This window comes from Klebsiella sp. CN_Kp100 (genome assembly GCF_040065315.1).
GTDB lineage: Bacteria > Pseudomonadota > Gammaproteobacteria > Enterobacterales > Enterobacteriaceae > Klebsiella > Klebsiella oxytoca.
Genome location: NZ_JBEAIJ010000003.1, coordinates 1 through 113,751, shown reverse-complemented (window position 1 = coordinate 113,751; position 113,751 = coordinate 1). Strand labels below are relative to the sequence as shown.

Genomic DNA, 113,751 nt, shown 5'->3' with positions numbered 1-113,751 from the left:
TAGGGAGCAAACTTCTCGGCGATATCTCCCGGTAAGAAGCCGAGGTCTTCGTCGGCCTGCAGAACGGGACGGGTAACAATAATTCTGTCCACATCTTTATGAATCAGGGCTTCAGCAGCTTTCGCCGCGCTAATCCAGGTCTTACCGCACCCGGCCTCGCCCGTGGCAAAGATCAGCTGTTTATTGTCGATGGCGTTCAAATAAAGCGCCTGAGCCTCATTGCGCGCTTCAATTGGCGATAGATCGCGGCTATCCCGCGCCATGCCAATGGCTTCTACGCCACTCATTTGCACAAGCGATGTGACCGATTCTTCTTCGCGCTGCTTATGGCTTCGCGAATCCTGTCTCAGCACACGTTTGGCCTCACGACGAGCTCTGGTCACTGCTTTTTGTCTTCCCATGGATAGCACCTTGCGTTGTTGGTTTACATCACACGCGCCACGTTCGACGCGATTATGCGCACTAACGATTGAGGTTTGGCTTCCTTGTAAGCCATTGCTTGCCTGACGAATTGGCAGAGGGTCACGGCTACGCGCACCGATAACCTTGCCTGGGTTCAGATATTCTGTGATAGAGGGGGATGATTTGGCGGTGAGAAAATCGCGGCCGGAAGTGGGGCTTCCGTGCTGATGAGTACGGTATCGGGTTTGACGTTTTCCGTTACAGCAATCGGGCATTCGCGATCTCCATAATGAAACGATACTGCTGCCGAGAACTACCGCGTCTGTAATAAGTACATCAGAAATAATTCTAAGCGCAACTTATTTTTCACATACAGACAACAAATAATTCTCATGGCGGCTCGGGAGAGTTTCCGACTATAAGATTACAGAAAAATGAAACAAGGCAGGAAATACAAAAAATGAATGGAAAAACAGCAGAAAACGCCCTGCCCCGGAGGGCAGGTACGTCAGGCTTCGACTAACGATTGACCGAGATAATGTTGAGGGTCAACGACCCCCGGCAGAACAAAAAAGTATCCGCCGCCAATCGGCTTCACGTACTCTTCCAGGGCTTCTCCGTTCAGCCGCTTTTGCACTGTCAGGAAGCCTTTTTCCAGATCGTGCTGATAGCAGACAAACAGCAGTCCCATATCCAGCTGGCCGGAATTCGTGACCCCCAGCGAATAACTGTAGCCCCGACGCATCATCAGGCTGGAGGCCGTTTCCGGAGTGCGCGGGTTGGCCAACCGAATATGACTGTCGAGCGCAATGATTTCGCCGTTAGGATCGTTACGGTAATCGGGCACATCGTGCTCGTGCTCCATCCCTAGCGGCGCTCCGGTCAGTTTTTCGCGGCCAAAAATGGTCTGCTGCTCTTTCAGCGGCGTGCGGTCCCAAAACTCAACGTGGAACTGAATAATCCGCGCCGCCTGGTAGCTACCGCCCGTCGCCCATGCCGGTTCCCCCTGATCGGCGGTTACCCACACCACCTTGTCCATTAACGCAGTATCCGAACTCAATGGATTCGCGGTGCCGTCTTTAAAGCCCAGCAGATTCACCGGCGTCTCTTTACCCTTGCTGCGCGCGGCGCTATCGGAGATGAATCCCTCCCGCTTCCAGCGCACGCTGAGTAAATCCGGCGTGTGTTTAATCACATCCCGCAGCGCGTGAATCACCGTATCCTGAGTATTGGCGCAAATTTGCAGCAACAGATCGCCGTGACAGAGCGCCGCATCCAGCGAGTCGTTAGGAAAACGGGTCATTTTTTGCAGCTTCTTCGGCGCATGGCTGGCCAGACCGAAGCGTTCGTCAAACAGCGAATGCCCCACCGAAACGGTTATCGTCAGGTTATCCGGGGCGATCCACGGCCCAAGGATGCCCGAGTCCATCGGCGGCAGCCGCGGGTTCGGCGTCTCCGGCGCGGGCCCCCCCTTAGTCAGAAAGGCGATCCGCTGGGTCAGCAGACGAAACAGCCTTTCCAGATCCGCTTTATCACCGGCGAGGACATCAAATGCGACGATCATCATCGATGCCTGCTGCGGCGTCAGCACGCCGGCCTGGTGCAAACCATAAAACGGCTGCGCTTCCATGCGCGCATCGGGGGAGACCGTACCCGGTGAGCTTTTCTCTTTTGCCGCATGCGCCACCGGGCAGCCACCGGTCAAGGCCAGCGCGCCACCAAGCGCGCCGATCCCTTTGAGTAACCGCCGACGCGACGGTTCATTGATAGGGTATTTTTGCTCTGCCATCGACTTAATCCAGACCAAGGATCCCGCGCAGTTGGGCCAGATCTTCCGCAAGGGTGGTGATCGGGCCTTTCAGCGCGTTACGATCGGCATCCGTCAGCTTGTCATAGGTCTCAAAACCCTCTTTGGTGCGGTATTTACCGAGGATGGCGTCAACTTTCTTGAAGTTGGCATCCACTTTTGCCAGCAGCGTGCTGTTCTCTTTTTGTAGTTGAGGACGCAGCAGGTCGACGATTTTCTGCGCGCCGTCAATGTTGGCCTGGAAGTCCCACAGGTCGGTATGGCTGTAGCGATCTTCTTCACCGCTGATTTTGCTGGCCGCCACTTCTTCAATCAAACCGGCTGCGCCGCCAACCACTTTTGACGGCGGGAACGCCAGCTCGCTGATGCGTTTTTGCAGCTCAATAACGTCAGCGTGTAGTTGATCGGCGTATTTATCCATGCCTTTGACGCTGTTATCGCCAAACAGCGCTTTTTCCAGCCGGTGGAAACCGGTGAATTTTGGATCTTCGGCTTTTTTCTCGTAGTCATCCTCGCGGGCGTCAATGCTGCCATCAAGGTCAGAGAACAGCTCAGCGATCGGCTCGATACGTTCATAGTGCTGACGCGTTGGCGCATACAGCGCTTTTGCTTTCTCGATATCGCCTGCTTTCACCGCATCGGTAAAGGCTTTGGTGCTGCTCACCAGTTGCGCAGTCTCGGCGCTAACCCAGGCTTTGTAGGCGGTAATCGCTTCGCCGAGGCTAAGCAGCGCATCGGCTTTCGCGGCACCCTGGATCGCCTCTCCGGTCACCGTCAGTTTGCCTTTCGGGTTAGTCAGCAGGCCGCAGGTCATATCATATTCACCCGGCTGCAGGTTTGCCGTCAGCTTTTGCGTAAAGCCGGGGGCGATATTCTCGCGCTCTTCAACCACCATCACGCCTTTCAGGATCTCCCATTCCAGCGCTTTCTGGCTGTGGTTCTGAATGATGAACTGAGTTTTACCCGCTTTGACGGTGACGTTCATTGGCTCGCACTGTTTGTCAGTAACGGTAACTTTTACCTGCGGAATATCGGCCGCCTGGGCGTAAATTGCAGAGCTGAATAGCGCGGCAACGGTAAGCTGCAACGCAGTGCGACGAAAATGATTCATCATGATGACCATCCCTTTCGATAAGTATGTTGTAACTATTTGAATTCGCGATGCCCGACTACGCGGCTCGGGATGCGGTGGTGTTATTGCCCGACGGCAGCGCGAACAGCACCAACGCCGGAACCAAATAGATAAAGTAGACCGCCACTTCGCTGATAGTCGGCGTTTCCTGATAGCCGAAAATCCCCTCCAGCAGCGTCCCGAAGAGCGTATGCGTCGAAATCACGTTGCTGAGATCGAAGGCGACGTCCTGAAAATGGTTCCACAATCCGGCTTCATGGAAAGCGCGAATAGCCCCGGCCGCCAGACCTGCGGCAACCAGCAAAATAAACAGGCTGGTCCATTTGAAAAAGACGCCGAGATTCATGCGGATACCGCCCCAGTAGATCAGGAATCCTAAAACGATTGCCGTTCCCAGCCCAAGCATCGCTCCGATGGGCGGCCAGATACCCACATCCTGCTGGAACGCCGCCAGCAGGAAGAATACGGACTCCAGACCTTCGCGAGCGACGGCGAAAAACACCATCATCACCAGCGCCCAGCCATGGTGGTTGCCGCGCTGAAGCGCATTATCAACCGCCTGTTCAAGCTGCTGTTTGACGTTGCGCGACACTTTGCGCATCCAGAAGACCATCCAGGTCAGAATACACACCGCCACCACCGCCACGATGCCTTCGAATAATTCCTGCTCGCGTTGCGGGAATTCGCCGGTCGTTTCGTTGATAAAGATCCCCAGTCCCAGGCACAGCGCCGCCGCCAGGAAAACGCCAATCCACATAACGCTAATCCAGTTCCCGCGCTGGGTGCGTTTCAGATAGCTGGCAATCAGGCTGACAATCAGCGCGGCCTCGAGGCCTTCACGTAACATGATGAGAAATGGGACAAACATACCAAAACCCTTAAATGTGAACCGCAGTCAATTGATGCAAAGTTAGGTAAATATTTCTGATAGTGATTATCATTACAATAATCAGAAACACAAGTGAAATGTGTAGGGAATGATGACGATTTGTAAATTAATCGCTAACAAATAATGAGCTACGGAATTATTTCTCTGCCTTAAGCCATCCCTGCAGGATAAGGGGATTTTTTGCGCCGGATATTTACCCGGCCGAAGAGCTGTGGCTAAATGGCGGCCTTATTTACTGCGAAATGAACAACATGACTCAATTCCTGCACTTCCTGCTGGCGCTGGCGGTTATCCTCGCGCTCGCCTGGCTTGCCAGTTACGACCGTAAAAAAATCCGCATTCGCTATATTATCCAGTTAATTATTATTGAAGTTGCGCTGGCTTTCTTTTTTCTCCACGCCGAAAGCGGCCTGTGGCTAGTGAAAAATATTGCATCCTTTTTTGAATCACTGCTCGGCTTCGCTGCCGAAGGCACCAACTTTGTATTTGGCGGCATGAGTGAAAAAGGGCTGGCGTTTATTTTCCTTGGCGTGCTGTGCCCTATTGTCTTTATCTCCGCGCTCATCGGTATTCTTCAGCACTGGCGTATTCTGCCGATTTTTATTCGCCTGATTGGTACCCTGTTATCGAAAGTTAACGGTATGGGTAAGCTGGAATCTTTCAACGCGGTCAGTTCGCTGATCCTCGGGCAATCAGAGAACTTTATTGCCTATAAGGGCGTGCTCGGCGACCTCTCTTCGCGCCGCCTGTTCACCATGTCGGCCACTGCAATGTCGACGGTTTCGCTGTCCATTGTCGGCGCTTATATGAGTATGCTCGACGCGAAATATGTCGTTGCCGCGCTGATCCTGAATATGTTCAGCACTTTTATTGTGCTGTCGATCATTAATCCGACGCGACCAGGCAGCGAGGAAGAGATCAAGCTTGAGAAGCTTCATGAATCGCAGAGCTTCTTTGAAATGCTCGGTGAATATATTCTGGCCGGATTCAAAGTCGCCATGATTATTCTGGCGATGCTGATTGGCTTTATCGCCTTAATTAGCGCCATTAACGCGCTCTTCGCCACCCTGTTTGGCCTGAGCTTCCAGCAGATACTCGGCTATGTCTTCTATCCGCTGGCGTGGCTGATTGGTATCCCGCTAAGCGATGCGCTGAGCGCCGGCAGTATTATGGCGACTAAGCTGGTGGCCAATGAATTTGTCGCCATGATTGAGCTACAAAAAATCGCTGCCAGCATGACGCCGCGCGGGCTGGGTATCTTATCAGTGTTCCTGGTCTCCTTCGCCAACTTCGCTTCTATCGGCATCATCGCCGGGGCGATTAAGGGTCTGAACGAGCAGCAGGGGAATATCGTTTCCCGCTTTGGCCTGCGGCTGGTGTATAGCGCAACGCTGGTCAGCCTGCTCTCTGCCAGCTTTGCTGGTCTGGTACTGTAACCGCAGTTATTGCCTGTGATCCCGGGGGCGGCGCAGAGCGCCTTGCCCGGGCAGGCAGCTCGTACGAGCTGAGGTTGCGTAGCCCGGGTAAGGCGTTATCCGCAACCCGGGCCTTTCATCAGATGCCAATTAAAAGTGCACGCAGACCGGCTGGTCAACGCGCATGACCGACTCCTGTGCAAAGCGCGATTTATAGGTATTGCGCAGCGCCTCAATCCCCTCTTCGCTCTTCGCATCTTTGCCATGGATCAGCATCAGCGCCTTGCTCTGCTCGCGCGCCACGGTTCCGTCATTGCCGAGCCACTGACCGCGCGCGTCAAAGACCGTCAGGCCATCGCGAAAGCGCGTCGTCACGTCGCGATCAACGAACTGCTGCCACTCCTGGGCGGTAATGTCCTTCCCGGCCGGACGGCTTAAGCCAAAATAAAGCGTGGTTTGCACCATGGCGTTATCCGCCGGGCAGGCATCAGCATCCGCCGCCGGGGCCATCTTCGCGGCGGGCGCTACGCAGCCGCTTAAAATCCCTGCCAGTACTAACGCCATCGCACCCTGTTTGACACTCATTTTGCTACCCTCATTGATATTTATGCTCAGATATCAGCGTATTTTCAATCGATTAGCAAGAGTCACAAACAATAAAGCCCGCATGATGCGGGCTTGATGATGCGACAGAGCATTACTCGGCAGTCGCGCGCACCGGCGGCGCGGAGTGGTAATGGGCGTCCGCTTCGGCAAAGCGTTTTTGCATCTCTGCGGAAGGCGCTTTACCCAGCAGGCTGAAGACCACAATTCCGATGCTACCGAAAATAAAGCCCGGGATAATTTCATACAGGCCCAGCCAGGCGAACTGTTTCCAGACAATCACCGTGACGGCGCCGATGATCATCCCGGCCAGCGCGCCGTTACGCGTCATTCGCGACCACATCACCGAGAACAGCACCACCGGACCAAACGCAGCGCCGAAGCCGGCCCAGGCGTAGCTCACCAGCCCCAGCACACGGTTCTCCGGGTTCGCTGCAAGGGCAATGGAGACCAGCGCCACGGCCAGCACCATAAAGCGGCCAACCCATACCAGCTCCTGCTGACCGGCATTTTTACGCAAAAACGCTTTATACAGATCTTCGGTGATGGCGCTTGAGCAAACCAGCAGCTGGCAGCTCAGGGTCGACATGACCGCCGCCAGGATCGCCGACAGCAGAATCCCGGCAATCCACGGGTTGAACAGAATCTGCGCCAGTTCGATAAAGACGCGTTCAGCGTTCTGATTAACTGCGCCCGCCACGCCCGGGTTGTTGTTGAAGTAAGCGATGCCGAAGAAGCCAACGGCTACGGCCCCCGCCAGGCAGAGGATCATCCAGGTCATGCTGATACGACGGGCGTGTACGATGCTATGGTGCGAGTCCGCCGCCATAAAGCGCGCCAGGATATGCGGCTGGCCAAAATAGCCCAGCCCCCAGCCCATCAGCGAAATAATCGCCACGAAGTTCAGCCCTTTCAGCATATCAACGTTCTCAATGCTCTTTTGCTTGATAACTTCCAGCGATTCGCCAAAGCCGCCGACCGAAATAATCACCATGACCGGCGTCAGGATCAGGGCAAATATCATCAGGCTGGCCTGGACGGTATCGGTCCAGCTCACCGCAAGGAAACCGCCGACGAAGGTATAAATAATGGTTGCCGCCGCGCCGGCCCACAGCGCGGTTTCATAGCTCATGCCAAAGGTGCTTTCAAACAGACGCGCGCCGGCCACAATACCGGATGCGCAATAGATGGTGAAAAATAACAGAATCACCAGCGCCGAGATAATTCGCAGCACCCGGCTTTTATCTTCAAAACGGCCGGTGAAATAATCCGGCAGCGTCAGCGCGTTATTATTCACCTCGGTGTGTACCCGCAAACGCCCCGCCACCAGCTTCCAGTTAATCCATGCGCCTAGCGTCAGGCCAATGGCAATCCAGCTTTCGGAAATCCCGGAGATAAATATTGCGCCGGGCAGCCCCATCAGCAGCCAACCGCTCATATCTGAAGCGCCGGCGGAGAGCGCGGTGACGAATGGGCCAAGGCTGCGGCCGCCGAGAATATAATCATCAAAGTTCTTTGTCGAACGCCAGGCAATAAAACCGATGAGTACCATGCCAAAAATATAAACAATAAAAGTCACCAACATGGGTGTGCTAATAGCCATGTAAAAATCTCCAGAATTTTTTGTCGACAGCGTCCAGATTTGTCGTTTTATCCACTACCGGAACGGGGCAATGGCCTATTGGTTGTATTGGGCGACCGTATCCTGACGGAAGCTTTGTTTTTTCACAAATGATTTAACACAGCATTTACACTAAATGCATCGGGGACCAAACTTCATTTTGTAATAGGTTGCACTCTCTCACGTTTTTATCGGTTGCACCACGTAAAAGTGTTAAGTCACGCAGATAAAACCCCAAATATAAAGGGAATGAATAGCTGCTATTAACGCCATACAATTTAACAATTACGGCAATTTCAGGCCTGCAGCACAATTCTCAATTAACAAGGTTGCACAAAGTTGCAACATGGTAGATATTTCTACGCAACCTCATCACTGCACAGAAGCGAACTTCGCCAAATCAATCACTCGGCGTCCGGGCGGCAAATTTATCAGCATCCGGCGACATCGTTAACCTTGTGGCCGGAGCGTGGTAATGCAGCCAATAAAGAGGCGGGTTGAAGGATAAAGCGAATGACCAATAACAGGAGTTCCTGACATGGGCACCACCACCATGGGTGTAAAACTTGACGACGCGACGCGCGAACGTATTAAATCCGCGGCGAGCCGTATTGACCGTACGCCGCACTGGCTGATTAAGCAGGCCATTTTCAATTATCTGGAAAAGCTGGAAAACGACGAGACGCTGCCTGAGCTACCGGCGTTACTTTCCGGCGCGGCTAACGAAAGCGATGAAACGGGCAGTCCGGGCGATGAGCCCTGGCAGCCGTTCCTCGAATTCGCTGAGCAGATCCTGCCGCAGTCCGTCTCCCGCGCGTCAATTACCGCCGCCTGGCGTTGGGCCGAAACCGACGCCGTGCCGATGCTGCTGGAGCAGGCTCGCCTGCCGCAGAATCTCGGCGAGCAGGCCCACAAGCTGGCATATCAGCTGGCGGAGAAGCTGCGCAACCAGAAAACCGCCAGCGGCCGCGCAGGAATGGTGCAGAGCCTGCTGCAGGAGTTCTCGCTCTCGTCGCAGGAAGGCGTGGCCCTGATGTGCCTGGCGGAGGCGCTGCTGCGCATTCCCGACAAAGCCACCCGCGATGCCCTGATCCGCGACAAAATCAGCAACGGCAACTGGCAATCGCATATCGGCCGCAGCCCCTCGCTGTTCGTCAATGCCGCCACCTGGGGGCTACTGTTTACCGGCAAGCTGGTCTCGACCCATAACGAAACCAGCCTGTCGCGTTCGCTGAACCGTATTATCGGCAAGAGCGGCGAACCGCTGATTCGTAAAGGCGTCGATATGGCGATGCGCCTGATGGGCGAGCAGTTCGTCACCGGCGAAACCATCGCCGAAGCGTTGGCCAATGCCCGCAAGCTGGAAGACAAAGGCTTCCGCTACTCCTACGATATGCTGGGCGAAGCGGCGCTGACCGCTGACGATGCCCAGGCCTATATGGTTTCCTATCAGCAGGCTATTCATGCCATAGGCAAAGCCTCGAACGGCCGGGGGATTTATGAAGGGCCGGGCATTTCGATTAAACTCTCCGCGCTGCATCCGCGCTATAGCCGCGCCCAGTACGATCGCGCGATGGATGAGCTTTACCCGCGCCTGAAATCGCTAACCCTGCTGGCTCGCCAGTACGATATCGGTATCAACATTGACGCCGAAGAGGCCGATCGCCTGGAGATCTCGCTCGATCTGCTGGAAAAACTCTGCTTTGAGCCGGAGCTGGCGGGCTGGAACGGGATTGGCTTTGTGATCCAGGCCTATCAGAAACGCTGCCCGTTCGTCATTGACTACCTGATCGACCTGGCTACCCGCAGCCGTCGCCGCCTGATGATTCGTCTGGTAAAAGGCGCCTACTGGGATAGCGAAATCAAACGCGCGCAGATGGACGGGCTCGAAGGCTATCCGGTCTATACCCGCAAGGTTTATACCGATGTCTCCTATCTGGCCTGCGCGAAAAAGCTGCTGGCGGTGCCGAACCTGATCTATCCGCAGTTCGCAACGCATAACGCCCACACCCTGGCAGCGATTTATCAGCTCGCCGGACAAAACTACTACCCCGGTCAGTATGAGTTCCAGTGCCTGCACGGCATGGGCGAACCGCTGTATGAGCAGGTGACCGGCAAAGTCGCCGATGGCAAACTCAACCGTCCCTGCCGTATTTATGCGCCGGTGGGCACCCACGAAACGCTGCTGGCCTACCTTGTGCGTCGCCTGCTGGAAAACGGCGCTAACACCTCGTTCGTGAACCGCATCGCCGACAGCACCCTGCCGCTGGATGAGCTGGTTGCTGACCCGGTCGCCGCCGTGGAAAAACTGGCCCAGCAGGAAGGTCAGGTTGGCCTGCCGCATCCGAAAATCCCGCTGCCGCGCGATCTCTACGGCAAGGGGCGCAGTAACTCAGCCGGTCTGGATCTGGCCAACGAGCATCGCCTGGCCTCCCTCTCTTCCTCGCTCTTAAACAGCGCGCTGCATAAATGGCAGGCGCTGCCGATGCTGGAACAGCCGGTTGCCGAAGGCGAAATGCAGCCAGTCATCAACCCGGCGGAGCCAAAAGATATCGTCGGCCACGTGCGCGAAGCCAGCGAGGCTGAAGTTCAGCTGGCGCTGACCAGCGCGGTCAACAACGCGCCGATCTGGTTCGCCACCCCGCCGCAGGAGCGCGCGGCGATCCTCGAACGCGCTGCGGTACTGATGGAAGGCCAGATGCCAACGCTGATGGGTATCCTGGTGCGCGAGGCGGGAAAAACCTTCAGCAATGCCATTGCCGAAGTGCGTGAAGCGGTGGATTTCCTGCACTATTACGCAGGCCAGGTGCGCGCGGATTTTGATAACGAAACCCATCGTCCGCTCGGCCCGGTAGTGTGTATCAGCCCGTGGAACTTCCCGCTGGCAATCTTTACCGGCCAAATTGCTGCCGCGCTGGCGGCCGGCAACACCGTTCTGGCGAAACCCGCCGAACAGACGCCGCTGATCGCCGCTCAGGGCGTCGCTATCCTGCTGGAAGCGGGCGTACCGCCGGGGGTTATTCAACTGCTGCCGGGCCGCGGAGAAACCGTCGGTGCGGCGCTGACTTCCGACGAGCGCGTTCGCGGCGTGATGTTCACCGGCTCAACCGAAGTCGCCACGCTACTGCAGCGCAATATCGCCAGCCGCCTGGATGCTCAGGGTCGCCCGACGCCGCTCATCGCTGAAACCGGCGGCATGAACGCGATGATCGTTGACTCTTCCGCCCTGACCGAACAGGTGGTGATCGACGTTCTTGCCTCGGCGTTCGACAGCGCGGGACAGCGCTGCTCTGCGCTGCGCGTGCTCTGCCTGCAGGATGATATCGCCGACCATACGCTGACGATGCTGCGCGGCGCGATGGCCGAGTGCCGGATGGGCAATCCGGGCCGCCTGACTACCGATATCGGGCCGGTTATTGACGCCGAAGCCAAAGAGAACATTGAGCGCCATATTCAGACGCTGCGCGCCAAAGGGCGCAAAGTCTTCCAGGCGGTGCGCGAAACCAGTGAAGATTCGCGCGAGTGGACCAGCGGTACGTTCGTTCCACCGACGCTGATCGAACTCGACAGCTTCGACGAGCTGAAAAAAGAGGTCTTCGGCCCGGTGCTCCACGTGGTGCGCTATAACCGCAACGAGCTGGACGGGCTGGTTGAGCAGATCAACGCCTCGGGTTATGGCCTGACCCTGGGCGTGCATACCCGTATCGACGAAACCATCGCGCAGGTCACCGGCAACGCCAACGTCGGCAACCTGTACGTCAACCGTAATATGGTTGGCGCCGTGGTCGGCGTGCAGCCGTTCGGCGGCGAGGGCCTGTCGGGTACGGGTCCAAAAGCCGGCGGCCCGCTGTATCTGTACCGACTGCTCTCCAGCCGGCCGCAGAACGCAGTCGGGATCACCCTCGCCCGCCAGGATGCGGAGTACCCGCTGGACGCGCAGTTGAAAACGCTGCTGGAGAAACCGCTGCTCGCGTTACAGCAGTGGGCTAAAGACCGCCCGGAACTGCAGGCCCTGTGCCAACAGTTCAGCGAACAGGCGCAGGCCGGTACCCAGCGTCTGCTTCCAGGCCCAACCGGTGAGCGCAACACCCTGACCTTTATGCCGCGCGACCGCGTGCTGTGCGTCGCCGATAACGAGCAGGACGCGCTCACCCAGCTGGCGGGCGTGACCGCCGTGGGGTGCGAAGTGCTGTGGCCTGACGCGCCTCTGCAGCGCGAGCTGGCAAAAAAACTGCCGCGCGAAGTCAGCGAACGGATCCACTTTGCCAAAGCGGAAACCCTGGCGAGCGAGCCTTTCGATGCGGTTATCTACCACGGCGATTCCGATCAGCTGCGTGAGCTGTGTGAACAGGTAGCGGCGCGCGATGGCGCGATTGTTTCGGTGCAGGGCTTCGCCCGCGGCGAGAGCAATCTGCTGCTGGAGCGGCTCTATATTGAACGTTCGCTCAGCGTCAATACCGCCGCAGCCGGCGGCAACGCCAGCCTGATGACGATTGGCTAAGCCGTTTCCCGGCGGCGATGCTGCGCATCTGTCCGGGCTACCGGATCGCAGACGGCTGTAGGCCTGTCGCCCGGGCAAGGCGCTCCGCGCCGCCCCCGGGAAAGCAGACGGCACAACGTCAGCTAATGACACCAGACGCAGGCTGTGGTTAATTAAGGCTCCCGGACGGGAGCTTTTTTTATGGGAGTTGACCAATGAAACGCACTTTACTCGCTTTTGCCGCGCTGCTGGCAAGCACCCATGCGCTGGCGGACGAATGTAGCAACGCCAGCAATCAAACGGAAATGAACCAGTGCACCGCCGAGCAGTACCAGGCTGACGACAAAAAATTAAATGAAACGTATCAGGAAGCGCTGAAGCGCACCTCTGAAAAACAGCAGGAACTGCTGAAAAAAGCGCAGCTGACGTGGATTGCCCTGCGCGACGCCGACTGTCAATTCCTCGCCTCCGGCGCAGAAGGCGGCAGCGTACAGCCGATGCTGATCAACCAGTGCATGTCCGATAAAACCGTCGAGCGCGAGTCGTATCTCGCTTCGCTGCTGCAGTGCGAGGATGGCGATCAGAGCTGCCCGCTGCCGCCCGCCAATTAACGCACCCGAATCCCTTCGATAATCATCCGCTGGACGTTATCGACGGTTTGCTGAAAAAACGCCTCATCGCGCAGCGTCGCGCCGGTTACCGCCTCAACCTGAGTGGCGAAATCGGCGTAATGCTGCGTAGTCGCCCAGATCATAAAGATCAGATGCTGCGGGTCGACGGGCGCCAGCCTGCCGCTCTCAACCCAGCCGGAAATAATCGCCGACTTCTCATCTACCAACGCTTTCAGATCGCCGGTCAGCTCGCCCATCAGCAGCGGCGCACCTTGCAGCATCTCCAGACAAAACAGCTTTGACGCCTGCGGGTGATCGCGGGAAACCTCCAGCTTAAGGCGAATATATTCGCCGATGGCCACCAGCGGACTGATGTCTTCACGAAACGCCTTGAGCGGCGCCAGCCAGATAGCCAGGATCTGCTGCAGCACCGCGATATACAGCGCTTCTTTCGAGGGGTAGTAATAGAGCAAATTGGTTTTCGACACCCCGGCCAGCTCGGCAACCTGCTCAAGCCGCGTGCCGTGAATGCCATACTGCGAGAACGCGTCCAGCGCGGCGGCCAGAATAGCCTCTTTTTTTGCGCTCACCGCCTGTGAACGTTTGCCGATCTTTTTCACGCCGCCCTGTGCCATGCATTATCTCCTTCTTTTCCCGCCATCAGCATAGCAAAAGCCCAGCGCCGGCACGACTCTGTGCACCCCGATTGCGCACGACTGCGGCTTTTTCGTGCACCGATTTTGACCATTCAGTCCACTTTTATTGCCGCCATTTTCAGCAACCATAACGCAACACATTAATAACATTAGCCTTTGTAAAACTGGCATCGCCTTTGCTTTATCTTTCAGGCGAGGTGATTGAGGGAGATGCAGGATGCAGCGCCGCGCCTTCTTGTTCAACGACATGCAGAGAGGTAGGTATGAAAATTGGTGTCTTCGTTCCGATTGGTAATAACGGCTGGCTGATTTCCACCCATGCTCCCCAGTACATGCCGACGTTTGAGCTCAATAAGTCTATCGTGCAAAAAGCCGAACATTACGGCTTCGATTTCGCGCTATCGATGATCAAACTGCGCGGCTTCGGCGGCAAAACCGAATTCTGGGATCATAATCTGGAGTCTTTCACCCTGATGGCCGGACTGGCCGCCGTGACTTCACGCATCCAGATCTACGCCACCGCCGCCACCCTGACCTTACCCCCGGCGATTGTCGCCCGCATGGCCTCAACCATTGACTCTATCTCCGGCGGCCGCTTTGGCGTCAATCTGGTCACCGGCTGGCAAAAGCCGGAGTACGAGCAGATGGGCATCTGGCCGGGCGATGACTATTTTGCCAGCCGCTATGACTACCTCACCGAATATGTCCAGGTCCTGCGCGACCTGTGGGGAACCGGGCGCAGCGACTTCAAAGGCGACTACTTCACCATGAATGACTGCCGGGTCAGCCCGCAGCCGTCGCAGCCGATGAAGGTCATCTGCGCCGGGCAAAGCGATGCCGGTATGGCGTTCTCCGCCCAACACGCTGACTATAACTTCTGCTTCGGTAAAGGCGTGAACACCCCTGCCGCCTTTGCCCCCACCGCCGCCCGGATGATGCAGGCGGCGGAAAAAACCGGCCGCGACGTCGGCTCCTACGTCCTGTTTATGGTGATTGCCGACGAAACCGACGAGGCAGCCCGGGCCAAATGGGAGCATTACAAAGCCGGCGCGGATGACGAGGCGCTGGCGTGGCTGACCGAACAGAGCCAGAAAGACACCCGTTCCGGCAGCGACACCAACGTGCGCCAGATGGCCGATCCCACCTCGGCGGTCAATATCAACATGGGCACTCTTGTGGGCTCCTACGCCAATGTCGCCCGTATGCTCGACGAGGTGGCGGCGGTTCCCGGCACCGACGGCGTGCTGCTGACGTTTGATGATTTCCTTATCGGTATCGAAGCCTTTGGACAGCGCATTCAGCCGCTGATGCGCTGCCGCGACCATATTGCCACCATGACTCAAGAGGTTGCCTGATGATTACCCTGCCCGCTCGCCCGGAATCCCTGACCTTCGCGCCGCTACAAAGCGCGCTGATCGTCGTCGATATGCAGAACGCCTACGCCAGCCAGGGCGGCTATCTCGACCTCGCCGGCTTTGATGTTTCCACCACCCGACCGGTTATCGACAATATCAACCTCGCCGTGGCCGCCGCGCGCGCCGCCGGGATGCTGGTTATCTGGTTTCAGAACGGCTGGGATGACCAGTACGTGGAGGCCGGCGGCCCCGGTTCGCCCAATTTTCATAAATCCAACGCGCTGAAAACCATGCGCCAGAACCCGGAGCTGCAGGGCAAGCTGCTGGCGAAAGGCGGCTGGGACTATCAGCTGGTCGATCAGCTTAAGCCGCAGCCCGGCGATATCGTGCTGCCGAAACCGCGCTACAGCGGCTTCTTTAATACCGCGCTCGACAGCATCCTGCGCAGCCGCGGCATCCGCCATCTGGTGTTTACCGGAATCGCCACCAACGTCTGCGTGGAATCAACCCTGCGCGACGGCTTTTTCCTCGAATATTTCGGCATCGTGCTGGAGGACGCTACGCACCAGGCCGGTCCGGCGTTTGCCCAGCAGGCGGCGCTGTTTAATATCGAAACCTTCTTTGGCTGGGTCAGCGATGTCGCCAGCTTCTGTAATGCCCTTGAGCCCGCCGCGCCGCACGCATTTACCGAGGAGAAACGTTATGCCTAAACAGGTGATTATTCCGCCAGGCACCACCGCGCCTATCGCACCGTTTGTTCCCGGCACGCTGGCCGACGGCGTGGTTTACGTCTCCGGCACCCTGCCGTTCGATAAGCAAAATAACGTGGTTTACATCGGCGACCCAAAGGCGCAAACCCGCCACGTGCTGGAAACCATCAGGAGCGTTATCGAGACGGCGGGGGGCAGTATGGCGGATGTGACCTTCAGCAGCATCTTTATCACCGACTGGAAAAACTACGCCGCGATTAACGAAGTCTACGCGGAGTTCTTCCCCGGCGACAAACCGGCGCGTTTCTGCATTCAGTGCGGGCTGGTGAAGCCCGAAGCGCTGGTGGAGATCGCCACCGTCGCCCATATCGGGAAACCGACATGATGAAGCTGAATATCTCCCCGGCGCCTTATCCCGGCGCGCCGGTGGTGGTTCTGAGCGCCGGGCTCGGCGGCGCGGGCGGCTACTGGCTGCCGCAGCGTTCGGCGCTGGAAGCGCACTACCATCTGGTGAGCTATGACCACAACGGCACCGGCGAAAACGGCGGCCCGTTGCCCGCCAGCTATAGCATGGCGCAGATGGCGCAGGAACTCTACGCGGCGCTGCTGGAGGCGGGTATTGGGCGCTTTGCGCTGATCGGCCACGCCCTGGGGGCGCTGATTGGCATGCAACTCGCGCTGGACCATCCCGAAGCGATAAGCGCCCTGGTACTGGTGAACGGCTGGCTGACGCTCTCCCCGCATACCCGCCGCTGCTTCCTGGTGCGCGAGCGCCTGCTGCACGCGGGTGGCGCGCAGGCGTGGGTAGAAGCGCAGCCGCTGTTCCTCTATCCGGCGGAGTGGATGGCTTCTCGCCTGCCGCGTCTGGAGGCCGAAGACGCGCTCGCCATCAGCCATTTCCAGGGCAAAGAGAATCTGCTGAAAAGGCTGAATGCTCTCAAGCAGGCCGACTTTTCGCGCCGGGCGGCAGCCATCGTCTGCCCGACGCTGGTTATCAGCGCCGCTGACGATCTGCTGGTCCCGGCCTCCTGCTCCCGCCTGCTACAGGCGGCAATCCCCGACAGCCAACTGGTGGAAATGGCCTGGGGCGGCCACGCCTGCAACGTCACCGATAGCGCCACCTTTAACCCTATTTTATACGACGGGCTGGCCGCGATGCTGCCCGTACCCCAGGAGAACCTATGAGCGAAGCTATTAGCCCGGCAGCCTGCGCCGCGCTGTTCACCGAGGCCCGAACCCACAACGGCTGGCTGGATAAGCCGGTCAGCGACGCGCAGCTGCGCGAACTCTACGACTTGCTGAAAATGGGGCCGACCTCCGCCAACTGCTCCCCGGCGCGCTTCGTTTTCGTCCGCACCCCGGAAGGTAAAGAGAAGCTGCGCCCGGCCCTGTCGAGCGGCAACATCGCGAAGACCCTGCAGGCGCCGGTCACCGCTATTGTCGCCTGGGACCGCGCGTTCTATGACCGGCTGCCGGAGCTGTTCCCCCACGGCGACGCCCGCAGCTGGTTTACCTCCAGTTCGCAAATGGCGGAGGAGACCGCCTTTCGCAACAGCTCATTGCAGGCGGCATACCTGATTTTCGCCTGCCGCGCGCTGGGCCTGGATACCGGCCCGATGTCGGGTTTTGACCGCGAAAAAGTCGATGCGGCGTTTTTTGCCGACGGCGCCTGGAAAAGCAACCTGCTGATTAATATCGGCTACGGCGAACCCGGTAAACTGTACGCGCGCCTGCCGCGTCTGCCCTTTGATGATGCCTGCCAGCTGGTATAAGGAGCCCGCATGTCTCTTACCGATAAACAAAGCTTTCGCGACGCCATGGCCCACGTCGGGGCGGCGGTGAACATTATCACCACCGATGGTCCCGCAGGCCGCGCAGGATTTACCGCCAGCGCGGTTTGCAGCGTCACCGACGCGCCGCCCACGCTGCTGGTCTGCCTGAATCGTTCAGCCTCGGTATGGCCGATCTTCAGCCAGCATCAGGCGCTGTGCGTTAATACCCTGGCGGCCGGTCAGGAAGGACTCTCGAACCTTTTCGGCGGTAAAACGCCGATGGCGGAGCGCTTCGCCGCCGCCGACTGGCAAACCGGCGCGACCGGCTGCCCGCGTCTGGAGGCAGCGCTGGTCAGCTTCGACTGCCGCATCAGCCAGATCGTCAGCGTCGGGACGCACGACATTCTGTTTTGCGAAGTGGCGGCGATTGTTCGCCATCCGGAACCGCGTGGACTGATGTGGTTCGATCGCGGCTACCACACGCTGATGCGTCCAGCCTGTTAACCCTAAACCCAGGATCTCATCATGGCTCTCTTCGATTTTCCTCGCTGGCAGTTAACCTCCCCCTCCGCCGCGTCCGGCGTCGTGGCCCCCGATGAACGGCTGTCGGTCGGGCAAACCGTGGTGATGGGCGTTCAGCACGCGGTGGCGATGTTTGGCGCAACCGTTCTGATGCCAATCCTGATGGGGTTAGATCCTAACCTGTCGATCCTGATGTCCGGCGTCGGCACCCTGCTGTTCTTTTTGGTCACCGGCGGGCGCGTGCCGAGCTACCTTGGTTCCAGCGCCGCCTTTGTCGGCGTGGTCATCGCCGTCACCGGCTTCAACGGCCAGGGGCTTAACCCGCACCTTAGCGTCGCGTTGGGCGGAATTATCCTCTGCGGACTGGTGTATACCCTGATTGGTCTGGTAGTGATGAAACTCGGTACCCGCTGGATTGAGCGGCTGATGCCGCCAGTGGTCACCGGCGCGGTGGTGATGGCGATTGGTCTTAATCTGGCCCCCATTGCGGTTCGCAGCGTATCAGCGACGCCGTTCGACGGCTGGATGGCGGTGCTGACCGTGCTCTGCATCGGCCTGGTGGCAGTGTTTACCCGCGGGATGCTGCAGCGGCTGCTGATCCTCGTCGGGCTGATTATCGCCTGCGCCCTCTACGCGCTGCTGGCCAACGGCCTCGGCCTGGGCAAGCCGCTGGATTTTAGCCTGCTTGCGCAGGCGGCGTGGTTCGGTTTGCCGCAACTGACCGCCCCGACCTTTAACGGCCAGGCAATGATGCTGATCGCTCCCGTGGCGGTAATTCTGGTGGCGGAAAATCTCGGCCACCTGAAGGCGGTTGCCGGAATGACCGGGCGCAATATGGACCCGTATATGGGCCGCGCTTTCGTCGGCGACGGGCTGGCAACGATGCTCTCCGGCTCGGTTGGCGGCAGCGGCGTGACCACCTATGCGGAGAATATCGGCGTGATGGCGGTCACCAAAGTGTACTCGACGCTGGTGTTCGTCGCGGCGGCGCTGATTGCGATGCTGCTTGGGTTTTCACCGAAATTCGGCGCGCTGATCCATACCATTCCGGGACCGGTGATCGGCGGCGCATCGATCGTGGTGTTTGGCCTGATTGCCGTCGCGGGCGCGCGAATTTGGGTACAGAATCGGGTGGATCTGAGCCAGAATGCGAATCTGATTATGGTGGCAGTGACGCTGGTGCTGGGGGCGGGCGATTTTGCGCTTTCGCTCGGTGGCTTTACCCTCGGCGGGATCGGCACGGCCACCTTCGGCGCGATTCTGCTCCACGCTCTGCTTAACCGCCGTCCGCGTGAGGCCGGGCAAACCAACGTCACCCCGGTATGAAAGCGTGCAACGCCAGCAGACCCGTACCGGGAAATCCCCGGTCGCGCTGCGCTTACCGGGGCGACAAAACAGCGCCAACCCGTAGCCCGGCTAAGGCATTAGCCGCAGGCCGGGGGCTACTTCCGCTTAGCGGCATCTGCATGCATCGGGATAAAAAAAACCGCCGACTACACGTCGGCGGCGAGGGCGATGGGGTTTGCTCTGGAGATTAACCCCTATCGGCAGACAATCAGGACGGCGCTAGCTATCGCGGCTGCCGTGACTGTTTTTTCCCCCTTTTTTACCAGCTTCGGAAGCGCGCTGAGGATCGTTTTTAAAGTTCCCCCCGCTATGCTGGCCACCTTTACGACCTGCTTCTGATGCTCTTTCACGGTCTTCAGCAAAGTTGCCGGTACCGCCACGATGGTTTGCCATTACTGACCTCCATTTAGGTTAGACATCATGCTGCATTAGGTGAAACAAAAGGCCTTAGCCTCCGCGATCCCATTTTCCGATCGCGTACTGTTAAGGTTAGCGAATGCAGAAGCGGCTGTAGGCAGATAGTCATATCCTGAAATAGATTTCTGATAACAACCGCCGCTATGGCGCACATTCTGCGCTAAGCAACTCTTATGACAGCCTAAAATAGCGCCGCCAAAGATGTATCTTTTTGCAACAGCCGCTATTTTTTGCATTTTTGTTATAAATCAAACAAATGATTGTTACATTTGCACTCTTCGCCAGAGATCTTATCTTTAAAGGTAGCCAGTCGTCTGGCTGGCGCATAACGCAACCGAGGAGTGATGCAAATGGCTAAGATTCTGGTGCTTTATTATTCAATGTACGGACACATCGAGACCATGGCGCATGCCGTCGCCGAAGGGGCTAACAAAGTCGATGGCGTGGAAGTGGTCGTGAAGCGCGTGCCGGAAACCATGCAGGCAGAGGTTTTTGCCAAAGCAGGCGGGAAAACACAAAACGCCCCCGTTGCCACACCGCAGGAGCTGGCTGAGTACGATGCCATCATCTTTGGTACCCCTACCCGCTTCGGCAACATGTCCGGGCAGATGCGCACCTTCCTCGATCAAACTGGCGGTCTGTGGGCATCCGGCGCGCTGTACGGCAAACTGGCCAGCGTATTCAGCTCAACCGGTACCGGCGGCGGTCAGGAACAGACCATCACCTCCACCTGGACCACCCTTGCCCACCACGGGATGATCATTGTGCCGATTGGCTACGGCGCTCAGGAGCTGTTTGATGTCTCGCAGGTTCGCGGCGGCACGCCTTACGGCGCCACCACCATTGCCGGCGGCGACGGATCGCGTCAGCCAAGTGAAGAAGAATTGGCCATTGCCCGCTATCAGGGTCAACACGTTGCAGGTCTGGCAGTTAAATTACACGGTTAATCTTCAGCAGGAGGAAAAGCATGCCGAATCAAGAAGCAAAGGCCCACCGCGTGGGTGAATGGGCAAGTCTGCGCAATACATCTCCTGAAATTGCCGAGGCAATTTTTGAACTCGCCAATTATGATGAAAAGCTGGCGGAGAAAATCTGGGAAGAAGGCAGCGATGAAGTCCTGCCCCGCGCCTTCGCCAAAACCGACAAAGACTCGCTGTTCTGGGGCGAACAAACCATCGAACGCAAGAACGTGTAGCCCGGACAGGTACGCAGTACCGCCTCCGGGAGTTATAGCATGAGCTTCCCGGAGGCGGCGCGTTGCGCCAGTCCAGGCGACAACACCCGGCTAAACATCGGCAGCAAGACCCGGATTGCTCCGGGTTTTTTATGCTCTGCTACTTTGTCGCCTCGGCCATCGCCTTTTTAAAGGTATCCATTGGGCAGAAGCCGTTGTCATCCACAGGACAACCGTTCAGCGCCAGCGTTACCCGCTGCGGCGGCGATTGCAGGGTCAGCGCATCGGCATTACGCAACTGCTCGGTGCTTTGGTACAGATACTCGATCTTCATCAAATCACGATTGCCGCTCTTATCATGCCAGCGCTGGAACACCAGCTTGCCGCCGATGGGCGTGCGTTCGTACTGGTTGTGCAGCTGATAAGGTTTAAAATCCAGCGCCGTCAGCAGCGAGGCGATATTAGAGTCGTGCCCCACCAGCAGCGTCACTTTCGCCGACTTCGCCGCATCCCCTACCAGAACGTTATCAATATATTTCACCAGCGGTTTGGCCACGTTGCGCGCCACTTCTGGCGAAGTAAACAGACTGTCCTGATAGCCGTTTTTCAGCTTCGACAGCACCTGCCACTGCTTATCGCTGTTAATTTCACCCCACGCCACCTGGTCTTTCGGGAAACCTTCATAATATTGCAGCGTAAAGGCGTCAACCAGCGAGTTACCGACTTTAAGCGGCCCGGAAACGCCCGGCTCCTGCTGATATTTGGCGCTAAAGGTATCTTTCGCGTCGCTCAGCGAGCACTGCTGCTTCTCTTTACAGGACGGGGAGTTACGGTAGTCGGTCATCTCCTCCAGCAGCTTATAGCTTTCGCTCAGCTGCATCCCCTGCCGCTCTTTCTCCATCGCCTGTACGGCCTTTTCGCTGAAGGCGGCGGAATCATCGGTGATCACCGGATTAAACGTCGGGTCCATGGTGCCCATTTTTTCCTGATGATGTACGGTCACGCCGCAGCCGGGGAACGCACCGGTGATAAAGAACTGCGCGGTGGCGACGGTACGCTGCAGGCTATTGGCATAGGCGTAGACCGCGTTCTCCGGCGGGCATTCGCCGCTGGTCACCACTCCCTGCTGCGCCAGCCATTCGCGCATATAGTGCCCCATGTAGACTTCCAGCACTCCGCCCTTGGTGGTCAGCTGTCCACCGGGGACATCCCACTCTGGCCAGGACTTTGGCGTGGATTGCTCCAGCACGCTGCCGTTGTTCGCCAGCGGCGCGCGCAGGTTATGGCGGCTCATGATCAGCACCTGCTGAAGCTGGTACCCTTCCGGTGCGGCCGGTTCCTGCGCCTGAACGCCAGCGGACAGTAAAACAGCGCCGGCCACAGCGGCGGCGAGTAGACTTTTTCTCATCCCTTCATCCTCAGTCAGTGATTATCATCGCCATGATTGTGACAAATTTATGACATTTTTCCGGGCAATGGCTCGCAAAGTACGGAAAGAAATACGCTTTCCGCGATGACCGAGGGTCGCAAAATCAGGGAACAGGATTACTGCGGCAGCGGTACTGCCGCCAGAGTGCAGATAGCCTCATGCTCGCCGCCGTGATGGTCAACGATGACCACTTTATCTCCGGCTTTTTTTCCTTCGCAGGGTTTTAAAATCCGTTCGACAACGCGTTCATGGATAGATTGATGGCCGGAATCGGCCAGGCTGCTTGCTGACGTCGCCATTAGCAGCAGTCCAGCCAGCCCGACGATATGCTTATTCACCATTGATTACTCTCGCCCCCTATTTAAGCGGGCCAAGGGTAGCAGCCTGCCGGGCCGTGGTCTGTAAATTCGCTTAAACGAGTGTTACTCCGTTCATTTTTTCATCACCGTCGAGCTTTACTCTTCACATTTATTCATGTAAATAATAATTTCATTGCTCGGCTGGCTGTCTATTCTCGTCCGACTCATCGGGTCATCTTTAAGAAATATCCCGATGCTATTATCCCGATATCACGGTATTTTTTCTCCATGTTAAACATAACATTAGGTTAATCTATGTCAGGTATCCTGCTCTTTATCGTCGCGGTGGTTTTGCTGGGAGTCGCGGTCTACAGCCTGGTCTCCTACGTCAAAGATCGGCGCTCCGCGCAACTGCCAACTCATAAGAAAAAGAAATAATTCATCCTTACTATTCTTACCTTTTGCCCCTGCTATTTCTTACCGACCGCCTGATTTCAAACGAGAATGACAAAAAAGAAGGCAGGCGCTTTCGCCTGCCTTTGTGTCGGCGTAAAAAATGGTTACGATTCCCAGGCCTGCTCCGCTTTAGCGCCGTCAAACTGCGGCGGCGGCTTACGGAAACGGCGGGTCAGGTAAGTCAGATAGAGTAACCCCAGCCCCGCCCATATCAGACCGAGCGTCAGGGATGTCGCTTCCAGATTAATCCACAGCACCCCCACCGTCAGCGCGCCGACCATCGGGAGCAGCAGATAGTGAAAGCGATCCTTCCACGTTTTGTTAAAGCCTTTACGCCGCCAGAAGTGGTTGAACACCGATAGATTAACGAAGGTGAATGCTACCAGCGCACCAAAATTAATCAGCGCCGTGGCGGTAACCAGGTCAAAGAACAGCGCCGACAGCGCGACAATCCCCACCATGATCACGTTGAGCGCTGGGGTACGCCACTTCGGATGGACGTAGCCAAAAATACGCTCCGGGAAAACGTTATCGCGGCCCATGACGTACAGCAGTCGTGAAACGCTGGCGTGCGACGCCAGGCCGGAGGCCAGCGTATTCACAAACGTCGTGCACAGGAAGATCGACTGGAACAGCTTGCCGCCGACGTAGAGAGCAATCTCCGGCAGCGCCGCATCCGGATCTTTAAAACGGCTGATATCGGGGAAAAAGAGCTGCATAAAGAACGAAGCGGCAATGAAAATCACTCCGCCATAGACCGCGGTCAGAAAGATCGCCTTCGGGATCACCCGTGCGGCGTCCGGCGTCTCTTCGGAGAGCGTAGTCACCGCATCGAAGCCGAGGAATGAAAAGCAGACGATCGTCGCCCCGGTAATAATCGGGATCAGGTGCGCATTCTGGCTGATAAAAGGCTGCAGCGACCAGACGGTGCCCACCCCTTCCCCTTTATGCAGTCCCTGCACCACCAGCACGATAAAGACCACCATAATCGAGATCTGCACCAGCACGAACAGGGTGTTGAAGTTCGCCACCAGATTGACGCTTTTCAGATTCGCCGCCGTCAGAATCGCGACAAAGGTCACCACCCATACCCAGGGCGGCACGTCCGGAAACAGCGCAGAAAGATAAATCTTCGCCAGCAGCACGTTGATCATCGGCAGGAACAGATAATCCAGCAGCGACGACCAGCCCACCATAAAGCCGACGTGCGGGCTGATCGATTTCTGCGCATAGGTGTAGGCTGAGCCCGCCTGGGGAAACTGGCGCACCAGCTTGCCGTAGCTGATGGCGGTAAACAGCACGCCGGCCAGCGCCAGCAGATAGGATGCCGGAACGTGGCCGTTGCTGATGCCGGAAACAATGCCGAAAGTATCAAAAACCGTCATCGGCGTCAGATAGGCGAGGCCCATCATCACCACCTGCCACAGCTTGAGGGATTTGCGCAGGCGCGGTTTTCCCGCCCCGGAGGCGTTGTCGAGAGAGGGATTAATAGCCATGGCCATTTCCCCCGCTGCACGCCTGGGCTTGCGGTCGTAGAGACCGGGAAACCAACCTGCTTCGCAACGGGGTTAATGGCAAATCAAAAGGTAAAAAGAACCGACGAGCGGCGGTAGCGGCGCATTCCATGCGGCCATGACGGCCCCCTTCTCCCTGCGGATATTTAAACATCTGCATCATTTCCTACCTCGTTACACACTGTGTCGTTAACTGAAGCCCCGTTGCCGCCTGCGCTCCTTAACGCGGCATCCGGGAATGGCTGGGCTCCCAGCAAAAACGTCCGACCAGGCTCCGCTCAGGCCGTATGATGCTACTCGTGATAATGCTAAAGCGCCCCTTGCGGGGCGAAAATCAGGCGTTTTTCAACATCCACTCAATTTCAGTCTCTGTGATCAGACGCTCAAATTGCAGTAATTCGTCATTTTTACAGGCGTGATAAACGTGGCAGAAGCGTTCGCCAAGCCGCTCGCGCAGGTGGTCGTTTTGCATAAACTCCCACAGCGCATCGCTCTGGCGAATCGGGAACGGCAGCCCCTCCTGCTCAAGACCATTGCCTTCCACTTCTTCCTGTAACGGCAGCGGATTATCCAGCCCGTGGAGGATGCCGGCAAAAATCGCCGCCATCACCAGGTACGGGTTGGCATCCGCCCCGGCCACCCGATATTCGACGCGATGGTTGTGCCGATCGCCGCATGGAATGCGCAGCGCCACCGTCCGGTTGTTATGCCCCCACGACGCCTGGGTCGGCACATACATTCCCGGCTGGAAACGGCGATACGAGTTCACGTTCGGCGCCAGCAGCGCCATCGATGCCGGCATCAGATCGATCATCCCGGCAAGCGCGCGTTTTAACATCGCGGAATCTTCACCGTCGGCGTCAGCCAGCACGTTCTCGCCTTTGTTGTTCTGCATGCTGATGTGGATATGCATCCCGCTACCGGCGTGCTCTTCATAGGGTTTCGCCATAAAAGTGGCGTGCATCTTATGCTTCTCCGCCATTAAACGCACGAGACGTTTTAACGCCAGCGCATCATCGCAGGCATCGAGTACGTTATCGGTATGGTGGAGGTTGATTTCAAACTGGCCGGGAGACGCTTCTGCCACCGCGCCGTCGGCGGGGATCAGCTGGAGCTGGGCGATCTCATCGATATCGTTAAGCACGTCGGCAAAATGGTTGAGGTTATCGACGGAGTAAACCTGGCTTTGGGTATTGCGATCGCCGGTTCCGGGCGCGCAAGGCGGCTGCAGGTAGCCTTCCGCGTCGCGCTTGCGGTCAAGTAAATAGAACTCCAGCTCTACCGCTACCACGGGGAACAGCCCGCGCTGGCGCAGCTGCTGCCAGAGGCGGTTCAGAACGTTCCGCGGCTCAACGTCAAAGGGAGCGCCATCTTCATCAACCATGGTCAGCAGAACCTGACCAATGTATTCCGGGTCCGCCGCGGACGGGGTTAAGGTTCCCAGCACCGGCACGCAGGTGCGATCAGGTTCGCCCATCTCCTGGCCGAGCCCCGCCTCTTCCACCACGTTGCCGAGAATATCCATGGCAAATACCGAAGCCGGGAAATAGCAGCCCTTCTCCAGCTTGTTCAGGCTGGAGACCGGGATCCGCTTACCGCGGAAGCAGCCGTTCAGATCGGTTAACAGCACATCAACGTATTGCGTATTGGGGTAACGCTCAAGGTAGCGCTTCACTTCCCAGGTGAATGCGCTGACCCGTCTCTCTTCCGACTGCTGAACAAAATTCTCAACTTCTACGATATTGGTTTCCATGATTCACCGCCGTTGTTGTAGTTTCGGACCCTGAATTGCACTGTTAAATATAATGTCCACCCTTCGAATGTGTATGCAAAAAAATTGTTTGTCAAATGTTAAATTAAGTTTGCAAAGGGCAATATCCACTGCTAGATTGAGAAAATATTGAACGAAATGGCCGTTTTACCCGCTAACCCGGTCATAATTTAGTCCACTTTGTGAGGGCGATCATGGAAAATATAATGTACAAGCCAGTTATTGGCGTAGTGATGTGCCGAAACAGGCTTAAGGGTCACCAGACCCAGACTCTGCAAGAGAAGTACCTGAACGCGATTGTTCACGCCGGCGGCGTACCGATTGCCCTGCCGCACGCGCTGGCCGAGCCGGAACTGCTTGCTACGCTACTGCCGAAACTGGACGGCATTTATCTGCCCGGTAGCCCGAGCAACGTACAGCCGCACCTTTATGGTGAAAACGGCGATGAGCCTGACGCCGATCCCGGGCGTGATCTTCTGAGCATGGCGCTGATTAACGCCGCGCTCGAAAGGCGCATCCCCATTTTCGCCATCTGCCGTGGACTACAGGAACTGGTTGTCGCCACCGGCGGGACTCTGTATCGTCGTCTGTTCGAGCAGCCTGAGCTTCTTGAGCACCGCGAAGACCCCGAACTTCCCGTCGAGCAGCAATACGCGCCCTCGCATGAAGTTCAGGTTCAGGAGGGAGGATTACTTTCTCAGTTAATACCGGGCTGCAACACGTTTTGGGTAAACTCGTTACACGGGCAGGGAGCAAAAACGACGGGTCCACGGCTGCGCGTGGAAGCGCGTTCTCCGGACGGGCTAGCGGAAGCGGTCAGCGTTAACGACCATCCTTTCGCCCTCGGCGTGCAGTGGCATCCTGAATGGAACAGTAGCGAATACGCCCTGTCGCGAATGTTGTTTGAAGGTTTTATCACCGCCTGTCAGAATTATATCGCTGAAAAACAGCGACTCTGACCACTACCGTTAAGGAAATGCAAATATGAGCGATGACGGACTGGCGCCAGGGAAACGTTTGTCAGCGATCCGCCAACAGCTGGGTCTCTCACAGCGTCGTGCCGCCGAACTGTCTGGGTTAACACATAGTGCCATCAGCACCATAGAACAGGACAAAGTCAGTCCTGCCATCAGCACGCTGCAAAAGCTGCTGAAAGTCTACGGGCTGTCGCTCTCGGAATTCTTTTCTGAACCAGAAAAACCGGCTGAACCGCAGGTGGTTATCAATCAGGACGATCTGATTGAAATCGGCAGCCAGGGGGTATCGATGAAGCTGGTTCACAATGGCAATCCGAACCGCACGCTGGCGATGATATTTGAAACGTACCAGCCTGGAACCACAACCGGGGAGAGGATCAAGCATCAGGGTGAAGAGATAGGCACCATACTGGAGGGTGAAGTCGTGTTGACCATTAACGGTCAGGCGTATCACCTGGTGGCTGGGCAAAGTTATGCCATTAACACCGGCATACCGCATAGCTTCAGCAACACTTCGGCAGGTATCTGCCGAATTATCAGCGCCCATACTCCCACCACCTTCTGATTTATTAGCCTGAGCCTTTCTCAGGTTTTCTTTAGGCCTGCGCCGCCCGGGGTGAATTCCGGCGGCGCGAAGATAACGCAGTTCACCTTGCGCAATGCGGAAAAACGTATTCCGCTGGCCCCGGATAATTCACGCCTGTTAATGGGCAATTTAAACGGTACTCAACCCCGGGGACGCCCTGCGCCCTGAAGGTCTGAAATCACCACTTTTTTTCCGATTATGTCATTAAGGAGTCATGATGGATTTTCACAACCTGGCTTACTGGCAAGAAAAAGCAAAGAACATCGCGATTGAAACGCGGTTATTTATTAATGGCGAATACAGCGCCGCCGCCGATAACAGCGTGTTTGCCACCATCGACCCTGCCGCCCAGCAAACGCTCGCCGAAGTCGCGCGCGGCAAAAAGGCCGATGTCGATCGCGCGGTCCAGGCCGCCCGCAGCGCATTCGAGCGGGGCGACTGGTCGCAGGCCTCTCCTGCCCAGCGTAAAGCGGTCCTGAATAAGTTTGCCGACCTGATGGAGGCCCATTGCGAAGAGCTGGCGCTGCTGGAAACCCTGGACACCGGCAAACCGATCCGTCACAGCCTGCGCGACGATATCCCCGGCGCCGCCCGCGCGATTCGCTGGTATGCCGAAGCTATCGATAAAGTCTACGGCGAAGTTGCCCCTACCGGCGGCAACGAACTGGCTATGATCGTCCGCGAACCGATTGGCGTGATTGCGGCGGTGGTGCCGTGGAATTTTCCGCTGCTGCTGGCCTGCTGGAAACTTGGCCCGGCGCTGGCGTCAGGTAATAGCGTAGTGCTCAAACCGTCGGAAAAATCCCCACTCAGCGCCCTGCGACTCGCGGGCTTAGCGAAAGAGGCCGGACTGCCAGACGGCGTGTTCAACGTAGTGAGCGGTTTCGGCCATGAAGCCGGTCAGGCGCTGGCGCGGCATCCTGACGTCGAAGTGATTACCTTTACCGGTTCTACCCGCACGGGTAAACAGCTGCTGAAGGACGCAGGCGACAGCAATATGAAACGCGTCTGGCTGGAGGCGGGCGGTAAAAGCGCCAATATCGTTTTTGCCGACTGTCCGGATCTGCAAAAAGCGGTTAACGCTACCGCCGGCGGTATTTTTTACAACCAGGGGCAGGTCTGTATCGCCGGAACCCGCCTGCTGCTTGAGGAGAGCATTGCCGACAGGTTTCTCGATCTCCTTAAAGAGCAGGCCAAAGGCTGGCAGCCGGGCAATCCGCTCGACCCGAATACCGCCATGGGCATGCTGATCGACAACAGCCACGCCGATAGCGTCCACAGCTTTATTCGCGCCGGCGAAGCGCATAGCACGCTGCTGCTGGATGGACGCAAAAATCCGTGGCCCGCGGCGGTTGGCCCAACCATTTTTGTTGACGTCGATCCCGCCTCCGCGCTCAGCCAGGAGGAGATCTTCGGCCCGGTGCTGGTGGTCACCCGTTTTAAAACCGAAGAGCAGGCGCTGGCGCTGGCCAACGACAGCCGCTATGGCCTCGGCGCGGCGGTCTGGACCCGCGATCTCTCCCGCGCGCACCGCATCAGCCGCCGTCTGAAAGCCGGCTCCGTCTTTGTAAACAACTACAACGATGGCGATATGACCGTGCCGTTCGGCGGCTATAAGCAGAGCGGCAACGGACGCGATAAGTCGCTGCATGCGCTGGAAAAATTCACTGAACTGAAAACTATCTGGATTGCCCTGGAGCCTTAATCATGACCGAACATACCACCAGCTATTACGCCGCCAGCGCCAACCGCTATGAACCGTTCCCGGCGCTGGAAGAAACGATCGGCTGCGACGTCTGCGTCGTCGGCGGCGGCTATACCGGCCTCTCTTCGGCGCTGCATCTGGCCGAAATGGGCTACGATGTGGTGCTGCTGGAAGGCGCGCGCATCGGCTTCGGCGCCAGCGGACGCAACGGCGGCCAGTTAGTTAACTCCTATAGCCGCGATATCGACGTTATCGAGAAAACCTACGGCCCGGACGCGGCGAAAATGCTCGGCAGCATGATGTTTGAAGGCGGCGATATTATTCGCGAGCGCATCCAGCGCTATCAGATTGCCTGCGACTATCGCCCCGGCGGGCTGTTTGTCGCGATGAATCATAAACAGCTGGAAACTCTGGAAGAGCAGAAAGCCAACTGGGAGCGCTACGGCAATACCCAGCTGGAGCTGCTGGATGCCAGCGCTATTCGCCGCGAAGTCGACAGCGATCGCTACACCGGCGCCCTGCTGGATCGCAGCGGCGGCCATATCCATCCGCTCAACCTGGCAATTGGCGAAGCTGACGCCATTCGGCTAAACGGCGGCCGGGTGTACGAGCAATCACCGGTTACCCGCATTCAGCACACCAGCCCGGCGGTAGTGACCACCGCGCGCGGACAAGTGACCGCTCGCTACGTGATCGTCGCCGGTAACGCCTATCTCGGCGATAAGATCGAGCCGGAGCTGGCGAAACGCAGCATGCCGTGCGGCACCCAGGTGGTCACCACCGCACCGCTGTCTGAGGAACTGGCGCGCTCGCTGATCCCGAAAAATTACTGCGTGGAGGATTGTAACTATCTGCTGGATTACTACCGTCTGACCGCCGATAACCGTCTACTGTACGGCGGCGGCGTGGTCTACGGCGCGCGAGATCCGGACGACGTTGAGCGATTGATTATGCCGAAGCTGCTGAAAACCTTCCCGCAGCTGAAGGGGGTGAAAATCGACTACCGCTGGACCGGCAACTTCCTGCTGACCCTCTCACGGATGCCGCAGTTTGGCCGCCTCGATAACAATATCTATTATATGCAGGGTTACAGCGGCCACGGGGTCACCTGTACCCACCTCGCCGGACGGCTAATTTCGGAGCTGCTGCGCGGGGACGCCGAACGTTTTGACGCCTTCGCGAAGCTGCCGCACTACCCGTTCCCCGGCGGACGCAGCCTGCGCATTCCGTTTACCGCCATGGGCGCGGCTTACTACAGCCTGCGCGATCGGCTAGGCGTTTAATCCCCCCGGCCGACGGCGCCCGCCGTCGGCAATATCGCCGCCCCGCACTGCTGCGGAAAGCGCTGCTGAAAGTAGTGGCGTAAAAACTCCACGGTGGTGCGAATTTTGGCCGAAGTCGCCAGCCGAGACACGTATACCGCCCAGATATTGGCGGGCTGATAGTACTCCGGCAGCAGCTGTACCAGATTGCCGCTGGCGATATTCTCCTTTACGTCCCACCATGAGCGCAGCGCAATCCCCTGCCCGTCGAGGCACCACTGATGGACGATTTCACCGTGGTTTGACGACAGCGGCCCGGTCACTTTGATGGCGTGCTCAGCTTCTTTATCATCGCGCAGCTGCCAGACGCCAAAAGGCCGGTCGCGCTCTTTGATCACCAGACACGGCAGCGCGGCAAGGTCGCTCAGCTGTTTCGGCGAGGGATGGCGGGCGACAAACGCCGGCGAGGCGCAGAGGATACGATGATTGCTGGCAAGCTGGCGGGCTATCAGGTTGGGCGCAATATCGTCGCCGACGCGAATATCCAGATCGACCCCTTCATTAGCCAAATCTACCAGCCGGTCGGCGACGTCGAAACGGATCTCCAGCTGCGGGTAGCGGCGGGCCAGCTCGGAGAGCGCCGGCGCGACCACCCGCCGACCAAAGCCAAAGCTGCTGATGATCCGCAGCGTTCCCTGCGGCACCTGCCGCACATCGGAGAGCTCATCCATCATCTGGTCGACATCCTGCAGAATGCGCTGCCCCCATTCGTAGATGCGCTCGCCCTCTTCGGTGATAGCCACTCGCCGGGTAGTGCGGTGCAGCAGCTGGACGTTAAGGGTTTGCTCCAGCAGCGATACGCGTTTGCTGACAAATGCCGGAGAGACGCCGAGCTCTTCCGCAGCGGCGGCAAAACCGGCGCGGCGGGCTACCAGCATAAAGACGCGTAAGTCGTTCAGCAGCGGAAGATTATTCATGATTCGTGTTTTATGTTTCACCAGTTGACGGGATTAATTATGAATTAGTCAATTATAGGATAGAGATGAAGTCAATTTTCCTTACCTCAAACTGAGAATAACGATGAATAAAACCTTACGTATTGCCGCCATCCCCGGCGATGGCATCGGTAAAGAAGTGCTGCCGGAAGGGGTGCGCGTACTGCAGGCCGCCGCCGAACGCTGGGGGCTGGCGTTAAGCTTCGAGCACTTCGAGTGGGCCAGCTGCGATTATTACGCCCAAAACGGCACTATGATGCCCGAGGACTGGCACGCGCAGCTGAAAGGCTTTGATGCGATCTATTTCGGCGCGGTCGGCTGGCCGGATATCGTCCCGGATCATATCTCCCTCTGGGGCTCGTTGCTGAAGTTCCGCCGCGAATTCGACCAGTACGTCAACCTGCGTCCGGTGCGCCTGTTCCCCGGCGTCCCCTGCCCGCTGGCGGGTAAACAGCCCGGCGATATCGATTTCTACGTGGTTCGTGAAAACACCGAAGGGGAGTATTCCGCTCTTGGCGGCCATGTGAATCCGGGAACCGAACATGAAGTGGTGATTCAGGAGTCGGTGTTTACCCGCCGCGGCGTTGACCGCATCCTGCGCTACGCTTTTGAGCTGGCGCAAAGCCGCCCGCGCAGAACCCTGACCTCGGCGACCAAATCTAACGGCCTCGCCATCAGCATGCCCTTCTGGGACCAGCGCGTCGAAGCGATGGCGCAGCAATACCCGGAGGTGAAATGGGATAAGCAGCATATTGATATTCTGTGCGCCCGTTTCGTGCTGCAGCCGGAGCGTTTTGACGTAGTGGTCGGCTCTAATCTGTTCGGCGATATCCTTTCCGATCTCGGCCCGGCCTGTACGGGCACCATCGGCATTGCCCCATCGGCAAACCTCAACCCGGATCGCACCTTTCCGTCGCTGTTTGAGGCGGTACACGGTTCGGCGCCGGATATCTACGGCAAAAATATCGCCAATCCGATTGCCACCATCTGGGCTGGCGCGATGATGCTCGACTTCCTCGGCAACGGTGACGCTCGCTACCAGGCCGCCCATGACGGCATTCTCGCGGCGATTGAGCAGACTATTGCCAGCGGACCAAAGACACCGGATATGAAAGGCACCGCCTCCACCCAGCAGGTGGGCGAGGCCATTTGTCGGGCTATTGTTGAACAAAAGTAGCGCCGCCTTCGGGAGAGTTTCATGCAGCTACGGATATGTCTCTGAAACATCGTGTTATGCAGCGATGCCCTGGCCCCCGCTGAAATCGGCGAACCGGAGGACCGAAGACAAGGGCTGGCCGCCAGGGATGGCGGACAGAGGCGAATCGAGACATTGATGTCGAGTTGAGCCGACCGCAGGCTGAGGGCCGGGAGGTGAGCGCAGTGCGCAGCACCGATTTCTTTGCGGGACCGCGGGGATTGTAAAGGGGGAGACGGTTTTCTCCCCCTTTACCCGTTCACGTTCGACGGAAATACATTTTCTGCCGAATAGCGGTGAACGGAATACGTATACATTCCCGGAGGCACCGGGCCCGGATATCCCGGGTCGCGGCGTAAACGCCTTACCCGGGCTACCGCCCCGCAGATCGCTGGAAGCCCGTAGCCCCGGTAAGCGCAAGCGCCACCGGGGAGATTCTCCAGACCGAATTACAGCTCCAGCTCGCGCTGCAGCAGCGCCGCGATCGCCTCGCAGCTCTGCGCCGTCACCAGCGATTGCCGGAACTCTTCATGCATAATGCGCCGCGCCAGCCGCGAGAAAATACGCATATGCTGATCCCCCGCCGAATGCTTATTAAGCGTCAGCATAATCACAAACTGCGCCTCGTCGTCGCCCCACGCTACCGGCTGCGCCAGACGGGCGACGCTGATGGTCGACTGCTCGATATGCTCAGATTTACTGTGTGGAATGGCGAAGCTAAAGCCTAAACCGGTAGAGAACACCGCTTCGCGAGCCCACAGATCGGCTTCCAGCTTACGCGGATAGCGGCAGCGCCCGGCCAGCAGCAGATTATCAGTCATGCCCTTAATGACCTCCTCTTTGCTACGCCAGTCGCTGTTCAGCGTAATGCACTGCGGAGTAATCAGCGGCGCGTCCTGCTGGGTCATGCGGAACTGGGCAAGCAGATGTTCTACCTCTAATGAAGTACGGCACTGCATCGCCTGGTTAAGCAGCTGACGGCAGGCGCGGCTGTCAAGCTGCGCCAGACGCGCCTTGGTTGCCGGAATCGACGGCGCGCTCATGCTCAACTCATCCAGCCCCAGCCCCACCAGCAGCGGCAGCACCGAACCTTTAGCCCCCAGCTCGCCGCACAGGCCAATCCATTTCCCCTGACGATGCACCGCCTGAACCGCGTAATCCAGCGCGCGCAGAAAAGCCGGATTGAGGCTGTTGTAGTGGCGCGTCACCCTGGCGTTATCGCGATCCACCGCCAGCAGGTACTGGGTCAGGTCGTTGCTGCCGATACTAAAGAAATCAATCTCTTCGCAGCACTGATCGATGATAAACATCACCGACGGCACCTCAAGCATAATGCCCAGCGGGATCTTTTCATCAAACGGGATATGTTCGCTGCGCAGCGACTGTTTAGCATCCGCCAACTGCTCTTTGACCCATAAGATCTCTTCCATCGAGGAGATCATCGGGATCATGATTTTCAGCGCGCCGTGCGCGGAAGCGCGCAGAATCGCCCGCAGCTGAGTGCGGAACAGCGCCTGATACTCCTCATAAATACGCACCGCCCGGTAGCCGAGGAACGGGTTATTCTCCGCCGGGATGTTGAGGTAGGCCACCGGCTTGTCGCCGCCGATATCCATGGTGCGGATGATAATGCTGCGCCCGTTGGCCGGCTCCAGCGCCTGGCAAAAGAGGTTATACAGCTCGTTTTCCGACGGCGCGCTGGGCCTGTCCATGTAGAGCATCTCGGTGCGGAACAGTCCTACCGACTGCGCGCCGTTGTTGAAGGCCGCCGCCGCCTCTACCGAATGGGCGATGTTGGCCGCCACCTCCAGACGAATACCGTCTTCCGTTCGACCCTCTTTATCCAGCCAGGCCTGCTGCTGGCGGCGGATTTGCGCCTGTACCCAGGCTTCCTGCTGATAGTAGCGCGCCACCGCTTCATCGGGATTCACCACCACCAGCCCGGCGTTACCGTCAATCTGTACCCGGCGATCGACCCACGGCAGCAGCGCCTCCATATCGACGTCCACCAGGGTAGGAATATTGAACGAACGCGCGAGGATCACCGTATGTGAAGTGGTGCCGCCGCTGCGCAGCAGCAGGCCTTTAAGCAGCGTTTTATCCAGTTCAAGAAACTGGCTGGGGGTGAGTTCATCGGCGAGGCAGATGGCCTCTTCGGTCAGCTTACCCGGTGCCGGGAAACGATCCTCACCGTAGATATGCTGCAGAAGCTGGAAGCACACATCGCGCACGTCCAGCACCCGCTCCTGCAAATAGCTATTGCCGGAAGCGCTGAACTGGGCGCAAAAATGTTCGCCGGTCGCGACCACCGCCTCAGCGCAGCTCAGACCGTTCAACAGCCCGTCCAGCAGATGCTGGCGCAGCGAGGCGTCGGTGGCCAGAGAGCGATGCGCCTCAAGGATCGCGCTGGCGGTACCGTCGTTATCCAGCAGGCGGAACTCAATATTTTTCACCAGCAGGGTCAGACCCCTGTCCAGCGCCGCCTGTTCCTGTTCGATTGCGCCCGCTGCAGGCAGCGCGCCTGAATCGCGCAGGTCGAGGGACTTAAGATGGGTGAGCCTGCCGCCCGCGCTGCCGGCGCAGACCGGCAGCGCGTGAAACAGGGTAGGATTAAGACGCGAGAGGGATTCAGGAACCGGCTGAACGGCCATTTGCTCCGCCGCCGGCAGCGGCGCATCGCAGTGCGGGAACTCGTCGGTGATGAACGCCGTCAGCGCGTTAAACGCCTGCTGTTCATCTTCACCGCTGACAACAAGCTGGCAGCGGTCGCCCTTTAAGGTATTGGTGCCAATAATCCCCAGCGCGCTTTTGGCGTTTCCGCGTCCTTCTGTGCGGGTGTTTACCCATTCGACTGAAGATGAAAAAGTATTGCACAGCGTTTCTACCAGGCTTGCCGGACGCGCATGTACGCCGTTGGGCAAATCACATATGAATTCAATTACCAGAGCCATCGCCTTCCTCCTGAATAATGCGTATTAGCCAAAAGGTAAAGAAAGAAGCCGCCCGCCACTACACGATAAAAGTGGTAATTACTGGATAATTGTATGGCTGAATCTTTTTTATGCTCGTGGTCACAAATCGCCTCGTGAAGGGCGTCAAAAACCCACCAGAACTAAGATTTGAGGTGGATCGCAATTTTCTCCTCGCCTTACAAATATCCAGTAAATGCACTTTTTCTCTACTATTTTATGCGCCGCCCTTTTTCTAATGTTGAGACATCAACTCAGTCACGGGCCACGCAGCGCTCAGGAGAAAAACAATGAACGAACTGGTGCAAATATTAAAAAATACCCGCCAGCACCTCATGACCGGGGTTTCACATATGATCCCGTTTGTCGTGTCCGGTGGGATCTTGCTGGCAGTCTCCGTCATGTTGTACGGCAAGGGCGCGGTGCCCGATGCCGCCACCGACCCTAACCTGAAAAAACTGTTTGATATCGGCGTCGCCGGTCTGACGCTAATGGTGCCATTTCTGGCGGCCTATATTGGCTACTCCATCTCCGACCGCGCGGCGCTGGCCCCCTGCGCCATCGGCGCCTGGGTCGGCAACAGCTTCGGCGCCGGTTTCTTCGGCGCGCTGATTGCCGGGATCATTGGCGGGCTGGTGGTTTACTACCTGAAGAAAATCCCGGTGCACAAGGTGCTGCGCTCGGTGATGCCCATCTTCGTTATCCCGATTATCGGCACCTTTATAACCGCCGGGATCATGATGTGGGGTCTCGGCGAGCCGATTGGCGCGCTGACCGCCAGTCTGACCGGCTGGCTGCAGGGCATGCGCGAAGGCAGCATCGTTATTCTCGCCATCATTATGGGCCTGATGCTGGCCTTCGACATGGGCGGTCCGGTGAATAAAGTCGCCTACGCCTTCATGCTGATTTGCGTTTCTCAGGGCGTTTACAGCGTAGTGGCCATCGCCGCCGTCGGTATCGCCGTGCCGCCGCTGGGCATGGGCCTGGCAACGCTGATTGGGCGTAAATATTTCTCCGCGGAAGAGCGCGAAACCGGGAAAGCCGCGCTGGTGATGGGCTGCGTTGGCGTGACCGAAGGCGCGATCCCCTTCGCCGCCGCCGACCCGCTGCGCGTTATCCCGGCCAATATGATCGGCGCCGCCGCCGGCTGCGTCACCGCCGCGCTGCTCGGCGCCCAGTGCTACGCCGGCTGGGGCGGGCTCATCGTTCTGCCGGTCGTCGAAGGTAAAGGCGGGTTTGTTGCCGGTCTGGCGGTCGGCGCCATCGTCAGCGCCGCCTGCGTCATTCTGCTCAAAGCCCTGGCGAAAAAGAAAACGTCAGACGCCAAAGCCGATGACGAGATGGATCTTGATTTCGAAATTAACTGAAACAGTGGAAGGAATATCGTATGACCAAAATTATCGCCGTTACCGCTTGCCCCTCTGGCGTTGCCCATACCTATATGGCCGCCGAATCGCTGGAGAGCGCCGCTAAAGCCAAAGGCTGGCAGGTCAAAGTCGAGACTCAGGGCTCCATCGGCATTGAGAACGAGCTGACCGCAGAAGACGTCGCCAGCGCCGATATGGTGATTCTGACCAAAGATATCGGCATTAAGTTTGAAGAACGCTTTGCCGGTAAAACCATCGTGCGCGTCAACATCAGTGATGCCGTGAAGCGCGCCGAAGCCATTATGAACAAAATCGACAGCCACCTTTCACAGAATGCCTGACTGAATGCCCGGGGCGCGCCCTGCGCCCCGCAAAATAACATGGAGTTTGTCATGACCAATCGCACTCAACGCTTAAAAGATCGTCTGTTCGCCAACCCGCGCGAAATCTCACTCGAGCGGGCGCTGCTCTACACCGCCAGCCATAAACAGACGGAGGGTGAGCCGGTAATGATCCGCCGGGCGAAAGCGACCGCATGGATCCTCGATCATGTGCAGATTTCGATTCGTGATGATGAACTGATTGCCGGCAACCGGACCATCAAGCCGCGCGCCGGAATTATGTCCCCGGAGATGGACCCCTACTGGCTGCTCAAGGAGCTGGACCAGTTCCCGACCCGCCCGCAGGACCGTTTCAATATCAGCGAAGAAGACAAGCGCATCTATCGCGAAGAGCTGTTCCCCTACTGGGAAAATCGCTCGATGAAGGACTTCATCAACGCCCAGATGACCGATGAAGTCAAAAACGCCGTCAGCACGCAGATTTTTAGCGTCAACCAGACCGATAAGGGCCAGGGACATATCATTATCGACTACCCTCGCCTGCTGGAAAACGGCCTCGCCGCGCTGGTGACGGAGATTAAGGCGGTGCGTCAGCAGCACCCGCAGAACAGTTTTTATCAGGCGGTGCTGATCCTGCTGGAAGCCTCCCAGCGCCATATTCTGCGCTATGCGGCCCTTGCCGATGAAATGGCCGCCGATTGTGCTGATGAACAGCGGCGCAAAGAGCTGGAGACCATCGCCAACATCTCCCGCCATAATGCGGTACACCGCCCGGAAGATTTCTGGCAGGCCTGCCAGCTCTTCTGGTATATGAACATCATTTTGCAGTATGAATCCAACGCCAGCTCCATCTCGCTGGGACGCTTTGACCAGTACATGCTGCCGTACTATCAGGCTTCGCTGAATCGCGGCCAGGATCCGCAGTTTCTTCAGGAGCTGCTGGAGTCGCTGTGGGTGAAGTGCAACGATATCGTTCTGCTGCGCTCCACCAGCAGCGCGCGCTACTTTGCAGGCTTCCCGACCGGCTATACCGCGCTGCTCGGCGGCCTGACCGAGACCGGACGCAGCGCGGTTAATATTTTGTCGTTTCTGTCCCTCGACGCCTACCAGAACGTTCGACTGCCGCAGCCGAACCTTGGCGTACGCGTCAACGAACTCATCGATCGTCCTTTCCTGCGCAAAACCGCCGAGACCATTCGCCTCGGTACCGGCATTCCGCAAATCTTTAATGATGAAGTGGTGATCCCGGCATTTCTCAACCGCGGCGTATCGCTGGAGGACGCGCGGGATTATTCGGTGGTTGGCTGCGTTGAGCTGTCGATCCCGGGGCGCACCTACGGCCTGCACGATATCGCCATGTTTAACCTGCTGAAGGTGATGGAAATCGTGATGCTGGAAAACGAAAGCAATCCTGATATCACCTGGGATGGGCTGATTAACCAGATCCGCGACAAGATTCGCTATTACATTAAGCTGATGGTGGAAGGCAGCAACATTTGCGATATCGGCCACCGCGACTGGGCGCCGGTTCCCCTGCTCTCTTCTTTTATTGAGGATTGCGTACAGCACGGCCAGGATATTACCGCAGGCGGCGCGCGCTATAACTTCTCCGGGGTCCAGGGCATCGGCATTGCTAACCTCAGCGACTCGCTGCACGCGCTAAAAGGGATGGTTTTTGAGCAGAAACGGCTCAGCTTCGCTGAACTTATCGCAGTGCTGAAAGCCAATTTCCAGACGCCGGAAGGGGAAAAAATTCGCGCTCGCCTGATCAACCGCTTCGAGAAATACGGCAACGATATTGACGAAGTGGACAACATCAGCGCCGATCTACTGCGCTTTTACTGCAAAGAGGTAGAACAATACCAGAACCCGCGCGGCGGTCAGTTTACGCCGGGTTCCTATACCGTCTCTGCCCACGTGCCGCTCGGTTCGGTCGTCGGCGCCACCCCGGACGGACGCCTGGCGGGAGAACAGCTGGCGGACGGCGGGCTGTCGCCGATGCTCGGCCAGGACGTTCAGGGACCGACCGCGGTGCTCAAGTCGGTCAGCAAGCTGGATAACTTTCTGCTCTCCAACGGTACGCTGCTGAACGTCAAATTCACCCCGGCAACGCTTGCCGGCGACAGCGGCCTGAATAAGCTGGCCGACTTCCTGCAGGCATTCACCAGGCTGAGGCTACAGCATATTCAGTTCAACGTGGTCAACGCCGATACGCTGCGCGAAGCCCAGCAGCGGCCGCAGGATTTTACCGGTCTGGTGGTGCGCGTTGCGGGTTACAGCGCCTTTTTCGTTGAGCTGTCGCAGGAGATTCAGGATGACATTATCCGCCGCACCGCGCATCAGCTGTGAGGTCATGGAAACGCGCGCCGATAAGGCGCGCATTTTTAACATCCAGCGCTACTCTTTGAATGACGGTCAGGGGATCCGCACCGTGGTGTTTTTTAAGGGCTGCCCGCATACCTGTCCGTGGTGCGCTAATCCGGAGTCGATCTCGCCGAAAATTCAGACCGTACGCCGGGAGAGCAAGTGCCTGCGCTGCTCGCGCTGCCAGCAGGACGTGGTCGAGTGCCCCTCCGGCGCGTGGGAGCAGATTGGCCGCGACGTTACCCTCGATCATCTGCTTAAAGAGGTGCTGAAGGATGAGATCTTCTTCCGCGCCTCGGGCGGCGGCGTGACCCTGTCGGGCGGCGAAGTCCTGATGCAGGCCGAATTTGCCGCGCGTTTTCTGCGCCGCTTGCGCGAATGGGGGATCAGAACGGCGATTGAAACAGCGGGCGATACCGCGTTCAGCCGCTTTTTTCCGCTGGCTCAGGCGTGCGACGAAGTGCTGTTCGACCTGAAAATCATGGATGAAACGCTGGCCCGGGAGCAGCTGCGGATGAATATGCCGCGGGTGCTGGATAACTTCACCCGTCTGGTCGAAGCCCAAATCCCGCTTATTCCCCGGGTGCCGCTGATTCCGGGATTTACGCTTAACGAAGAGAATTTCCGCCAGATCCTGGCGTTTTTGGCCCCCTTTAAGCTGCGCGAAATTCATCTTCTGCCGTTCCATCAGTTCGGCGAACCAAAATATCATTTACTGGGAAAAAAATGGTCGATGTCGATGATTAAGGCCCCTGCAGAATCTGAGATTCAGCCATTCAAGACGCTGGCCGAACGGGCCGGTTTTAGCGTGACCATTGGCGGATAACGCCTGGAGGATGCTATGGATTTCAATATCGTTGCCGTCACGGCCTGCGTCAGCGGCGTCGCTCACACTTATATGGCGGCCGAACGCCTGGAAAAGGTCGGCCACCATGAGAAATGGAATATCAAAATCGAAACCCAGGGCGCGCTGGGGGTTGAGAACAAAATTACCGCTGACGATATTGCCCATGCCGATGTCGTTCTGCTGGTGACGGATATTGAAATTGACGATGCCAGACGCTTCAACGGCATCCGCACCATTAAGACCAGCATCAAAACTTTTCTGCTGCAGCCGCAGCAGATTGTCGAAGCGGTTAAATGCATTATGAAAAAGCCGGTGGTTTATATTGAGATCCCTTGAGAGCGGGAAATCCCGGAGGCGGCGCGATGCGCCTGTCCGGGCTACCGGTGCTCAGCGATTTTGTAGCCCGGACAGGTGCGCAGCACCGCCTCCGGGAACACCGTGTTTCGGCAATTTAATTTACGCCACCCCCAGCAGCCATTTCTGCGCGGGGGTCAAACGGCTGGCGGTTTCCGGCGTCAGCCAGCGCTGCTGATCCTGCTGCGCGGTATCCGCTCTGTCGATATATAAGCCGTGCAGCACCCGCCTTCTGCTGCCGACGCGGTTGCGCGTCCCGCCGTGCCAGGCGTGGGCGTTATAAATCATCACGCTGCCCGCCGGCGCGGCGAACACCACTTCATCAGGATGCGCCAGCTCCGGGTCGTCCAGCACCTCTTCCGGCAGCTCCGGACGCAAATGGGTGCCGGGAATAATGCGCGGTGCGCCGTTTTCAGCGCTCAGGTCATCGATAGCCCATATCGTATTCACCAGATGTACTTTCGGAAAGTCAGGACGCGGTTTTTTCCAGTCCGCATGCAGCGGCTGATGGCCGCCGTTAAATAACGCTTCCCGCGCGTTCAGGCTGGAGACTTTAAAATCGCCCTGAAAAATATACCGGCAGGCGGAAAGTATCAGCGGGTGCGACCAGACCTTTTCCCAAATCACCCCTTTATTAATCAGGTTGGCAATGCGCGTGGCGGTCGCTTCCTGGTGGTGTTCAATGGCCAGACTGTCGCCCTCTCTCTCGACGATGGCGTCGATAAGCTCGCGCATCGCTGCCAGCCACTCCGCGTCCACCACGTTATGCACGACGGTGTAGCCCTGGGTATCCAGTTCCTGTTTCATTGTCGGGCTCAGCGCAACATTCGCCCCCAGCGCATCCAGATAAACCGCAGATTGTTGTTCCATATTTCTATTCCTTAACTTATCGATAACACAAAACAAACTCTAATCTGCACCGACCGGGAATACATGAGGCCAAAACTACGAAAAACTGGACAAGCGTACGCGAGGAAGAAAAGTGTGATGGCTATCAAAATCCAGCTTTTTTCCTCTTTCTGTAGGGCAAACATTCGCGACCCAGCCTGACACAGAACAAATCACCACTGATAAAATAGATTATAATCAACAAGATAATTGTTCTCTTCTAAGGCGTACGGAATGATTGACGATCTGGCGGATATTTTAAATCGTTTAGTAAATCAGAAAGATAATCTGCACGTCAGATTCCCCGACCCGGATATCTCCGAGCCTGCGCTGGCGTTTAAAGTGCCCTTTCCGCGGCTGGAAATTGTGCTTGAGGGTGAACTTAAGGAGAGCGGGCTGCCGCTATCGGAGACGATGCTCTCCGCCTCGCAGGTGCTCTACGTTCAGGCGGGCAAGTGGACGCTGCCGGAGTGGACCGGGCCGGCATCGACGTTAAGCATCCTCTTTGGCCGCCAGAAGCTCGGATTCTGCGTTCAGTACTGGGACGGCAAGCAGCTGCGCACGGAAAAGCAGAACGTTGCCCGCCTCGGGCCGCGCGTCGGCTCCTATCTGCTGCTATCGCTTAATGAAATCTGCCTGCAGCCGGATGCGGTGACCGCCAGGCTGGTGGTCGCGGCCCTGTTAAGCCACTGCCTTGAGCAGTTGGTGGGGCTGGAGATGCGCGTCAGCCGCAGTCGCGATCTGTTTCTGGCGGTGCAGGACTATCTCGAAGAGCATCTCAGCCAGCCCCTGACCCGCGAGTCGGTGGCGAAACGCTTTCATATTACGCCCAATTACCTGTCGCATATTTTCCAGAAATCCGGCTCCGTCGGTTTTAATGAGTTTCTCACCCGCGTACGCCTGGAAAAGGCCAAAAAGCTGCTGCGCGGCTACGATCTCAAGGTAAAAGAGATCGCCCACAACTGCGGGTTCGTCGACAGCAACTATTTTTGCCGGGTGTTTAAACGCTACACCGAGCGTTCGCCATCAGAATATCGTCGCCACTGCCGCAGCGCGCAGCAGGGTTGACTCAGACGGCCCACTCGACCCGCCCGCGACCGTTATTTTTGGCCTTATAGAGGGCGTCATCGACCTTTTTAATGAACAGGTTTTGCGGTTCCCCTTTGTTACGCAGACCAACGCCGATACTGATCGACAGCGGATAGTCGTGGTTGATCAGGATCGCCCGGGCGTTTTGCAGAATAGCTTGCGCCAGTTCATCCACTTCCTGCGCCGTCATTCCGTCGACAATAATGGCAAACTCTTCGCCGCCAATCCTCGAAGGCAGCACCTTATCGCTGGTGAGCTTAGCCAGCTGCTTACCGAGAGCAAAGAGGACTTCGTCCCCCACCAGATGGCCCCAGGTGTCATTAATTTTCTTGAAGTAATCGATATCGACAATCATTAGCCCCAGCCTGCGTCCCTCCTTCTCGCGGATGGTGTCGATAAAGAAGCGACGATTAGGCAGTTGGGTCAGCTCATCCTTTAATGATTGGGAACGCGCATCAACGTACAGCAGATTGATGCGCTCAATAATTTTGTAGACCCCGACTGCGCTCAGCAGCATGCCGGACAGGCGCAGCAGATCTTCGCAGTAGTACCCCATCCAGCGCGGCTGGTGAAAGATTTCATCCATCAGATCGAACGTACCGCCGGCAATCCACAGCAGCAGTCCGTAGCGTACCCAGTTAACCGCCACGTGATTCATGCGCACTTTGGTGGAGCTCCAGAGCATAAACAGCAGAAATAGCAGCGCCAGCAGATCGATATACATTCCGGGATTAATCAAAATTTCGCGCCACGGCCCCAGCGGCGACGAGATATACGCGCACAGTCCGGTCACGGCGACGATCGCCAGCAGCGCCGGTAGAATATGGGTGCGGGAGATTGAAGATGAGGGTTGAATATGGATGTTTTTCTCGCGTTCGGGCATGGTCAGGTCTCTTAACAGCGCGGCTTGCCAGACTTTTAGCATAACAGCGCAGAGCGATTGAGCGAACTTTAAAGGCGCGCAGCCTGACGATGCGCAGCAGCGAGCAGAAGAGAGTGGACTGACCCCGCGGAATGTTCCAACCTACTACCAATCCATGGCGACGAAGTCAGTGGCGCGAATAATAAAGAGTTAACGCTACGAGGATGTGGCAATCGGTGCTGGGGGAAAGGCCTTTTCTGGACTCCGGGAGCGGTCTTCCATTTTTAGCCCGATGGCCGATGCTGAAGGGGCTGACTCTGCTATGCAAACAAGGCAGTACTGATGCAGTTTATAACGCTCTGGTCCGCCGCAGACTCAGCCTCAAGGCTATCTCGAACTATCAGCTTCAACGTTAACGCTGACGTTCAGTCTCTTCGCCTCCATGGTTATTATCTTCCGGGCAAGGGCCCTGTCGCCGCCGTGCACCCGATCTATCAGCGCCTGGACGATTGTCATCATAAGAAAGTGCTGATTAGCCGGACAGAAATCGGTCATATCAATCCCGCAATCCGCCAGCTGCTGGTGCGCATCGCGCTCTGTCTGCGCAATAAGGTCAGTCACTTGCTCTTTCATTTGTTCGACGCGCGCAAAAACCACGCGATTAATGATTTCGATTTGCTCAGGTGTAAAATTTTTGTCCATTATAATGCTCTCATCACAGTCTGAAGTAATTAATCAGCCAACCAGCCTCAACCCTTTCGCCACCACTCTTTTGAACTCTTCACAATGAACAGGCTCCGGCTGCGTGCAGCGCGCTGCGTGCTTCAGCCCGCGGCTTAACAGCTGCAGCTTGCGCACGGTGGCATCAATCTCTTTCGCCCGCTGGAGGAGCAGCCCCCGGTTAATCGTGACCCCGGCTTGCGAACCAAACATCGCGGCAAGTTCATCCAGCGTAAACCCTGCCGCCTGCCCCAACGTAATGAGCTGCAGTTTATTGAGCACATTTTGGTGATATTGCCGTCGTAAACCGTTACGGCCAACAGGCTGAATTAATCCTTTTTTTTCGTAATAACGCAGCGCGGAGGGATTTATGCCAGAAAGATCGGCAATTTCCCGGATATCGAGGGCTTTCATGGTTGACTTAAACCTCGCTTCAAGTTGCACACTGGCTACCAGCCTGACATGCATTGGAAAAGGAGTACACCCTGGAGACGATGATGGTAGTAAAAACGGTCATAACGGGTATTGGCGCGACGCTGATAATGGATCTCTGGTCATTCGGCCAAAAATACCTGCTCAAGCTGCCGCCGCTAAACTATGCGCTGGTGGGTCGCTGGATTGCATGGCTTTTCAGAGGAAAGCTTTGCCATAATACCATCGCTTCCACGCCGGCATTGCGTGGAGAGAGCGTTATCGGCTGGGTGTTTCACTACCTGACCGGGGCCATTTTTGCTTTTGTCCCGCTGGCATTGAACGGAACCGTCTGGTTAAACGAGCCGACGCTGACGGCAGGCCTGCTGGCAGGCGTGCTAACGTTATTTGCGCCGTTCTTGATTCTTCAACCCGCATTGGGCTTCGGCATTGCGGCGTCACAAACACCTCGCCCGTGGCTGGCTCGCTTGCTGAGCGTGCTTACGCACCTGGCCTGGGGATGCGGACTTTATATCACGGCTATGGTTAGCAGAGCATGAGGCCAGGGCGCTTTTCCGCTCAGCTTTGACGACGATGAAACTTGACGTTAAGCCAGCGGGCAAAAGCCAGAATCCTTTTTTCAAAGTCGGCCAGGTCTCCCTGAGGTTCATGACTCACTGCCAGCAGGTAATCCATGTCATCAGCTTTTTCAGGATAGCGGGCAATGAGCTTACCATGGTGCTCAGCAAGGGTGTCCGGCCAGTCTTTGTCGTACTCACTACGCAGGATACTGGTTGCGCGGATGATTTTGCGTGCGGCAGCGCGCTGCAGCTGTAACCCTTCATTCTTATCCGCGGATGAGCGTATTTGTGCCATGAATTTTTCCAGTACCGGCAGGAAATCCCCATTTAGGGCAACGGCGATAGCTTTTGCCGGTTTAAAGGGAGCAAACCGGCGGCTCAGATCTTCGCCGTACACGCAGACGCAATGATGTTTAAGCCAGTATCCCCAGCTCAGCGTATGATCCGGGTGCAGGACTTGCGGCAGCACACCGCAATCAAAATCGATTTTACTGACAACCGGATAGCTCTTTTCCAGTTCACGCTTAATCTCAGCGAGCCGCGCCGCTGTGGCCCGATCGGGGCGATCGTGGAATATCACGCTCATGTCGAGATCGGACTTGTCGGGCGTTGCTCGTCCTTGCGCCACGCTACCGTAAACATAAAGGCTATGCATCAGTTCAGGGAAGCACCGGGTTAGCGTTGCCACGACCCCGTCCACTACGCGGGCGAATTCGGGCTGCATTGCGTTCACTATTGGCAGGGCAATGTCGCCATTGCGATCGACAGCCATTCTTTCTCCTGTTTACTGACGGTATGCCCGCAACAACCTGCGGGCAGTACGTTGGCGCCTGACGGGCAAACAATATTATCTCGCGTTCGCCTTTCGCGCTTACCCAACGGGCTGCATTAATCAATAACCGCGATCCTCATTCAGCTTAGCCGGAGTGCGTGAGCGATCGCTGGCGCGCATTGCCGCATAGAGGGAGCATAGCTCCTGCAGGCTTTTGGTTCCCATACGCTTCATCAGCCGGGTACGCTGGACGCTGACCGTAGAGGGGCTAACCCCACGGATACGGGCAATATCATCCAGGGAATGGCCGCGCAAACTGAGCCGCATAATCTGTCGCTCCGCATGGGTAAAATTCAACCTGGTGGGCAAATAGGCCACGCTTTGGTTCTGCGCCGAGAACAGGCGCATCACCCTTAACGCCTGATGCAGCTCGTCTACCGTCAACCGCTCAGCTAAACAGAGCTTTAACAGGCCCGGAAACAGGCAGTTGATCGCCTCAAAATGGCGTTCGGAGGTGATGAAGATGGCGTAGTGCTCCGGCGGGTGGCGGAAGAAAAGAGCATAGATCTCCTGAATATCCATCCCATGGGTGACGTACATGCAGGCCGCATCGCTCTCTGCCTCCGTTCCCGCCTCATCGCTAAGCGCCTGCAGTATCTTTTCTACTCCATAAATAAATACACGATCCTTTCCATAAATGGTCATCTTGTAGCCCCGAGGTCACCGTCTTTTATTATCCTTCCACATGGACGTGTTTTTGTGAGTGTTATGTCGTCAGTCAGGCAGATCAATACCGCGAACCTATCCGTTTAGCTTTCGTTTAACTAAAGCACATCGCAAACATTAGCCCCGATTTAACCATTGATGCCGCCGGAGTATTTTTTAATTTTTAACAAAATAGACCCTTAAAAATATAGGAATAAGATTACCGTTAATTCAATTAAAGCCGTATATAGACCAAAAGAAAAAACACCAAAAATACCACAAACCCATGATTATAAATGTTAATTTTCTTTAGGATTATCTTTATAAATGTCATAAAAATTATTTAATCACTCTTTTAAATATTCAGATCTTGATCTCAAAACATCATTTCATTTTGTGTAAAAGTTATTTTCAATAAAATCACAAGCAGTACAAACTCGTCATCCCCGGGGAATAAAGAATAATGTGTGGTGAATCCCCCTAAGCGGCGGGGTCATGCTGAATAGAGGAATACCCTCATCGACGTTTCGTTTTTATAGACGGATCAGGAAGTCAGCGCCTGATTCACCGGGAGGCACCCGGCACCACACAACCATTTAAAAATTTCATTTGTATCGTTCTGCCTGCTTTACGGCAGTTCATTTCTTGTACCTTTGGAAAATAAAAAAAGTAGAGGCACCCTATGTTTCGCTCATTATTATTAGTCACAATTCCTTTCATCAGTATTGCTGCTCACGCGGTGACCTTTGATTATCGTCATGAAACGAATGACAAAGCCGGGAACAATCATAAAGATCGTCTGTTGATGTCTCACCGTTTTGCCAATGGCTTTGGCTTATCGCTGGAAGGAAAATGGAAAGGTTCGCAAGATAAGAATAAAGCCTATGATGAAACCGTGAGTAACGGCACCGAAGTGGTGGCAAGCTATGTGCATAAAATAAATAAGACCTTCCAGATTGAGCCCGGCTTCTCTCTGGATACCAGTTCGTCCTCAAATAACTATCGGCCCTATCTGCGCGGTAAAGCGAATCTGACCGACGATCTCAGCGCCTCATTGCGCTATCGCCCTTACTACAAGCGCAATTCAGGCAATATTGGCACGTCTAAAGACACCTCGGAGAACGGCTATAATCTGACCAGCGTTATTTCCTGGAAATTCCTCAAAGATTATCAACTGGATTATGAGCTGGACTATAAAAAAGCCAACTCCGCCGGGGTTATTTTAGCGGATAACGAAAGCTATGACTGGACCCATGATTTTAAGCTGACCTATAAATTTGATAAAAACTGGTCTCCTTATATGGCCATCGGCAACGTTTCCGGTAGTAAATCCACCGATGAACGCCAAACGCGCTATCGCGTTGGCGTGAAATATTCCTTCTGATAACGTCCTGTCAGTCAGATAAAAAATAAATAAGGGTTTAATTAAACCCTTATTTTCATTAAGAGGAAAATAATGAAGATTGCAAAAATCACCCTGGCATTGGGCGTTCTGAGTCTCTTCTCACTGAATGCGGGTGCCCAGGAGAACGAGCGCCTGAGCAGCGTAAAGCAGTTCGCCGACGTCGTGCTGGACAAAGCAAGCGATCGGTACGGGCATCACTCTCCCCTGCTGGCTAATGGCGTGGACCCACGCACCGGCAAACAAATGGAATGGGTATTTCCGGACGGTAAAGTGACCGTGCTGTCGAACTTCTCTGCCCAGCAAAACTTGATGCGGGTGCTGGTAGGGTTAAGCAACCTGACCGGCGAAACAAAATATAAACAGCGGGTCGCGGAGAATATACGCTACTACTTTGACCACTATCAGGATGCGAGCGGGCTGCTGCTATGGGGAGGGCATCGTTTTGTTGATTTAAAAACGCTGCAGCCTCAAGGCCCAAGTGAAAAAGAGCGGGTTCATGAACTTAAGAATGCCTATCCCTATTACGACATGATGTTTGCCGTCGATGACCAGGCGACCGCGCGCTTTATCAAGGCTTTCTGGAATGCCCATGTTTACGACTGGAAAACGCTGGAAACCAGCCGCCACGGGGAGTACGGCAAACCGATGGGCGCGCTCTGGCAAAGTGATTTTGTCCAACAGCCGCCCTTTTTCGCCACCAAAGGTCTGAGCTTTCTCAATGCCGGCAACGACCTGATCTACTCCGCATCGCTGCTGTATCAATACGATGGTGACGCTGGCGCACTGACGTGGGCAAAACGGCTGGCCGAACAGTACGTTCTGCCGCGAGATAAGAAGACCGGGCTGGGCGTATACCAGTTTACCCAACCGTTAAAACGCGCCGATACCAGCGATGACAGCGACACGCATTCGAAATACGGCGACCGCGCGCAGCGTCAGTTTGGCCCGGAACTGGGCCCGGACGCGCTGGAAGGCAATATGCTGCTTAAGGGCCGAACCAGTACGCTCTATTCAGAAAATGCGCTGATGCAGCTTGCCCTGGCAAAATCGCTCGGCAAAGACGGTGACGATCTCAAAAAATGGACTCTTGATGGCCTCAAGGCCTTCGCGACCTACGCTTACGATGAGCAGAATAATACCTTCCGCCCGATGCTGGCCAACGGCACGGATCTCTCCGACTACGCGTTAAAACGCGATGGCTATTATGGAAAAAAAGGGACGGTACTCAAAGCCTATCCGGCGGGAAATGAATTTCTTCTCTCCTATGCCCGCGCCTGGACGCTTGAACCGGATCATGCCATCTGGAAGGTCGCCCGCGGCATCGCGAAAGGCCAGGGGTTAGGCGATATCGGTGAACCCGGCGGCGCAAACCGCAGGCTGAATAGCCAAACGGAGAACCATCAGCCGTATGCGATTTTCGCGCTTATCGACCTGTGGCAGGCCACCGGGCTGCGGGATTATTTGACGCTGGCGGATCGCATCGGCGCGAACATCATCAACAAGCAGCGCCTCAACGGCTTTTTTGTCGATGATCCTGAGGCCGAATATGCCAGTATCGATAGTATCGCCCCCTATGCGCTTCTCGCCCTGGAAGCCGCCTTCCGCAACACGCCGGACGCGGTCGCTCCGTTCCTGAACGGCGCTGGATTCACGGAAGGCGCTTATCGGATGGCTGACGGAACCGTGCGCTACTCCACCCGAGATGACGAGCTGTTCAGGCTCAGACCCGGTGAGCAGCTGAAACCGAACGGCAAAAAATAAAACTGTGCCCCATCGCCAGCGGTGGGGGACCGTACCGCGACGGGACAGCCCGCGCAAGCACCGCGCCGGGCCGCCCGGCGCTTACTTCCCGGCATCCAGCGCCGTCACCGCGCGATAATAGGCCTCAATCGCCAGCGCCACATCGTCGGCGGTGACCGACTCGGCAGGATGATGACTGATGCCGCCTTTACAGCGGACAAAAAGCATCGCGGACGGCCAACGTTCAGCCATGGCGATAGCGTCATGCCCGGCGCCGCTCGGCAGGTTCAACGAACGCCCCTGCACCGCCTGCACCGCCTCGCTCAGTACCTGCTGCAATCCGCTATCGCAGGCGGTGGCGGCAATGCGGTAAAACTCTTCCGCGCTAAACTGCAGCTGGCGATGGGCGGCAATCGCCTGTGCCCCCGTCAGCAGCGTCTCGAGCAGCGCCTCGAGCGGCTGGTCGTGCGGTCCGCGAATATCCAGAGTCAGCGTAACGTCGCCGGGGATAACGTTAACCGCGCCGGGCGCGCAGCGCAGCGTGCCCACCGTGGCGACCAGGTTTCCGCCCTGTTCGCGGGTCAGAGACTCTATCTGCACCATCCACTCGGCGGCGGCGGCCAGCGCATCTTTCCGATGGCTCATCGGTACGGTCCCGGCGTGTCCCGCCTCGCCGGTAAAGCGGCAGTTCAGCCGACGCGCGCCGTTAATCGCTTCCACTACGCCTAAGGCCAGTCCTTCCTGCTCCAGGCACGGCCCCTGCTCGATATGCAGTTCCAGATACGCGGCGATCTCCTCCTGGCTGCGGGCGGCCAGGTGAATGCGCGCCGGATCCAGCCCGGCCAGCACCATCGCCTGCGCCACGCTGACGCCATCGGCATCGGTCTGCGCCAGCCAGCTCTCAGGCCAGGTACCGGTCAGCCCGCGGCTGCCAAGCAGCGTAATGCCGAAACGCGTCCCCTCTTCATCGCAAAAGCCGACAATCTCAATGGCTTTTTTCAGCCGTCGCCCCTGTTGATGCAGGCGATGCACTACCTCAATCGCCGCCAGGACGCCGAGCATACCGTCATAGCGCCCGGCGTTGCGCACCGTATCAAGATGCGACCCCAGCAGGATGGCCGGCGCGCCCTCCTGCTCACCCTCATAGCGACCGCAAATATTGCCGACGCTGTCCTGCCAGACGGTCATCCCGGCCTGGGTCATCCACAGCGCCGCCCGCTGGTTAGCCGCAAGATGCTGTGGAGAGAGATAAACCCGGGTCAGGGCGTCCGGCGTTTCGCTGATCGCCGCCAGCTCATCGGCGCGGGCCAACACCCTGGCCGCGGCCTGCTGCATATCCGCCTGCTGGCGTTGTGCTTGACTCATTGCGCGCTCTCGCTGCGATAGTGATCCCACGCGGCCTGCATCGCGGCGCCCTGAGTGGTCGGGAATTTGAGATAGTTAAGTACCGACTCCAGCGCGCTGAGCGTGGTCATCACGCAATCCTTACGCGCGTTGTAGCCCATGGTGCCGATACGCCACACTTTGCCGTGCAGCGGGCCGAACGAAGTGCCGATTTCAATGCCGAAATCTTCCAGCATCAACTTGCGTGCCTGGTCGCCGTTTATCCCCTGTGGGATGACGACGCCAAGCACGTTGTTCATCTTGTGTTTCAGGTCACCGAAGGTCTCCAGCCCCATCGCCTGAATGCCTTTTAGCAGCGCATCGCCGTGCAGCTTATGGCGGGCAATGCCGTTATCCAGCCCCTCCTGGAGGATCAGACGCGCGCATTCGCGGGCGCCGAACAGCGCGGTAGTGGCCTCGGTATGGTGGTTAAGGCGCTCCGGTCCCCAGTAGTCCATCACCATGCCGAGATCGAAATAGTTGGAGTAGATCATCTCCTCGTCGCCGTCGCGGTGGGCATCGGTGCGAATCCCTTCTTCGACGCATTTGCGGCGGCGAATCGCCTCCTCCATGCGCGCGCTGAGGGTAATCGGCGAGGTGCCGGACGGGCCGCCGAGGCATTTTTGCATCCCCGCCGAGACCGCGTCCAGCTGCCAGGCATCGGTTTCCAGCGGGTTGCCGCCCAGCGAAGCGGTGGCGTCGGTGTAAAACAGCACGTCGTAGCGGCGGCAGATCTCCCCCAGCTCCGCCAGCGGCTGCAGCATCGTAGTGGAGGTGTCGCCCTGCACCGTCAGCAGCAGGCGCGGACGAATACGTTTGATGGCATCCTCCACCTGGTCCGGAGTAAACACCTCACCCCACGGCACTTCAATGGTGTGCACTTCCGCCCGACAGCGGCGGGCGATTTCGCACAGCAGATGGCCGAAGCGGCCAAATACCGGCACCAGCACCTTGTCCCCCGGCCGAATAGCCGAAACCAGGATCGCCTCAATCCCGGCCCTTGAGGTTCCATCCACCAGCATCGTCCAGCGGTTTTCGGTACGAAATACGCCGCGGTAGAGCGCCATCACTTCGTTCATATAATGGGTCATCGCCGGGTCGTACTGGCCGATCAGCTGGCTCGACATGGCGCGCAGCACGCGCGGGTCGGCGTTAATCGGGCCTGGCCCCATCAGCAGACGCGCCGGCGGATTGAGTTGCGGAAACTGTGTCATGTCCATTTTTGATTCCTTATTGATTTAAGCCGCGCACGGATGAAATAAACTGCTTCAGTTCGCTGGTCTGCGGGTTAGCGAACAGCGTTTTGCTGTCCCCCTGCTCCCAGACGCGCCCCTGATGCATAAACACCACGCGGTCGCCCACTTCGCGGGCAAAATTCATTTCATGGGTCACGAGAATCAGCGTCATGCCCTCCGCCGCCAGCTGCTCCAGCACTTTAAGCACTTCGCCAACCAGCTCGGGATCCAGCGCCGAGGTGATCTCGTCACAGAGTAAAACTTTTGGCGACATCGCCAGCGCGCGGGCAATCGCCACGCGCTGCTGCTGACCGCCGGAAAGACTGGACGGGTAGTAATCCAGCCGGTCGCCAAGCCCGACCTTTTCCAGCATCCGCTGGGCCAGCTCCCGACACTCGGCGGCGCTCTTCTTCAGCACCCGACGCGGCGCCAGCATCACGTTTTCCAGCGCCGTCATATGCGGGAACAAGTTAAAGTTCTGGAACACCATGCCGATAGAGCGGCTGATCTCCCGCGCCTGCGAGTCGCGGTCGGTAATAGTCATCCCGCCGAGCTTAATGCTGCCATCCTGATAGCCTTCCAGGCCGTTGATGCAGCGCAGCAGCGTACTTTTGCCGGACCCGCTGCGGCCGATAATCGAGATCACTTCGCCCATATCGATATCCAGATCGACGCCCTTGAGCACGTGATTATCGCCGTAATACTTCTGCATCTGATTAATGGTGATGAGAGGCATTGAATTTGTTCTCCAGATAACGGCTGTAGCGGGACAGCGGATAACACAGAATGAAATAGCCCAGCGCCACCAGCGCGAAGACTTTAAACGGCTGATACGTCACGTTGGTCAGCATGGTGCCCGCTTTGGTCAGCTCAACGAAGCCGATAATCGACGCCAGCGCCGTGCCCTTAATCACCTGCACGGCAAACCCCACCGTCGGGGCGATGGCGATCCGCAGCGCCTGCGGCGCAACGACCCGATAGAGCGTCTGGCCAAAGCTCAGCCCCAGACAGCGCGATGCTTCCCACTGCCCTTTTGGCAGCGCGCGGATGCTGCCAAACCAGATATCGAGCAAAAACGCGCTGGTATACAGCGTCAGCGCCAGCGATGCCGCGGTCCAAGCCGAAACGTCGAGGCCGAACAGCGCCACGCCGAAAAAGGCAAGAAACAGCTGCATCAGCAGCGGCGTTCCCTGAAACAGCTCAACATAGCCGCGGATCAGGCGCTTTATCTGGCGCCCGCCGGTCATGCGCAGCAGCAGCAGCGGCAGCGTGACCAGCGCGCCGCCGAGAAACGCCACCAGCGACAGCAGCACCGTCCAGCGCCCGGCCAGCAGCAGATTGCGAACAATGTCCCAATCGGTAAAGGTGGTCATCATGCCTGCACCCCCAGCCATTTTCGTCCTGCCGCCATCAGCAGCTGGCGCATCGTTATCGACAGCACCAAATAAATTCCTGTCGTCACCAGGTAGACCTCAAAGCTGAGGAAGGTGCGCGACTGGATCAGGTTAGCGGCAAAGGTCAGCTCTTCATAAGAGACCTGCGACACTACCGACGAACCGAGCATGACGATGATGCACTGGCTCACCAGCGCCGGATAAATGCGCTGCAGCGCGGGCGGCAGAATCACCTGAATAAAGGTCTGCGTCCGGGTCAGCCCCAGCACGCGCCCTGCTTCCCACTGCCCCTTCGGCGTGACCTGAATACCGGCGCGCACGATCTCGGTACTGTAGGCCCCAAGATTGACCACCATCGCCAGCAGCGCGGCCTCGCCCGCCGTCATCTTTAGCCCCAGGTTCGGTAAGCCGAAGACGATAAAAAACAGCTGTACCACAAATGGCGTGTTGCGAATCAATTCGACATACCCGCCCCAAACCCGGCTGAACCACGTGGGCCGCCCGCTGCGGATGGCGGCGCCGAAGATGCCAATCGTCAGGCCACCGAGCGTCGCCAGCACCGTTAGCTGGATGGTCACCCACAGCCCCGCCAGCAGCTCCGGCCAGTGCGGCCAGAGCGCAGAGAAATGAAGTTGCTCCGTCATGCCCGGACCTTATGCGCCGAGGCTGGCAGGCAGCGGCGCTTTCAGCCATTTCTCGGAAAGGCCGTTGAGAGTGCCGTCTTTTACCCCCTGCTCAATCAGCGCATCCACTTTCGCCTTCAGGGCCGGTTGGTTCTTTTTCAGACCAATAAAGCACGGCGAATCTTTCAGCATAAAGCTCGGCACCGGCGCTTTATCGGCGTTCTGCCGGGCGATGGCCGCCACCACCAGGTTACCGGTAGCCACATACTGCACCTGACCGGAAAGGTACGCCGACAGCGTGGTGTTGTTGTCTTCGTAGCGCTTAATCTGCGCCTCTTTCGGCGCCACGCTGGTCAGCACCATGTCTTCCACCGCGCCGCGGGTTACGCCAACGCTTTTACCGCTCAGCGCCGCCGAGTCTTTCAGCTCAGCGCCTTTCGCGCCAAATACGCCGAGAAAGAACGGCGCGTAGGCCCGGCTAAAATCGATCACCTTCTCGCGCTCGGCGTTTTTACCCAGGCTGGAAATCACCAGATCTACCTTATCGGTTTGCAGATAAGGCACGCGATTGGCGCTGGTCACCGGTACCAGCTGCAGCTTGAGCTTCATCTCTTTGGCAAGATAGCGCGCCATATCGATGTCGTAGCCCTGCGGCTGAAGGTCGGTGCCCACCGAGCCAAACGGCGGGAAATCCTGCGGCACCGCAATGCGGATCACGCCGCGTTTTTCGATATCCTGCAGCTGGTCAGCTTTCGCCGCCGAGAGGTTGGTTAACAGACAAGCGGCCCCGGCCAGCGCGATCAACAGTTTCTTCATGATATTTACCCGTTACGTTAGCATGAAACAAAAGATTCTTTAAAGTCACTTTTGCAACTAATGTGCCAGATAAATTTATGCACTGCGCCATCGGCAACGCTTCGCTTAAAGGCCAGTAAAACAAGAGAAAGAGAAGAGTAAAGAGGAACCAGCGGCGCTGATTCCTGCATATTTCATTGCACCAAAACCATGCAAAGCACCACGCTGGCGCCCCATCATCGCTGTTCCAGCTCATCCAGCTGCTGGTAGAGCGTGGCAATATCGTGAATGCGCGGGCGACCTTTATCGAGAATTTCATGTAAAAAGGCGTTCGACAGCAGATTGATCAGGCTGTTGACCGACGCGTAGCTGTCGTAGGCCGACACGCTATCCAGCGGCGCGCAAAGCCGCCAGCGCGCCAGCGGAAACAGACCGTGGGCCTGCGGCTCGCACATCAGCAGCACCGGAATATCGCTGCTCTGTAGCTGCTGCAGCAGAGGGCGAATGATTCGCGGGCGGCGGCGGAATGCCATCACCACCACCAGGTCGTCGGCGCTGAGATCCACCAGTTCCTCGCTCAGGCTTTGTCCGGGCTGCGGCAGCACCAGTACCTGCCCGCGCGCCTGCAGTAGCTGCTGACGCAGATGCAGCGCCGCAGGATAAGCATTACGCATGCCGACAATCACAATACGCCGGGCGGCGACCAGCGCCTGAATCGCCTCGGCGAACTGCTGAACATCCAGCGCGTTAACCCATTGTGTCAGGTTGGCCATCTCCTGTTTATAGTGGCGCGCCAGCAGAGTATTGCCCTGTACCGCATCGCGATTGTCGGTCAGCGGCATACCGCTCTGGCGCAGGGTACGCAGCTCATCGCGCATATCCTTATACTTCTCATAGCCCAGGCGCTTAAACAGCCGGCTGACCGTGGCTTTTGACACGCCGCTAAGCTGCGCCAGCTCTGCGCTGTTGTAGCTAATCAGGTCATCAAAATGATCGAAAATAAAATCCGCCACCCGCTGCTCCTGCGGCGATAATGACGGGTACTGCTCTTTCAGGCGTTCATCAAGCTGTTGCATAAGACCTCTGTAACTTTCGTTTCACCGCATCATAACCGTATCCGCATTCATAATGTATGCCAGTCCCGCCAAAAAAAGCGCGTTGTCGGCAACAGGTGAAACTTTACGTTCAGATATGGAACAGCTTTTGCAACCCTCAGCGGACGAGTCGCTTAATTGAGGAAAATTCATGCAAAGTCATGTTGCCGCCCACGGGATGGCGGTCGCCCCCCATCATCTGGCCAGCCAAAGCGCGCTGGCGGTACTGCGCGAAGGCGGAAGCGCCATCGAAGCCATGGTTGCCGCCGCCGCGACCATTGCGGTGGTTTATCCGCATATGAACGGCCTCGGCGGCGATGGTTTCTGGCTTATCGTGCCGCCCGAGGGCGACCCCATCGCCATTGACGCCAGCGGCGCGGCGGGTTCGTTAGCGACGCCGCAGGCCTACGCCGGCCTCGCGCAGATCCCCCATCGCGGTCCGCAGGCGGCGCTGACCGTGGCGGGCACCGTCAGCGGCTGGGACGAAGCGCTTAAGGTGTCGCGCGAGTTAACCGGCGCGGCCCTGCCGCTCACGCGTCTGCTGGAAGATGCCATCGGCTACGCCGCGAACGGTATCCCGGTTACCGCGTCGCAGGCCAGCGCGAGCGCCGATAAATTCAGTGAACTGCGCGACCAGCCCGGCTTCGCTGAAACCTTTCTGGTGGACGGCCAGCCGCCGAAGGCCGGGAGCCGCTTTCTGCAGCCGGCGCTGGCGAACACCCTGCGCCGATTAACCGAAGAAGGCCTGGATAGCTTCTATCGCGGGCCGCTGGCGGAGCAGCTGGCCCGCGGGATGGAAAAGTACGGACTGCCCGTCACCCTTAGCGACCTGCAGCAGCATCGCGCTCGCCGCCCCCAGCCGCTCAGGCTGGCGCATCGACACGGCGAACTATGGAACCTCGCGCCGCCGACTCAGGGGCTGGTTTCGCTGGCGATCCTCGGCATCACCGACAGGCTGGCGATGGCCGACGCCGACGATGCGATGACCGTCCACCGTATTGTGGAGGCGACCAAGCTGGCCTTCGGTCTGCGCGACGCGCACATCACCGATCCGCGCCACCTTGATGTTGATATTCAGAGCCTGCTGACACCGGCGGCGCTGCAGCCGCTGGCGGATAACATCGACGACCAGCGGGCGGCTCCGTGGGGCGCAGGTAAAGGCCCGGGCGATACCGTCTGGATGGGGGTGATCGATAAAAGCGGGCTGGCGGTCTCCTTTATCCAAAGCCTGTACCACGAATTCGGCAGCGGCGTGGTGCTGCCGGAGAGCGGCATTGTCTGGCAGAACCGCGGGGCATCGTTCAGCCTCGACCCGAGCCACCTGCTGGCGCTGGCGCCCGGTAAACAGCCGTTTCACACCCTCAACCCGGCCGCAGCAAAGCTGAACGATGGCCGGGTGATGGTTTACGGCTCCATGGGCGGCGACGGCCAGCCGCAAACCCAGGCCGCTATCTTCACCCGCTACGTCATGCAAAACGCGCCGCTGCAGGAAAGCATCACCCGACCGCGCTGGCTGCTGGGGCGCACCTGGGGGCAGACTTCCGACTCGCTCAAGCTGGAGGGCCGCTTCAGCGCCGAAAGCGTTGACCGCCTGCGTCAGTTGGGGCACGAGGTTGAAGTGCTGGCCGATTTCAGCGAAGCCATGGGCCATGCGGGGGCGATTGTACGTCATCCCAACGGCCTGTTTGAGGGGGCCAGCGATCCGCGCAGCAACGGCTCCGCCGCCGGATATTAGGAGCTGATAATGACAACATCGCAGAACGAATGGGACGCCTGGCTCTCGCAAATGGAACAGCTGCTGGCGCTGGATCTGGACGATACGCGGCGCGCAGAACTCAGAGTGCAGTTTAGCCGCATTGCCGCCATGGCCGGGCCGTTGATGGCCTTTCCCCTCGACGAGCGCGTCGAAATCGCCGGAGTCTATAAAGCATGAAGCTGCCTGAAATGACCATTCACGAAATCCAGCGCGCGCTGGCCACCGGCGAACTCAGCGCCAAAGAGATTGCCCGCCACACCCTGGAGAATATCGCTCGCGTTAACCCGCAGATCAACGCCTGGACCCACGTCAGCGGAAAGCGCATGCTCGCTGAGGCGGAGAATATCGACACCCTGCGACGGGAAAAAAAGCCCCTGCCCGCACTGGCAGGCGTTCCCTACGCGGTGAAAAATCTGTTCGATGTCGCCGGCCATACCACTCTTGCCGGGGCGCAGCTGTTGAGCGATCGCCCTGCCGCCGTAGCCGACAGCTGGGCGGTGCGCCAGCTGCACAGCGCGGGCGCATTATTATCCGGCATGCTAAATATGGATGCCTACGCCTACGGTTTTACCACGGAAAACAGCCACTACGGGGCGACGCATAACCCGCACGATCTTTCGCGGATCGCCGGCGGCTCCTCGGGCGGGTCGGCAGCCGCAGTGGCCGCCGGGCTGGTGAATTTCTCGCTGGGCAGCGATACCAACGGCTCCATTCGCGTCCCGGCCTCGCTATGCGGGATCTTTGGCCTTAAGCCCACTTTTGGCCGCCTGTCGCGCTCCGGCAGTCATCCCTTTGTCGCCAGCCTTGACCATATCGGTCCTTTTGCCCGCAGCGTCGGCGATCTTGCGGCAGTTTACGATGCGCTGCAGGGGCGCGATCCGAGCGATGGTTTTCAGGCCGATAAAGCCAGCGAGCATACGGCTAATCTGCTGCCGCGTGGTCTCGATGGCCTGCGCTGCGCCGCGCTCGGCGGCTATTTTACGACATGGTGCGATGACGATGCCCGTGCGGCGGTTGCCAGCGTTGCCCACGCCCTTGAGGCGCATGAGGAGCTGATATTCCCGGAGGCCGAACTGGCCCGCTCGGCGGCGTTTATTATCAGCGCCGCCGAGGGCGGTAACCAGTACCTGCCCGCGCTGCGGAGCCAGCCCGAACGTTTTGAGCCGAACTCCCGCGAACGGCTGCTGGCCGGAGCGATGATCCCCTCCGCCTGGTATCTCCAGGCTCAGCGCTTTCGCCGTTATGCGCAGCAGACGTTCAAAGGCCTGTTCGCTCATGCCGATGTGCTTATCGCCCCGGCCACGCCGTGCAGCGCGACGCTCATCGGCGCGCAGACCATGGAGATCAACGGCCAGCTGCTGCCGATTCGCGCCAGCATGGGGATGCTGACCCAGCCCATCTCCTTCCTTGGCCTGCCGGTCGTCACGGTGCCGCTGCGCACGGCGAACGGTCAGCCGATTGGCCTGCAGCTGATTGCCGCGCCCTTTAATGAACAAGCCTGTCTGCGCGCGGCGCGGGCGCTGGAAGAGATGGGCATCACCGACGCCCGCCCGGTGGAGATCGCCGCATGATGAGCCCAGAACAGATTAATCGCCCGTTGGTTCTCGCCGAGGTGACGGCGGCGTTTTACCGCTATGAGGAAGCGCTGGTGAGCAACGACATCGCGGTGCTGGATGAGCTGTTCTGGCACGATAAGCGCACGGTGCGGCTGGGGGCCGGGGAAAATCTCTACGGCATCGATGAAATCCGCGCCTTTCGCGCCGCCCGTCCGGCAGCGGGTTTGCAGCGCGAGCTGCGGCATACCATCATCACCACCTTTGGCGAGGATTACGCGGTGTGTAGCACCGAATTCACCCGCGCAGGCAGCGAGCGCATCGGTCGCCAGCAGCAGACCTGGGTACGCTTCCCCTTTGGCTGGCGCATTGTCGCCGCTCAGGTCAGTTTGATGAGTTAAGCCCTGCGCATTTCCCGGTATCCCCCGGGTTGCGCTGCGCTTACCCGGGCTACGGGTCCGCAAACGTCTGCGATCCGGTAGCCCGGACAGATGCGCAGCATCACCTCCGGGAAATACGGCCACTCTGCGCGATGCTCCCGGGTTGCGCTGCGCTTACCCGGGGAACGACTTTACCCCCTGAACGGATGAACGTCGCGCCAGTGGTCGGCAATCTGCTGACGGGTACAGACCCAAACCTGGTCGTGCTGCTGCACATAATCAAGGAAGCGCTGCAGCGCCCGGAAGCGGCCCGGGCGCCCCAGCAAACGACAGTGCATACCGATGGACATCATCTTCGGCGCGCTGGCCCCCTCCGCGTACAGCACATCGAAGCTGTCTTTTAAATAGGTATAAAACTGCTCGGCGGTATTGAACCCCTGGGCAGTGGCGAAGCGCATATCGTTAGCGTCGAGGGTATAAGGCACGATCAGGTGCGGCCTACGCGAACCGTCGCTACAGGCCACTTCGCTCCAGAACGGCAGGTCGTCGCCATAATAGTCGCTGTCGTAATCAAAACCGCCGTGCTCCACCACCAACTGGCGGGTATGGGGGCTGTCGCGCCCGGTATACCAGCCGGTGGGCGGTTTGCCAAACAGGTCGGTTAATACCTGCACGGCTTTATGAAGATGCTCCCGCTCCTGCTCGATAGGCATATTCTGGTAATGGATCCAGCGCCAGCCGTGACTGACCACGTCATAGTTCGCCCTCTTAATCGCCTCGACCACCTCGGGATGCCGCGCCAGCGCCATCGCGACGCCGAACACGGTCAACGGCAATCCCCGTTTGCTGAACTCATTATGGATGCGCCAGAAGCCGGCGCGGCTGCCGTACTCATACAGCGAATCCATCGACATATGCCGGTCAGGATAGCTGGCGGCGCCGATAATATCGGACAGAAACTGTTCAGAACCGGCATCGCCGTGCAGCACGTGGTTTTCCGAGCCCTCTTCATAGTTCAGCACAAACTGCACGGCGATGCGCGCGTTGTTCGGCCACCGCGCGTGCGGCGGCTGTCCGCCGTAGCCGCGCAGGTCGCGCGGGTAATCTTCTGCCAAAAATGCCATCTGCCACCTCTTTCATTTAAAACGGGGTTAATGCCTGAAATTTGCCGCTCAACGCCTTGCTTTCCGGAAAGGCTAAATCGCCCTGCTTGCTGGTCGACAGGCCTAACGCCACCAGCGACTCAACCATTTTGACCGCCGCGCTGACGCCATCGATTACCGGTACGCGCAGCTCGCGGGTCAGCTCCTGAGCCAGCGTCGCCATCCCGCCGCATCCCAGTACGATAGCCCCGCAGCCGTCCTCCTTTAGCGCCTGAATACAGCGCGCGCGCACCTTCTCCTGCGCCAGACCACTACCGTCCTCCAGCGCCAGCACCGGTAAATCAATGGCGTGCAGGGCGGCGCAGTGGTGGTGGAAACCATACTGGTGCAGCAGATGACGGGCGATGATCAGGGTGCGCGGCAGCGTGGTCACGATGGAGAAACGGGTGGCCACCAGCGTCGCCATATGCATCGCCGCTTCGGCGATTCCCACCACCGGTCCCTGCGCCAGCTCGCGCGCCGCCAGCAGCCCGGGGTCGCCAAAGCAGGCGATGACATGACCATCAACGCCCTCCTGGCGACCGGCCTTAATTTGCTCGAGCACGCCGACAGCGGCGATGGCTTCATCAAAGTGGCCCTCTATCGACGGCACCCCTTCGCCGGGGCAGACCGCCAGAATCTCGGTTCCCGGCGCGGCCACCGCCCGCGCGGCGGCACCGATGCTTTCCGTCATGGCCAGGCTGGTGTTGGGATTGATCACTTGTATACAAACGGCGGCCATTACGGCTCCTTATAGCCGGCAAACAGCCGGGCAAAATCAGGCAGGGTCACGCCAGAACGCTCAAAGCAGAGACTGGCGACAATATGTTCAAAATGGTGGCTTAAGGCGTCGCTCAGGGGCTGCAGCGTTTTATCGCGCAGCAGCTGGATCAGCCGTTCGTGATCGTCGCAGCGGCAGCCCTGCCGCCACGGCGATCCCCACGCCGCGATAACTAATGAAGAGCGCTGGCTCAGGCGGGTCACCATCTCAGTGAGCACCTGATTGCCGGAGATCGCCTGCAGCTGAATATGAAACTCGGCGGAATAGCGAATCGCCGCCGGGCCGTCATGGCTTTCGTGGGCCAGCTGTTCCTGGCGGGTGATGGCTTCCAGCGCCGCCAGGTGCGGCGGCTGACAGCGGGCCAGCACATCCGGCAGGTTGGCCACTTCCAATAGCGCGCGGGTACGGAAGATCGCCTGCGCCTCTTCAACCGTCGGGCTGGCGACCTGTGCACCACGTTTGGGCGTCAGGATGACCATTTGCACGGTTGCGAGTCGCTGCAGCACTTTTCTGATCCCGGTACGGCTCACGCCAAACACCTCCGCCAGCGCCTCCTCCGGCAGTTTGCTGCCCGGCGGTAGCTGATGCTCGACGATAGCGGTCATCAGCGCCTGAAAGATGGACTCGTCTTTGTCATGCAGCTCTGGCGCGGCCTGCAGCCGTTGTTGGTTGTTCATTAACCACTCCAAATTTTACTTTTTGACACCGAATCGTATACATAAAACTAATTTCTTGTATACAAAATTAACTATTTGGCCCAAATCCTGCAACGACACCAGCAATCCATTTCAACGGGTGTTCATTAACAGGAGCAGGTTTCATGCCAAATACACAAGCGATGCATCAGGTTAAGGCCGCTGATCCCCACGCTGGATACAGCCCACGGCTTTGCAATGAGGATCTGGCGCCGACGCGCGACCAGAACTGGAGCTGGTACAACATCTTTTCTTTCTGGATGTCGGACGTGCACAGCATGGGAGGCTACGTGGTGGCGGCGAGCTTCTTTACGCTTGGTCTTGCGAGCTGGCAGGTGCTGCTGTGCCTGCTGGTGGGGATTTGTATCGTTCAGCTGTGCGCTAACCTGGTGGCAAAGCCCAGCCAGATGGCGGGGGTGCCCTACGCGGTGATCTGTCGTCAGGCGTTCGGCGTCTTTGGGGCTAATATCCCGGCGGTGATCCGCGGGCTTATCGCCTTCGCGTGGTACGGTATTCAGACTTATCTCGCCGCTAACGCGCTGATGCTGGTGCTGCTGAAGTTCTGGCCGTCGCTGTCGACCCTCACCGCATCCAGCTTCCTGGGTCTGTCGCATCTGGGCTGGCTCTGCTTCGCCACCATGTGGCTGCTGCAGGCGATGGTGTTCTGGCACGGGATGAACGCCATCAAGCGCTTTATCGATATCGCCGGCCCGGCGGTCTACGTGGTGATGCTGGCGCTGGCGGGATGGATTGTATACAAAACCGGTTTTGACGGGATCTCCTTTACCCTCGCCAGCAAATCGCTGAGCGCCGGGGAGCAGACCTGGCAGATGATCACCGCCACCGCGCTGGTGGTCTCCTACTTCTCCGGCCCGCTGCTCAACTTTGGCGATTTCTCGCGCTATGGCAAAAGCATGGGCGAGATCCGCCGCGGCAACCGCTGGGGCCTGCCGTTTAACTTCCTGCTGTTTTCCATCGTGACCGTGGTGATTGTCTCCGGCACGCAGTCGCTGTTTGGCCGCATGATCACCGACCCGATTGAGACCGTGAGCCGCGTAGGCAACGACCTGGCGGTCGCCATTGGCCTGCTGACCATGATCACCGCCACCATCGGGATTAATATCGTGGCCAACTTTGTCTCTCCGGCCTTCGATTTCTCTAACTGTTCGCCGCAGAAAATCAGCTTCCGCACCGGCGGGATGATTGCCGCCGTAGGGTCTATTCTGCTGACGCCGTGGAACCTGTTTAACTCGCCGGAGCTGATCCACTACACCCTCGACGTGCTGGGGGCGTTTATCGGCCCGCTGTTCGGCATCCTGATCGTGGATTTTTACATCATCAAGCGCGGGCAGGTTTCCGTTAACGACCTGTTTGACGACACGCCCAGGGGCCAGTACTGGTACCGAAACGGCTTTAACCCGAAAGCGATCGCCGCGCTGGTGCCCTCCGTCGCCATTGGCCTGATCATCAGCTTTATTCCGGCCCTGCACGAAGTGGCTAACTTTAGCTGGTTTATCGGCGTCTTCCTGAGCGGCGCGGCCTATCGCTGGATCGCCCGCGACGAACGCGTCGGCGCCACCGCCGGTTTCAGCCCTCTCGCCCAGAAAGAGTAACCCTGCATCCCCGCCGCGGCGTCACGTCGCGGCGACTTTCCGCCCGCACAACCTGGCATCAATCTTGCTCTATCCACCTATCCTTTCGCTTACCCACAGGGCAGCTATGATGTTTGACTACCATGCCGCGGTTCGCGGCGCATTTTTCGATATCGCCGAGGTTGCCGAGAGCGCCGACGATATCGCCCGCCAGGCGCGCTATCTGGAGGATGGCGTGCTGTTTCTTCGCGACGGACGCATTCAGGCGCTGCTGCCGTGGCAGGAGGGCGAACGCCTTCTGCACCCGCAGAAGGGCTATCGCGACCTGCGCGGTAAGCTGCTGCTGCCGGGCTTTGTCGATGCCCACGTCCACTATCCGCAAACCGAGATGATCGGCGCATTTGGTGAGCAGCTGCTGGAGTGGCTCACCACCTATACCTTTCCGGTGGAGAGCCAGTTTGCCGATGCCGACTACGCCGCGGAGATCGCGCAATTTTTTGTCAACCAGCTGCTGAGCCACGGCACCACCACCGCGCTGGTCTTTTGTACGTTGCACCCTGAATCGGTGGATGCCCTGTTTAACGAAGCGCTGCGCCTCAATATGCGCCTGATCGCCGGGAAAGTGATGATGGACCGCCACGCACCGGAATATCTGAGCGAAAGCGCGGAGCAGAGCTACCGGCAAACCCGCGAACTGATTCAGCGCTGGCACCAGCGCGGCCGTCTGGGATACGCCATTACGCCGCGCTTCGCGCCGACCTCAACGCCGGAGCTGCTGGCGGGGGTGCAGCAGCTCCGGGAAGAGTTTCCCGATACCTGGCTGCATACCCACCTGAGCGAAAACCTCAATGAAGTGGCGTGGGTTAAAAGCCTCTGGCCGGAGCATGAACACTATCTGGATGTCTATCATCACTATCGACTGACCGGCGAGCGCAGCGTATTTGCCCACGGTATTCATCTGGCGGATGCGGAGTGGCAGTGCCTGCACGAGACCGGTTCGGCGCTGGCCTTCTGCCCGACGTCAAACCTGTTCCTCGGCAGCGGGCTGTTTCGTTTACCGGCCTGCTGGCAGAACAAGGTGCGGATGGGTATCGGTAGCGATGTTGGCGCGGGCACCACCTTCAGTATGCTGCGCATCCTCGGCGAGGCGTATAAGGTCAGCCAGCTGCAAAGCTATCGTCTGCGCGCCAGCGAAGCGTTTTACCATGCGACCCTCGGCGGCGCGCGCGCCCTGCGCCTTGATGAGAAGATTGGTAATTTCCAGCCCGGTAAAGAGGCCGATTTTGTGGTTATCGACCCGGCGGTCACGCCGCTGCAAAGGTTACGCGGCGGGCGCTGCAAGGATATCTATGAGCAGCTGTTCGTCCTGATGACCCTGGGCGATGAGCGTAATATCAGCGAGACGTGGGTGAACGGCGAGCGCGTATGGGGAGATGCGGCTGCGGAGTAGTCCCTTTCCCGGAGGCGGCACGTTGTGCCTGTCCGGGCTGCCAGACCACAGGCAGTGCCGAACTTGTAGCCCGGACAGGCGCGCAGCGCCGCCTCCGGGGAAATTCAGAACCTGTAGCCCTGCCAGGCGTAGCGCCGCCGGGGCCATTTAGCTGCCGCGATAGGTGGACCAGCCGCCGGGGGCAATTAAAAACGGTAAATGATAGTGCTCATCAGCCTCCTCGCGGATGACGAAATCAATCTGCGCACTCAGGTAGAGCGTCTCGCGCCCGCCGGCGGCAAACCACGCGCCAATTTCCGCGCTTAACCGGTAATGTCCTGGCGCCAGCGGCCCGGCACCGAATTCGCCAATGCGGCCGTTATCATCGGTGACGCCGCAGGCAACCTGCGCGCCTTCGCACTCCAGCGTAATTTTTACGCCCTGCGCCGGTCGGCCGGTGGAAATATCGAGAATATGGGTGCTTAAGGTGCTCATTCGCCAATCGCTCCTTTCAGTCTTAACAAGGTAATTTCGCCTAGCTGGGCTAACGCGTCCCGTACTTCTGCGCTATCGCTGTTGTGCAGCCGACGCGACAGCGCCGCCAGGATTTCCTCCCCGCTGCGCCCTTTGGCGCGAATCAAAAAGACCCGGCCAAACCGCGCCTCGTAGCGGGCGTTACCCTCTTTCAGCGCCTGCGCCAGCGCAGCATCACGGTCATCAACGCTCCCCTGCTCCTGGCGGGAGAGCGCCGCATGGGCCTGCTGCCCGGTGGGCTTTTCGCCGATACGCGGATGGGCGTTCAGCGCCTCAGCCAGCTCCGCTTCCCCCCAACCTGCCATCAGCCGCTGGGCGGCGTCCAGCAGTTCCGCGCGGCTGCGCCATGGCCGACCGGCTGCCAGCGTGGCCGCCCAGCCAGAGACGGCCACGCAGGGTTCCAGCACGGCGACGGCCTGTTCGCCGCTCAGCTGATTAAAGTGATTCAGCACGATCATCAGTACTCCTTGTGGCCGCCGCCGCGGCCGGTTTCTCTTCCGGGATAATCAGATTCAGGACAATCGCCACCAGCCCGCCGCTGGTCGCCGCGGAACCGAACAGGTTGCCGACGATCGGCGGGAAGTGGGTCAGAAACGCCGGGACCGCTTCAATGCCGAGACCAAAACCAAAGGCCAGACCGACGATCAGCATATCGCGGCGGGTCAGCGGTTTCTGGGTGATAATGCGGATCCCCGCCGCCACAACGCAGCCAAACATCACCATCGTCGCGCCGCCCAGCACCGGCGCCGGGATCTGGCGCAGTATCTCGCCGAACGGCGGAAACAAACCCAGCAGAATCAAAATCACCCCGATGTAGCGGCCAACGTAGCGGCTGGCGACGCCGGTCATCTGAATCACGCCGTTGTTTTGCGCAAAGGTCGTATTGGGGAACGCGCACAGCATCGCCGCCACCATGCAGCTGATGCCATCAGCCAGAATGCCGCCTTTCAGCCGTGAACGGAAGGCTTCGTCATCTATCGACTGCTGAGAGATGAGACAGTTGGCCGTCAGGTCGCCCACCGCCTCAAGAATGCACACCAGCGACACCAGGGCAATCGGCAAAAAAATGGCGCTGTTGAACTGGAAACCAAACGGGAACAGCTGCGGTAAGCGAAACCAGACATCGCCGACGCCTTTAAGCTGGAACGAGCCGCTCAGCGCCGCCGCCGCACAGCCGACGGCCATCCCCACCACCACCGACGAGAGGCGTAGCCAGCGGTTTTTCGCGCAGCTCAGCAGAACGATGGTTCCCAGCGTAACCGCGCCGAGGGCAATATTGCTCGTGCTGGCAAAGGCTTTAGCCTGCTCACCGCCGCACCAGTTAATCACGCTGACTTTGATCAGGCTAATGCCGATCAGCGCAATCACGCTGCCGGTAATCACCGGGGTAAAAATGCGCTTCAGCGGTTCAATAAAGCGGCTGACGAGGCAGGGCACCAGCGCGGCGACAAAGTTGACGCCAAACAGCATGGCCATAATATCCTGAGGCGTGCCGCCCTGCCCTTTTACCCACATACCGCCGGCAATCGCCACCCCGAGGAACGCAAAGCTGGTTCCCTGCATACAGATCATGCCCGCGCCGATCCCCCACAGGCGGTTGGATTGCAGGAAGGTCCCGATGCCGGAAGCCAGCAGGGACATGCTGATCAAATAGGGCAGCCACTCCCCCAGCCCCAGCGCCGCGCCGATAATCAGCGGCGGCGTAATAATGCCTACCAGCCCGGCGAGTACGTGCTGTAAGGCACTAAAAAAGGCCGGGAGCGGCGGGATCCGCTGCTCAAGGCCGTACAGTAAGCCGCCGTTTTTTTCATCTGACATGATCGTTTCATCCCGTTGCGAATAAGCGTGCGGGAACGGGTGCACAAAACAGGCCAAACTCACTCACATCTGAGCAACATTTAATTTTATTCATTTTTTTCAAACAGATAACACATCATTTTCGCGACGTTCACGCTATATGGCCTCGGCGCGCCCATGAAACATTAGATTCTCAATTGCAAATTTAGAAATTATTGATTCATAAAAAGGCAATAAAAGCCGCTCTGCGCACCAACATTGTGCAATCGCACGGTAGCGGGGAGCCCGAATCGGCGAAATCAGCGCCTGCGCCAAAGTGGTACGCAAATTGCTCAAGCCAATAACGACGTATGTAAAGGAGAAGGAAATGAAAGCATTAGTTATCGGCGGCGGAATCGGCGGCCTGAGCGCGGCGGTGGCATTAAAAAATGCCGGTATCCACTGTGAAGTGTTTGAAGCGGTAAAAGAAATCAAGCCGGTGGGCGCGGCCATCTCCATCTGGCCTAACGGCGTCAAGTGCATGAAGCATTTAGGCATGGGCGATATTATCGAAAACTACGGCGGACCGATGCATTTTCTGGCCTACAAGGAGTATCTGCGGGGAGAGACGCTGACTCAATTTAGCCTCGCTCCGCTGATTGCGCGCACCGGCGGACGCCCCTGCCCGGTTTCCCGCGCCGAATTGCAGCGCGAAATGCTCAAATTCTGGGGACGGGAGGCAGTGCAGTTTGGTAAACGCGTTACCCGCTGCGAAGAAAACGCCGACGGCGTTCGGGTCTGGTTTACCGACGGATCGATGGCGGAGGGCGATTTTCTGATTGCCGCCGACGGCAGCCATTCGGCGCTACGCCCGCACGTGCTCGGCTATACGCCGGAACGCCGCTACGCGGGCTACGTTAACTGGAACGGTCTGGTCGATATTGATGAAGCGATTGCGCCCGGCAATCAGTGGACGACCTTCGTCGGAGAAGGGAAACGCGTTTCGCTGATGCCGGTTTCCGGGGGGCGATTTTACTTTTTCTTTGATGTCCCGCTCCCGGCGGGGCTGGCCGAGGACCGCAGCACCCTGCGGGCGGATCTCAGCCGCTATTTCAGCGGCTGGGCGCCGCAGGTGCAGAAGCTGATCGCCGCCCTCGACCCGCAGACCACCAACCGTATTGAAATCCACGATATTGAACCGTTCGCCAAGCTGGTTCGCGGCAGAGTTGCGCTACTGGGCGATGCCGGACACAGCACCACGCCGGATATCGGCCAGGGGGGCTGCGCGGCGCTGGAGGATGCGGTGGTGCTGGGGGAGTTGTTTAGCCAGAGCCGCGATATCAGCGGGGTTTTGCGTCAGTACGAAGCGCAGCGCTGCGACCGGGTGCGCGACCTGGTGCTGAAGGCGCGTAAGCGCTGCGATGTGACCCACGGTAAAGATATGGCGCTGACGGAAGCCTGGTATCAGGAGCTGAAATCCGAAACCGGAGAGCGAATTATCAACGGCCTGTGCGAAACCATTCAGGGCGGCCCGCTGGGGTAAAGATCCCGGCATCAGCCCCCTTCCCGGCTCGCGGCGTAAACGCCTTAGCCGGGCTACCGGATCGCAGATGCCGGGGAACCCGTAGCCCGGTCATACAGCAACGCCACCGGGGAAGCAGGCCGCAGAGAATTGCAGGCCGGGCAGTTTACGCAGACGGGAGGGAAGCCGCTGTCCCGCCCTGTATCGCCTCCATCACCGCGGTCAGCTTCTGGATCGCCATCTGCGCCGGACGTGAAAGCTGGCGCGACGGCGCGGCGCACAGGGCCAGGGTAAGCGGCCGCAGCAGACGGTTGCGCAGCGGGACAAACGCCAGCTGGCCGAGCGCGATCTCCTCCAGCACATCCAGACGGCTGAGGAGGGTCACGCCGCCGCCTTTAAGCACCAGCGATTTAATCAACCGAATATCGTTGCAGCAGATGCTGTTCGTCGGGGAAAAATCATAATGGCGATAGAGCATCGCGACCCGCTCGTGGACGATCAGCGGCGCGCCGGGAAGAATATGCCGCTCCTCGCTTAGCTCGCCCAAAGACAGCATTTTAGCCTGCGCCCGAGGGTGATCCGGACACATCACCACCCCCATCTCCAGTTCGGCAAAAGCCAGCACGCTAAGCCCCGCCTGGCCTTCGGGATCGAGAATCAGACCGAAATCGAGATCCGCCTGCCGTACCTTCTGGCTGACGCTATGACTATCCGCCACCTGCAGATCCAGTTCCAGCCATGGCCAGCTGCTGATAATGTCCGCCAGCGCGGCGGCAAAGCTCCCTTCCGCCAGCGCCTGCACCATGCCGAGGCTGACGGAGCCGCGTTTAAGCCCCTGCAGCTCATCAAACTTTTGCCGCGTCAGCTGAAACTCCTTTTGCCAGCGCAGCAGATTGTCGTACAGCAGCTCGCCGGCGGTGGTCATGCGTAGCCCCTCCGGCAGACGCTCAAACAGCGGCGTGCCGAAATCCTCTTCCGCCTGCAGAATTTGCCGGTTGATAGCCGAAGCGGAAATATGCAGTTTCTCCCCGGCCCGCCGCAGGCTACCGCTGCGCGCCACTTCGGTAAAATAGATAGCGAAACGTGAAAATGGGCTCATCGTGGACCTGTTCTCTTTTTTGCAACAGCTGAATGAATTCTTGCTGATGGATGTCAACACCCTAATATGGCAACAATAAACTCACAACAATTAAACAAATATTTTTGTGAGCAGGAAGAGAAGCCATGAACAGACCACAACCTACCCCACCCGCCCACTGCACCTTTGCGCCAGAGGACTGGCTGCGCCTGGCAAAATGCTGGCACCCGGTTGCCCGCGCCTGCGATATTGGCCCCGCCCCGGTGAAAGCCACCCTGCTTGATGAACAGCTGGTCATCTATCGTATTAAGGGCCAGGTGGTCGTTGCACGCGACGTCTGCCCCCATCGCGGCGTACCGCTGACGCTCGGTTTTCACGATGAAGAGGGAATTGTCTGCCCGTACCACGGCCTGCGCTTCGGTGAGGATGGCCGCTGCAACCGTATCCCTTCCAGCCCCGACCAGCCGGTACCGGCGAAACTCAACCTCACCAGCTTTGCGGTAGAAGAACGTTATGGCCTGATCTGGACCTGCCTGGCCTTCGATCCGCAAGACCCGATGCCGCTGCCGGTGATGCCGCACTGGCACGACGATGGCTTTCAGCAAATCAACTGCCCGGCTTTTGAGGTCAACGGTTTTGCGGGTCGCCAGGTCGAGGGATTTCTTGATGTTGCCCATTTTGCCTGGATCCATACCGGGACTTTCGCCGACCCCAATAACCAGGTGGTGCCGGACTACAACCCGCAGGAGACGGCGTTTGGGTTTATCGCCGATTACTGGAGTTCAGTCGGCAACTATCCCGCCAGCACCGAATTTCGCGCGCCGGAAGGCTTCCAGTGGCTGCGCCATTTTGAAATGCATTTGCCGTTTACCGCCACCCTGACGATTCATTTCCCCGAGGACGCCAGGCTGGTGATTATGAACGCCGCCTCGCCGGTATCCTCGCGCATTACTCGTATGTTCGCGCCCATCGCGCGCAATTTCGATCTGCACGTACCGGTGGAAGACGTTCACGCCTTTAACCTGCGCGTCTTTGAGGAAGACCGCATGATGGTAGAGACCCAGCGCCCGGAAAGATTGCCGCTGGATTTAACGCTGGAAGCGCATATTCCTGCCGACCGCAGCTCCATCGCCTATCGGCGCGGGCTGAAGAAAATGGGCTTCGGCGATTTTTTCCTCGTGTAAGTGGAGCAGCACTATGAATGAGGTATTACAGGTCATTGTCGACGGCCTCTGGCGTCAGGGAAGCCAGAGCCTCGCCGTCAGGCTGGTGGCACCGGAGGGTCAGACGCTCCCTGCCTGGCAGCCCGGCGCGCATATTGACGTTCATCTGCCGTGCGGCATTATCCGCCAGTATTCGCTGACCGGCCCTGATAGCGTCGCTGACGGATATCTGATTTGCGTGGCCCTCGACAGCGCATCCCGCGGCGGCTCGCGCTACATTCATCAGCAGCTGCGCCCCGGCCAGACGCTGTTGATTTCCCCTCCGCGCAATCTGTTCCCTCTGCAGGCGGCGGAGCGGGTGACGCTGCTGGCCGCCGGCATCGGGATTACGCCGCTGTATGCCATGGCGCTAAGGCTGGAGGCAGAAGGCGTACCGTTTACCCTGCACTACTATCTTAAGAGCCGCGCGCGCGGGGCGTTTATCCGCGAACTGCAACAGCGATTTAGCGCCGCAAGCGTGGTAATTCACTGTTCAAGCGAAGGGCGCAGCGCCAGGCAAAACCTGGATGCGGCGCTGAATAGTGCGCATGCCGGGCAGCCGATATATCTCTGCGGGCCGGCAGGATTTATGGCCGCCGCGCACCGGGCCGCCCTGGCGCAGGGATGGGCGGAAGCGCGGATCCACAGCGAAGCCTTTCAGCCTGTCGCCACGCCAGCGGCGTGCGCAGAGGAAAACACCTTTAACGTGATCCTTGCCTCCTCGGGCGAACGCTGGCCGGTACCCGCGCATAAAACCATCGCTCAGGTCCTCCAGCAGAACGGCATCGCCGTCCCCCTCTCCTGCGAAATGGGGATTTGCGGCGCCTGCCTGACGCCGGTTATTGAAGGCATCGTCGACCACCGCGATACCGTGCAGTCGGAGGCAGAGAAATCCGCCAGCGCGCAGCAGATAGCCCTGTGCTGCTCGCGCAGCCGATCAGCGAATTTGTGCATTGATTTATAGTCCGGCGGCGTTGGCCAGTGACCTGCCCGTAATACAATCAATCATAAGCCAGCGGGGGCACCGAGGGTTAATGACGAATAAGTACGATTTAACAGGCTCCATTGCCTCAAGCAATAATCTTATGAAGTAAAGGCGTTATCGCGATACATGAAAAACATCGCGGCTGGCGAATGTTGTATGCAGTATTAACGAAAACTCCACTGCACGCTGATGACAAAAACGGCCGGGAGAATAATTCCGCTTTCGATGCCGAAATAATCGGTAAAGTTATACTGGAGACCATGGTAAATATAGGGAGAAAATCCAATGCCGGTCGCATCTTTAAAATCCTTATATGAGCCATGGTCGCCGCAGTCCTCAAAAGCATCGAAGAAAAATTCGCCGACGTAGCCATAAATCCCCTTAAATACCCAGCCGTTGCCCAACGACGCCCAGTCGCGGCGTACCCCGAGCGCAATACAGCGATCGTCAAAGCTGTTTTTCATCGTCCCGACCAGCAGGCTGTACTTCGAATCCGCGGAGAACTTGCGTTCAACCGAGGCAAACTGGTTATCAAAGCCCTCGGTGTACTGGCCGTGATTGTTTGACAGATGATAGATCCAGGAGCCGGTATTAACCGAATAAAGAGTGATTTCATCAGCCTCTGCGGCCGTCGACGCAGCCATCAGGGCAGCACTCGCCACGGCGATGGTTATCTTTGTGCCCATTAACATCATCCTCTGCTTGAGGTCGCCGCCCGGTTGGATAATCAGAGTATAGAAATCGTCGGTGGCCCCTGCCTGAGAAATGATAAATTTTCTGCAAAAAGATATTTAAATGTAGTTTTAAAGATGAATAATATTTAGATAGCGCATTTCGTCAGATAATTATGCCGCCAGGAAGCGAAAAAATCAGATATGATTATATTTCTCTGTTCCAGGATTGATTAAGGAGTCATAAAATACCTGGCGTGCCACCAGGCATTTTTTGCAATAGCATTAACGCTGGCAAATGTTAATCAGCAATTCCGCCATCCAGCGGTGGCTCCTCTCCTGGGCCGCCGTTTCATGCCATGAAAGATAGCAGGTGCGACTGTTCATTTCTAAAGGCAGCGGCAGCAGCTGGAGCGCAAACTGTTCTTCAAACTCTTTGGCCAGCCACTCAGGCGCGATGGCCACCATATTGGTTTGCGACACCACGCTCAGCACGCTGACCATGGCGTTTCCGTGGAATGCGACGCAGGCCTGCTGTTCCTCAGAGCTATACCAGGGATGGCTGAATGAGCCGTAGCGATCCAGCGCGACGGTAGCGTGCTGCTCGCGATAAATATCCAGCTCGGTCAACGGCGATGCAATACGCGGATGATTCCGCCTGGCCACCAGCACCATGCGATCGTTGAACAGCGGGATGCTGGTGAACTCCGGGTGGTTGAACTTGTTGTAATCGAGAACAAATTCAACTTCCTGATAGCGAAGCTGGTTGATGACCTGCTGGCTTAGGGTAGATTTAAAGGAGAGACTGACCCGAGGCGCAATCTCGCTCACTTTATTAAAAATAAGCGGTGTCAGATAGTTATCCAGCGGGCTACAGACGCAAAGATGGTAAATACGTTCGCAGTCCAGCGGATCGAACAGCGTATCCGGTAGCTCATTTTGCACCAGCTGCAGAGCGCGTCGAACCGAGCCGAATAGCTGAAAGGCGCGATCGGTCGGTTTAATCCCACGACCGTTGCGGACAAACAGTTCATCCTTAAACAGCACCTTGAGGCGCGATACCGCGCTGCTCACCGCTGGCTGGGACATGCCGAGCGTTTGTGCCGCCTTGGTTAAGCTTTGCTCTTGCATAACGGTATCGAAAATAGTCAGCAGGTTAAGATCGACTTTCCGTAATACGGGCTGCAGGACTTTCGGTTCAGAGGTTGGTTTAGATATTGTATTTTCACTCATGTAGGGAACTCCACCAGCACATTAATCAGCGATCCTGCTTCGTAACACTGAGACCTTTCGCCAAAGCAAAAAAACAGGCAGATAAATCATCATCGGCCACAGTAGCCATGTGTTATCGGTTTCCAGCAGCACGCTCAAATGGACGAAACTTATTAGTAAAATGGTAAACAGCAGAAGAATATGAAACGTGTTGTGTTTTCTGGAGAAAACGGCATAGCGGTAAAGCATTATTTTTCCTTTCGTTCACTCCTTGAACAAAAGAGAATACCATATAAAAAGTGGTGAAATTTCTGAAAAATACGCGACTTAATCCGAATAAGTTAATTCTCATTGAAATTATTAAGATGTTCTTAGGTAAATCGCAGAAAAAACCAAAATCCAGATATTAATTTACCGGCGGTAACCAATAATACTTTTCATTAACATTCCATCGCGATGAATAACTGACAACGGAAACTATTACACGCGTAATGGTCACCTCAGTGCAGTAATCGTCATAAAGCGATTATCGGACTGTGATAAAGAAATCGTTAATGTCAGCGCTAGCATCTTTAGCGCGCGTCATGACCGGGAAAGGCTGACGGACGGTCGGCGGTTGCCAGGTGTGCAATGTTAATCAGTGGGCTAAATCGGATTTGGGCCGCCATCGAGGCCTCGAACCCCGTTCCCTACAACGTACGTCGTTCGCTCTTCCTGATGAGCTAATGGCGGTCAGATGCTAATCGCTCAACGTCAGCAGCGGCGTGCCGATAACGATGAGCGGCGCGCATGGTATCGAGAATAATTAGCCATGTAAATAATATAAATGCATGAAATATCCCTGTGACAGCGCTATCTGCTGGAAAGTCGCCGCCCCGTTAAGCAGACAGACAAAACCTTACACGGTACCCTCTTGAACATTGATAAGTATTGTTTATGATCCTCGGTTCTGAAACGTACGGGTCACCTATGCGCAATCGTCAGCTTCCTGGAAAATGGTTTTTGGTATTGACTTGCCTGGTCATGGCTATTTGCCTTGTTCAGCGGGCGGTCTATGTACACCATTTTTTGGACAACGCCGCGCGCCAGGTTCAGGAACCCGCCGTCAGCGCGCTGTCGCAGCAGCCGTCAGCGGATGAAGCTGAGCAAGGGCCCTCTCCCTGTCAGCTGAGCGCCAAATCTCTGCTCTGCGCGCAGCCGCTGTTCTTCGATGGCGCTTTACCGGCCATCATTCTGTTCCTTACTCTGCTTCAGCTGACTGCCGCGGCACGTGCCTGGGTCTTCCGGGACGATCCCGTTCGGCCGCCCACGCTACGAATTCATCTCAAAAACTGCGTTTTCCGTGAATGAAAAAATCGTTTTTTTAAACGATTAATTTTTTAATTCACGGAGAAAATAATGCTGAATATCTTCAGGGGCCTCGTCTTCCTGTTGCTGACCTGCGCGAGCGTTGCTCATGCGGCAGACACCGGATGGCTGACATCCCCACAGAACGACCACGCCCGGGTCCGCTTCCAGGCGGAGAAAGAGAACGATCGGATCGACGCCCTGCTCTCTATTGAGCTGGCTTCCGGCTGGAAAACTTACTGGCGCTCGCCGGGTGAGGGCGGCGTCGCCCCGCAAATCGTCTGGCATAACGGTGAACAGGCGCAGTGGTACTGGCCGGTTCCCTCAAGGTTCGAGATTTCCGGTCTGACGACCCAGGGCTACCATCAGCGGGTCGTTATCCCGATAATCATCACCGCCGTTCCCGGCGACCTGCTGGACGGTACGCTCACGCTATCCACCTGCAGCAACGTCTGTTTGTTAACCGACTACAGGCTGCGTCTGGATTTGAGTCAGCCCGCCACTGCCGGTTTTCAGGAGGCTTTTGCACAGGCGATGCGAACCATTCCGGCTGATAAAGGCGTGTCGGACGATCTCGCCGCGCATCGGGTCGGCAGCGACCTGGTGATAACCGCCACCACGGTCGGTGAGTGGAAAAACCCCGCTATCTTTTTTGATCCCATGGAGGGCGGGATAATCGCTGGCGCTCCGCGCCTCCGTACCGAGGGCGCCAGCCTCAAGGTAACGGTACCGGTAACCGATGAATGGGGGGAAGAGCCCGCAACCCTTGCGGGGAAAGCGCTGTCGTTGGTGCTGACAAATGGCGCAAAGGCGCAGCAGACCAGTCTGACGATCGGCGCAGATCTTGCGCCAACCTCAACGGTTAGCCTCTGGAAGATGCTGCTTTTTGCCCTGATCGGCGGATTAATTCTTAACCTGATGCCCTGCGTGTTGCCGGTAATGGGCATGAAGCTCAGCGCCGTGCTGCAGTCCGGGTCAGATAAGCGCGCGATCGGGCGGCGTTTTCTTGCTACCAGCGCAGGTATTCTGACCTCATTTGTCCTGCTGGCGCTGATGGTAACGATACTGAAGCTTACCGGCGCGTCCCTGGGCTGGGGGATCCAGTTCCAGAACCCCTGGTTTATCGGCTTAATGATTGCCGTTACGTTTATCTTTTCGCTCAACCTGTTTGGCGTCTTCGAGGTGCTGCTACCGTCATCAGCCGTTAACCGGATGGCGACCGCCGGCGGCGCCGGCATGGCGGGCAGTTTCTGTGAAGGCATTTTTGCCACGCTGCTGGCGACCCCCTGCTCTGCCCCCTTCCTGGGGACCGCCGTCGCTTTTGCGCTTGCTGCCCCACTGCAGGAACTGTGGCTAATTTTCCTGGCGCTCGGGCTGGGTATGGCCATCCCCTGGCTATTCGTCGCCCTGTTGCCCAGGTCGGCCGCTCTGATCCCGCGCCCCGGTCGCTGGATGAATTCACTGAAAATGGCGCTCGGCCTCATGATGCTGGCCTCCAGTTTTTGGCTGACGACGCTGCTGGGCCTCCATCTGGGTGAGACCCCCGGCGGCATTATTGCGCTGGTTCTTACCCTGGCGGCGCTGGCCGCCCTACGGGTAACCCATAAGCGTACGACATCTGCCTTCTGGCTGGTGATTATTGCGCTGGCGGCGTTTGCCGGCTTCCAGCTTCGCGGCCTGCTGGCAGGAGAACCCGCGCGCGCTACCACGGAGGCAATGGCTCAGCCGATCCGCTGGCAGCCCCTTAGCGAGGAGGCTATCCAGAACGCGCTGGCGGCGGGCAAACGGGTCTTTGTCGATATTTCGGCCGACTGGTGCGTGACATGCAAAGTGAATGAACATCGGGTATTAAATCAGCCCGCCATCATTAGCGCGCTCTCCCAGCCCGACGTAGTAGCGCTGCGTGGGGACTGGAGTCTGCCCTCCGAACCGATCGCCCGTTTCCTGCAAAGCAGAAATCGCTACGCCATTCCGTTTAATCAGGTCTACGGCCCAGGCCAGCCGCAAGGCGACATACTGTCGCCGCTGCTCGATAAACAAACCGTCCTCAACGCCCTCAGCCGTGCCAAAGGTTAATTTACGATGAAAAAAACGCTGCTTGCTTTCACTCTTCTTTCGGCCTCTTTGCCGACACTGGCATCTTCGCCGCTTACCCCTGCGCAGGAGGCTCGCGTCCAGGCACTGGTGCAGGAGACGCTGCTTAATCATCCCGAAATCTTGATCGCCGCCGCCGAAAAGCTCGATCGGCAGAATGCCCTTGCCGGGCAGGAACAGCTTCAGCAGGTTCTTACTCAGTACGGCGATGTTATCTTTCACGATCCCAACTCGCCGCGTATCGGCGCGCAGCGACCGAAGCTGACGCTGGTCGTCTTTACGGATCACAACTGCCCGTATTGCAAAAAGTTTGACCCGTATCTGCAGAAGATTGTCGAGAAATATCCGGATGTTGCCGTGGTCTTTAAATTTCTGCCCTGGCGTTCTGAAAGTTCGCTGACTTCGGCAAGGGCTGCGCTAACTCTGTGGCGTGCGCATCCTGAACAGTTTGTGAAATTTAACCATATCCTGATGGCAAAAAAGGGATATCACGACGGCGCCAGCATTGAGCAAGCCAAGACGAAGGCCGGGGTCAGCGTAGCAACGCCGGATGAACAAAGCCTGGCGACGATTAAGCAAAGCCTGCTGGTGGCCGAAAAGCTCGGCATTCAGGGTACGCCAGCCACAATCGTCGGCGACGAGATGCTGTCGGGCTGGATCCCCTGGGAGCAATTTGACGCCATGGTCAGCGACGCGCTGAAAAAACAGTATCCCTCTCCGGGGGCCCCCGGAATTCAGAGGTAATGTGATGAAATATATTCTACTGCTGGCGGCCTGGATAATGCCGGGCCTGGCATCTGCCGGGGAAGCTCTCCCTCAGATAGTGAAAAATTTTGGCGAACAGCAAGGGATCGCCATGGTTAAAGAGATCGATTCGCCCGGCGGGGTAAAAGGGTGGATCGGCCAGTATCAGGATATGGGGGTGACCCTGTTTTTGACGCCGGACGGAAAGCACGTGATTTCTGGATATCTGTATGACGAAAAAGGTAAAAACCTTAGCGAGGCCTATTTTCAGGAAGCCATCTATACCCCTTCAGGCCGCAAAATGTGGCAGACGCTGAATAATGCTCGTCCGCTGAAGGAAGGCGCGGATTCGGCTGCCAGAAAAATCATTGTCTTTGCCGATCCTTTCTGCCCCTGGTGCAAAGCGTACTGGTCGGCGGCGTAGCCGTGGGTAAAAGCGGGCAAGGTCCAGCTAAATACCCTGCTCGTTGCTTTTCTCAATCCGAAAAGCGGCAGATACGCAACGGCGATCCTGAACGCGCGCGATCCGGCCGCCGCGTGGTGAGAGTATGAGCTTTCAGGCGGCAAAAAAGTGCCGCATTTTGAGGGCGTTACTCCACGCGACACCTTTAATCTTCTTCTGCATCATCAAAAACTGATGGATGATTTGGGCGCCAGCGCGACGCCGGCTATTTATTACATGAATGAGCAGAATGAGCTCCAGCAGGTCATCGGCATGCCCGACGAACAGCAGCTGCGGGAGATGTTCGGGCCAGCGCCCTGACAGATAAGGCGCTCTGCGGGGCGCCTTGCCAACCCAGGCCAGAGTTCGTATTTTATGGCCTGTTCTGCCCGTTTGGGTCTTCAACGCTTGAGTTAATGAGGGATAATGGAACGCTTATTTGTCTACGGCACGCTGCGCCCGGGCCACTCTAACGCCCATATTATGGACAGCATTGGCGGAGAGTGGCAGCCAGGCTACGTCACCGGCACCTTTTATGAACGCGGCTGGGGAGCGGCGGCAGATTTTCCGGGCATTGTTCTCGACAAAAACGGCCCCCGGGTGCCCGGCTTTCTGTTTCTGTCGGCGAGTCTCGAGGCCCATTGGGCCATGCTGGATGCGTTCGAAGAGGGCTACGATCGCGTTGCTGTTGAAGTCACCACCGATGAGGGTCAGCGAGTGACCGCCTGGACCTACCAGCTACAGCCGAAGAGGACCCCGTAGACGATTTCGCCCCGCACAGCGCTTGCCGGCGGGGCATCGACCGCGACTAACTCAGGCATCGCGCCAGCCCATTGCCGGCGCAACGTGCTTCAGAATCGACTCAATGACATGCGCATTATATTCCACGCCCAGCTGGTTCGGCACCGTCAACAGCAGCGTATCCGCTTCGGCGATGGCCTCATCCTGTTTCAGCTGCGTGATGAGCTTGTCCGGCTCTGCGGCGTAGCTGCGGCCGAAAATAGCGCGGGTTTTCTCATCGAGGAAACCGATCGAATCACTCTCGTCACGGCCTGAACCGAAATAGAGACGATCGCGATCGTCCATCAGGGCGAAAATGCTGCGGCTAACCGAGACGCGCGGCGTACGGGTATGGCCCGCCTGTGCCCAGGCTTCGCGATAGGCGCGGATCTGTTTCGCCTGCTGAATGTGAAACGGTTCCCCGGTTTCATCATCCTTCAGCGTCGAACTTTGCAGGTTCATACCCAGCGTTGCCGCCCACTTCGCGGTAGCATTCGAACCGGCGCCCCACCAGATTCGTTCGCGCAGACCTTCGGAATGCGGTTCCAGACGCAGCAGCCCCGGCGGGTTGGGGAACATAGGCTGCGGATTGGGTTTCGCAAAACCTTCCCCGCGCAGGACGTCCAGCAGCACTTCGGTGTGACGACGCGCCATATCCGACTCATTTTCACCTTCGCCGGGGACGTAACCAAAATAGCGCCAGCCATCAATAACCTGCTCCGGAGAGCCGCGGCTGATACCCAGCTGCAGGCGGCCACCGGAGATGAGGTCCGCCGCACCCGCATCCTCTGCCATATACAGCGGGTTTTCATAACGCATATCGATCACGCCGGTGCCGATTTCAATTTTTTTGGTTTTCGCCCCTATCGCAGCCAGCAGGGGAAACGGGGAACTGAGCTGGCGAGCAAAATGATGCACCCTGAAATAGGCGCCGTCCGCGCCCAGTTCTTCGGCGGCGACGGCAAGGTCGATGGATTGTAACAGCGCATCAGCGGCTGAACGCGTTCCGGACTGCGGCGACGGCGTCCAGTGACCAAATGATAAAAAGCCAATCTTTTTCATGACGAAGTTTCCTGGTTTGCAGGGAGTCGTCGGTAGAGCGCGCCTTATGACAAGCGTGTCTGCCGCGTATCCCACTACTCTACGCGTAACCAGGTGAGAATAAATATCGTTTGTTTAACCGAATACTTCAAATAAATTGATAAAGCTATTTGCCGCCTCCCGGTCATGGGCGGTCCTTCAGAGGCCGAAAATCGCTTCAATTTCAATTTTAAGGTCGGGTGAAAAGAGGCGGCTGACTTCAACGAGAGAGCTGGCAGGCAGATGGTCACCGTAGTTTTGATAGAGAACCCGGCGTAATGCGTCGATCTCAGCAAATGAGGTTATAAAAATAGTGACTTTAATCAGGGATGAAAAATCAACGCCTTCTGCGTCAGCGACGGTTCTGATCTGCTTAAAGATCTCCTCCGCCTGGGCGGCGATGCTCCCCTGCTGCGCCTGCGTGCCGAACGCGGTTAACCCTGAAATATAGAGCGTGTTTCCGTGCATTACCGAGTGAACGTAGGGAGCCTTGACTTCACCCAGTTGAGGATAATTTTTCCGTACCACCTTGCTCATGCTGACATCCTTATTTAAGAGGAAACGAGTCGCCATCCTAACATGCTTTAGCTAAGGCATTCAGTATGTCTCCTCCTGGCAAAAAATAGCATTACAGCCCTTATCTATGCTTTCTTCGCAGCCTGGCAAGGCGTTGCTACGGTACCGATATCGTTGCAAAACGGATCGCATAATGGCCGTGATGACTAGCGTTGATGCCGCGCCATCGCGGAGAATTTAAGGCAAATATCCTGCACTTTGACGCTTATTGCATATACTTCAATGGCAGGTTGCGCTTCTTTAAGACGTTGCCGCTACGGTGGAGGCATCCTGCACTTATCTATATTGGATATTGGATTATTGGGTCTGATGAAAATATTAATCATGAAGCAGTAATGGAGGTATGGAACGATGGGATTATTAAGTTTTGTGAAAGACGCGGGCGAGAAAATCTGGGATGCGGTATCTGGCGGCAGCAAGGAAGATCGGGCCGAAAAGCTGAAAAAACACATTGATAACCTTAACCTGCCCGGCGCTGAAAAAGTGAATATTGATGTCTCGGACGATGGCACCGCAACGATAACGGGCGACGTCGGCTCACAGGAAGATAAAGAAAAAATTCTGGTGGCGGTGGGTAACGTCACCGGGGTAGGCCAGGTCAATGATAGCGTTAATGTGACGCAGAGCGGAGCGGAAAGCCGTTATTACACGGTGAAATCCGGCGATACCCTGAGCGCCATCTCAAAAGCGATGTACGGCTCGGCTAATGACTATCAGCGTATTTTTGAAGCCAATAAACCGATGCTGACGCATCCCGATAAGATCTATCCGGGTCAGGTGCTGATTATCCCGGCGAAGCAGTAAGTTATTTCGCTAAGCTTCCGTCAGTTCACTCACCACACTTCGTTAATTACCGGCCGGTTTGCTGGTCGGTAATTCACTCTCAGCCATGTGAACGTTTATCAGGGCATTCTGCCTGGCAGCATCACAGGCCGCTTTAGTGGCCGGGAGAGATAATTTTTCTGTCAGTTAGGGATGGCTTCTGCCACGGCGAACCGCAGCCGTCGAGATGGCACAATCGATGCCCTCTCCTCTCATGGTCATCGTTCTAAAATATCTCTTTATCGCACAGAATAACTTTCGTCGCCGCTGGACCTTTATCACCGCGATGTATGGCAAATTCAACTTTTTGCCCTTCAAAGAGGGTATTAAAGTTATCGCCGTGAAGCGCTGAGTAATTAACGGCGATATCTTTGCTGCCATCAAGAGGAGAGATGAAACCAAACCCCTTCGATTCATTATACCACTTCACCAGACCTTTAATTCTTGAGGACATACTCCCTCCAGTTACACAGCATGAAATTGAGAGAAACGTACAGGATCAAATTTTGGACTCAAAAGGAGGGGATATCAGCGATAGCGCCTGGTCATGAGAACTGCTCAGTAGAGTTTGATGTTCGTTTATCGCGCACAGATTAGGTCATTAATGCACGGATAGCGATAATAAGCAAATCAATTTTTAGCCATCCAGATATCCTTGCGCGGCAAAAAAACTTTATCAGGATATTTACCTGGAAATAAGTCTTGCTATCTATAGTGATGTGTGTGACTAATGAGGGGTCGGTTTAGCATACAGACATAATAAAGCGGTTTAGTAAAGCAGTCCTCATCTTAAGTGTTATCCGTTGATAATTCTTCCTTTTGAGTCTCCTTATCGTTATTAATTAGATTCTGTGCGAAAACCCTTTTCGCCGTAAGGCTCAGATATGTTGAGGTATTATCAATGTCTAATAAAATGACTGGTTTAGTAAAATGGTTTAACGAATCAAAAGGTTTTGGTTTCATCACTCCGGACAACGGTAGCAAGGATGTCTTCGTCCATTTTTCTGCTATCCAGAGCGGTGGCTTTAAGACCCTGAGCGAAGGCCAGAAAGTCGAATTCACCATTGAAGATGGCCAGAAGGGTCCTTCAGCGGGTAACGTCTACGCTGTTTAAAGCGCGCTCCTGCTTTAATGACCCTGACATCACGTCGGGGTTATTTATAATGAGAGTTTTTGAGATAATCGCGTCATTTTGCTATTTTCATGCTTTCGATAACACCCCCCAAATGACGCCCCCCGAGTATTGCTATAACCCCTCCCACTGGTATATCTCTTTGCAACAATAAATGCTCCCGTTTAGAGTCGTAATACCTTAAGCCACCGGCAAAGTACGCAAACCTCGTTTTAAATTCACTGCGGGCGACCTCAGCAATTAAAAAGATAAGAGAGTACAGTGCGTATCGTTCATGCTGCCAGTGAAGAGAGCCTGCCGATAAGGCGCGTCTCTATCAGTTTTTTCGCGATATTTTCTCAAGGTGGTTAAAGCCAGCACCTGCGGAAGGGGTAGTAATGATGATAGCCATCCTGAATGACGCAGCTACCCATTGATTATTCATGAAAATTTTAAAAAACGTCTAATTTAATTGATGTTTTAAAAAAAACGTAGTTACCATGTAGTACAGTTTAAAGCGATGCAAGGAATCAGCATGCCCTACCTGTTACTTACGCTGGCAGCCCTGTTTTGGGGAGGGAATTATGTTGTAGGGCATATTCTCGTTCAGGGCGCAGATCCGATTGTTATGACGGAAGCAAGGTGGGCGCTAACCGCCGTGCTGCTGGTAGGGCTTTATCAACGTCAAATCCGCGAGAGTTGGCGTTTATTGCGTGGAAATGCATCGACGCTGCTGATTTTAACGCTGTGTGGGCAGGTGAGTTTCCCGCTAACCCTCTATATCGGTCTGCAGACCACCTCCGCGCTAAACGCCGCAATTTATATGTCGGCGACCCCCTGCATGGTGCTGATGATTAACCGTCTGATTTTCCATGACCGGGTTTCAACGCGTAACTGGTGCGGTGTTGCGTTTAGCACCGCAGGCGTACTGCTGCTTCTGCTGCACGGCAATCTGACCTACGCCGAGGGACTCAAAGGATTTAGCCAGGGCGACCTGTGGGCCATGGGGTCTGCGCTAAGCTGGGCGGTTTATTGCTCTCTGCTGCGTAATAAAGATCGGCGTATTCCCGCCAACGCTTTCGTCGCCGTCAGTTCACTTATCGGCTCCCTGATTCTGCTTCCGGTGGTCATTTTCTGGCTATGGCGACACCCCGCCACCTCGTTCGCCGCGTACCACGATATCTCTTTCCTCACCGGCCTGGCGTATCTGGTTATCTTCCCCTCGTGGCTGGCCTATTTGTTCTGGAACAAAGGCATCGCCGCCATTGGCGCGACTCGCGGTGAAATTTACACTCACCTTATTCCGCTATCTGGCGGGATATTGAGTATTCTGTTTTTACATACCCGGCCGCACCTCTATCACTTACTGAGCACGCTGTTAATTTTAATTGGCATCGCGATTTGTTCGATCGCAAAAAAGGAAACGGTGCATTCGTAAGCAGGAATGCACCGTTTTAACCCTGACAGGGGGAGGACAGACTCTCAGCACCTGCGCATTAAAACGGGCGACAGGAACTTCGCTTAGACGGACTCACCGAAGGCAATGTTATTTATGCTGTAAAAGCAATGCGTTTCAGTCCCTCCACCGCTTTTTCGAGGTACGCGCGCGGACACCCGAGATTAAGGCGAATAAAACCGCTGCCGGTTGCGCCAAAGCTGTTTCCCATTGAAGGGGCAATACCCGCAACATCCACCATGAGCCATTTCAGCTGTTCATCGTCCAGTCCCAGCCGTTTGCAGTCTATCCATAGCAGATACGTCCCTTGAGCAGGGATGATGCGCGCCCACGGTAGATATTGCTCAACCTGCTGAATAAACCACCGTCGATTTTCTGCCAGATAGCGCAGTAGCTCATCCAGCCAGGGAGCGCCGTGTTGCCACGCAGCTGTGCTCGCTTCAATGGACAACGCATTGAAGACGTCCAGTCCATGAGCATCGAGACGGCGCATAAATTGTTCACGCAGCGCCGGCGACGGTATGAGAAAGTTCGCAATGCGTAGGGTAGATAAACCAAACGTTTTACTGGCGGAGGTGGCGGATATCACGCGCGAATGCCAGCGCTCCTCTAAATGCAAGACCGAAGTAAATGCTTCCCCTGGAAGCAGTAAATCGGCCCAGATTTCATCGGAAATTAAAATAACATCATACTCTTCACACAGCCGGAGCAACTCGCTCAGTTCCAGAGCTGACCAACACCGACCGGTTGGATTATGCGGATTACAGAGGATCATTAGCGGCGGGCGCTCTGTACGAAACAGCCTTTCCAGATGATCGAGATCCATTCTGTAGCCCTGGTCAGGCTCCTCATACAGCGGATTATCCAGCAGGCGTCTACCGTTGAGCGAAATAATTTTGGCAAAAGATCCATAATAGGGTCCCTGAACCACCACCCCTTCACCGGGGTGGCTCAGCATTTGCACGAGGAGGGATAATCCGGGAACCACCCCTTCAATACTGCATATCCACTCTGGTTTTATAACCAGCTGATGCCGCGTTAAGAACCATGAGATTAATGCGTCATAGTAGGTTTGCGGTCGTTCGCTGTAACCAAAAATACCGTGTTCAATACGCTGAACTAAGGCTTTCTGAACGTCCGGCGGGCAGCTAAAGTCAAAATCGGAAACCCACATCGGCAACAGTTCAGTGGCTTCTTCGCCAAAATAGCGCGTCATAAAATCCCATTTCAGCGATCCGGTATGGTGGCGATCAATTATTTTATTAAAGTCCATCTGGCTTCCCTTCCTGTTCTGTGGCCAGCAAATTCGTTGCATTTTCTGCGGCTGGGGAGGTTTTCGCGATACCGATTCCGGTAAAGCCGAAAAATAAGGCAAAGAAGATAGCGGCATAGCACTGAACCGCCCAGGGCAGTAAATCCAGGGTGCTCACTCCCAGCGTCGTTGCCATATAGACCCCGGCAGAGGTCCAGGGTAATAAAGGCTCAATAACGGTGCCCGCATCTTCGATGGTTCGAGAAAGATTTTTGGTATCCAGCCCCATACGCCGGTAGGCATCTTTGAATAATTCAGCGGGTACCAGAAGAGCCAGTTTTCCATCGCTCGTTGCGCCAGTTACCAGAATAGTGGTGCCAATGGTGGCGGCGATGAGCTGACCGACGCTGTGAATAACCGTCAATAGGCGGTTGATAATAATGTTGAGCGCCCCCGTTAAGGTTAAAGCGCCGGCAAAGGAGAAAGCGCAAAATACCAGCAGAATGGTGCTCATCATAGAGAACATACCGCCACGGTTGAGCAGTCGCGGCACATCAGCAATGATGCCTTCGCTCCCCTGCGGGAACATGGAGATGTTGAAACCGTCAATAAAGGCATCCAGCCCCTGCTTAAGGCTAAGCCCCTGCATCACGACGCCGAGAATCAGGGCTAACACGCAGGCGCCCAGCATTAAAGGAATGACCGGTTTTTTGCGAACCGCTCCCCACAGAACAATGACGGGCGGTAAAATCAAAACGATATTAAAGCGGTACAGAGACTCCAGCGCATTGACAATATCGGTGACCCGCTGCGGCGTCGCGACCTCGCCCAGCATATTGCTGTGACCGGCGATAAGATATACCGCCGCGGCAAGCAGAAAGCTGGGGATTGTGGTCCATAGTAAGTGCTGAATATGCTCGAAAAGCGTGGTATCGGCGACAATGGCGGCGAAGTTGGTGGAGTCAGACAGCGGTGAAATTTTATCGCCGAAGTAAGCCCCGGATACCACCGCCCCGGCAGCCGCCGCCAGGGAGACGTCCAGCCCGGCCGCGACCCCCATCAGCGCCACCCCCACCGTTCCCGCCGATCCCCATGATGTTCCGGTACACACCGAGACGACGCTGGTCAAAAAGAATGCGGCAATAAGAATATACTCAGGACTGATTAATTTAAGCCCCCAATACACCATATAAGGAATGGTGCCGCTGAACATCCAGGTGCCAATTAAAGCGCCAACGCAGATGAGGATCATAATGACTGGCATCGCTTTCGCCAGTTTATCCACGACCGAACTAATGATCTCTTCCCACGTAAAGCCCTGCCATAAGGCTAATACGGCGGCTACGGCAGCGGAACAGAGCAGTAGCGGTTCGATTCGCAACCCCATGATGCCGTAGCCAATAATTAACAGCATTAGCATGGCTAAAATAGGGACGGTGGCCAGGCCAAATGAGAGCGTTTTTTTCTGCTTTTGAGAGGCATTCATAGCTAGAACTCCAGTCTGTAAGGTCGTTCAAGGGTAACTGCCCCCCCTTTTGCCTGACTGTGATCCTCCGTTCGCCTTCATGTAAGCGATTACATGAGACTATTAAATTTGAAGCCGATCACACTTGTGAGGCTTGACGATTTAATTACCGCTCCCGGGAGGAAGAACGGAATCGCGGACCACCAGTTCCGCTGCGAAGCTATTGACGCAGGGCTGCTGGGTGGCGCCTTTAAAGAGCTGGATCGCCAGCTGCGAAGCGCAACGCGCCATTCGCTCAACCGGGTAATGCATTGTTGTCAGCGCCGGATAGAGATAACGCGCCATAACCACATCATCGAACCCGACTATTGAAAGCTGCTGCGGTAGCGTAATGCCTTTCAGATGCAGGATACGCATGATGCCGGCCGCCATCACATCATTAAAGGTTACCGTCGCGGTAAAAGGGATCCCGCAGTTAAGAAGCTGATGCGCCGCGCGTTCGCCGCCTTCTTCGTTAAAAGGAACGCTTATCACCCAGCTCCTGTCCGGGGTAATACCGTATTCCGCTAACGCCTGGCGATAGCCTTCCAGCCGCTCGCGACGATCGATTATCGGTAAGTCGCTCGTCACGCAGGCAATACAGCGGTGCCCCTGCTCAAGTAAATGCAGCGTTGCCTTTTTTGAGGCCTCGCAGTTCTCCAGCCAGACGCAGCGATTGGCCATCCCGGCAATATAGCGATTTACCACCACCATCGCGGGGAAATGGGCGGCATAACGTAGCAACTCCTTTTCCGCCAATCTGCTCGCATGGACCACGATCGCCTCACAGCCCTGGTTGATTAGAAAATCCAGCCCGGCTTTTTCCATCCCTTCATCATGCCCGCCGCTGCATACCATCAAGCGGAATTGTTCCTGCCGTGAGACCTCCTCGACGCCGCGGGCGAGGCGAGCGAAAAAGGGATCGGCAAGGTTGCCGGTCAATAACCCGAGCATATCGCCGCTGCGTTTCGCCAGCGCCAGCGCCGCGGCATTGCGATGATAATTCAGTTCACGCATCGCTTTTTCAACACGCTCACGCGTTACCGGTTCAACCCAGGCGGTTTGATTAATAACGCGCGAAACCGTCGCGGTTGAAACCCCCGCAAGTTGTGCAACATCCTTTATTGTTGCCATATCCCCTTCCTTTTATGCTTTAGATTTAACTGAGATTCATAGTACCGTGGTGGTGATATTTTCTGTAGCGATCGCTGTCGTTTTATTTAAAACCGCAAAATCCCCCTGGATCACTTTATCAATTTTAATAATAGCTTTAGTTTTAGCTTCATTGAGGTTTGCGCTCTTTTTGTAAAAGATCAACATAAAGAATTAACAAATAGAACATTCTAATCATATCATCCCCACAGCGTGTTATTCAGATATTATATTCTTTTCCATCAGGGACAATTTCTTACATATCTCCACGTATAATGATGTATCTGCCTTGTTGCCTGCTGTTCATTATGATGGTTTACATATGTTCATCTCCTGGTATTTCCCTTTGTCATGCCAGCCGCTATAACTAACGTCATTAAGGCGCCAACTTATCTTTGTAGGAGCGGATAATGAAAGTGCTCAGTAAAAGACAAATATCATTAATCAATCATTTAACGCAGGAAAGTGGCTGGCTGGCCACCTCTCGGGCGGCAAAAATGCTCAATATTTCAGTCAGTACGCTCAGACGAGATGTTGAAGCTATTAACCTTTATTTCACTGATAAAGGTCATTCTGTAATCAGTAAACCCGGTCTGGGCCTGAAGCTTGAGGCGAACGACGTTGTTCCCCTCCCCCTTATCTCCGGGGATGCGCAGGTTGTAAACATACTTAAAAACAAGCGGCTGGTGGGCATTGCGACCGATTTGCTGACGCATTCTCCCACGCCATTATCTATCAGCTTTTTAGCTGAGAAATACTTCATCAGTCGCTCTTCCATTGTGGAAGACCTAATTAAAGTTGAAAAATGGCTAGAGTGTTTCTCCCTTAGAATGATAAAGAACCATACCGGTACGTTTATTGACGGTAATGACTATGACATCCGCATGGCGCTTAAGGAGATCATTACTCATAGCGTTTTATGTAACTATCACATGACCGATAGCAGAATCGATAGGTTCTCTCGCGTACAGCTTATCAAAGAATTTGGTAAAGACAACGTGGCCAACTGTATCAATTTGATTGCATTTATCGAGGATGAATTAACCTGCGCCATTAGCGAGCCCTACTATACCAATCTGTTTTCACATTTACTGGTCACCATCAGACGTCTGGAGAAGAGAATCGTTTGCCCGGCTGATGAAGCTGCGCCAGTGCATGACAACAAGGAATGGCAGATTGCTGAAAAAGCTATCGTATGGCTTGAGCAGAAATATACGCTCAGGTTCCCGCAAATCGAGATTAATTATATTTATCAATATCTTGTTTCATCCGGCAAGCATCCCGTTCATGCCGTCCATCCTGACAGAGGAGTGCAGGACCAGGAAGCGTTACATTATGCCATTAAGTTAACCAGTCTACTTTCGCAGCTGCTTAAATGTGATTTAATCTCCGATCAGTCGCTCTTGAACGCTCTGGTTATGCATATTAAGCCGATGTTGAACCGTCTGGCTTTCCGCATCATTATTCATAACCCTTTGCTGGATGAGATTAAAAAAGAACTCTCTCCGGTATTTTTGGCGGTCAGAAACGCAACTATGCAAATCAATGATTACAGTAAACACGATCCCCCCTCTGAGGATGAAGTCGCCTATTTAACGGTATACATCCAGGCGGCAATCGAAAAGATTAAAGAAAATAAGAAAATCATACTTGTCTGTTCAAGCGGAGTCGGTACATCTCAGCTCCTGTACAGCCGGATTACCAAAGCCTTCCCCGACTGGGAGATTATCGACATTGTTCCCGGCAGTCGATTAAAGGAAACGTTAGCTGAAAAGAAGTGCGACCTAATCATATCCACCATCCGAATAGAGGAAATGATGATCCCTGTTGCCTATGTTTCCGCACTATTTTCTGCGAAAGACATCATTCGGGTGACCGAAGCCTTATTCAGCAAACGCCAGACTCAGGAGAGTGAATATGTTAAATAAAATAGTAATCAGCGATCTGTTAAGTAAGGCCTGCGTTATTACTGAGATGCAGGCAAAAAGTAAAATCGACGTCATCGAGCAGTTGACTCAGGCGCTGTGCGATGAAGGCGTCATTGATAATAAACAAGGTTTTATTAAAGATGTCCTGGCTCGTGAAGCCCTGGGATCGACTGGTTTTGAAAACCAAATAGCCATTCCTCATGGCAAATCCTGTTGGGTCAATGAAACAAGGATAGCCGTCGCAAAACTGAAGGATAATGTCGACTGGGAAACCATGGATAGTTCAGATGTTAAGCTGGTTATTCTTTTTGCGGTAAAAGAAGCCGATAGCGGAGCGGGACATATAAAAGTTCTCGCTCGTATATCTATCGCCCTGGGTGACGATGAGGTTGTTGAAAAGCTAATTAATGCCAGTTCGCCAGAGGAACTCTACCGCTTAATTATTAACAATACCGGAGAGTAGTATCCTCACAAGGAGAATAATATGAAAATAATTGCCATTACCGCCTGTCCAACAGGCGTTGCACATACTTACCTTGCAGAAGCCAATCTTAAAAAGAACGCCCTTAAAAAAGGCATCCCTTTACTCGTTGAAACGCATGGCGCCGTAGACAGTGAATATATTTTTACCGAGGAGGATATTCAACAAGCAGATATTGTTTTAATCGCCGCGGATAAGGTCATCGATCTCTCTCGTTTCCATAACAAAAATATAATCCGCGTCTCGGTGACTCGCGCCGCAAAGGATGCAGCAGGATTACTGGACGAGATTGTCACCGGTAAATTACAGCCACAACGACACCTGGCGGCAGACGATGCTCAGGAATCGCCGAAAAAAGATAAAGATAAATTACTGGTGTCTCAAATTTATATTCATCTTATCACCGGCGTTAACCTGATGATCCCGTTCGTCGTTGCCGGCGGTATTTTAATCGCGCTGAGCTTCTCATTTGGTATTACCGCGGCAACGCCGGGAGATGAAAATTTTAACCCGCTGGCGAAAATGCTCTCTGACATTGGCGGCGGCGCGGCCTTTGCGCTGATGCTACCCGTTCTCTCGCTCGGAATCAGTAAATCGATTAGCGGCAATATGGGGATAGTGTCGGGCGCGGTCGGCGGCATGATGGCCATTCAGACAGGGTCAGGTTTTCTGGGGGCTTTGCTGGCGGGTTTTCTGGCCGGATACGCCACGCTGCTCATCGTCAAATATATCAACCTTCCCAAATCGATAGCGGGCCTGAAGCCTATTTTAATCGTGCCATTGCTGAGCGTTTTTATTACCGGGGCGTTAATGGTGCTGGTGATTGGCGAACCGATTAAGTTTCTTCTCGACTCACTGACAGCGTTCCTCGAAAACCTGGGCAATACCCACGCAGCAATTATGGGCCTTTTGATAGGCATGATGGTGGCGTTTGATATGGGCGGTCCCCTTAACAAGACTGTCTGCATGTTTGCAATTGGCTTGATGTCGACAGGGATCTACGAACCTATAGCGGCCTGTATGGCGGCAGGAATGGTACCGCCGTTGGGTATTGCGCTCGCCACCACGCTGTTCGGGCGGAAATTCTCCCGTCAGGAGAGGGACACCGGCAAAGTCACCTATGTTCTCGGCCTGTCGTTTATCACTGAAGGCGCTATCCCTTATGCCGTAGCCGATCCGCTACGCGTTATTCCCGCCATCGTCGCCGGCTCCGGGCTGGCAGGCGCGCTCTCCATGGCCCTGGGATGTGCCTCCAGAGCCCCACACGGCGGCATATTCGTCATGTTTATTCCCAATGTGATCACCCACGTTGTGGGATATATCGTCGCCATCGCCGCCGGCGCGTTACTCACCGCGATTATTCTGCGTTTTATTAAAAAAGACAGCCCTGAAACTGTACAGGAGATGTAGTCATGCTTATGAATATGAAAGAGTTATTATCTGTAGCTCAGCAACATAAATTTGGTATTGGCGCTTTTAATATTGCTTCTGCCGAATTCGCCAGAGCGGTTATTGAGGTTGCAGAAAAGCTGCGTTCGCCGGTTATTCTTGAAATTCATCCTGATGAACATGATTTCACCGGCGATGAATTTATTTTCTATCTTCGTGAACTGGCTATCAAAGCAACGGTACCGGTCGTCATTCACCTGGATCATGGGCAGACTCTGGAGCAGGTTATGCGGGCGATTCGCACCGGCTATACCTCGGTGATGATTGATGCTTCAGCGCACCCGCTGGAAGACAATATCGCTATCACACGCCGCGTGACGGAAGTCGCTCATGCTGCAGGTGTTTCCGTTGAAGCTGAACTGGGTACCATCGGCGTGGCACAAGGCAGCGGCGAAGGTGGGCATGGCGAAATACTGTATACCGATCCGCAGCAGGCTGAGCAATTTGTCAACGAGACCGGGGTCGATACGCTGGCGGTCGCGATTGGTACATCGCATGGCTTATATCCTGCAGGAATGCAGCCAAAACTGGATATCGAAAGGCTGAAATCCATTAAACAGCGGTTAACCATCCCGCTGGTTCTTCATGGCGGATCGGGAAATAAGGATGAAGAAGTCGCCGAGTCTATCCAGCACGGGGTCGGAAAAATCAATATTTCCAGCGACATGAAAAAAGCATTCTTTGTTGCTCTGGAAGAAGAGCTGAAATCAGGCAGCCACGAACCTAACAGCTTATTTATCAGGCCAATGGAAGCCGCAAAAGCCGTTGTGGTTCACAAGATGCATTTGTTTTCATCTATCGGCAAGGCGGCGCTCTACGTCTGAGGTATGCGATGGGAGCAGAGGAAGTCGTGACCGACTCTGTTGCTGATGCCCTAAAACAGGGAATGAATCAGCGAAATGAAGCTCATCTCTCAGATGGGCACCCGTTGCAGTAAAACAAGTATAAAAAAACCCGCTTCGGCAGGTTTTTTTATGGGCTGGAACCTCAGAATATTCCAACAGTATTCCAACACCCTAAAGCAACAAGGGATTACCTTTCGGTAACCCCTTGTTTTGTTTGGCGGAAGCGTAGAGATTCGAACTCTAGAACCCTTTCGGGTCGCCGGTTTTCAAGACCGGTGCCTTCAACCGCTCGGCCACGCTTCCGGTATGGGGCGCACTATAAACACCTCTGTTGAGGCTGTAAAGCATCAATTTGTTCAATCGGCTTAAAAATAAGCAAAAACGTGTTATTCGTCTGAAATTCAGGCAGTTTGCGCAGAAATTCAGCGCAAACTACCCGCGCCGACCTAATGTTTTTTGATGTACATATCTTTGGTGTAGTAATACCCCAGTTTATCCGGCGTAAAACCCCCGACCCATGGCTTCACCAGATGGGTACGCACATAGTGATAGACCGGAATAGCCGGGACATCCTGGCCTAGTAAATCCTCCGCCTGCTGGTAGAACTGACCCCGCGCCGCGGTATCAGACGCTTTTGCCGCATTGCGCAACGCCTCATCGTAGGCTGGATTACTGTACTGAGTGGTATTTTCACTATCGCCGGTACGGAAGGTATTGAGAAAAGTCGCGGCATCGTCATAGTCGGCAATCCACGCGTAGCGCACGGCGTCAAAATTATGCGTGTGCATGGTGTCGAGCATGGTCTTCCACTCCTGATTTTGCAGCTTCGCCTCGACGCCAAGATTCTTTTTCCACATTGAGCTGGCGGCGATGGCAATTCGCTGGTGCGATTCCGAAGTGTTATAGAGCAAATTAAATACCAGCGGATGGGTCTCGTTATACCCGGCCTCACTCAACAGTTTTTTCGCCTCGGCGATACGTTTATCGCGCGACCAGCTGGCATATTCGGGATTGTGCAGCTTCACCCCACCGATATCAGGCTGGCTGACAAGCCAGGCAGGACGCTGCCCCTGCCCCAGTACCTTCTCCGCGATAATCTCTTTATCGAGGGCCATATTCAGCGCCCGCCGTACGCGCGGGTCATTAAACGGCGGCCGGGTCGTATTGAACTGGTAATAGTAGGTCGCCAGCTGCGGCGAAACATTCAGCTGTTCGCCCAGAGTTTTTTTAAGCTGGGCGAACTGGTTAATCGGCACGGTATAGACGATGTCGATCTCCCCCGCTTTGTAGCGGTTGATATCGGCGGCTTCAGAGCTTATCGGCAGATAGGTCACCTTATTGATGACGGTATGCGCGTTATCCCAGTAACGCGGATTGCGCTCTGCGACGATACGCTCGTTCACCACCCACTGCGACAGCTTGTAGGGCCCGCTGGTTACCATATGTTCCGGTTTGGTCCACTTGTCGCCGTAGCGCGAAATGAGGACTTTATCGAGCGGAACCAGAGACGGGTGCGCCAGCATGGCCAAAAACGCCGCATTCGGCTGGGTTAAGGTCACCTCAAAGGTCGCATCATCAACCGCTCTGACGCCCAGCGTCTCGGGCGCTTTTTGCCCCCGTGCTATCTCCGCACCGTTGACGATATGCATATTGCCGGGATAACTCGCGTAAGGGGACGCCGTGAGCGGCGACACCAGACGCTGCCAGCTCCAGACGATATCCTGCGCCGTAATCGCCGTCCCATCAGACCAGGTCGCACCTGGACGCAGGTGGAAGGTCCAGACGGTGTTATCTTTATTCTCCCACTTCTCCGCCAGCCGGGGCTGAATGTCGCCTGCTGGCGAAACGCTGACCAGCCCTTCGAAAAGATCGCTAATGATATTGTTTTCAACGTCGCTTTCGACTTTATGCGGATCCAGCGACGACGGCTCGCTGCCGTTATTTCTGACCAGCTCCTGCTTCTCTGCCAGCACCGTTCCCGGCGGCACCTGCGCGGCCAGCGCCGGGAGAGTGATTGAGAACAGACCGACAGCCAGCAGTACCCGCGTGATGTGATTATATTTTTGTGATTTCATATCCCTTGCCTTTGTTACGCTTCGTTTGTACCCTCTCCAGAGTTAGTCGCAGAATGGCTATAACGCAATATTTTTCAGTTAGTTATCAGATTTCGATCTGGCCACAGAAAGCAAATGAATAAAAATTCCACTTATTCGTCTTTTACTGGAATAAAATGCTGAATCCAGCCCGTTTACTTTGAGTAAAGATGGGTAAAAGCATTAGGGCTTCGGCCTCGTTTTTTTTATGCTTCATTATTAATTACATCTGTCATAAGAGAGTGACTCATGGATCGTATAATTACATCGTCGCGTGACCGTTCATCGCTGCTTAGCACGCATAAAGTTCTGCGGAACACCTATTTTTTGCTTAGCCTGACGCTGGCATTTTCCGCCATTACGGCGACGGCCAGCACGGTACTGATGCTGCCTTCGCCGGGTCTGATTCTGACGCTGGTCGGCATGTATGGCCTGATGTTCCTGACCTATAAAACGGCAAATAAACCTACCGGCATTATTTCCGCGTTTGCCTTTACCGGCTTCCTTGGCTATATCCTGGGGCCGATGCTCAATGCCTACCTGTCTGCGGGCATGGGCGATCTGATTGGCCTGGCGCTGGGCGGAACCGCGCTGGTGTTTTTCTGCTGCTCGGCCTACGTGCTGACGACCCGTAAAGATATGTCCTTCCTCGGCGGCATGCTGATGGCGGGCGTGGTTGTGGTGCTTATCGGTATGGTTGCCAATATTTTCCTGCAGCTGCCGGCTCTGCATCTGGCGATCAGCGCGGTGTTTATCCTGATTTCTTCAGGCGCCATCCTGTTTGAGACCAGCAACATCATCCGCGGCGGTGAAACCAACTACATCCGCGCGACCGTAAGCCTGTACGTCTCGCTGTACAACATCTTCGTCAGCCTGCTGAGCATCCTTGGCTTCGCCAGCAGAGACTAATCCTCTCTCCGGCTCTACTCAGGCCCCGCTTATGCGGGGCCTTATTTTTTGCTACACTGCCGCCATTTTCAGCGGTATGTGAAGAATCATGTTTATCTTTGAAGGCAACGAAATAGAGACCGATAGCGAAGGCTATCTGAAGGATACGACCCTGTGGAGCGAGGCGATGGCGACCGTTATTGCTGAACAGGAGGGCATCGCCCTGTCCGTTGAACACTGGGAAGTCGTGCGCTTCGTGCGCGATTTTTATCTGGAATTCAACACCTCACCGGCAATACGCATGCTGGTGAAAGCCATGGCGAACAAGTTCGGCGAAGAGAAAGGCAACAGCCGCTATCTTTACCGCCTGTTTCCGAAAGGCCCGGCTAAGCAGGCGACAAAAATCGCCGGTCTGCCTAAACCGGTAAAGTGTATCTAATACAAAATGGCGAATTTCCGCCACTCTCTGGTGGGCTGATGCGGCTCGGTCAGAACCCTGTCCACCCGCGCGCTGCGCGGCCCACCGGTCTTCAGCCAGGCAATAAGTTTCTCCACCTGCTCCGGTTCTCCGCAGGCCAGAACCTCCACGCCGCCGTCGTCGAGATTGCGCGCGTATCCCGTTAATCCCAGCTGCAGCGCCTCGCGCTGGGTCGAATAGCGAAATCCGACGCCCTGAACGGAACCGTATACCCACGCCATCGTGCAAACCGTTGCCATGTTTTCTCTCCTTTCCGGACATTGACTCAATGACAGAGGATAGCAAATTCTTTCAGCGTACATGCTTTGGTAATAACCCATAGTGCTGACGAAAACGGGCGGTAAAGCGCGAGCCTGACAGATAGCCGCTGCTTTGCGCAATGTCGCCAATGGGCCGCGACGTCGACTGTAATTGCCCCAGCGCGTAGGCCATCCGCACCTCTTCCACGATCTGGCGAAAGCTCCGGGACTCCTGCTGCAAACGGCGGCGCAGCGTCGATTCGCCAAGAAACAGCATTTTTGCGACTTTCGCCACGCTCCACGCTTCGGCAGGCGACAGCATAATAATCTGCCTGACCTGACCGGTTATGTCGTCGCGCCGTTCGTTAAGCAGCGGTCCGGCGTATCCGGCCTGATACAACGCCAGCAGCAACCCCATCGCCTGATGATGCTGTAACTCCGCCGAAAGCCCTTCCCGCACCACCTGCAGAACGCTCTGCCACATAAACGACAGTTCCGGCGCCAGCGGCGCGCAAAGCGAAGTCAAACGACCGACCTGCGGTTCGCTCATATAGCGATGCTTAAAATCAGCCAACAGCTCGGGCGTTAGTGACAGCAGATCGGAGCAAAACAGCCCGTTTTCCGGCTGATTTATGACCTCCAGTTCCACCTCGGCGGGCAAAATGATCAGCTGCTGCGGCGTTGCCAGCATCTCGCTGGCTCCCTGCACAATGACCTTACTGCCGCGGTTTACCCGGCAGATCGCGGGCGAGAACAGCGTGACGCGGTGCAGTTTGCATAGACGGCGGGTGGTAATTTCCGCCGCCGTTAGCGCATTATGGTGAAAATTGATATTCCGCATCATGCCGCCCTTTTTGTTATCTTACGGCCAGCGCCGTTAACTGCGCGCTGGCGATGGCGTGGCTGTGTAACATAAATCCGACTAACGCCCCGCTGGCCGCGCTATCAATGGGCAGCGTCGGGGTATCAAGCGCCCAGACCGTAAAGCGGTAGCGATGAGGTTTATCTCCGGCCGGCGGGCACGCGCCGCCAAAACCCGCATAGCCAAAGTCATTGCGCCCCTGTACCGCCCCGGCAGGCAGTTTAGCGTTATTTTTGTCTCCGGCGCCAGCGGCTAAACTTGTCACCTGTTGGGCAATATTCACCACCGTCCAGTGCCACCAGCCGCTCCCGGTCGGCGCATCCGGGTCATAAGCGGTCACCGCGAAACTACGGGTACCCGCCGGGGCATTTTGCCAGGCGATCTGCGGTGATACATTGCCGCCGGTGCAGCCAAAGCCGCCAAACCAGTGATTCTGCGCCAGAGACCCGCCATCGCGCATATCTACGCTGCTGATGCTAAACGCTGCGGCATTCGCCGTTCCGCTCATAATAACCATTATTGCGACAGCCCATTTCAATCCTGTTTTCATCGTATTCTCCTCCGTCGGTTGAGGAAATACTGTAAGATCGCGGCGAGATTTTTATTGTGCCAAAGCGCCTGCATTTTGTGCCGAAACGCTCACCTGCCGATAGCGGTGGAATGGTGCTTGCCACAGCCACTTGTGCTAATCTACGCGCCATTTTTTGGTGCCGATATTCACGTTGCTTAAAGGTAGCTCCATGACAGATTCCATTTTCCCCCGCTTAGTGTTAACCAAAGGACGCGAGAAATCCCTGCTGCGTCGCCATCCGTGGATTTTCTCCGGCGCCGTCGCCCGGATGGAAGGTAAAGCCCGTTCAGGTGAAACCATCGATATTGTGGATTCACAGGGAAAATGGCTGGCCCGCGGCGCCTATTCGCCTTCGTCGCAGATCCGCGCCCGCGTCTGGAGCTTCGATCGCACTGAAGCCATTGATAACGCCTTTTTCGAGCGTCGCCTGCAGCAGGCGCACACCTGGCGCGAGTGGCTGGCGGCCCGCGACGGGCTCGATAGCTACCGCCTGATTGCCGGAGAATCCGACGGCCTGCCGGGCGTTACCATCGATCGTTTTGGCGACTTTTTTGTGCTGCAGCTGCTGAGCGCCGGCGCTGAATATCAGCGCGCGTCAATTGTCAGCGCGCTGCAAACGCTGTTCCCGAACTGCGCCATCTACGATCGTAGCGATGTCGCGGTACGTAAAAAAGAGGGCCTGGAGCTGGCGCAGGGGCCGGTGGTCGGTGAACTGCCGCCTGCCCTGCTGCCGATTACCGAGCACGGTATGCAGCTGCTGGTCGACATTCAGGGCGGCCACAAAACCGGCTATTACCTTGACCAGCGCGACAGCCGCCTGGCGACGCGTCGCTATGTTGCGGATAAACGTGTGCTGAACTGCTTCTCCTATACCGGCGGTTTTGCCATCTCTGCGCTGATGGGCGGCTGCCGTCAGGTTGTCAGCGTCGATACGTCGCAGGAAGCGCTGGACGTCGCCAGACAGAACGTTGAGCTGAATAAGCTGGATTTATCGAAAGCGGAATTCGTCCGTGACGATGTGTTCAAGCTGCTGCGTAAATATCGCGATTCAGGCGAAAAGTTTGATGTCATCGTGATGGACCCGCCAAAGTTTGTCGAAAACAAAAGCCAGCTGATGGGCGCCTGCCGCGGCTATAAAGATATCAATATGCTGGCGATCCAGCTCCTGAACCCCGGCGGCATTCTGTTGACCTTCTCCTGCTCCGGCCTGATGACCACCGATTTATTTCAGAAAATCATCGCCGATGCCGCCCTGGATGCCGGACGTGATGTACAATTTATAGAACAGTTCCGTCAGGCTGCCGATCACCCGGTGATTGCAACCTATCCGGAAGGGCTGTATCTGAAAGGGTTTGCTTGTCGCATTATGTAACTTGAAAATGGAGAATCGGCCCGCATATAGCAGGTAATCATGTAACCCGGGAGGTGCTTATGATAGCCAGCAAATTCGGTATCGGCCAACAAGTTCGCCACACGCTTCTGGGCTACCTGGGCGTAATCGTCGATGTCGATCCAGAATATTCGCTCACGGAGCCGGAAGTGGACGAAATCGCCGCTAACGACGATTTGCGTCTTGCGCCCTGGTATCACGTGGTGATGGAAGATGACGATGGCCAGCCGATTCACACTTATCTTGCAGAAGCGCAGCTAAGCAGCGAGCCCAGCGACGAGCATCCGGAGCAACCGTCTCTGGACGAGCTGGCGAGAACCATACGCCAGCAGCTGCAGGCGCCGCGATTGCGCAACTAACCTAAAACCCGCGCTGCGGGTTTTTTATTACCCTATCATTTTGCAGTCGCTGCCAGCGCCTGGCATATCTGGTTATTGAACCGTCCGTCACGCTGCTGTTTTTCACTCCAGCGGGTATTAGCCAGCTTCATCTCACGTGAAATGCCCTCGCTATTAAGCGCAAGCTGTTGAAAAAACGGCGCGAGCATCGCCCCACCCGGTAAAACCTGAATTTTAAACACCGGGCTACCGTCGATGTAGCGATACGCCAGCGCGTGGTCCGGCAATATGGTGGCGGCAAACGACTGCTGCGCGTAGCTGGCCCAAAAGCTTGCCGCGCCGTAGCCGCGCGAGAAATAATTTTCGCAAACGGGCGGGGCGGCTAACGGCAAGATGCTTTGCTCCGCGGGCCTGAATGCATTTTCCATCCAGCGCGCCATGCCTTCCAGATACCATTTCTGTTTAAAAACCGCGTAGCCGTACTGATACAAATGGAACAATTCATGGGCGGGCGTAACGTTGCGCGCCGGCCGCCGGGCCGCATTGAGGACAATTTTTAAACCGCAGGGGAGCGTCGCGCCATCGCTCATGGTTTCCGCCGCCACGCGGTCAAAGGCCAGGCCGTGACCTTTGGGAAGCGTCAGCAGGTAGATATTAATTTGTCGGGCCTGGGTATAAATTTTCTGCTGCAGCGGCGGTCGTAGACCCAGCAGCGAGGTGTAAAGATATTTTGCAGCCTGGAGCTGGCTCGCGATGTCTTTCACGACATCCGGCACGCCATCGCCGGTACTATCCTGCGGATATTGCAGGGCGTCCTTACCCTGCAGGCTGTAATAAATATGAAACTCATCGACAACGTGCGCTTTTTCAAGATGATGATTGTGCAGCAGCGCTCCTGGCACGCAGCGGGCAACCTGCACCATGTCGCGGGCCAGCAGCGGCGCACAGCCGCCGCAGGCCAGCAGCAGCGCGACGACTCGCCTCATGGCCTCTCCTGCGGCGAGCGCGGGGGAAACGGACACGGACGATTACCCAACGCTAGCCGCCTGTGGACTCTTGCTGGCCAGGCCGATATCCGCCTTCGCCTGCGCTGCCATCAGCCGCTCGCTGGCCTGCAGCCACGCCGCCCAGCGTTCGGCGATGGCGCTGGCATAATAGCGTTGAGCGTTGCGCAGCGCGGCCTGCCGCATACTTTGCTGTAGCGTTTTGTCCGCGATAACCTTGATCAACGCCGCCGCCAGAGCTTCTTCATCGCCGCAGGGAACCAGCATCCCCGCCTGCCTGTCCTGCAGGATGTCGCGCGGACCGTATTTGATAGCAAAGCTAATCAGCGGGGTACCGTAGGCCATCGCCTCCACGGCGGAAATAGACTGCCCTTCCTGAGTCGAACAAAGCACGGTACAGCAGGCCGTTTTATGCGCCTGGGCGATGTCGGACGTGAAGCCATTGATATGGATCGCCTGCGCCAGCCCCCACTCCGCCACCTGCGCGCTCAGGCTGCGCCGCAGCGGCCCTACGCCATAAGTGTGCAGCTGCGCATCGGGGATAACCGCCAGCACTTTACGAAAGGCGCTCAGCAGTAAGGCGTGCTGCTTCTCCTCCGAGTAACGCGCGAGGTAGATAACCGTTTGTGACGGCACTTTCTGCGGGTTTGCCGGAATATTGCCGTTATCGAGATGGTTGGGGATCACCGCCATCTGCGAAGCCGGGAATCCCTCCTGCTGCAAATCCTGCCACTGCTCATCGGTGAGGATAATCAACTGGTCGACGAGATCCGGCTGCTCCAGGAGGTGTCGATATGAGCTTTTCAGCGCGCCGTTAGAGAGCTGATGATGGGAGTGAATAATGGCGCTTAATGAGCAGGCCATACGCTGAGCTGGCCGTGAACAGACGAAGTTTTTCCACGTTTTATTTTTATCCACGATAAAGTGCCAACGCCCTTTACCCGCCAGCATGGTTTCCAGCATCCACGAAAAAAAGTCCTCCTCCAGAGTAAAGCGTTTGACGTCGCCCCCGGCGAGGGCAATTTCCAGAGCGCTGAGCCGCAGGTTGCCTTTCTTCTCATCAAAGCTTTTACGCAGCAGAATATTGCCGGCGCTATCGATATAATCTTCGATAATTTTCCCCTGCGGGCGTAGCAGGAAGTTCTGTTTTCCCACCGGCAGGTCCGCGTCGGGATTGACGACATGCCTGAGTTCAATACTCCCCACCAGCGGCTCCAGCGTCGCAATCGCGTTCATCTCCAGGCAGTCGCTTAACCACTGGTAAAGGTTATAAACCGGTACCTCTTTGGGCAGCGCCCCCCGCGCCTTCAGCGCCTTGACCACCGTGGGTAATTCGGGATTCCACGTCGCGGTAATCAGCCAGGGTACGGCGCGCAGATGTTCGGTGAACAGCTTCGCCCGCCGCATGGCGGCCACCTCGATACCGTTACCGACATCGCGTAGCGTCTCCAGCAGAAAAACGGGCGTCGCATCAATCGACGACGGCGCGTTGTCCTGCTGGAGCGACGGCTTTTTTGCCGCTAAGTGGTATTTCTGATAGGCGATAAAGCCGGAGAGATAGTGTTCGACGTCATCGATACGTACGCGGTAGCTGTGGTGGCGTATAAAGAAGCTGTTAACGATCCGCGCGGGATTTTTAAAGAACATCGCCAGCTCGGGCCAGAAGAAGCCGTTCAGCAAATAGCGGGCGCGGGTTTCCAGCGCCTGCCAGAATTTTTGCTGGTCAAAATCATCCAGCAGGTGGCGGTGCTCGGGCGAGGCGCCCAGCCGGGTGACCATTTCCGACGCCGCCATCATTAGCTCCAGCAGCGTGGGATAGGTCGTCACACGATGCAGTACGAAATCAAGATGATCGCGCACATTATTGAGACCAAAACGAAAGTACTTCTCCTCCGGGCGGAAGCGGGTTAATTCATTTACGCAGTAGCTCAGCCAGTGGTCGTGATGCTGCCAGTGTTTGTTTTGAATGAAATAGGCGAAGGCTTTTTCCACCACGTCCAGCCACAACGGCTCTTTGGTCAGGCCGTACAGGCGCATCAAGGCAAACGCCGCTTCGCCATCGTAGTAGATAATGCGGAATTTGGCCTTCAACGACAGATCGTGGCTATTTAATACATGAACAAATTGGCCGCTTTGCGGATCCTGCATCCAGGCAATACCGGTCGCCAGCTGCGCCATCAGCGGCAGGTACTGCCGGTCTCCGGTCGTTTCGGTATATTTTACCAGCGCCAGGATGCTGACGGCATTACCGCCAAGCTTGATCTCCTCGCCAACGTCGCAGAGGAACGCTGCCTCGCGCCCATCATCCAACGTCCGCACCTCAATCAGCGTGCTTACCAGATACGCAATCGCCCGGTCTATGGCCTGGCGAACCGACGGCTGGCGCGTCGCTTCCCAGCCTTCGATCAGCGAATAGGTTGAGCTGGCGTGGCGCAGCGCGTTATAGGAACGGACCGGGCGATCGAAACAGGGGAACCAGCCATAATGATACAGCCCGTCTTTCCTGACCTGACGGGCCAGGTAATCGCTGCCTTTTATAATCACCTCAGCCAGGCACGCTTCCTGCCAGTTTTCCCCAATGGCGCGATAGCCGGAGCCCCTCCCGGCATGTTCAATGACTTTTACGCCAAAGCGATCGCAAAAGACCGCCTGAGTTTTAAAACGCCACAGAGGCTGCTGCGGATCCTCCGGCCAGCTAAGCGTCTGCTTAAACCGCCGCTGGCCGTAGTTTTGCAAATTGATGCTATTCGGCGCGACGACGCCATTATCGCCGTCGTAGAGCAGCGCGTTGCCGGCGATTTCCTGCTCTAGCATCGCACAGCTAAACTGCGGGTCAAACGCGAGTCCAAAGCGAAAATAGTTGCGCTTGGTGACTCTGAATTTCTCATTGAGGGAGTGCCAGCTGAGCTTTTCCACGCTGTCCACAACGTCGATACGCAGCCACTGCGGTTCATTGGCCTGCTTTTTACGCCACTCCTGCAGCGCTCTGGCCCCCGCCAGCCAGGCGAGATCGAAGCTGGTTCCGCTGGCGATATGCATATGCGCCCGCTCTGTGCCATCGCTGACGCTAAAGAAGATCACCCATGCCGGATAGTCAGAGGGCAACACGGTGGATTTCAATTTTTTGGCCTGAAAGCAAGCTTGTTGCAGTAAGTCACTTAGCGCCATCTTTCCCTCTCCATTTATTCAAGAATGCGTTGGATGTTTAAAAATTATTATCAGAGACTGCAAACAAACTCGTTTTAGAGATTGCGCCACATTATTGTCGGGTGGCGTATGACGCCTTATCCGACCTGTCATTCCCGTATACCGCGCCGGGGTATCAGCCCCGGCACATCTCCCGGACCGCAAACGGCGGAGAACCCGTAGCCGACAAGATGTTCGCACTTTGATTAGCGCTCCCGTAATGCTTCTTTGGCCCGATTAAATGGTTTTACCAGATAATCCATAACCGTTTTTTCACCAGTCTTAATATCAACGGTAGCGATCATCCCCGGGCCAATTAAAAAGCGCTTGCCGCTCTTATTCTCCAGGTAATCATTATCAGTACGGATAAATACCCGGTAGTAGTAAATATCGGGTTTAGCTTCATCCTGAGTGGTATCCGGCGATATGGTTTCCACCACGCCGTTAAGTGCGCCATAGATGGCATAATCATAGGCGGTAATTTTGACCAGCGCCTGCTGGTCGGGATGGATAAAAGCAATATCGCGAGGGGAGATCCGCGCTTCGATTAATAAACGGCCGTCTACAGGCACGATTTCCATCAATTCGCCATTGGGCGCAATAACCCCACCAATAGTATTGACCTTAATATTTTTAACAATTCCCTGTACCGGCGAGCGGACGGTTAAACGCGTCACCGAATCGGCGCGCCCTTTAATCACTTCCGCCAGGCTGGCTACATCGGCATTGGCTTTTGACAGCTGTTCACGCGCGTCAACAAAATAACGCGTATTGAGATCGATTTTTTTAAAACTAATATCCGCGACCTGCTGACGAAGACGCAGCACTTCGACGTTGCTCGCCGCCCCGGTTTTCGCCAGTTTTTCAGTAATGGCCAGTTCGCTATTGACCAGCTTTAACGACTCATCCAGCTGACGCGTCGATTTGCTCAGTTGCTCCTTGCGGCTATGGTAAAGGCGGGTCTCCTCCGCCAACAGCGCGGGCCAGGCTTTCAGGGTGTCGGGAAACACCAGCGGCTGATTGTTGACCTCAGCAGTTAAGCGAATGCTCGCCGCCAGAGAGGCGCGATACTTCGCCTGGCTTTCCCCCACGTTAGATTCGCTGCGGGTGGGGTCGAGGCGCGCCACGACCTGTCCGGCTTGCACTTTGCTGCCCTCCTGCACGTTCAGCTCGGTTAAGATGCCGCCATCGAGGGTCTGAATCACCTGCTCCCGGGAGCTGGGGATCACTTTTCCGGTGCCCGTAGAGACTTCATCCAGCACGGCGAACCAGGCCCAGACAGCGCCCACCAGCAGCATACCGGCCAGCAGCAGTATCAGCCGCCGCGATTTTACGAGCTTCGCTTCGTCTTGTTCGTTATCCGGCAGCAGCGCCACCGGGTCATGATCCGCCATCAGGGGAAGCTTATTCATATATTCACCACCTGGCCGCGGGCTTTCTCTTGTTCAAAGACGGTGGCTTTAGGTTTATCCAGCGCCAGCTGTCCATCCTGGATGACCAGAATCCGGTCAACGATATTGAGCACCGCCGCTTTATGCGTGGCGATAATCATCGTTCGCTCGCCGGCCCATAGCGCCAGCTGTTCCACAAAGGCCTTTTCCGTTCGCTCGTCGAAATAAGAGGTCGGTTCATCAAGCAGGACGATGTTCGGATCGCGCAGCAGGGTTCTGGCCAGCAGCAGCGACTGGCGCTGGCCGCCTGAAAGCCCCACCCCGCCTTCCATGACAATATGTTCGAGGCCGAGGGGCAGTTTGCGTACAAACTCCAGAGCGCCGCACAGGGTAAGCACCGAGAAGATTTCATCATCCGTCGCCGCTGGCCGCCCAAGGATTAAATTCTCGCGCAGGGTGCCGTGAAACAGCCGCGCCTCCTGGGTGAGCAAAGTGGCGTTGCGGCGAATATCCGCAAGGTCGATCTGCGGCAGGCTTAAATCATCCAGCCGCAGTTCGCCGGCGACCAGCTCGACGTTGCCCATCATCGCCTGCAGTAGGGTCGATTTACCGGCGCCGATTCGCCCAAGGATGGCGATTCTCTCACCGGCTTTAATCGATAGCTGGTTAATTCGCAGCGGAATCGCGGCGTCGTTAAGGCCGTAGCGGAATTCCGCCTGGCGGAACTCGTAGTTACCGTGCAGCACGGCGCGGTGAACCCGGGGTTCGTCCTGGCCGCCTTCGACCGGTAGCGCCATCAGATTATCGAGGCTGGCCTTCGCCGTTTTCACCTGCTGCCAGCGAGCAAGCACGCCGCACAGCGCGGTCATCGGCGCGACCATGCGGGTTGAAAGCATCGATGCCGCCACCATGGCCCCGGTGGTGATGTCGCCATTAATCACCAGCGGCGCGCCGACCACCACTACCGTGGCGTATAGCAGGTTTTGTACCGACATTCCCCAGCTGACCAGGCCGTGAGTGAGCCTGCGCGTTCTGACCCCCGACTCGGCGGTAATCGCAATATAGCTATTCCACTGATGCAAAAAGCGGCTTTCCGCCTGCATCATTTTGATGTCCTGCAAACCCTGAATACTCTCCACCAGAATGGCGTTTCGTAAGGTATTTTCGTGCTGATTTTTGTTGGCCAGCGCCGCGAGCTTGCGCTGCAATAGCAGGCCGGGCAGGATCATCAGAACCGTCGCCACCGGCGCTATCCAGCTTAGCCACGGCGAGACGATAAACAGCACCACCTGGAACAGCAAAAAGAACGGTAAATCCGCCACGATGGTCATCATCGTTGAGGTCATCATTTCGCGTACCTGCTCCAGCTCGCGGATTTGCGAAATAAAGCTCCCCGTTGAGCGCGGCACTGCGCTGTTTTTCAGGCGCAACGCGTGGCCGAAAACCCGGTCCGAGACGCGAATATCCCCACGTTTGCCGAGCAGATCCGTGACGTGTCCGCGCATAATTTTCAGCGCAAAAGCAAATACCGCCGCCAGCAATACGCCGCTGAACAGGACATAAAGAGTGGGATAAGACTGGGCCGGGATCACCCGATCGTATACCTGCATCGAAAACAGAATCCCGCTCAGCGCCAGAACGTTAATGGCGAACGAAGCCAGCATGACGTGCATATAGGGGCGAAGATCTTTCAGCACAATTTTACGCAGCCAGTCCGGCTGAAAGCGGGTCAGATAGCTTTCTGTGCGAATATCCCTTTCCGGAGCCGACGGGCGAAAAGCAACGGTCTTGTCAATTTCCGGCAGCAGGGTTTCCAGCGGGCAGTAGCTGAGCAGCGACAGCTCCTTCACGAACCGCACCCCGACGGCATTATTGACGTCAAAGCTTTCAACTATCGCCACCTGGCCATCGCGCAGTTGGATAACGAGCGGTAGCCGCCAGGCCGACATTTTCTGATCGGTGGCGGATAAAAACTGGCAGTGTAATCCGGCGTGGCGCGCCAGGTGCCGGAGCGCTTCGGGCAGGGTTTTCTGCGTCGCCCATTCGGCAGCCGCATGTAGCGTTCCGGGAGAAAAACTTTGTCGATAGTGGTTGGCAATAAAGGCAATCGCATTCGACCAATCGGACAAGTGCGGTATTCCGGCACGTTCATCTTGTGGGGTCATGGGCGGATCTCCACGCCCTGGATATTTTGATTTTCCAGCGCGAACACCGTGCGCATCTTGCCGGTGCTGAACAGGCAGTCCAGCTCCAGCGAGCGCAGTTGTGATTCCGTCAGGACCTGGCTAAATCTGGCCTGGTAAATTTCCTGATCGACGTTGAGCAGATCCAGCAGCGGCCGTGAACCGAGCTGGAGATACTGATCCTGGTACAGCGCCCGGGTTTGCTCGCCCAGCTGCTGCTGTCGTTTCTGAATCCCCAGCGACTGGGCAAGATTGACCGCTTCATCGCGAGAGGCGTTCAGCTTCTGGCTGGCGTCCAGCTGGGCGGTTTTGATCGCCGCATTCGCCGCCGCCAGACTTTGTTGGGCGGCGTCTCGGGAGGCGGTCATCGCCCCGCCCTGGTAGATAGGCATTTGCACTTTTACCCAAGCGGAATATTGCGTTTTATTCAGCACCGCGCTGTTGGCGTAGTTATCGTTAAGATAATGGGTCACCTCCGGTTCCAGGGAAATCGTCGGCAGCATTTGCGCGTTGGCGTTATCCAGCTGCGCCTGCGCCTGACCGGCCTGGGCCAGCGCCGCCAGTACCGCTGGAACGGTACGGTAATCGATTTTGGATACCGCGCAGGCGGCATCCATTCCCTGCGGGACATCATCCGTTACCGTCGCGATTCCGCCGATGCCGATATAGGTCGCGAGCGTGGCTTTCCAGCGTTCAAGGGCCGCCTGATATTGCAGGAGCGTGGATTGCGCGCCTTCCACGCGGGTATCGGTCTGCACAACGTCCGATAATGAAGATGCCCCCGCATCGTTGCGCTGGCGAATAAGATCGCCGATCTGCTGTAGCGAGTTAACCTGCGCTTTGGCGATTTCAACCAGCTTTTGATAGCCCTGCACCTGGACTACCGCCGCGGCGGTATCGTGAGCGACCTGATCGATATTCAGCATCACGGTGGCCTGCTGCTGAGCCACGCCGGAGTCTGCTGCTCTCACCGAACTGGACACTTTGCCGAAGTCGTAAAGCATTTGCGACACTGAGACGACCAGCGATGGCGTATATCCGGCATCAGAATAAGTGTTTGTATAACCATTATTCATACCCGCACTTATTTGCGGGTAATATTTTGCTTTCGCCACATCAACTTTTTGCGCCATCTCCTGAAGCTTACTGACCTCCTGCGTAATAGAGGGATGCCAGTTCACCGCGTTTTTTACCGCCTTTTTAATATCCAGCGGACCGGATATTCGGGTCTGACTGTTAATAATCTCGTCGTTATACCCCGCGACCTGCTGATTATCAGTTAAACGCTGGCTGCTAATATCATTCGGTAGCAAATATGAATTTTCCGCATGAGCTGAAAGCGACGGATTTAACGTGATTAATAGAGCTGTATAGCCACAGGTTATGACATTCCTTTTTTGTATAAATAGACGCATCAAATTTACCCTTCAGAAAACACGCACTGAAAAAACGGATATAATAATTTCCGCATCATTATTTTTATTAAATGATAGTCGGCGTTCTCCCGCTTCACTGACCTGAATGATTCCTCCGCGATAAAATAATCTGGACGGCGCTTCCCTGTGCCGTCATCGATTTAAGCTAGTTAATTGGAGTTATTGGTATCAAGCAGCTCGTTGAGCGAATTGATATGCACCCCTTCCAGCGTGATTAAGGTTGTCGATTGATGGCCGCCTGCGCCACCGTCGCGGTCGATAGATACCACCGTATTACTGCCCACGTAGCTCAAGGTGACATAATTGCCCAGGCTACTGCTGTTACCATCCCAGCCGACCAGCAGCGCCGATACGTCGATATGATCCCCTTGCGCAACCGAGAAGTCCTTCCAGGTATCGCTTCCGTTGCCGCCGGTATTATCATCGGCCAGCAGGTTGTAGATTACCGTGTCGGCCCCGATGCCCAGGGTGAAGGTATCGTCGTAAGCGGTACTGTGGATGTCGTCGCCGTTCACGCTGCCGGTAATCTGCGGATGCAGATCGATAGTCAGCGTCGCCGCGGAAGAAGCGCCATTGCTGTCGTTCACCGAGTAGGCAAAGACTTCCTTATGCGTGATGGTCGACACATCCATTCCTGCCTTCAGACTGTAGGTGTAAGAACCATTATTCGCCATCGTCAGGGTGCCATAGTCACCGTAAATTGTGACGCTGGCTGCGCTTACGTTACTCCCGTTGCTGGTCGTGATACTGCCATTGCTGTGGAAAGTCCAGGTTTCCGCAGCGCCGCTGGAAGTGTGTCCGGAGACGCTGTAAGACGAGTACAGTACGCCATGGAAATCTTCCGTACCGCCTGAGTTATTTCCGTTCTGTATATTTCCACTGACGTTGGTTCCCGCCACCGTGTAATGCGTTGCGGTGTCAATGGTCGTACCGGTTATCGAAGCCCCGACGGTATAATTCGGTGCCGGCGTTAAGAAAGTATCAAGAGTGGCGGTTGCCTTAGACACCAGAACCATCTCGTAATTACCTTCGCTCAATGCCACATTCGTCAGCGTTAACGTATCCGCAGCGTTTGTTGTGGTGCCGATAACGGTGGTCAAGCTCTCTGTCGGCGTGCCCTGCCATACAAGAACCTTACTGCCATCGCTGAGCACGTGATAAATGCTGACCGTGCTGTCTATTTTGACGGTATTGACCACCGAGCCACTCGCGGTGTAGTTCACTTTCACCGAGAGCGTATCCATTTCGCGATCGGCCCCAACGCTGAAGTTGATGGTCCTGGTTGCTGATACGCCTCCCGTGGTTGATTTACCGCTTGTATTCAGCCCCGCAGTGTCAATCGCCGGAACATTGACCGTTGCCAGCGCCGTTGCTACGTTCAGCGTGACCTGGTCATTGACCGCCAGCGAAGCCGGGCTATCGATATCGATCGTCAGCGTGGTGCTCGCCGTGTGGCCGAGGCTGTCAGTAATGGTGTACGTAAAGACTTCCGATTGACCGACGCTATTCACTCCGCCATAAGGCTGATAGGTATAGCTACCGTCGCTGTGGATGGTCAACGATCCCCATGCGCCCTCTATCGTCGTTCCGCTGCCGCTGACCTCCTTAGGTTCAGCGCCGTTAACCGAGGTGGCGGTGACGCTGGTCACCTTAATATTGACCCCTGTATCCGCCACGTCGCCTGCACCATCGCTTTGCAGCACGTTGCCCGTCAGGCTGTCGGTGTGATAGCCCTCAGAATCGGTGACCGAGACGTTGACAAAGGTCCCCAGGTTCAGGTCCAGCAGGGCCCCCAGCAGGCCTCCGGTATTCGGTGATGAGACCACCGCCGTATACGATCCTGAAGGTAACATCGAGGACCAGCCGCCTCCGCTATAGCCGAGGCTGAGCCCGATGCCGTTAACGTTAATGTTGACGGCGTTTGTCAGGACCTGCACGACTTCTCCGGTAGCCTTATCGATGATAGAGAGATCCGCCGTGAAGGACGATGCGCCGCCCAACAGGCTCAGCAGCGTCGTCAGTGCCGCGCCCAGACTCAGACCGGTGCTCCCTGAGACCGTCAGCAGCACTTTTTCGTTCGCGCCGGCGGCCACATCAAAGTCAAAGCTATTACCGTTAAGTAACCCAACATTGACGTTACCGAGTAACGAGACGCCGACGAGCTGCCCGACGGTACCGCTTTCTCCGTTGAGAGTATCGAACGTCGCGGTCAGATCCGTTTCCTGAGCATCCGGATTGGCCTGCGCCGGTTCGATATTGCCGCCGATATTAATCGTCAGGTTCGTCGTCGATGTATTACCCGCTTCATCGGTAATGGTATAGCTAAAGACATCCGATTTACCGATAGCGGCCCCGCCTTTGGTCAACTGGTAGCTATAGCTGCCATCAGAGTGAATCGTCAGCACCCCATAAGCTCCGGTGATATCGACGCCAGCGCTGGTCACATTGACCGGGGTCGATCCGTCGACGGAATCCGATACCGCACTGGTGACCGAGATGCCCTGACCGCTATCCTGCATATCGCCGCTGGCGGTTGTATCCAGCACGTTACCTTCAATGGCGCCGACGCTGTAGCCAACCGAATCCGTCACATCCACGTTGACGAAGCTTGCCACCTGGGCCGCTGCCAGCGCGTTGATTAACGATACCAGGGTGCCGTTACTTTCCGGCGCAGAGATAACCATGGTGTAGTCGCCGGCCGGCAGATTGGCGAAGGAGACCGTGCCGTTATAGGAGAGCCCGCCAAGCAGGCTCGCCGAGATAGAGACGCTGTTTTCCGCTATCGCCACAACTTCACCGGTGACCGTATTCACCACCGACAGATCGGCCTTCAGGGTATTTCCTGCCCCCAGCAGATTGACGATAGTGGTCAGCAATCCGCTCGCCGTCAGCAGCGAGTTGCCGTTCACCGATACCGTCATATCCTCCACGGTGCCGGCTCCCACGCTAAAGCGCAGATTATTGCCCGCCAGCAGCGAGACATCGACGGTGCTGAGCAAGGTCAGGCCAACCAGTTGACCGCTGGTACCGCTGACGTTGTTCAGGTTACCTTCCAGCGCGACAACGTCCGGGCTGTTGCTATCGGGGTTGGCCTCAATATCGCTGTCAGAGTCCGAGTCGCTGTCAGAGTCGGAATCGCTGTCGGAATCCGAGTCGCTGTCAGAATCCGAATCGCTGTCGGAATCCGAGTCACTGTCGGAGTCGGCATCGCTGTCGGAATCCGAATCGCTGTCGGAGTCGGAGTCACTGTCGGAATCCGAATCACTGTCAGAATCCGAGT

The 113,751-nt window shown here is 56.4% G+C and carries 102 protein-coding genes, 1 tRNA gene and 2 pseudogenes (1 of these 105 only partly in view); 52 read left to right on the top strand and 53 right to left on the bottom strand.

What is annotated here, in order from left to right; genetic code table 11:
- The 4 genes from phoH to efeU form a co-directional block, all read right to left on the bottom strand.
- Positions 1 to 401 carry the 5' portion of a phosphate starvation-inducible protein PhoH gene (gene phoH / locus ABLV12_RS03570; protein ID WP_348866780.1) on the bottom strand. The gene continues 388 nt to the left of window position 1, outside the view, so the window shows 401 of its 789 coding nt (coding positions 1-401); its start codon is at positions 399 to 401; the stop codon falls past the left edge of the window.
- Between the two features lie 509 nt (positions 402 to 910).
- Positions 911 to 2,191: an iron uptake transporter deferrochelatase/peroxidase subunit gene (gene efeB / locus ABLV12_RS03565; RefSeq protein ID WP_160887664.1), complete on the bottom strand. Its 1,281-nt coding sequence runs from the start codon at positions 2,189 to 2,191 to the stop codon at positions 911 to 913.
- 4 nt (positions 2,192 to 2,195) lie between these two features.
- A complete protein-coding gene (gene efeO, locus ABLV12_RS03560; RefSeq protein ID WP_064373056.1) occupies positions 2,196 to 3,323 on the bottom strand; it encodes an iron uptake system protein EfeO in 1,128 nt (375 codons plus the stop codon).
- A 55-nt stretch (positions 3,324 to 3,378) separates the two neighbouring features.
- Positions 3,379 to 4,209 carry an iron uptake transporter permease EfeU gene (gene efeU, locus ABLV12_RS03555; RefSeq protein ID WP_004100994.1) on the bottom strand — a complete coding sequence of 277 codons (831 nt, stop codon included), beginning with the start codon at positions 4,207 to 4,209 and terminating at the stop codon, positions 3,379 to 3,381.
- A gap of 272 nt (positions 4,210 to 4,481) precedes the next feature.
- Between efeU and ABLV12_RS03550 the strand changes: the two genes are divergently transcribed.
- The gene (locus ABLV12_RS03550) at positions 4,482 to 5,666 is read left to right on the top strand and encodes a nucleoside transporter C-terminal domain-containing protein (protein WP_163525346.1); all 1,185 of its coding nucleotides are present in this window, start codon (positions 4,482 to 4,484) and stop codon (positions 5,664 to 5,666) included.
- A gap of 129 nt (positions 5,667 to 5,795) precedes the next feature.
- Here the strand turns inward: ABLV12_RS03550 and ABLV12_RS03545 are convergent, their stop codons facing one another.
- Together ABLV12_RS03545 and putP are read right to left on the bottom strand one after the other, a co-directional pair.
- Positions 5,796 to 6,230 carry a DUF3574 domain-containing protein gene (locus ABLV12_RS03545; RefSeq protein WP_004112099.1) on the bottom strand — a complete coding sequence of 145 codons (435 nt, stop codon included), beginning with the start codon at positions 6,228 to 6,230 and terminating at the stop codon, positions 5,796 to 5,798.
- Between the two features lie 112 nt (positions 6,231 to 6,342).
- On the bottom strand, positions 6,343 to 7,851 hold the full coding sequence (gene putP, locus ABLV12_RS03540) for a sodium/proline symporter PutP (protein WP_004100988.1): 1,509 nt from the start codon (positions 7,849 to 7,851) through the stop codon (positions 6,343 to 6,345).
- A 556-nt stretch (positions 7,852 to 8,407) separates the two neighbouring features.
- Between putP and putA the strand changes: the two genes are divergently transcribed.
- Complete coding sequence (putA, locus tag ABLV12_RS03535; protein WP_004112096.1) at positions 8,408 to 12,370, top strand: trifunctional transcriptional regulator/proline dehydrogenase/L-glutamate gamma-semialdehyde dehydrogenase; 3,963 nt, start codon at positions 8,408 to 8,410, stop codon at positions 12,368 to 12,370.
- A gap of 194 nt (positions 12,371 to 12,564) precedes the next feature.
- Complete coding sequence (locus ABLV12_RS03530; RefSeq protein WP_348866778.1) at positions 12,565 to 12,960, top strand: lysozyme inhibitor LprI family protein; 396 nt, start codon at positions 12,565 to 12,567, stop codon at positions 12,958 to 12,960.
- Here the strand turns inward: ABLV12_RS03530 and rutR are convergent.
- On the bottom strand, positions 12,957 to 13,595 hold the full coding sequence (rutR, locus tag ABLV12_RS03525) for an HTH-type transcriptional regulator RutR (RefSeq protein ID WP_004100981.1): 639 nt from the start codon (positions 13,593 to 13,595) through the stop codon (positions 12,957 to 12,959). The two genes, ABLV12_RS03530 and rutR, sit on opposite strands and share 4 nt — an antisense overlap.
- Before the next feature lie 284 nt (positions 13,596 to 13,879).
- On the opposite strand from rutR, the gene rutA reads away from it, so the two are divergent.
- The 7 genes from rutA to rutG are packed head-to-tail and all read left to right on the top strand — an operon-like array spanning position 13,880 to position 19,301.
- On the top strand, positions 13,880 to 14,971 hold the full coding sequence (rutA, locus tag ABLV12_RS03520) for a pyrimidine utilization protein A (protein WP_064396782.1): 1,092 nt from the start codon (positions 13,880 to 13,882) through the stop codon (positions 14,969 to 14,971).
- Positions 14,971 to 15,681 (top strand): pyrimidine utilization protein B, encoded by a 711-nt coding sequence (gene rutB, locus ABLV12_RS03515; protein ID WP_004100975.1) that lies wholly within the window; start codon positions 14,971 to 14,973, stop codon positions 15,679 to 15,681. The genes rutA and rutB overlap by 1 nt, the downstream gene beginning before the upstream one ends.
- Positions 15,674 to 16,066: a pyrimidine utilization protein C gene (gene rutC, locus ABLV12_RS03510; protein ID WP_348866777.1), complete on the top strand. Its 393-nt coding sequence runs from the start codon at positions 15,674 to 15,676 to the stop codon at positions 16,064 to 16,066. Before rutB ends, rutC begins: the two co-directional genes overlap by 8 nt.
- The gene (gene rutD, locus ABLV12_RS03505) at positions 16,063 to 16,866 is read left to right on the top strand and encodes a pyrimidine utilization protein D (protein ID WP_064396779.1); all 804 of its coding nucleotides are present in this window, start codon (positions 16,063 to 16,065) and stop codon (positions 16,864 to 16,866) included. Before rutC ends, rutD begins: the two co-directional genes overlap by 4 nt.
- Positions 16,863 to 17,453 (top strand): malonic semialdehyde reductase, encoded by a 591-nt coding sequence (locus ABLV12_RS03500; protein ID WP_064396776.1) that lies wholly within the window; start codon positions 16,863 to 16,865, stop codon positions 17,451 to 17,453. Before rutD ends, ABLV12_RS03500 begins: the two co-directional genes overlap by 4 nt.
- Before the next feature lie 9 nt (positions 17,454 to 17,462).
- On the top strand, positions 17,463 to 17,957 hold the full coding sequence (gene rutF / locus ABLV12_RS03495) for an NADH-dependent FMN reductase RutF (RefSeq protein ID WP_064373038.1): 495 nt from the start codon (positions 17,463 to 17,465) through the stop codon (positions 17,955 to 17,957).
- A gap of 21 nt (positions 17,958 to 17,978) precedes the next feature.
- Positions 17,979 to 19,301: a pyrimidine utilization transport protein G gene (gene rutG / locus ABLV12_RS03490; RefSeq protein ID WP_004100970.1), complete on the top strand. Its 1,323-nt coding sequence runs from the start codon at positions 17,979 to 17,981 to the stop codon at positions 19,299 to 19,301.
- Between the two features lie 240 nt (positions 19,302 to 19,541).
- On the opposite strand, the gene ABLV12_RS03485 is transcribed toward rutG, so the two are convergent.
- The gene (locus ABLV12_RS03485) at positions 19,542 to 19,715 is read right to left on the bottom strand and encodes a general stress protein (protein ID WP_004100969.1); all 174 of its coding nucleotides are present in this window, start codon (positions 19,713 to 19,715) and stop codon (positions 19,542 to 19,544) included.
- Between the two features lie 374 nt (positions 19,716 to 20,089).
- Here ABLV12_RS03485 and wrbA point away from each other — a divergent pair, with 374 nt between their 5' ends.
- Both wrbA and ABLV12_RS03475 read left to right on the top strand, forming a co-directional pair.
- Positions 20,090 to 20,686 carry an NAD(P)H:quinone oxidoreductase gene (gene wrbA, locus ABLV12_RS03480; RefSeq protein ID WP_004100968.1) on the top strand — a complete coding sequence of 199 codons (597 nt, stop codon included), beginning with the start codon at positions 20,090 to 20,092 and terminating at the stop codon, positions 20,684 to 20,686.
- 20 nt (positions 20,687 to 20,706) lie between these two features.
- On the top strand, positions 20,707 to 20,934 hold the full coding sequence (locus tag ABLV12_RS03475; protein ID WP_004100967.1) for a YccJ family protein: 228 nt from the start codon (positions 20,707 to 20,709) through the stop codon (positions 20,932 to 20,934).
- Between the two features lie 139 nt (positions 20,935 to 21,073).
- Here the strand turns inward: ABLV12_RS03475 and agp are convergent, their stop codons facing one another.
- Together agp and ABLV12_RS03465 are read right to left on the bottom strand one after the other, a co-directional pair.
- A complete protein-coding gene (agp, locus tag ABLV12_RS03470; protein WP_004100966.1) occupies positions 21,074 to 22,321 on the bottom strand; it encodes a bifunctional glucose-1-phosphatase/inositol phosphatase in 1,248 nt (415 codons plus the stop codon).
- A 137-nt stretch (positions 22,322 to 22,458) separates the two neighbouring features.
- Complete coding sequence (locus ABLV12_RS03465; protein ID WP_004112069.1) at positions 22,459 to 22,683, bottom strand: hypothetical protein; 225 nt, start codon at positions 22,681 to 22,683, stop codon at positions 22,459 to 22,461.
- 273 nt (positions 22,684 to 22,956) lie between these two features.
- On the opposite strand from ABLV12_RS03465, the gene ABLV12_RS03460 reads away from it, so the two are divergent.
- Positions 22,957 to 23,079: a small membrane protein gene (locus ABLV12_RS03460; RefSeq protein ID WP_004100963.1), complete on the top strand. Its 123-nt coding sequence runs from the start codon at positions 22,957 to 22,959 to the stop codon at positions 23,077 to 23,079.
- A gap of 122 nt (positions 23,080 to 23,201) precedes the next feature.
- Here ABLV12_RS03460 and ABLV12_RS03455 read toward each other — a convergent pair whose 3' ends face one another.
- Positions 23,202 to 24,593, bottom strand: a complete 1,392-nt coding sequence (locus ABLV12_RS03455) for an APC family permease (RefSeq protein ID WP_004100961.1) — start codon at positions 24,591 to 24,593, stop codon at positions 23,202 to 23,204.
- 352 nt (positions 24,594 to 24,945) lie between these two features.
- Positions 24,946 to 26,364 (bottom strand): glutamate-putrescine ligase, encoded by a 1,419-nt coding sequence (gene puuA / locus ABLV12_RS03450; protein WP_004112067.1) that lies wholly within the window; start codon positions 26,362 to 26,364, stop codon positions 24,946 to 24,948.
- Between the two features lie 224 nt (positions 26,365 to 26,588).
- Here puuA and puuD point away from each other — a divergent pair, with 224 nt between their 5' ends.
- From puuD to ABLV12_RS03430, 4 genes are all read left to right on the top strand, one after another.
- Positions 26,589 to 27,341 carry a gamma-glutamyl-gamma-aminobutyrate hydrolase gene (puuD, locus tag ABLV12_RS03445; protein WP_160887670.1) on the top strand — a complete coding sequence of 251 codons (753 nt, stop codon included), beginning with the start codon at positions 26,589 to 26,591 and terminating at the stop codon, positions 27,339 to 27,341.
- Positions 27,342 to 27,366: 25 nt separating this feature from the next.
- Positions 27,367 to 27,924, top strand: coding sequence for an HTH-type transcriptional regulator PuuR (puuR, locus tag ABLV12_RS03440; protein WP_004100955.1), 558 nt, complete (start codon positions 27,367 to 27,369; stop codon positions 27,922 to 27,924).
- Between the two features lie 238 nt (positions 27,925 to 28,162).
- Positions 28,163 to 29,650 carry an aldehyde dehydrogenase PuuC gene (gene puuC / locus ABLV12_RS03435; RefSeq protein ID WP_064396770.1) on the top strand — a complete coding sequence of 496 codons (1,488 nt, stop codon included), beginning with the start codon at positions 28,163 to 28,165 and terminating at the stop codon, positions 29,648 to 29,650.
- A 2-nt stretch (positions 29,651 to 29,652) separates the two neighbouring features.
- On the top strand, positions 29,653 to 30,933 hold the full coding sequence (locus ABLV12_RS03430) for an FAD-binding oxidoreductase (RefSeq protein ID WP_004112063.1): 1,281 nt from the start codon (positions 29,653 to 29,655) through the stop codon (positions 30,931 to 30,933).
- On the opposite strand, the gene ABLV12_RS03425 is transcribed toward ABLV12_RS03430, so the two are convergent.
- Positions 30,930 to 31,910, bottom strand: a complete 981-nt coding sequence (locus ABLV12_RS03425) for a LysR substrate-binding domain-containing protein (RefSeq protein WP_187416156.1) — start codon at positions 31,908 to 31,910, stop codon at positions 30,930 to 30,932. The genes ABLV12_RS03430 and ABLV12_RS03425 overlap by 4 nt on opposite strands.
- Positions 31,911 to 31,992: 82 nt before the next feature.
- On the opposite strand from ABLV12_RS03425, the gene ABLV12_RS03420 reads away from it, so the two are divergent.
- Complete coding sequence (locus tag ABLV12_RS03420; RefSeq protein ID WP_024274014.1) at positions 31,993 to 33,084, top strand: tartrate dehydrogenase; 1,092 nt, start codon at positions 31,993 to 31,995, stop codon at positions 33,082 to 33,084.
- A gap of 467 nt (positions 33,085 to 33,551) precedes the next feature.
- On the opposite strand, the gene ptsP is transcribed toward ABLV12_RS03420, so the two are convergent.
- Positions 33,552 to 36,053: a phosphoenolpyruvate--protein phosphotransferase gene (gene ptsP / locus ABLV12_RS03415; protein ID WP_348866776.1), complete on the bottom strand. Its 2,502-nt coding sequence runs from the start codon at positions 36,051 to 36,053 to the stop codon at positions 33,552 to 33,554.
- Positions 36,054 to 36,361: 308 nt separating this feature from the next.
- Between ptsP and ABLV12_RS03410 the strand changes: the two genes are divergently transcribed.
- The 5 genes from ABLV12_RS03410 to ABLV12_RS03390 are packed head-to-tail and all read left to right on the top strand — an operon-like array spanning position 36,362 to position 41,326.
- Positions 36,362 to 37,438, top strand: coding sequence for a PTS fructose transporter subunit EIIC (locus tag ABLV12_RS03410; protein WP_004100940.1), 1,077 nt, complete (start codon positions 36,362 to 36,364; stop codon positions 37,436 to 37,438).
- 20 nt (positions 37,439 to 37,458) lie between these two features.
- Positions 37,459 to 37,779 (top strand): PTS fructose-like transporter subunit IIB, encoded by a 321-nt coding sequence (locus tag ABLV12_RS03405; RefSeq protein ID WP_004100938.1) that lies wholly within the window; start codon positions 37,459 to 37,461, stop codon positions 37,777 to 37,779.
- A 51-nt stretch (positions 37,780 to 37,830) separates the two neighbouring features.
- A complete protein-coding gene (locus ABLV12_RS03400; protein ID WP_064396765.1) occupies positions 37,831 to 40,128 on the top strand; it encodes a formate C-acetyltransferase in 2,298 nt (765 codons plus the stop codon).
- The gene (locus ABLV12_RS03395) at positions 40,094 to 40,969 is read left to right on the top strand and encodes a [formate-C-acetyltransferase]-activating enzyme (protein WP_004100933.1); all 876 of its coding nucleotides are present in this window, start codon (positions 40,094 to 40,096) and stop codon (positions 40,967 to 40,969) included. Before ABLV12_RS03400 ends, ABLV12_RS03395 begins: the two co-directional genes overlap by 35 nt.
- A gap of 15 nt (positions 40,970 to 40,984) precedes the next feature.
- Positions 40,985 to 41,326, top strand: a complete 342-nt coding sequence (locus ABLV12_RS03390) for a PTS fructose-like transporter subunit IIB (protein WP_004100931.1) — start codon at positions 40,985 to 40,987, stop codon at positions 41,324 to 41,326.
- 120 nt (positions 41,327 to 41,446) lie between these two features.
- Here ABLV12_RS03390 and ABLV12_RS03385 read toward each other — a convergent pair whose 3' ends face one another.
- Positions 41,447 to 42,214 (bottom strand): phytanoyl-CoA dioxygenase family protein, encoded by a 768-nt coding sequence (locus tag ABLV12_RS03385; RefSeq protein WP_004112048.1) that lies wholly within the window; start codon positions 42,212 to 42,214, stop codon positions 41,447 to 41,449.
- Between the two features lie 252 nt (positions 42,215 to 42,466).
- Here ABLV12_RS03385 and ABLV12_RS03380 point away from each other — a divergent pair, with 252 nt between their 5' ends.
- Positions 42,467 to 43,300 (top strand): AraC family transcriptional regulator, encoded by an 834-nt coding sequence (locus ABLV12_RS03380; protein ID WP_064396764.1) that lies wholly within the window; start codon positions 42,467 to 42,469, stop codon positions 43,298 to 43,300.
- Position 43,301: 1 nt separating this feature from the next.
- Here ABLV12_RS03380 and ABLV12_RS03375 read toward each other — a convergent pair whose 3' ends face one another.
- From ABLV12_RS03375 to ABLV12_RS03365, 3 genes are all read right to left on the bottom strand, one after another.
- Positions 43,302 to 44,204, bottom strand: coding sequence for a GGDEF domain-containing protein (locus ABLV12_RS03375; RefSeq protein WP_016807385.1), 903 nt, complete (start codon positions 44,202 to 44,204; stop codon positions 43,302 to 43,304).
- A 366-nt stretch (positions 44,205 to 44,570) separates the two neighbouring features.
- The gene (locus ABLV12_RS03370) at positions 44,571 to 44,885 is read right to left on the bottom strand and encodes a hypothetical protein (RefSeq protein ID WP_004100922.1); all 315 of its coding nucleotides are present in this window, start codon (positions 44,883 to 44,885) and stop codon (positions 44,571 to 44,573) included.
- 33 nt (positions 44,886 to 44,918) lie between these two features.
- On the bottom strand, positions 44,919 to 45,317 hold the full coding sequence (locus ABLV12_RS03365; RefSeq protein WP_004100920.1) for a MerR family transcriptional regulator: 399 nt from the start codon (positions 45,315 to 45,317) through the stop codon (positions 44,919 to 44,921).
- A gap of 83 nt (positions 45,318 to 45,400) precedes the next feature.
- On the opposite strand from ABLV12_RS03365, the gene ABLV12_RS03360 reads away from it, so the two are divergent.
- Entirely contained in the window at positions 45,401 to 45,874 is a 474-nt protein-coding gene (locus tag ABLV12_RS03360; RefSeq protein WP_004100918.1) for a DUF2938 domain-containing protein, read from the top strand.
- Positions 45,875 to 45,893: 19 nt separating this feature from the next.
- Here the strand turns inward: ABLV12_RS03360 and ABLV12_RS03355 are convergent, their stop codons facing one another.
- Both ABLV12_RS03355 and ABLV12_RS03350 read right to left on the bottom strand, forming a co-directional pair.
- Entirely contained in the window at positions 45,894 to 46,667 is a 774-nt protein-coding gene (locus ABLV12_RS03355; protein ID WP_348866775.1) for a nucleotidyltransferase domain-containing protein, read from the bottom strand.
- Between the two features lie 120 nt (positions 46,668 to 46,787).
- The gene (locus ABLV12_RS03350) at positions 46,788 to 47,372 is read right to left on the bottom strand and encodes a LuxR C-terminal-related transcriptional regulator (RefSeq protein ID WP_064396757.1); all 585 of its coding nucleotides are present in this window, start codon (positions 47,370 to 47,372) and stop codon (positions 46,788 to 46,790) included.
- Positions 47,373 to 48,054: 682 nt separating this feature from the next.
- Here ABLV12_RS03350 and ABLV12_RS03345 point away from each other — a divergent pair.
- Entirely contained in the window at positions 48,055 to 48,756 is a 702-nt protein-coding gene (locus ABLV12_RS03345; RefSeq protein WP_004100915.1) for an oligogalacturonate-specific porin KdgM family protein, read from the top strand.
- 72 nt (positions 48,757 to 48,828) lie between these two features.
- Positions 48,829 to 50,538, top strand: coding sequence for a pectate lyase (locus ABLV12_RS03340; protein ID WP_064396754.1), 1,710 nt, complete (start codon positions 48,829 to 48,831; stop codon positions 50,536 to 50,538).
- A gap of 81 nt (positions 50,539 to 50,619) precedes the next feature.
- Here ABLV12_RS03340 and hpxK read toward each other — a convergent pair whose 3' ends face one another.
- The 7 genes from hpxK to hpxU form a co-directional block, all read right to left on the bottom strand.
- The gene (gene hpxK / locus ABLV12_RS03335; protein ID WP_064396752.1) at positions 50,620 to 51,882 is read right to left on the bottom strand and encodes an allantoate amidohydrolase; all 1,263 of its coding nucleotides are present in this window, start codon (positions 51,880 to 51,882) and stop codon (positions 50,620 to 50,622) included.
- Entirely contained in the window at positions 51,879 to 53,120 is a 1,242-nt protein-coding gene (locus ABLV12_RS03330; RefSeq protein WP_004100908.1) for an alanine--glyoxylate aminotransferase family protein, read from the bottom strand. Before ABLV12_RS03330 ends, hpxK begins: the two co-directional genes overlap by 4 nt.
- A gap of 10 nt (positions 53,121 to 53,130) precedes the next feature.
- On the bottom strand, positions 53,131 to 53,871 hold the full coding sequence (locus tag ABLV12_RS03325) for an amino acid ABC transporter ATP-binding protein (protein WP_004100907.1): 741 nt from the start codon (positions 53,869 to 53,871) through the stop codon (positions 53,131 to 53,133).
- Positions 53,852 to 54,508, bottom strand: a complete 657-nt coding sequence (locus ABLV12_RS03320; RefSeq protein WP_064373104.1) for an amino acid ABC transporter permease — start codon at positions 54,506 to 54,508, stop codon at positions 53,852 to 53,854. Before ABLV12_RS03320 ends, ABLV12_RS03325 begins: the two co-directional genes overlap by 20 nt.
- Positions 54,508 to 55,173 carry an amino acid ABC transporter permease gene (locus ABLV12_RS03315; protein WP_049095551.1) on the bottom strand — a complete coding sequence of 222 codons (666 nt, stop codon included), beginning with the start codon at positions 55,171 to 55,173 and terminating at the stop codon, positions 54,508 to 54,510. The genes ABLV12_RS03320 and ABLV12_RS03315 overlap by 1 nt, the downstream gene beginning before the upstream one ends.
- 9 nt (positions 55,174 to 55,182) lie before the next feature.
- Complete coding sequence (locus ABLV12_RS03310) at positions 55,183 to 55,968, bottom strand: transporter substrate-binding domain-containing protein (RefSeq protein WP_160887648.1); 786 nt, start codon at positions 55,966 to 55,968, stop codon at positions 55,183 to 55,185.
- 215 nt (positions 55,969 to 56,183) lie between these two features.
- Positions 56,184 to 57,023: a MurR/RpiR family transcriptional regulator HpxU gene (hpxU, locus tag ABLV12_RS03305; RefSeq protein WP_004100902.1), complete on the bottom strand. Its 840-nt coding sequence runs from the start codon at positions 57,021 to 57,023 to the stop codon at positions 56,184 to 56,186.
- Between the two features lie 169 nt (positions 57,024 to 57,192).
- Between hpxU and hpxW the strand changes: the two genes are divergently transcribed.
- The 4 genes from hpxW to hpxZ are packed head-to-tail and all read left to right on the top strand — an operon-like array spanning position 57,193 to position 60,751.
- A complete protein-coding gene (gene hpxW, locus ABLV12_RS03300) occupies positions 57,193 to 58,776 on the top strand; it encodes an oxamate amidohydrolase (protein ID WP_004112028.1) in 1,584 nt (527 codons plus the stop codon).
- 9 nt (positions 58,777 to 58,785) lie between these two features.
- Positions 58,786 to 58,974, top strand: a complete 189-nt coding sequence (gene hpxX, locus ABLV12_RS03295) for an oxalurate catabolism protein HpxX (RefSeq protein ID WP_064396749.1) — start codon at positions 58,786 to 58,788, stop codon at positions 58,972 to 58,974.
- Entirely contained in the window at positions 58,971 to 60,368 is a 1,398-nt protein-coding gene (locus ABLV12_RS03290) for an AtzE family amidohydrolase (RefSeq protein ID WP_064396747.1), read from the top strand. The genes hpxX and ABLV12_RS03290 overlap by 4 nt, the downstream gene beginning before the upstream one ends.
- A complete protein-coding gene (gene hpxZ / locus ABLV12_RS03285) occupies positions 60,365 to 60,751 on the top strand; it encodes an oxalurate catabolism protein HpxZ (RefSeq protein ID WP_004100894.1) in 387 nt (128 codons plus the stop codon). The genes ABLV12_RS03290 and hpxZ overlap by 4 nt, the downstream gene beginning before the upstream one ends.
- Before the next feature lie 170 nt (positions 60,752 to 60,921).
- Here the strand turns inward: hpxZ and puuE are convergent, their stop codons facing one another.
- From puuE to ABLV12_RS03270, 3 genes and pseudogenes are all read right to left on the bottom strand, one after another.
- On the bottom strand, positions 60,922 to 61,854 hold the full coding sequence (gene puuE / locus ABLV12_RS03280) for an allantoinase PuuE (RefSeq protein WP_004100893.1): 933 nt from the start codon (positions 61,852 to 61,854) through the stop codon (positions 60,922 to 60,924).
- A pseudogene (gene hpxA, locus ABLV12_RS03275) lies at positions 61,739 to 62,614 on the bottom strand (allantoin racemase). The gene puuE and the pseudogene hpxA overlap by 116 nt, the downstream one beginning before the upstream one ends.
- Complete coding sequence (locus ABLV12_RS03270) at positions 62,614 to 63,330, bottom strand: GntR family transcriptional regulator (protein ID WP_004100889.1); 717 nt, start codon at positions 63,328 to 63,330, stop codon at positions 62,614 to 62,616. The pseudogene hpxA and the gene ABLV12_RS03270 overlap by 1 nt, the downstream one beginning before the upstream one ends.
- Positions 63,331 to 63,473: 143 nt before the next feature.
- On the opposite strand from ABLV12_RS03270, the gene ABLV12_RS03265 reads away from it, so the two are divergent.
- Together ABLV12_RS03265 and guaD are read left to right on the top strand one after the other, a co-directional pair.
- Positions 63,474 to 64,961 (top strand): NCS1 family nucleobase:cation symporter-1, encoded by a 1,488-nt coding sequence (locus tag ABLV12_RS03265; RefSeq protein WP_023320685.1) that lies wholly within the window; start codon positions 63,474 to 63,476, stop codon positions 64,959 to 64,961.
- Between the two features lie 109 nt (positions 64,962 to 65,070).
- Positions 65,071 to 66,390, top strand: a complete 1,320-nt coding sequence (gene guaD / locus ABLV12_RS03260; protein ID WP_160887658.1) for a guanine deaminase — start codon at positions 65,071 to 65,073, stop codon at positions 66,388 to 66,390.
- Between the two features lie 147 nt (positions 66,391 to 66,537).
- Here the strand turns inward: guaD and uraH are convergent, their stop codons facing one another.
- From uraH to ABLV12_RS03245, 3 genes are read right to left on the bottom strand one after another with little or no spacing between them, the layout of a single operon-like run.
- Entirely contained in the window at positions 66,538 to 66,864 is a 327-nt protein-coding gene (gene uraH / locus ABLV12_RS03255; protein WP_016807373.1) for a hydroxyisourate hydrolase, read from the bottom strand.
- On the bottom strand, positions 66,861 to 67,361 hold the full coding sequence (uraD, locus tag ABLV12_RS03250) for a 2-oxo-4-hydroxy-4-carboxy-5-ureidoimidazoline decarboxylase (protein ID WP_064396741.1): 501 nt from the start codon (positions 67,359 to 67,361) through the stop codon (positions 66,861 to 66,863). Before uraD ends, uraH begins: the two co-directional genes overlap by 4 nt.
- Positions 67,339 to 68,721, bottom strand: coding sequence for a nucleobase:cation symporter-2 family protein (locus tag ABLV12_RS03245; protein ID WP_032728017.1), 1,383 nt, complete (start codon positions 68,719 to 68,721; stop codon positions 67,339 to 67,341). Before ABLV12_RS03245 ends, uraD begins: the two co-directional genes overlap by 23 nt.
- A gap of 346 nt (positions 68,722 to 69,067) precedes the next feature.
- Between ABLV12_RS03245 and hpxO the strand changes: the two genes are divergently transcribed.
- On the top strand, positions 69,068 to 70,222 hold the full coding sequence (gene hpxO, locus ABLV12_RS03240; protein WP_004100871.1) for an FAD-dependent urate hydroxylase HpxO: 1,155 nt from the start codon (positions 69,068 to 69,070) through the stop codon (positions 70,220 to 70,222).
- A gap of 145 nt (positions 70,223 to 70,367) precedes the next feature.
- Here the strand turns inward: hpxO and hpxR are convergent, their stop codons facing one another.
- Positions 70,368 to 71,300 carry a LysR family hpxDE operon transcriptional regulator HpxR gene (gene hpxR, locus ABLV12_RS03235; RefSeq protein ID WP_348866774.1) on the bottom strand — a complete coding sequence of 311 codons (933 nt, stop codon included), beginning with the start codon at positions 71,298 to 71,300 and terminating at the stop codon, positions 70,368 to 70,370.
- A gap of 125 nt (positions 71,301 to 71,425) precedes the next feature.
- Between hpxR and hpxD the strand changes: the two genes are divergently transcribed.
- Positions 71,426 to 72,463 (top strand): molybdenum cofactor-independent xanthine hydroxylase subunit HpxD, encoded by a 1,038-nt coding sequence (gene hpxD / locus ABLV12_RS03230; protein ID WP_004112020.1) that lies wholly within the window; start codon positions 71,426 to 71,428, stop codon positions 72,461 to 72,463.
- A 13-nt stretch (positions 72,464 to 72,476) separates the two neighbouring features.
- The gene (locus ABLV12_RS03225; protein WP_348866773.1) at positions 72,477 to 73,445 is read left to right on the top strand and encodes a PDR/VanB family oxidoreductase; all 969 of its coding nucleotides are present in this window, start codon (positions 72,477 to 72,479) and stop codon (positions 73,443 to 73,445) included.
- A 185-nt stretch (positions 73,446 to 73,630) separates the two neighbouring features.
- Here ABLV12_RS03225 and ABLV12_RS03220 read toward each other — a convergent pair whose 3' ends face one another.
- Both ABLV12_RS03220 and leuO read right to left on the bottom strand, forming a co-directional pair.
- Positions 73,631 to 74,110 (bottom strand): hypothetical protein, encoded by a 480-nt coding sequence (locus ABLV12_RS03220; RefSeq protein WP_160887656.1) that lies wholly within the window; start codon positions 74,108 to 74,110, stop codon positions 73,631 to 73,633.
- Between the two features lie 312 nt (positions 74,111 to 74,422).
- A complete protein-coding gene (gene leuO / locus ABLV12_RS03215) occupies positions 74,423 to 75,370 on the bottom strand; it encodes a transcriptional regulator LeuO (RefSeq protein ID WP_016807369.1) in 948 nt (315 codons plus the stop codon).
- 948 nt (positions 75,371 to 76,318) lie between these two features.
- On the opposite strand from leuO, the gene ABLV12_RS03210 reads away from it, so the two are divergent.
- From ABLV12_RS03210 to ABLV12_RS03190, 5 genes and pseudogenes are all read left to right on the top strand, one after another.
- Complete coding sequence (locus ABLV12_RS03210; RefSeq protein WP_023329474.1) at positions 76,319 to 76,699, top strand: hypothetical protein; 381 nt, start codon at positions 76,319 to 76,321, stop codon at positions 76,697 to 76,699.
- Between the two features lie 48 nt (positions 76,700 to 76,747).
- A complete protein-coding gene (locus ABLV12_RS03205) occupies positions 76,748 to 78,772 on the top strand; it encodes a protein-disulfide reductase DsbD domain-containing protein (protein ID WP_160887635.1) in 2,025 nt (674 codons plus the stop codon).
- A gap of 6 nt (positions 78,773 to 78,778) precedes the next feature.
- Entirely contained in the window at positions 78,779 to 79,534 is a 756-nt protein-coding gene (locus ABLV12_RS03200) for a DsbA family protein (protein ID WP_016807366.1), read from the top strand.
- Between the two features lie 4 nt (positions 79,535 to 79,538).
- A pseudogene (gene dsbG, locus ABLV12_RS03195) lies at positions 79,539 to 80,297 on the top strand (thiol:disulfide interchange protein DsbG).
- Between the two features lie 105 nt (positions 80,298 to 80,402).
- Entirely contained in the window at positions 80,403 to 80,738 is a 336-nt protein-coding gene (locus ABLV12_RS03190; protein ID WP_064396735.1) for a gamma-glutamylcyclotransferase family protein, read from the top strand.
- Positions 80,739 to 80,789: 51 nt separating this feature from the next.
- On the opposite strand, the gene ABLV12_RS03185 is transcribed toward ABLV12_RS03190, so the two are convergent.
- Together ABLV12_RS03185 and ABLV12_RS03180 are read right to left on the bottom strand one after the other, a co-directional pair.
- The gene (locus ABLV12_RS03185; protein ID WP_016807364.1) at positions 80,790 to 81,818 is read right to left on the bottom strand and encodes an LLM class flavin-dependent oxidoreductase; all 1,029 of its coding nucleotides are present in this window, start codon (positions 81,816 to 81,818) and stop codon (positions 80,790 to 80,792) included.
- 177 nt (positions 81,819 to 81,995) lie between these two features.
- Positions 81,996 to 82,373 (bottom strand): RidA family protein, encoded by a 378-nt coding sequence (locus tag ABLV12_RS03180; RefSeq protein WP_348866772.1) that lies wholly within the window; start codon positions 82,371 to 82,373, stop codon positions 81,996 to 81,998.
- Positions 82,374 to 82,763: 390 nt separating this feature from the next.
- Here ABLV12_RS03180 and lysM point away from each other — a divergent pair, with 390 nt between their 5' ends.
- Positions 82,764 to 83,216 (top strand): peptidoglycan-binding protein LysM, encoded by a 453-nt coding sequence (lysM, locus tag ABLV12_RS03175; RefSeq protein ID WP_160887633.1) that lies wholly within the window; start codon positions 82,764 to 82,766, stop codon positions 83,214 to 83,216.
- 244 nt (positions 83,217 to 83,460) lie between these two features.
- Here lysM and ABLV12_RS03170 read toward each other — a convergent pair whose 3' ends face one another.
- Positions 83,461 to 83,688 (bottom strand): cold-shock protein, encoded by a 228-nt coding sequence (locus ABLV12_RS03170; protein WP_004100846.1) that lies wholly within the window; start codon positions 83,686 to 83,688, stop codon positions 83,461 to 83,463.
- Between the two features lie 447 nt (positions 83,689 to 84,135).
- Here ABLV12_RS03170 and ABLV12_RS03165 point away from each other — a divergent pair, with 447 nt between their 5' ends.
- The gene (locus tag ABLV12_RS03165) at positions 84,136 to 84,348 is read left to right on the top strand and encodes a cold-shock protein (protein WP_004100844.1); all 213 of its coding nucleotides are present in this window, start codon (positions 84,136 to 84,138) and stop codon (positions 84,346 to 84,348) included.
- Positions 84,349 to 84,880: 532 nt separating this feature from the next.
- Positions 84,881 to 85,783, top strand: a complete 903-nt coding sequence (locus ABLV12_RS03160) for a DMT family transporter (RefSeq protein WP_160887631.1) — start codon at positions 84,881 to 84,883, stop codon at positions 85,781 to 85,783.
- A 112-nt stretch (positions 85,784 to 85,895) separates the two neighbouring features.
- Here the strand turns inward: ABLV12_RS03160 and ABLV12_RS03155 are convergent, their stop codons facing one another.
- The 3 genes from ABLV12_RS03155 to ABLV12_RS03145 form a co-directional block, all read right to left on the bottom strand.
- Entirely contained in the window at positions 85,896 to 87,074 is a 1,179-nt protein-coding gene (locus ABLV12_RS03155; protein WP_348866771.1) for a MalY/PatB family protein, read from the bottom strand.
- The gene (nhaC, locus tag ABLV12_RS03150; RefSeq protein WP_160887629.1) at positions 87,064 to 88,539 is read right to left on the bottom strand and encodes a Na+/H+ antiporter NhaC; all 1,476 of its coding nucleotides are present in this window, start codon (positions 88,537 to 88,539) and stop codon (positions 87,064 to 87,066) included. Before nhaC ends, ABLV12_RS03155 begins: the two co-directional genes overlap by 11 nt.
- Positions 88,540 to 88,680: 141 nt before the next feature.
- A complete protein-coding gene (locus ABLV12_RS03145) occupies positions 88,681 to 89,691 on the bottom strand; it encodes a LacI family DNA-binding transcriptional regulator (protein ID WP_064396723.1) in 1,011 nt (336 codons plus the stop codon).
- A gap of 428 nt (positions 89,692 to 90,119) precedes the next feature.
- On the opposite strand from ABLV12_RS03145, the gene ABLV12_RS03140 reads away from it, so the two are divergent.
- From ABLV12_RS03140 to ABLV12_RS03125, 4 genes are read left to right on the top strand one after another with little or no spacing between them, the layout of a single operon-like run.
- Positions 90,120 to 91,637, top strand: a complete 1,518-nt coding sequence (locus ABLV12_RS03140; RefSeq protein ID WP_064396722.1) for a PRD domain-containing protein — start codon at positions 90,120 to 90,122, stop codon at positions 91,635 to 91,637.
- Complete coding sequence (locus ABLV12_RS03135; protein WP_004100834.1) at positions 91,627 to 92,100, top strand: PTS sugar transporter subunit IIA; 474 nt, start codon at positions 91,627 to 91,629, stop codon at positions 92,098 to 92,100. The genes ABLV12_RS03140 and ABLV12_RS03135 overlap by 11 nt, the downstream gene beginning before the upstream one ends.
- A gap of 21 nt (positions 92,101 to 92,121) precedes the next feature.
- Positions 92,122 to 93,528 carry a fructose-specific PTS transporter subunit EIIC gene (locus ABLV12_RS03130; protein ID WP_064396720.1) on the top strand — a complete coding sequence of 469 codons (1,407 nt, stop codon included), beginning with the start codon at positions 92,122 to 92,124 and terminating at the stop codon, positions 93,526 to 93,528.
- 2 nt (positions 93,529 to 93,530) lie between these two features.
- On the top strand, positions 93,531 to 94,391 hold the full coding sequence (locus ABLV12_RS03125) for a ketose-bisphosphate aldolase (protein ID WP_335270664.1): 861 nt from the start codon (positions 93,531 to 93,533) through the stop codon (positions 94,389 to 94,391).
- Between the two features lie 236 nt (positions 94,392 to 94,627).
- Here the strand turns inward: ABLV12_RS03125 and ABLV12_RS03120 are convergent.
- Together ABLV12_RS03120 and ABLV12_RS03115 are read right to left on the bottom strand one after the other, a co-directional pair.
- Positions 94,628 to 94,715, bottom strand: a tRNA-Ser gene (locus ABLV12_RS03120).
- Between the two features lie 143 nt (positions 94,716 to 94,858).
- Positions 94,859 to 96,487, bottom strand: a complete 1,629-nt coding sequence (locus ABLV12_RS03115; protein ID WP_004100830.1) for an ABC transporter substrate-binding protein — start codon at positions 96,485 to 96,487, stop codon at positions 94,859 to 94,861.
- Positions 96,488 to 96,754: 267 nt separating this feature from the next.
- On the opposite strand from ABLV12_RS03115, the gene yccA reads away from it, so the two are divergent.
- Together yccA and tusE are read left to right on the top strand one after the other, a co-directional pair.
- Complete coding sequence (yccA, locus tag ABLV12_RS03110) at positions 96,755 to 97,414, top strand: FtsH protease modulator YccA (protein ID WP_004100829.1); 660 nt, start codon at positions 96,755 to 96,757, stop codon at positions 97,412 to 97,414.
- An 88-nt stretch (positions 97,415 to 97,502) separates the two neighbouring features.
- On the top strand, positions 97,503 to 97,832 hold the full coding sequence (gene tusE / locus ABLV12_RS03105) for a sulfurtransferase TusE (protein ID WP_004100828.1): 330 nt from the start codon (positions 97,503 to 97,505) through the stop codon (positions 97,830 to 97,832).
- Here tusE and yccX read toward each other — a convergent pair.
- From yccX to ABLV12_RS03090, 3 genes are read right to left on the bottom strand one after another with little or no spacing between them, the layout of a single operon-like run.
- A complete protein-coding gene (yccX, locus tag ABLV12_RS03100) occupies positions 97,829 to 98,110 on the bottom strand; it encodes an acylphosphatase (RefSeq protein WP_160887621.1) in 282 nt (93 codons plus the stop codon). The two genes, tusE and yccX, sit on opposite strands and share 4 nt — an antisense overlap.
- A 52-nt stretch (positions 98,111 to 98,162) precedes the next feature.
- Positions 98,163 to 98,951 (bottom strand): helix-turn-helix domain-containing protein, encoded by a 789-nt coding sequence (locus tag ABLV12_RS03095; RefSeq protein ID WP_160887654.1) that lies wholly within the window; start codon positions 98,949 to 98,951, stop codon positions 98,163 to 98,165.
- A gap of 16 nt (positions 98,952 to 98,967) precedes the next feature.
- Positions 98,968 to 99,522: a YbhB/YbcL family Raf kinase inhibitor-like protein gene (locus tag ABLV12_RS03090; protein WP_348866770.1), complete on the bottom strand. Its 555-nt coding sequence runs from the start codon at positions 99,520 to 99,522 to the stop codon at positions 98,968 to 98,970.
- Positions 99,523 to 99,712: 190 nt separating this feature from the next.
- Between ABLV12_RS03090 and rlmI the strand changes: the two genes are divergently transcribed.
- Together rlmI and hspQ are read left to right on the top strand one after the other, a co-directional pair.
- Positions 99,713 to 100,915 carry a 23S rRNA (cytosine(1962)-C(5))-methyltransferase RlmI gene (gene rlmI / locus ABLV12_RS03085; protein ID WP_047720066.1) on the top strand — a complete coding sequence of 401 codons (1,203 nt, stop codon included), beginning with the start codon at positions 99,713 to 99,715 and terminating at the stop codon, positions 100,913 to 100,915.
- Positions 100,916 to 100,974: 59 nt separating this feature from the next.
- Complete coding sequence (hspQ, locus tag ABLV12_RS03080) at positions 100,975 to 101,292, top strand: heat shock protein HspQ (protein WP_004100817.1); 318 nt, start codon at positions 100,975 to 100,977, stop codon at positions 101,290 to 101,292.
- 35 nt (positions 101,293 to 101,327) lie between these two features.
- Here hspQ and ABLV12_RS03075 read toward each other — a convergent pair whose 3' ends face one another.
- The 6 genes from ABLV12_RS03075 to ABLV12_RS03050 all read right to left on the bottom strand — a co-directional run.
- A complete protein-coding gene (locus ABLV12_RS03075; RefSeq protein ID WP_160887619.1) occupies positions 101,328 to 102,257 on the bottom strand; it encodes a peptidase in 930 nt (309 codons plus the stop codon).
- A 42-nt stretch (positions 102,258 to 102,299) separates the two neighbouring features.
- Positions 102,300 to 105,443 (bottom strand): glycosyltransferase, encoded by a 3,144-nt coding sequence (locus ABLV12_RS03070; RefSeq protein WP_348866769.1) that lies wholly within the window; start codon positions 105,441 to 105,443, stop codon positions 102,300 to 102,302.
- Between the two features lie 224 nt (positions 105,444 to 105,667).
- Positions 105,668 to 106,873 carry an HlyD family efflux transporter periplasmic adaptor subunit gene (locus ABLV12_RS03065; protein ID WP_348866768.1) on the bottom strand — a complete coding sequence of 402 codons (1,206 nt, stop codon included), beginning with the start codon at positions 106,871 to 106,873 and terminating at the stop codon, positions 105,668 to 105,670.
- Positions 106,870 to 109,017 (bottom strand): type I secretion system permease/ATPase, encoded by a 2,148-nt coding sequence (locus ABLV12_RS03060; protein WP_004100811.1) that lies wholly within the window; start codon positions 109,015 to 109,017, stop codon positions 106,870 to 106,872. Before ABLV12_RS03060 ends, ABLV12_RS03065 begins: the two co-directional genes overlap by 4 nt.
- A complete protein-coding gene (locus ABLV12_RS03055) occupies positions 109,014 to 110,450 on the bottom strand; it encodes a TolC family outer membrane protein (RefSeq protein WP_224314124.1) in 1,437 nt (478 codons plus the stop codon). Before ABLV12_RS03055 ends, ABLV12_RS03060 begins: the two co-directional genes overlap by 4 nt.
- Positions 110,451 to 110,620: 170 nt before the next feature.
- A partial coding sequence (locus ABLV12_RS03050) for a type I secretion C-terminal target domain-containing protein (protein ID WP_348866767.1) occupies positions 110,621 to 113,751 on the bottom strand: 3,131 nt, incomplete at its 5' end.

Bases quoted from the DNA above. Each gene is read 5' to 3' on its own strand.
- efeB (WP_160887664.1), bottom strand. From the start codon at position 2,191: ATGGCAGAGCAAAAATACCCTATCAATGAACCGTCGCGTCGGCGGTTA.
- efeO (WP_064373056.1), bottom strand. From the start codon at position 3,323: ATGATGAATCATTTTCGTCGCACTGCGTTGCAGCTTACCGTTGCCGCG.
- efeU (WP_004100994.1), bottom strand. From the start codon at position 4,209: ATGTTTGTCCCATTTCTCATCATGTTACGTGAAGGCCTCGAGGCCGCG.
- ABLV12_RS03550 (WP_163525346.1), top strand. From the start codon at position 4,482: ATGACTCAATTCCTGCACTTCCTGCTGGCGCTGGCGGTTATCCTCGCG.
- ABLV12_RS03545 (WP_004112099.1), bottom strand. From the start codon at position 6,230: ATGAGTGTCAAACAGGGTGCGATGGCGTTAGTACTGGCAGGGATTTTA.
- putP (WP_004100988.1), bottom strand. From the start codon at position 7,851: ATGGCTATTAGCACACCCATGTTGGTGACTTTTATTGTTTATATTTTT.
- putA (WP_004112096.1), top strand. From the start codon at position 8,408: ATGGGCACCACCACCATGGGTGTAAAACTTGACGACGCGACGCGCGAA.
- ABLV12_RS03530 (WP_348866778.1), top strand. From the start codon at position 12,565: ATGAAACGCACTTTACTCGCTTTTGCCGCGCTGCTGGCAAGCACCCAT.
- rutR (WP_004100981.1), bottom strand. From the start codon at position 13,595: ATGGCACAGGGCGGCGTGAAAAAGATCGGCAAACGTTCACAGGCGGTG.
- rutA (WP_064396782.1), top strand. From the start codon at position 13,880: ATGAAAATTGGTGTCTTCGTTCCGATTGGTAATAACGGCTGGCTGATT.
- rutB (WP_004100975.1), top strand. From the start codon at position 14,971: ATGATTACCCTGCCCGCTCGCCCGGAATCCCTGACCTTCGCGCCGCTA.
- rutC (WP_348866777.1), top strand. From the start codon at position 15,674: ATGCCTAAACAGGTGATTATTCCGCCAGGCACCACCGCGCCTATCGCA.
- rutD (WP_064396779.1), top strand. From the start codon at position 16,063: ATGATGAAGCTGAATATCTCCCCGGCGCCTTATCCCGGCGCGCCGGTG.
- ABLV12_RS03500 (WP_064396776.1), top strand. From the start codon at position 16,863: ATGAGCGAAGCTATTAGCCCGGCAGCCTGCGCCGCGCTGTTCACCGAG.
- rutF (WP_064373038.1), top strand. From the start codon at position 17,463: ATGTCTCTTACCGATAAACAAAGCTTTCGCGACGCCATGGCCCACGTC.
- rutG (WP_004100970.1), top strand. From the start codon at position 17,979: ATGGCTCTCTTCGATTTTCCTCGCTGGCAGTTAACCTCCCCCTCCGCC.
- ABLV12_RS03485 (WP_004100969.1), bottom strand. From the start codon at position 19,715: ATGGCAAACCATCGTGGCGGTACCGGCAACTTTGCTGAAGACCGTGAA.
- wrbA (WP_004100968.1), top strand. From the start codon at position 20,090: ATGGCTAAGATTCTGGTGCTTTATTATTCAATGTACGGACACATCGAG.
- ABLV12_RS03475 (WP_004100967.1), top strand. From the start codon at position 20,707: ATGCCGAATCAAGAAGCAAAGGCCCACCGCGTGGGTGAATGGGCAAGT.
- agp (WP_004100966.1), bottom strand. From the start codon at position 22,321: ATGAGAAAAAGTCTACTCGCCGCCGCTGTGGCCGGCGCTGTTTTACTG.
- ABLV12_RS03465 (WP_004112069.1), bottom strand. From the start codon at position 22,683: ATGGTGAATAAGCATATCGTCGGGCTGGCTGGACTGCTGCTAATGGCG.
- ABLV12_RS03460 (WP_004100963.1), top strand. From the start codon at position 22,957: ATGTCAGGTATCCTGCTCTTTATCGTCGCGGTGGTTTTGCTGGGAGTC.
- ABLV12_RS03455 (WP_004100961.1), bottom strand. From the start codon at position 24,593: ATGGCTATTAATCCCTCTCTCGACAACGCCTCCGGGGCGGGAAAACCG.
- puuA (WP_004112067.1), bottom strand. From the start codon at position 26,364: ATGGAAACCAATATCGTAGAAGTTGAGAATTTTGTTCAGCAGTCGGAA.
- puuD (WP_160887670.1), top strand. From the start codon at position 26,589: ATGTACAAGCCAGTTATTGGCGTAGTGATGTGCCGAAACAGGCTTAAG.
- puuR (WP_004100955.1), top strand. From the start codon at position 27,367: ATGAGCGATGACGGACTGGCGCCAGGGAAACGTTTGTCAGCGATCCGC.
- puuC (WP_064396770.1), top strand. From the start codon at position 28,163: ATGGATTTTCACAACCTGGCTTACTGGCAAGAAAAAGCAAAGAACATC.
- ABLV12_RS03430 (WP_004112063.1), top strand. From the start codon at position 29,653: ATGACCGAACATACCACCAGCTATTACGCCGCCAGCGCCAACCGCTAT.
- ABLV12_RS03420 (WP_024274014.1), top strand. From the start codon at position 31,993: ATGAATAAAACCTTACGTATTGCCGCCATCCCCGGCGATGGCATCGGT.
- ptsP (WP_348866776.1), bottom strand. From the start codon at position 36,053: ATGGCTCTGGTAATTGAATTCATATGTGATTTGCCCAACGGCGTACAT.
- ABLV12_RS03410 (WP_004100940.1), top strand. From the start codon at position 36,362: ATGAACGAACTGGTGCAAATATTAAAAAATACCCGCCAGCACCTCATG.
- ABLV12_RS03405 (WP_004100938.1), top strand. From the start codon at position 37,459: ATGACCAAAATTATCGCCGTTACCGCTTGCCCCTCTGGCGTTGCCCAT.
- ABLV12_RS03400 (WP_064396765.1), top strand. From the start codon at position 37,831: ATGACCAATCGCACTCAACGCTTAAAAGATCGTCTGTTCGCCAACCCG.
- ABLV12_RS03395 (WP_004100933.1), top strand. From the start codon at position 40,094: ATGACATTATCCGCCGCACCGCGCATCAGCTGTGAGGTCATGGAAACG.
- ABLV12_RS03390 (WP_004100931.1), top strand. From the start codon at position 40,985: ATGGATTTCAATATCGTTGCCGTCACGGCCTGCGTCAGCGGCGTCGCT.
- ABLV12_RS03385 (WP_004112048.1), bottom strand. From the start codon at position 42,214: ATGGAACAACAATCTGCGGTTTATCTGGATGCGCTGGGGGCGAATGTT.
- ABLV12_RS03380 (WP_064396764.1), top strand. From the start codon at position 42,467: ATGATTGACGATCTGGCGGATATTTTAAATCGTTTAGTAAATCAGAAA.
- ABLV12_RS03375 (WP_016807385.1), bottom strand. From the start codon at position 44,204: ATGCCCGAACGCGAGAAAAACATCCATATTCAACCCTCATCTTCAATC.
- ABLV12_RS03370 (WP_004100922.1), bottom strand. From the start codon at position 44,885: ATGGACAAAAATTTTACACCTGAGCAAATCGAAATCATTAATCGCGTG.
- ABLV12_RS03365 (WP_004100920.1), bottom strand. From the start codon at position 45,317: ATGAAAGCCCTCGATATCCGGGAAATTGCCGATCTTTCTGGCATAAAT.
- ABLV12_RS03360 (WP_004100918.1), top strand. From the start codon at position 45,401: ATGGTAGTAAAAACGGTCATAACGGGTATTGGCGCGACGCTGATAATG.
- ABLV12_RS03355 (WP_348866775.1), bottom strand. From the start codon at position 46,667: ATGGCTGTCGATCGCAATGGCGACATTGCCCTGCCAATAGTGAACGCA.
- ABLV12_RS03350 (WP_064396757.1), bottom strand. From the start codon at position 47,372: ATGACCATTTATGGAAAGGATCGTGTATTTATTTATGGAGTAGAAAAG.
- ABLV12_RS03345 (WP_004100915.1), top strand. From the start codon at position 48,055: ATGTTTCGCTCATTATTATTAGTCACAATTCCTTTCATCAGTATTGCT.
- ABLV12_RS03340 (WP_064396754.1), top strand. From the start codon at position 48,829: ATGAAGATTGCAAAAATCACCCTGGCATTGGGCGTTCTGAGTCTCTTC.
- hpxK (WP_064396752.1), bottom strand. From the start codon at position 51,882: ATGAGTCAAGCACAACGCCAGCAGGCGGATATGCAGCAGGCCGCGGCC.
- ABLV12_RS03330 (WP_004100908.1), bottom strand. From the start codon at position 53,120: ATGGACATGACACAGTTTCCGCAACTCAATCCGCCGGCGCGTCTGCTG.
- ABLV12_RS03325 (WP_004100907.1), bottom strand. From the start codon at position 53,871: ATGCCTCTCATCACCATTAATCAGATGCAGAAGTATTACGGCGATAAT.
- ABLV12_RS03320 (WP_064373104.1), bottom strand. From the start codon at position 54,508: ATGACCACCTTTACCGATTGGGACATTGTTCGCAATCTGCTGCTGGCC.
- ABLV12_RS03315 (WP_049095551.1), bottom strand. From the start codon at position 55,173: ATGACGGAGCAACTTCATTTCTCTGCGCTCTGGCCGCACTGGCCGGAG.
- ABLV12_RS03310 (WP_160887648.1), bottom strand. From the start codon at position 55,968: ATGAAGAAACTGTTGATCGCGCTGGCCGGGGCCGCTTGTCTGTTAACC.
- hpxU (WP_004100902.1), bottom strand. From the start codon at position 57,023: ATGCAACAGCTTGATGAACGCCTGAAAGAGCAGTACCCGTCATTATCG.
- hpxW (WP_004112028.1), top strand. From the start codon at position 57,193: ATGCAAAGTCATGTTGCCGCCCACGGGATGGCGGTCGCCCCCCATCAT.
- hpxX (WP_064396749.1), top strand. From the start codon at position 58,786: ATGACAACATCGCAGAACGAATGGGACGCCTGGCTCTCGCAAATGGAA.
- ABLV12_RS03290 (WP_064396747.1), top strand. From the start codon at position 58,971: ATGAAGCTGCCTGAAATGACCATTCACGAAATCCAGCGCGCGCTGGCC.
- hpxZ (WP_004100894.1), top strand. From the start codon at position 60,365: ATGATGAGCCCAGAACAGATTAATCGCCCGTTGGTTCTCGCCGAGGTG.
- puuE (WP_004100893.1), bottom strand. From the start codon at position 61,854: ATGGCATTTTTGGCAGAAGATTACCCGCGCGACCTGCGCGGCTACGGC.
- ABLV12_RS03270 (WP_004100889.1), bottom strand. From the start codon at position 63,330: ATGAACAACCAACAACGGCTGCAGGCCGCGCCAGAGCTGCATGACAAA.
- ABLV12_RS03265 (WP_023320685.1), top strand. From the start codon at position 63,474: ATGCCAAATACACAAGCGATGCATCAGGTTAAGGCCGCTGATCCCCAC.
- guaD (WP_160887658.1), top strand. From the start codon at position 65,071: ATGTTTGACTACCATGCCGCGGTTCGCGGCGCATTTTTCGATATCGCC.
- uraH (WP_016807373.1), bottom strand. From the start codon at position 66,864: ATGAGCACCTTAAGCACCCATATTCTCGATATTTCCACCGGCCGACCG.
- uraD (WP_064396741.1), bottom strand. From the start codon at position 67,361: ATGATCGTGCTGAATCACTTTAATCAGCTGAGCGGCGAACAGGCCGTC.
- ABLV12_RS03245 (WP_032728017.1), bottom strand. From the start codon at position 68,721: ATGTCAGATGAAAAAAACGGCGGCTTACTGTACGGCCTTGAGCAGCGG.
- hpxO (WP_004100871.1), top strand. From the start codon at position 69,068: ATGAAAGCATTAGTTATCGGCGGCGGAATCGGCGGCCTGAGCGCGGCG.
- hpxR (WP_348866774.1), bottom strand. From the start codon at position 71,300: ATGAGCCCATTTTCACGTTTCGCTATCTATTTTACCGAAGTGGCGCGC.
- hpxD (WP_004112020.1), top strand. From the start codon at position 71,426: ATGAACAGACCACAACCTACCCCACCCGCCCACTGCACCTTTGCGCCA.
- ABLV12_RS03225 (WP_348866773.1), top strand. From the start codon at position 72,477: ATGAATGAGGTATTACAGGTCATTGTCGACGGCCTCTGGCGTCAGGGA.
- ABLV12_RS03220 (WP_160887656.1), bottom strand. From the start codon at position 74,110: ATGGCTGCGTCGACGGCCGCAGAGGCTGATGAAATCACTCTTTATTCG.
- leuO (WP_016807369.1), bottom strand. From the start codon at position 75,370: ATGAGTGAAAATACAATATCTAAACCAACCTCTGAACCGAAAGTCCTG.
- ABLV12_RS03210 (WP_023329474.1), top strand. From the start codon at position 76,319: ATGCGCAATCGTCAGCTTCCTGGAAAATGGTTTTTGGTATTGACTTGC.
- ABLV12_RS03205 (WP_160887635.1), top strand. From the start codon at position 76,748: ATGCTGAATATCTTCAGGGGCCTCGTCTTCCTGTTGCTGACCTGCGCG.
- ABLV12_RS03200 (WP_016807366.1), top strand. From the start codon at position 78,779: ATGAAAAAAACGCTGCTTGCTTTCACTCTTCTTTCGGCCTCTTTGCCG.
- ABLV12_RS03190 (WP_064396735.1), top strand. From the start codon at position 80,403: ATGGAACGCTTATTTGTCTACGGCACGCTGCGCCCGGGCCACTCTAAC.
- ABLV12_RS03185 (WP_016807364.1), bottom strand. From the start codon at position 81,818: ATGAAAAAGATTGGCTTTTTATCATTTGGTCACTGGACGCCGTCGCCG.
- ABLV12_RS03180 (WP_348866772.1), bottom strand. From the start codon at position 82,373: ATGAGCAAGGTGGTACGGAAAAATTATCCTCAACTGGGTGAAGTCAAG.
- lysM (WP_160887633.1), top strand. From the start codon at position 82,764: ATGGGATTATTAAGTTTTGTGAAAGACGCGGGCGAGAAAATCTGGGAT.
- ABLV12_RS03170 (WP_004100846.1), bottom strand. From the start codon at position 83,688: ATGTCCTCAAGAATTAAAGGTCTGGTGAAGTGGTATAATGAATCGAAG.
- ABLV12_RS03165 (WP_004100844.1), top strand. From the start codon at position 84,136: ATGTCTAATAAAATGACTGGTTTAGTAAAATGGTTTAACGAATCAAAA.
- ABLV12_RS03160 (WP_160887631.1), top strand. From the start codon at position 84,881: ATGCCCTACCTGTTACTTACGCTGGCAGCCCTGTTTTGGGGAGGGAAT.
- ABLV12_RS03155 (WP_348866771.1), bottom strand. From the start codon at position 87,074: ATGGACTTTAATAAAATAATTGATCGCCACCATACCGGATCGCTGAAA.
- nhaC (WP_160887629.1), bottom strand. From the start codon at position 88,539: ATGAATGCCTCTCAAAAGCAGAAAAAAACGCTCTCATTTGGCCTGGCC.
- ABLV12_RS03145 (WP_064396723.1), bottom strand. From the start codon at position 89,691: ATGGCAACAATAAAGGATGTTGCACAACTTGCGGGGGTTTCAACCGCG.
- ABLV12_RS03140 (WP_064396722.1), top strand. From the start codon at position 90,120: ATGAAAGTGCTCAGTAAAAGACAAATATCATTAATCAATCATTTAACG.
- ABLV12_RS03135 (WP_004100834.1), top strand. From the start codon at position 91,627: ATGTTAAATAAAATAGTAATCAGCGATCTGTTAAGTAAGGCCTGCGTT.
- ABLV12_RS03130 (WP_064396720.1), top strand. From the start codon at position 92,122: ATGAAAATAATTGCCATTACCGCCTGTCCAACAGGCGTTGCACATACT.
- ABLV12_RS03125 (WP_335270664.1), top strand. From the start codon at position 93,531: ATGCTTATGAATATGAAAGAGTTATTATCTGTAGCTCAGCAACATAAA.
- ABLV12_RS03115 (WP_004100830.1), bottom strand. From the start codon at position 96,487: ATGAAATCACAAAAATATAATCACATCACGCGGGTACTGCTGGCTGTC.
- yccA (WP_004100829.1), top strand. From the start codon at position 96,755: ATGGATCGTATAATTACATCGTCGCGTGACCGTTCATCGCTGCTTAGC.
- tusE (WP_004100828.1), top strand. From the start codon at position 97,503: ATGTTTATCTTTGAAGGCAACGAAATAGAGACCGATAGCGAAGGCTAT.
- yccX (WP_160887621.1), bottom strand. From the start codon at position 98,110: ATGGCAACGGTTTGCACGATGGCGTGGGTATACGGTTCCGTTCAGGGC.
- ABLV12_RS03095 (WP_160887654.1), bottom strand. From the start codon at position 98,951: ATGCGGAATATCAATTTTCACCATAATGCGCTAACGGCGGCGGAAATT.
- ABLV12_RS03090 (WP_348866770.1), bottom strand. From the start codon at position 99,522: ATGAAAACAGGATTGAAATGGGCTGTCGCAATAATGGTTATTATGAGC.
- rlmI (WP_047720066.1), top strand. From the start codon at position 99,713: ATGACAGATTCCATTTTCCCCCGCTTAGTGTTAACCAAAGGACGCGAG.
- hspQ (WP_004100817.1), top strand. From the start codon at position 100,975: ATGATAGCCAGCAAATTCGGTATCGGCCAACAAGTTCGCCACACGCTT.
- ABLV12_RS03075 (WP_160887619.1), bottom strand. From the start codon at position 102,257: ATGAGGCGAGTCGTCGCGCTGCTGCTGGCCTGCGGCGGCTGTGCGCCG.
- ABLV12_RS03070 (WP_348866769.1), bottom strand. From the start codon at position 105,443: ATGGCGCTAAGTGACTTACTGCAACAAGCTTGCTTTCAGGCCAAAAAA.
- ABLV12_RS03065 (WP_348866768.1), bottom strand. From the start codon at position 106,873: ATGAATAAGCTTCCCCTGATGGCGGATCATGACCCGGTGGCGCTGCTG.
- ABLV12_RS03060 (WP_004100811.1), bottom strand. From the start codon at position 109,017: ATGACCCCACAAGATGAACGTGCCGGAATACCGCACTTGTCCGATTGG.
- ABLV12_RS03055 (WP_224314124.1), bottom strand. From the start codon at position 110,450: ATGCGTCTATTTATACAAAAAAGGAATGTCATAACCTGTGGCTATACA.